General features: G+C 38.7%; 115 protein-coding genes, 1 other RNA gene, 1 pseudogene, 7 riboswitches and 2 other annotated features (2 of these 126 only partly in view). Of the genes and pseudogenes, 36 read left to right on the top strand and 81 right to left on the bottom strand.

Annotated elements, in window-relative coordinates; translation table 11 throughout:
* Positions 1–63: riboswitch (SAM riboswitch) on the bottom strand; it reaches 52 nt to the left of the window's first position.
* 1 nt (position 64) lies between these two features.
* The 9 genes from ACFS5O_RS14025 to ACFS5O_RS13985 all read right to left on the bottom strand — a co-directional run bounded on the left by ACFS5O_RS14025 (position 65) and on the right by ACFS5O_RS13985 (position 6901).
* Positions 65–703, bottom strand: coding sequence for an NAD(P)-binding protein (locus tag ACFS5O_RS14025; protein WP_205726318.1), 639 nt, complete (start codon positions 701–703; stop codon positions 65–67).
* Positions 704–718: 15 nt separating this feature from the next.
* Complete coding sequence (locus ACFS5O_RS14020) at positions 719–1471, bottom strand: sirohydrochlorin chelatase (RefSeq protein WP_205726319.1); 753 nt, start codon at positions 1469–1471, stop codon at positions 719–721.
* Complete coding sequence (gene cobA / locus ACFS5O_RS14015; protein ID WP_205726320.1) at positions 1472–2257, bottom strand: uroporphyrinogen-III C-methyltransferase; 786 nt, start codon at positions 2255–2257, stop codon at positions 1472–1474.
* 12 nt (positions 2258–2269) lie between these two features.
* Positions 2270–2491 (bottom strand): DUF3906 family protein, encoded by a 222-nt coding sequence (locus tag ACFS5O_RS14010; protein WP_137789423.1) that lies wholly within the window; start codon positions 2489–2491, stop codon positions 2270–2272.
* Positions 2492–2505: 14 nt separating this feature from the next.
* Positions 2506–4134, bottom strand: coding sequence for a nitrite/sulfite reductase (locus ACFS5O_RS14005; RefSeq protein WP_205726321.1), 1629 nt, complete (start codon positions 4132–4134; stop codon positions 2506–2508).
* A gap of 25 nt (positions 4135–4159) precedes the next feature.
* A complete protein-coding gene (gene cysC, locus ACFS5O_RS14000; protein ID WP_205726322.1) occupies positions 4160–4759 on the bottom strand; it encodes an adenylyl-sulfate kinase in 600 nt (199 codons plus the stop codon).
* The gene (gene sat / locus ACFS5O_RS13995; protein WP_205726323.1) at positions 4725–5921 is read right to left on the bottom strand and encodes a sulfate adenylyltransferase; all 1197 of its coding nucleotides are present in this window, start codon (positions 5919–5921) and stop codon (positions 4725–4727) included. The genes cysC and sat overlap by 35 nt, the downstream gene beginning before the upstream one ends.
* Before the next feature lie 27 nt (positions 5922–5948).
* Positions 5949–6662: a phosphoadenylyl-sulfate reductase gene (locus ACFS5O_RS13990; RefSeq protein ID WP_205726324.1), complete on the bottom strand. Its 714-nt coding sequence runs from the start codon at positions 6660–6662 to the stop codon at positions 5949–5951.
* A gap of 95 nt (positions 6663–6757) precedes the next feature.
* Entirely contained in the window at positions 6758–6901 is a 144-nt protein-coding gene (locus ACFS5O_RS13985; protein WP_318300216.1) for a YezD family protein, read from the bottom strand.
* Positions 6902–7181: 280 nt separating this feature from the next.
* A riboswitch (SAM riboswitch) is annotated at positions 7182–7286 on the bottom strand.
* Between the two features lie 213 nt (positions 7287–7499).
* Between ACFS5O_RS13985 and ACFS5O_RS13980 the strand changes: the two genes are divergently transcribed.
* The 6 genes from ACFS5O_RS13980 (at position 7500) to ACFS5O_RS13955 (ending at position 14828) form a co-directional block, all read left to right on the top strand.
* Positions 7500–8399: a sulfite exporter TauE/SafE family protein gene (locus ACFS5O_RS13980; protein WP_205726325.1), complete on the top strand. Its 900-nt coding sequence runs from the start codon at positions 7500–7502 to the stop codon at positions 8397–8399.
* Positions 8400–8441: 42 nt separating this feature from the next.
* Positions 8442–8546, top strand: a riboswitch (SAM riboswitch).
* Between the two features lie 117 nt (positions 8547–8663).
* Positions 8664–9977 (top strand): homocysteine synthase, encoded by a 1314-nt coding sequence (locus ACFS5O_RS13975; protein WP_205726326.1) that lies wholly within the window; start codon positions 8664–8666, stop codon positions 9975–9977.
* 198 nt (positions 9978–10175) lie between these two features.
* Positions 10176–10964: a polysaccharide deacetylase family protein gene (locus ACFS5O_RS13970; RefSeq protein ID WP_205726327.1), complete on the top strand. Its 789-nt coding sequence runs from the start codon at positions 10176–10178 to the stop codon at positions 10962–10964.
* Between the two features lie 186 nt (positions 10965–11150).
* Positions 11151–11882 (top strand): GntR family transcriptional regulator, encoded by a 732-nt coding sequence (locus ACFS5O_RS13965; protein ID WP_205726328.1) that lies wholly within the window; start codon positions 11151–11153, stop codon positions 11880–11882.
* 43 nt (positions 11883–11925) lie between these two features.
* A complete protein-coding gene (gntK, locus tag ACFS5O_RS13960; RefSeq protein ID WP_205727280.1) occupies positions 11926–13500 on the top strand; it encodes a gluconokinase in 1575 nt (524 codons plus the stop codon).
* Positions 13482–14828, top strand: a complete 1347-nt coding sequence (locus ACFS5O_RS13955; protein WP_205726329.1) for a GntP family permease — start codon at positions 13482–13484, stop codon at positions 14826–14828. Before gntK ends, ACFS5O_RS13955 begins: the two co-directional genes overlap by 19 nt.
* Before the next feature lie 58 nt (positions 14829–14886).
* On the opposite strand, the gene ACFS5O_RS13950 is transcribed toward ACFS5O_RS13955, so the two are convergent.
* Positions 14887–15948 carry a DmpA family aminopeptidase gene (locus ACFS5O_RS13950; RefSeq protein WP_205726330.1) on the bottom strand — a complete coding sequence of 354 codons (1062 nt, stop codon included), beginning with the start codon at positions 15946–15948 and terminating at the stop codon, positions 14887–14889.
* A gap of 22 nt (positions 15949–15970) precedes the next feature.
* A complete protein-coding gene (locus ACFS5O_RS13945) occupies positions 15971–16339 on the bottom strand; it encodes a MerR family transcriptional regulator (protein WP_205726331.1) in 369 nt (122 codons plus the stop codon).
* A 108-nt stretch (positions 16340–16447) separates the two neighbouring features.
* Between ACFS5O_RS13945 and ACFS5O_RS13940 the strand changes: the two genes are divergently transcribed.
* A complete protein-coding gene (locus tag ACFS5O_RS13940) occupies positions 16448–17209 on the top strand; it encodes an SDR family NAD(P)-dependent oxidoreductase (protein ID WP_205726332.1) in 762 nt (253 codons plus the stop codon).
* Positions 17210–17280: 71 nt separating this feature from the next.
* On the opposite strand, the gene ACFS5O_RS13935 is transcribed toward ACFS5O_RS13940, so the two are convergent.
* Positions 17281–18645, bottom strand: a complete 1365-nt coding sequence (locus tag ACFS5O_RS13935) for an LVIVD repeat-containing protein (protein ID WP_205726333.1) — start codon at positions 18643–18645, stop codon at positions 17281–17283.
* A 158-nt stretch (positions 18646–18803) separates the two neighbouring features.
* Entirely contained in the window at positions 18804–19421 is a 618-nt protein-coding gene (locus ACFS5O_RS13930; protein WP_205726334.1) for a LysE/ArgO family amino acid transporter, read from the bottom strand.
* 35 nt (positions 19422–19456) lie between these two features.
* On the opposite strand from ACFS5O_RS13930, the gene ACFS5O_RS13925 reads away from it, so the two are divergent.
* The gene (locus ACFS5O_RS13925) at positions 19457–19636 is read left to right on the top strand and encodes a hypothetical protein (RefSeq protein ID WP_205726335.1); all 180 of its coding nucleotides are present in this window, start codon (positions 19457–19459) and stop codon (positions 19634–19636) included.
* Positions 19637–19750: 114 nt separating this feature from the next.
* The gene (locus ACFS5O_RS13920; RefSeq protein WP_205726336.1) at positions 19751–20458 is read left to right on the top strand and encodes a DUF421 domain-containing protein; all 708 of its coding nucleotides are present in this window, start codon (positions 19751–19753) and stop codon (positions 20456–20458) included.
* A gap of 26 nt (positions 20459–20484) precedes the next feature.
* On the opposite strand, the gene ACFS5O_RS13915 is transcribed toward ACFS5O_RS13920, so the two are convergent.
* Complete coding sequence (locus ACFS5O_RS13915; RefSeq protein WP_205726337.1) at positions 20485–20826, bottom strand: VOC family protein; 342 nt, start codon at positions 20824–20826, stop codon at positions 20485–20487.
* A gap of 95 nt (positions 20827–20921) precedes the next feature.
* Here ACFS5O_RS13915 and ACFS5O_RS13910 point away from each other — a divergent pair, with 95 nt between their 5' ends.
* Positions 20922–21431 (top strand): TetR/AcrR family transcriptional regulator, encoded by a 510-nt coding sequence (locus ACFS5O_RS13910; RefSeq protein WP_205726338.1) that lies wholly within the window; start codon positions 20922–20924, stop codon positions 21429–21431.
* Between the two features lie 75 nt (positions 21432–21506).
* Here the strand turns inward: ACFS5O_RS13910 and msrA are convergent, their stop codons facing one another.
* Complete coding sequence (gene msrA / locus ACFS5O_RS13905; protein WP_205726339.1) at positions 21507–22031, bottom strand: peptide-methionine (S)-S-oxide reductase MsrA; 525 nt, start codon at positions 22029–22031, stop codon at positions 21507–21509.
* Positions 22032–22179: 148 nt separating this feature from the next.
* Here msrA and ACFS5O_RS13900 point away from each other — a divergent pair, with 148 nt between their 5' ends.
* Positions 22180–24015 (top strand): terpene cyclase/mutase family protein, encoded by a 1836-nt coding sequence (locus tag ACFS5O_RS13900; protein ID WP_205726340.1) that lies wholly within the window; start codon positions 22180–22182, stop codon positions 24013–24015.
* On the opposite strand, the gene ACFS5O_RS13895 is transcribed toward ACFS5O_RS13900, so the two are convergent.
* Genes ACFS5O_RS13895 through ACFS5O_RS13880 form a run of 4 tightly spaced genes read right to left on the bottom strand, consistent with a single transcriptional unit; the run spans position 24009 to position 27982 of the window.
* Complete coding sequence (locus tag ACFS5O_RS13895) at positions 24009–25124, bottom strand: GerAB/ArcD/ProY family transporter (protein WP_205726341.1); 1116 nt, start codon at positions 25122–25124, stop codon at positions 24009–24011. The genes ACFS5O_RS13900 and ACFS5O_RS13895 overlap by 7 nt on opposite strands.
* Before the next feature lie 2 nt (positions 25125–25126).
* A complete protein-coding gene (locus tag ACFS5O_RS13890) occupies positions 25127–25285 on the bottom strand; it encodes a hypothetical protein (RefSeq protein ID WP_205726342.1) in 159 nt (52 codons plus the stop codon).
* A complete protein-coding gene (locus tag ACFS5O_RS13885) occupies positions 25272–26483 on the bottom strand; it encodes a Ger(x)C family spore germination protein (protein WP_205726343.1) in 1212 nt (403 codons plus the stop codon). The genes ACFS5O_RS13890 and ACFS5O_RS13885 overlap by 14 nt, the downstream gene beginning before the upstream one ends.
* Entirely contained in the window at positions 26480–27982 is a 1503-nt protein-coding gene (locus ACFS5O_RS13880) for a spore germination protein (protein WP_205726344.1), read from the bottom strand. Before ACFS5O_RS13880 ends, ACFS5O_RS13885 begins: the two co-directional genes overlap by 4 nt.
* A gap of 207 nt (positions 27983–28189) precedes the next feature.
* Here ACFS5O_RS13880 and ACFS5O_RS13875 point away from each other — a divergent pair, with 207 nt between their 5' ends.
* From ACFS5O_RS13875 to ACFS5O_RS13865, 3 genes are read left to right on the top strand one after another with little or no spacing between them, the layout of a single operon-like run.
* The gene (locus ACFS5O_RS13875; RefSeq protein ID WP_205726345.1) at positions 28190–28546 is read left to right on the top strand and encodes a FadR/GntR family transcriptional regulator; all 357 of its coding nucleotides are present in this window, start codon (positions 28190–28192) and stop codon (positions 28544–28546) included.
* An 11-nt stretch (positions 28547–28557) separates the two neighbouring features.
* Complete coding sequence (locus ACFS5O_RS13870; protein WP_379839272.1) at positions 28558–28872, top strand: FCD domain-containing protein; 315 nt, start codon at positions 28558–28560, stop codon at positions 28870–28872.
* Positions 28873–28876: 4 nt separating this feature from the next.
* Positions 28877–29491: a sterol desaturase family protein gene (locus tag ACFS5O_RS13865; RefSeq protein ID WP_205726347.1), complete on the top strand. Its 615-nt coding sequence runs from the start codon at positions 28877–28879 to the stop codon at positions 29489–29491.
* A gap of 59 nt (positions 29492–29550) precedes the next feature.
* Here the strand turns inward: ACFS5O_RS13865 and ACFS5O_RS13860 are convergent, their stop codons facing one another.
* From ACFS5O_RS13860 to ACFS5O_RS13780, 17 genes and pseudogenes are all read right to left on the bottom strand, one after another.
* Entirely contained in the window at positions 29551–30111 is a 561-nt protein-coding gene (locus ACFS5O_RS13860; RefSeq protein WP_318300217.1) for a cysteine dioxygenase, read from the bottom strand.
* 134 nt (positions 30112–30245) lie between these two features.
* Positions 30246–31757 carry an amidase gene (locus tag ACFS5O_RS13855; RefSeq protein ID WP_205726349.1) on the bottom strand — a complete coding sequence of 504 codons (1512 nt, stop codon included), beginning with the start codon at positions 31755–31757 and terminating at the stop codon, positions 30246–30248.
* Positions 31758–31821: 64 nt separating this feature from the next.
* A pseudogene (locus ACFS5O_RS13850) lies at positions 31822–32053 on the bottom strand (hypothetical protein).
* Between the two features lie 175 nt (positions 32054–32228).
* Entirely contained in the window at positions 32229–33050 is an 822-nt protein-coding gene (locus ACFS5O_RS13845) for an EcsC family protein (RefSeq protein ID WP_205726350.1), read from the bottom strand.
* 113 nt (positions 33051–33163) lie between these two features.
* Complete coding sequence (locus ACFS5O_RS13840) at positions 33164–33679, bottom strand: type 1 glutamine amidotransferase domain-containing protein (protein WP_379839269.1); 516 nt, start codon at positions 33677–33679, stop codon at positions 33164–33166.
* A gap of 83 nt (positions 33680–33762) precedes the next feature.
* Positions 33763–34269 (bottom strand): metal-dependent hydrolase, encoded by a 507-nt coding sequence (locus ACFS5O_RS13835; RefSeq protein WP_205726351.1) that lies wholly within the window; start codon positions 34267–34269, stop codon positions 33763–33765.
* A gap of 252 nt (positions 34270–34521) precedes the next feature.
* Positions 34522–36966 carry a DNA topoisomerase IV subunit A gene (gene parC, locus ACFS5O_RS13830; protein WP_205726352.1) on the bottom strand — a complete coding sequence of 815 codons (2445 nt, stop codon included), beginning with the start codon at positions 36964–36966 and terminating at the stop codon, positions 34522–34524.
* Between the two features lie 13 nt (positions 36967–36979).
* Positions 36980–38920 (bottom strand): DNA topoisomerase IV subunit B, encoded by a 1941-nt coding sequence (gene parE, locus ACFS5O_RS13825; protein ID WP_205727282.1) that lies wholly within the window; start codon positions 38918–38920, stop codon positions 36980–36982.
* A 226-nt stretch (positions 38921–39146) separates the two neighbouring features.
* A complete protein-coding gene (locus ACFS5O_RS13820) occupies positions 39147–39554 on the bottom strand; it encodes a CoA-binding protein (RefSeq protein WP_205726353.1) in 408 nt (135 codons plus the stop codon).
* A 239-nt stretch (positions 39555–39793) separates the two neighbouring features.
* The gene (locus tag ACFS5O_RS13815; protein ID WP_205726354.1) at positions 39794–41314 is read right to left on the bottom strand and encodes a carboxypeptidase M32; all 1521 of its coding nucleotides are present in this window, start codon (positions 41312–41314) and stop codon (positions 39794–39796) included.
* A gap of 95 nt (positions 41315–41409) precedes the next feature.
* On the bottom strand, positions 41410–41589 hold the full coding sequence (locus ACFS5O_RS13810; RefSeq protein ID WP_205726355.1) for a hypothetical protein: 180 nt from the start codon (positions 41587–41589) through the stop codon (positions 41410–41412).
* Positions 41590–42042: 453 nt separating this feature from the next.
* The gene (locus ACFS5O_RS13805) at positions 42043–43191 is read right to left on the bottom strand and encodes a THUMP domain-containing class I SAM-dependent RNA methyltransferase (RefSeq protein ID WP_205726356.1); all 1149 of its coding nucleotides are present in this window, start codon (positions 43189–43191) and stop codon (positions 42043–42045) included.
* A 133-nt stretch (positions 43192–43324) separates the two neighbouring features.
* Positions 43325–43735, bottom strand: an RNA gene (rnpB, locus tag ACFS5O_RS13800) — RNase P RNA component class B.
* Between the two features lie 75 nt (positions 43736–43810).
* Positions 43811–44125 carry a cell division regulator GpsB gene (gene gpsB, locus ACFS5O_RS13795; RefSeq protein WP_066394488.1) on the bottom strand — a complete coding sequence of 105 codons (315 nt, stop codon included), beginning with the start codon at positions 44123–44125 and terminating at the stop codon, positions 43811–43813.
* A gap of 82 nt (positions 44126–44207) precedes the next feature.
* Positions 44208–44768 carry an SLOG family protein gene (locus ACFS5O_RS13790; RefSeq protein WP_205726357.1) on the bottom strand — a complete coding sequence of 187 codons (561 nt, stop codon included), beginning with the start codon at positions 44766–44768 and terminating at the stop codon, positions 44208–44210.
* Positions 44769–45179: 411 nt separating this feature from the next.
* Entirely contained in the window at positions 45180–46445 is a 1266-nt protein-coding gene (locus ACFS5O_RS13785) for a ribonuclease H-like domain-containing protein (protein WP_205726358.1), read from the bottom strand.
* Complete coding sequence (locus ACFS5O_RS13780; protein WP_205726359.1) at positions 46435–48711, bottom strand: DEAD/DEAH box helicase; 2277 nt, start codon at positions 48709–48711, stop codon at positions 46435–46437. Before ACFS5O_RS13780 ends, ACFS5O_RS13785 begins: the two co-directional genes overlap by 11 nt.
* A gap of 363 nt (positions 48712–49074) precedes the next feature.
* Between ACFS5O_RS13780 and ACFS5O_RS13775 the strand changes: the two genes are divergently transcribed.
* Positions 49075–49446: a cyclic-phosphate processing receiver domain-containing protein gene (locus ACFS5O_RS13775; RefSeq protein WP_205726360.1), complete on the top strand. Its 372-nt coding sequence runs from the start codon at positions 49075–49077 to the stop codon at positions 49444–49446.
* A 50-nt stretch (positions 49447–49496) separates the two neighbouring features.
* Here ACFS5O_RS13775 and ACFS5O_RS13770 read toward each other — a convergent pair whose 3' ends face one another.
* The 7 genes from ACFS5O_RS13770 to ACFS5O_RS13740 form a co-directional block, all read right to left on the bottom strand.
* A complete protein-coding gene (locus tag ACFS5O_RS13770) occupies positions 49497–50300 on the bottom strand; it encodes a PP2C family serine/threonine-protein phosphatase (RefSeq protein ID WP_205726361.1) in 804 nt (267 codons plus the stop codon).
* Entirely contained in the window at positions 50287–50748 is a 462-nt protein-coding gene (locus ACFS5O_RS13765) for an HIT family protein (RefSeq protein ID WP_205726362.1), read from the bottom strand. Before ACFS5O_RS13765 ends, ACFS5O_RS13770 begins: the two co-directional genes overlap by 14 nt.
* 42 nt (positions 50749–50790) lie before the next feature.
* Positions 50791–51010: a binding site (T-box leader), on the bottom strand.
* 31 nt (positions 51011–51041) lie between these two features.
* The gene (locus ACFS5O_RS13760; protein WP_205726363.1) at positions 51042–51575 is read right to left on the bottom strand and encodes a GrpB family protein; all 534 of its coding nucleotides are present in this window, start codon (positions 51573–51575) and stop codon (positions 51042–51044) included.
* Between the two features lie 4 nt (positions 51576–51579).
* Complete coding sequence (locus ACFS5O_RS13755; RefSeq protein ID WP_205726364.1) at positions 51580–52068, bottom strand: dihydrofolate reductase; 489 nt, start codon at positions 52066–52068, stop codon at positions 51580–51582.
* An 8-nt stretch (positions 52069–52076) separates the two neighbouring features.
* On the bottom strand, positions 52077–52253 hold the full coding sequence (locus ACFS5O_RS13750) for a hypothetical protein (RefSeq protein ID WP_205726365.1): 177 nt from the start codon (positions 52251–52253) through the stop codon (positions 52077–52079).
* 538 nt (positions 52254–52791) lie between these two features.
* On the bottom strand, positions 52792–53325 hold the full coding sequence (locus ACFS5O_RS13745; protein WP_205726366.1) for a dihydrofolate reductase family protein: 534 nt from the start codon (positions 53323–53325) through the stop codon (positions 52792–52794).
* A gap of 24 nt (positions 53326–53349) precedes the next feature.
* On the bottom strand, positions 53350–55539 hold the full coding sequence (locus tag ACFS5O_RS13740; protein ID WP_318300219.1) for an FUSC family protein: 2190 nt from the start codon (positions 55537–55539) through the stop codon (positions 53350–53352).
* Positions 55540–55801: 262 nt separating this feature from the next.
* Between ACFS5O_RS13740 and ACFS5O_RS13735 the strand changes: the two genes are divergently transcribed.
* Both ACFS5O_RS13735 and ACFS5O_RS13730 read left to right on the top strand, forming a co-directional pair.
* Entirely contained in the window at positions 55802–57139 is a 1338-nt protein-coding gene (locus ACFS5O_RS13735) for an FAD-binding oxidoreductase (RefSeq protein ID WP_205726367.1), read from the top strand.
* A 230-nt stretch (positions 57140–57369) separates the two neighbouring features.
* A complete protein-coding gene (locus ACFS5O_RS13730; protein WP_205726368.1) occupies positions 57370–58155 on the top strand; it encodes an aminoglycoside 6-adenylyltransferase in 786 nt (261 codons plus the stop codon).
* A 54-nt stretch (positions 58156–58209) separates the two neighbouring features.
* Here ACFS5O_RS13730 and ACFS5O_RS13725 read toward each other — a convergent pair whose 3' ends face one another.
* The 3 genes from ACFS5O_RS13725 to ACFS5O_RS13715 are packed head-to-tail and all read right to left on the bottom strand — an operon-like array spanning position 58210 to position 59408.
* A complete protein-coding gene (locus tag ACFS5O_RS13725) occupies positions 58210–58836 on the bottom strand; it encodes a pyridoxamine 5'-phosphate oxidase family protein (RefSeq protein WP_318300220.1) in 627 nt (208 codons plus the stop codon).
* A 15-nt stretch (positions 58837–58851) separates the two neighbouring features.
* On the bottom strand, positions 58852–59142 hold the full coding sequence (locus ACFS5O_RS13720; protein ID WP_205726369.1) for a hypothetical protein: 291 nt from the start codon (positions 59140–59142) through the stop codon (positions 58852–58854).
* Between the two features lie 53 nt (positions 59143–59195).
* Positions 59196–59408 (bottom strand): zinc ribbon domain-containing protein, encoded by a 213-nt coding sequence (locus ACFS5O_RS13715; RefSeq protein WP_205726370.1) that lies wholly within the window; start codon positions 59406–59408, stop codon positions 59196–59198.
* A 206-nt stretch (positions 59409–59614) separates the two neighbouring features.
* On the opposite strand from ACFS5O_RS13715, the gene ACFS5O_RS13710 reads away from it, so the two are divergent.
* Positions 59615–59926, top strand: a complete 312-nt coding sequence (locus ACFS5O_RS13710) for a hypothetical protein (RefSeq protein WP_205726371.1) — start codon at positions 59615–59617, stop codon at positions 59924–59926.
* Positions 59927–60183: 257 nt separating this feature from the next.
* Here the strand turns inward: ACFS5O_RS13710 and ACFS5O_RS13705 are convergent, their stop codons facing one another.
* Positions 60184–61449: an MDR family MFS transporter gene (locus ACFS5O_RS13705; RefSeq protein WP_205726372.1), complete on the bottom strand. Its 1266-nt coding sequence runs from the start codon at positions 61447–61449 to the stop codon at positions 60184–60186.
* A 101-nt stretch (positions 61450–61550) separates the two neighbouring features.
* On the opposite strand from ACFS5O_RS13705, the gene ACFS5O_RS13700 reads away from it, so the two are divergent.
* A complete protein-coding gene (locus tag ACFS5O_RS13700) occupies positions 61551–63203 on the top strand; it encodes an ABC transporter substrate-binding protein (protein WP_205726373.1) in 1653 nt (550 codons plus the stop codon).
* 49 nt (positions 63204–63252) lie between these two features.
* Here the strand turns inward: ACFS5O_RS13700 and ACFS5O_RS13695 are convergent, their stop codons facing one another.
* The 4 genes from ACFS5O_RS13695 to ACFS5O_RS13680 form a co-directional block, all read right to left on the bottom strand.
* A complete protein-coding gene (locus ACFS5O_RS13695; protein ID WP_205726374.1) occupies positions 63253–63558 on the bottom strand; it encodes a hypothetical protein in 306 nt (101 codons plus the stop codon).
* Positions 63543–64589, bottom strand: coding sequence for an anti-sigma factor (locus ACFS5O_RS13690; protein WP_205726375.1), 1047 nt, complete (start codon positions 64587–64589; stop codon positions 63543–63545). The genes ACFS5O_RS13695 and ACFS5O_RS13690 overlap by 16 nt, the downstream gene beginning before the upstream one ends.
* A complete protein-coding gene (locus tag ACFS5O_RS13685; protein WP_205726376.1) occupies positions 64573–65079 on the bottom strand; it encodes a sigma-70 family RNA polymerase sigma factor in 507 nt (168 codons plus the stop codon). The genes ACFS5O_RS13690 and ACFS5O_RS13685 overlap by 17 nt, the downstream gene beginning before the upstream one ends.
* A gap of 82 nt (positions 65080–65161) precedes the next feature.
* A complete protein-coding gene (locus ACFS5O_RS13680) occupies positions 65162–65644 on the bottom strand; it encodes a DUF5662 family protein (protein ID WP_205727285.1) in 483 nt (160 codons plus the stop codon).
* 171 nt (positions 65645–65815) lie between these two features.
* On the opposite strand from ACFS5O_RS13680, the gene ACFS5O_RS13675 reads away from it, so the two are divergent.
* On the top strand, positions 65816–66016 hold the full coding sequence (locus ACFS5O_RS13675; RefSeq protein ID WP_205726377.1) for a zinc-binding dehydrogenase: 201 nt from the start codon (positions 65816–65818) through the stop codon (positions 66014–66016).
* Between the two features lie 20 nt (positions 66017–66036).
* Here ACFS5O_RS13675 and ACFS5O_RS13670 read toward each other — a convergent pair whose 3' ends face one another.
* Both ACFS5O_RS13670 and ACFS5O_RS13665 read right to left on the bottom strand, forming a co-directional pair.
* Positions 66037–66957 carry an aminoglycoside phosphotransferase family protein gene (locus ACFS5O_RS13670; RefSeq protein ID WP_205726378.1) on the bottom strand — a complete coding sequence of 307 codons (921 nt, stop codon included), beginning with the start codon at positions 66955–66957 and terminating at the stop codon, positions 66037–66039.
* A gap of 11 nt (positions 66958–66968) precedes the next feature.
* A complete protein-coding gene (locus tag ACFS5O_RS13665; RefSeq protein ID WP_205726379.1) occupies positions 66969–67745 on the bottom strand; it encodes a serine hydrolase in 777 nt (258 codons plus the stop codon).
* A 150-nt stretch (positions 67746–67895) separates the two neighbouring features.
* On the opposite strand from ACFS5O_RS13665, the gene ACFS5O_RS13660 reads away from it, so the two are divergent.
* Positions 67896–68831, top strand: a complete 936-nt coding sequence (locus tag ACFS5O_RS13660) for a sigma-70 family RNA polymerase sigma factor (RefSeq protein ID WP_205726380.1) — start codon at positions 67896–67898, stop codon at positions 68829–68831.
* 72 nt (positions 68832–68903) lie between these two features.
* Here the strand turns inward: ACFS5O_RS13660 and ACFS5O_RS13655 are convergent, their stop codons facing one another.
* Positions 68904–69464, bottom strand: a complete 561-nt coding sequence (locus ACFS5O_RS13655; protein WP_205726381.1) for a DEAD/DEAH box helicase family protein — start codon at positions 69462–69464, stop codon at positions 68904–68906.
* An 83-nt stretch (positions 69465–69547) separates the two neighbouring features.
* Here ACFS5O_RS13655 and ACFS5O_RS13650 point away from each other — a divergent pair, with 83 nt between their 5' ends.
* Positions 69548–69961, top strand: coding sequence for an NUDIX hydrolase (locus ACFS5O_RS13650; protein WP_205726382.1), 414 nt, complete (start codon positions 69548–69550; stop codon positions 69959–69961).
* A 44-nt stretch (positions 69962–70005) separates the two neighbouring features.
* On the opposite strand, the gene ACFS5O_RS13645 is transcribed toward ACFS5O_RS13650, so the two are convergent.
* The 7 genes from ACFS5O_RS13645 to ACFS5O_RS13615 all read right to left on the bottom strand — a co-directional run bounded on the left by ACFS5O_RS13645 (position 70006) and on the right by ACFS5O_RS13615 (position 73605).
* The gene (locus ACFS5O_RS13645) at positions 70006–70917 is read right to left on the bottom strand and encodes an alpha/beta fold hydrolase (protein WP_205726383.1); all 912 of its coding nucleotides are present in this window, start codon (positions 70915–70917) and stop codon (positions 70006–70008) included.
* A 34-nt stretch (positions 70918–70951) separates the two neighbouring features.
* On the bottom strand, positions 70952–71878 hold the full coding sequence (locus ACFS5O_RS13640) for a GNAT family N-acetyltransferase (protein WP_205726384.1): 927 nt from the start codon (positions 71876–71878) through the stop codon (positions 70952–70954).
* Between the two features lie 33 nt (positions 71879–71911).
* Complete coding sequence (locus tag ACFS5O_RS13635) at positions 71912–72106, bottom strand: helix-hairpin-helix domain-containing protein (RefSeq protein WP_066394558.1); 195 nt, start codon at positions 72104–72106, stop codon at positions 71912–71914.
* 35 nt (positions 72107–72141) lie between these two features.
* A complete protein-coding gene (locus ACFS5O_RS13630) occupies positions 72142–72489 on the bottom strand; it encodes a DUF3147 family protein (RefSeq protein ID WP_205726385.1) in 348 nt (115 codons plus the stop codon).
* On the bottom strand, positions 72480–72893 hold the full coding sequence (locus ACFS5O_RS13625) for a MarR family winged helix-turn-helix transcriptional regulator (RefSeq protein WP_205726386.1): 414 nt from the start codon (positions 72891–72893) through the stop codon (positions 72480–72482). Before ACFS5O_RS13625 ends, ACFS5O_RS13630 begins: the two co-directional genes overlap by 10 nt.
* A 64-nt stretch (positions 72894–72957) precedes the next feature.
* Entirely contained in the window at positions 72958–73203 is a 246-nt protein-coding gene (locus tag ACFS5O_RS13620; protein WP_205726387.1) for a hypothetical protein, read from the bottom strand.
* A 144-nt stretch (positions 73204–73347) separates the two neighbouring features.
* Positions 73348–73605, bottom strand: coding sequence for a hypothetical protein (locus ACFS5O_RS13615; RefSeq protein WP_205726388.1), 258 nt, complete (start codon positions 73603–73605; stop codon positions 73348–73350).
* A 128-nt stretch (positions 73606–73733) separates the two neighbouring features.
* Here ACFS5O_RS13615 and ACFS5O_RS13610 point away from each other — a divergent pair, with 128 nt between their 5' ends.
* From ACFS5O_RS13610 to cyoE, 4 genes are all read left to right on the top strand, one after another.
* Positions 73734–74051, top strand: coding sequence for an ArsR/SmtB family transcription factor (locus ACFS5O_RS13610; protein WP_205726389.1), 318 nt, complete (start codon positions 73734–73736; stop codon positions 74049–74051).
* A 63-nt stretch (positions 74052–74114) separates the two neighbouring features.
* Positions 74115–74543 carry a DMT family transporter gene (locus tag ACFS5O_RS13605; RefSeq protein WP_205726390.1) on the top strand — a complete coding sequence of 143 codons (429 nt, stop codon included), beginning with the start codon at positions 74115–74117 and terminating at the stop codon, positions 74541–74543.
* An 18-nt stretch (positions 74544–74561) separates the two neighbouring features.
* Entirely contained in the window at positions 74562–75023 is a 462-nt protein-coding gene (locus tag ACFS5O_RS13600) for a DMT family transporter (RefSeq protein ID WP_205726391.1), read from the top strand.
* Positions 75024–75224: 201 nt separating this feature from the next.
* Positions 75225–76139: a heme o synthase gene (gene cyoE, locus ACFS5O_RS13595; RefSeq protein ID WP_205726392.1), complete on the top strand. Its 915-nt coding sequence runs from the start codon at positions 75225–75227 to the stop codon at positions 76137–76139.
* A gap of 261 nt (positions 76140–76400) precedes the next feature.
* Here cyoE and ACFS5O_RS13590 read toward each other — a convergent pair whose 3' ends face one another.
* The gene (locus tag ACFS5O_RS13590) at positions 76401–77642 is read right to left on the bottom strand and encodes an MFS transporter (protein ID WP_205726393.1); all 1242 of its coding nucleotides are present in this window, start codon (positions 77640–77642) and stop codon (positions 76401–76403) included.
* A 166-nt stretch (positions 77643–77808) separates the two neighbouring features.
* Here ACFS5O_RS13590 and ACFS5O_RS13585 point away from each other — a divergent pair, with 166 nt between their 5' ends.
* Entirely contained in the window at positions 77809–78237 is a 429-nt protein-coding gene (locus ACFS5O_RS13585) for a MarR family winged helix-turn-helix transcriptional regulator (RefSeq protein ID WP_205726394.1), read from the top strand.
* A gap of 36 nt (positions 78238–78273) precedes the next feature.
* Here ACFS5O_RS13585 and ACFS5O_RS13580 read toward each other — a convergent pair whose 3' ends face one another.
* From ACFS5O_RS13580 to ACFS5O_RS13570, 3 genes are all read right to left on the bottom strand, one after another.
* Positions 78274–79137 (bottom strand): 5'-methylthioadenosine/S-adenosylhomocysteine nucleosidase, encoded by an 864-nt coding sequence (locus ACFS5O_RS13580; RefSeq protein ID WP_205726395.1) that lies wholly within the window; start codon positions 79135–79137, stop codon positions 78274–78276.
* Positions 79138–79297: 160 nt separating this feature from the next.
* Positions 79298–79401: riboswitch (purine riboswitch) on the bottom strand.
* 289 nt (positions 79402–79690) lie between these two features.
* On the bottom strand, positions 79691–80170 hold the full coding sequence (locus ACFS5O_RS13575; RefSeq protein ID WP_205726396.1) for an HIT family protein: 480 nt from the start codon (positions 80168–80170) through the stop codon (positions 79691–79693).
* 10 nt (positions 80171–80180) lie between these two features.
* Entirely contained in the window at positions 80181–80669 is a 489-nt protein-coding gene (locus ACFS5O_RS13570) for an NUDIX hydrolase (protein WP_205726397.1), read from the bottom strand.
* A 109-nt stretch (positions 80670–80778) separates the two neighbouring features.
* Between ACFS5O_RS13570 and ACFS5O_RS13565 the strand changes: the two genes are divergently transcribed.
* Entirely contained in the window at positions 80779–81858 is a 1080-nt protein-coding gene (locus tag ACFS5O_RS13565) for a nitric oxide synthase oxygenase (protein ID WP_205726398.1), read from the top strand.
* A gap of 116 nt (positions 81859–81974) precedes the next feature.
* Positions 81975–82898, top strand: a complete 924-nt coding sequence (locus tag ACFS5O_RS13560) for a S66 peptidase family protein (protein ID WP_205726399.1) — start codon at positions 81975–81977, stop codon at positions 82896–82898.
* Positions 82899–83207: 309 nt separating this feature from the next.
* On the opposite strand, the gene ACFS5O_RS13555 is transcribed toward ACFS5O_RS13560, so the two are convergent.
* The 4 genes from ACFS5O_RS13555 to ACFS5O_RS13540 all read right to left on the bottom strand — a co-directional run bounded on the left by ACFS5O_RS13555 (position 83208) and on the right by ACFS5O_RS13540 (position 94970).
* Entirely contained in the window at positions 83208–91502 is an 8295-nt protein-coding gene (locus ACFS5O_RS13555; protein WP_205726400.1) for a carboxypeptidase regulatory-like domain-containing protein, read from the bottom strand.
* Positions 91503–91722: 220 nt separating this feature from the next.
* Complete coding sequence (gene tyrS / locus ACFS5O_RS13550; protein WP_205726401.1) at positions 91723–92967, bottom strand: tyrosine--tRNA ligase; 1245 nt, start codon at positions 92965–92967, stop codon at positions 91723–91725.
* Between the two features lie 66 nt (positions 92968–93033).
* Positions 93034–93264 (bottom strand) — a binding site (T-box leader).
* 8 nt (positions 93265–93272) lie between these two features.
* Entirely contained in the window at positions 93273–93785 is a 513-nt protein-coding gene (locus ACFS5O_RS13545) for a MarR family transcriptional regulator (RefSeq protein WP_318300280.1), read from the bottom strand.
* 96 nt (positions 93786–93881) lie between these two features.
* Entirely contained in the window at positions 93882–94970 is a 1089-nt protein-coding gene (locus ACFS5O_RS13540) for a DUF3626 domain-containing protein (RefSeq protein WP_205726402.1), read from the bottom strand.
* A gap of 120 nt (positions 94971–95090) precedes the next feature.
* Between ACFS5O_RS13540 and ACFS5O_RS13535 the strand changes: the two genes are divergently transcribed.
* Positions 95091–95657 (top strand): hypothetical protein, encoded by a 567-nt coding sequence (locus ACFS5O_RS13535; RefSeq protein WP_205726403.1) that lies wholly within the window; start codon positions 95091–95093, stop codon positions 95655–95657.
* 72 nt (positions 95658–95729) lie between these two features.
* On the opposite strand, the gene ACFS5O_RS13530 is transcribed toward ACFS5O_RS13535, so the two are convergent.
* The 4 genes from ACFS5O_RS13530 to bcaP all read right to left on the bottom strand — a co-directional run bounded on the left by ACFS5O_RS13530 (position 95730) and on the right by bcaP (position 99422).
* Positions 95730–96956 carry a cation:proton antiporter gene (locus ACFS5O_RS13530; protein WP_205726404.1) on the bottom strand — a complete coding sequence of 409 codons (1227 nt, stop codon included), beginning with the start codon at positions 96954–96956 and terminating at the stop codon, positions 95730–95732.
* On the bottom strand, positions 96953–97453 hold the full coding sequence (locus ACFS5O_RS13525) for a cation:proton antiporter regulatory subunit (protein WP_205726405.1): 501 nt from the start codon (positions 97451–97453) through the stop codon (positions 96953–96955). Before ACFS5O_RS13525 ends, ACFS5O_RS13530 begins: the two co-directional genes overlap by 4 nt.
* A gap of 146 nt (positions 97454–97599) precedes the next feature.
* Entirely contained in the window at positions 97600–97920 is a 321-nt protein-coding gene (locus ACFS5O_RS13520) for a hypothetical protein (RefSeq protein ID WP_205726406.1), read from the bottom strand.
* 119 nt (positions 97921–98039) lie between these two features.
* Positions 98040–99422 (bottom strand): branched-chain amino acid transporter BcaP, encoded by a 1383-nt coding sequence (bcaP, locus tag ACFS5O_RS13515; RefSeq protein WP_205726407.1) that lies wholly within the window; start codon positions 99420–99422, stop codon positions 98040–98042.
* Positions 99423–99662: 240 nt separating this feature from the next.
* Between bcaP and gltP the strand changes: the two genes are divergently transcribed.
* The gene (gene gltP, locus ACFS5O_RS13510) at positions 99663–100925 is read left to right on the top strand and encodes a glutamate/aspartate:proton symporter GltP (protein ID WP_205726408.1); all 1263 of its coding nucleotides are present in this window, start codon (positions 99663–99665) and stop codon (positions 100923–100925) included.
* 55 nt (positions 100926–100980) lie between these two features.
* Here the strand turns inward: gltP and ACFS5O_RS13505 are convergent, their stop codons facing one another.
* A complete protein-coding gene (locus tag ACFS5O_RS13505; RefSeq protein ID WP_205726409.1) occupies positions 100981–102807 on the bottom strand; it encodes an APC family permease in 1827 nt (608 codons plus the stop codon).
* Positions 102808–102939: 132 nt separating this feature from the next.
* Positions 102940–103083: riboswitch (cyclic di-AMP (ydaO/yuaA leader) on the bottom strand.
* Positions 103084–103232: 149 nt separating this feature from the next.
* Here ACFS5O_RS13505 and ACFS5O_RS13500 point away from each other — a divergent pair.
* The gene (locus ACFS5O_RS13500; protein ID WP_205726410.1) at positions 103233–103373 is read left to right on the top strand and encodes a hypothetical protein; all 141 of its coding nucleotides are present in this window, start codon (positions 103233–103235) and stop codon (positions 103371–103373) included.
* 31 nt (positions 103374–103404) lie between these two features.
* Here the strand turns inward: ACFS5O_RS13500 and modB are convergent, their stop codons facing one another.
* From modB to ACFS5O_RS13485, 3 genes are all read right to left on the bottom strand, one after another.
* Positions 103405–104061 (bottom strand): molybdate ABC transporter permease subunit, encoded by a 657-nt coding sequence (gene modB, locus ACFS5O_RS13495; protein ID WP_205726411.1) that lies wholly within the window; start codon positions 104059–104061, stop codon positions 103405–103407.
* A gap of 313 nt (positions 104062–104374) precedes the next feature.
* Positions 104375–105196 (bottom strand): MetQ/NlpA family ABC transporter substrate-binding protein, encoded by an 822-nt coding sequence (locus ACFS5O_RS13490; protein ID WP_205726412.1) that lies wholly within the window; start codon positions 105194–105196, stop codon positions 104375–104377.
* Between the two features lie 128 nt (positions 105197–105324).
* Positions 105325–105441: riboswitch (SAM riboswitch) on the bottom strand.
* Between the two features lie 47 nt (positions 105442–105488).
* A complete protein-coding gene (locus ACFS5O_RS13485) occupies positions 105489–106295 on the bottom strand; it encodes an alpha/beta hydrolase (protein WP_205726413.1) in 807 nt (268 codons plus the stop codon).
* Positions 106296–106415: 120 nt separating this feature from the next.
* Positions 106416–106537: riboswitch (SAM riboswitch) on the bottom strand.
* Between the two features lie 160 nt (positions 106538–106697).
* Here ACFS5O_RS13485 and ACFS5O_RS13480 point away from each other — a divergent pair.
* Genes ACFS5O_RS13480 through ACFS5O_RS13470 form a run of 3 tightly spaced genes read left to right on the top strand, consistent with a single transcriptional unit; the run spans position 106698 to position 110413 of the window.
* Positions 106698–108212 (top strand): spore germination protein, encoded by a 1515-nt coding sequence (locus ACFS5O_RS13480; protein ID WP_205726414.1) that lies wholly within the window; start codon positions 106698–106700, stop codon positions 108210–108212.
* Positions 108213–108228: 16 nt separating this feature from the next.
* The gene (locus ACFS5O_RS13475) at positions 108229–109341 is read left to right on the top strand and encodes a GerAB/ArcD/ProY family transporter (protein WP_205726415.1); all 1113 of its coding nucleotides are present in this window, start codon (positions 108229–108231) and stop codon (positions 109339–109341) included.
* Positions 109334–110413, top strand: coding sequence for a Ger(x)C family spore germination protein (locus ACFS5O_RS13470; RefSeq protein WP_205726416.1), 1080 nt, complete (start codon positions 109334–109336; stop codon positions 110411–110413). Before ACFS5O_RS13475 ends, ACFS5O_RS13470 begins: the two co-directional genes overlap by 8 nt.
* A 298-nt stretch (positions 110414–110711) precedes the next feature.
* Here the strand turns inward: ACFS5O_RS13470 and ACFS5O_RS13465 are convergent, their stop codons facing one another.
* Positions 110712–111230 (bottom strand): LURP-one-related family protein, encoded by a 519-nt coding sequence (locus ACFS5O_RS13465; protein ID WP_205726417.1) that lies wholly within the window; start codon positions 111228–111230, stop codon positions 110712–110714.
* Between the two features lie 153 nt (positions 111231–111383).
* A complete protein-coding gene (locus tag ACFS5O_RS13460; protein WP_205726418.1) occupies positions 111384–112772 on the bottom strand; it encodes a bifunctional metallophosphatase/5'-nucleotidase in 1389 nt (462 codons plus the stop codon).
* An 87-nt stretch (positions 112773–112859) separates the two neighbouring features.
* Here ACFS5O_RS13460 and ACFS5O_RS13455 point away from each other — a divergent pair, with 87 nt between their 5' ends.
* Complete coding sequence (locus ACFS5O_RS13455; RefSeq protein ID WP_205726419.1) at positions 112860–113408, top strand: GNAT family N-acetyltransferase; 549 nt, start codon at positions 112860–112862, stop codon at positions 113406–113408.
* Between the two features lie 60 nt (positions 113409–113468).
* On the opposite strand, the gene ACFS5O_RS13450 is transcribed toward ACFS5O_RS13455, so the two are convergent.
* Both ACFS5O_RS13450 and ACFS5O_RS13445 read right to left on the bottom strand, forming a co-directional pair.
* Positions 113469–114251: a class I SAM-dependent methyltransferase gene (locus tag ACFS5O_RS13450; protein WP_205726420.1), complete on the bottom strand. Its 783-nt coding sequence runs from the start codon at positions 114249–114251 to the stop codon at positions 113469–113471.
* A 121-nt stretch (positions 114252–114372) separates the two neighbouring features.
* Positions 114373–115343, bottom strand: the 3' portion of a protein-coding gene (locus ACFS5O_RS13445) for a malate:quinone oxidoreductase (protein ID WP_205726421.1). It continues 574 nt past the right edge of the window; 971 of the gene's 1545 nt are visible here — the last part of the coding sequence; its start codon lies off the right edge, out of view; its stop codon occupies positions 114373–114375.

Here is a 115343-nt window from a genome sequence, read left to right as displayed (position 1 = left end):
AGCTTGTAGCTGCTGGTTGCTGAGGTTTCATAGGGCCGCTCCCTCTACCTCTCTTGATAAGGATTTATTCATTTATTGGTTCATTTACTAATTTGCGTTCTATTATCTTTAATAATTCCTGTTTATACGAGCGTTGTTTTTCTACGTCATATAAAAACGACTGATCTGTTAGCTTTGTTAATAAGTCTTTTCGATATTTTTCCGGAAATTCCTTCTTAATGATGGATCTGCATTGGAATAAAAAATCTAAATACGTTTCATAGTCTTCACTGTATTTTTGCTGAAGCTCTTTTTTTATAGATTTAGATAGACTTGGACTAGCTCCAGAGGTGGAAACAGAGAGTATAAGCTTACCTCTTTTTACGACACTGGGAACAATAAAATTGCCAAGGTGCGGTTGATCCGCCATATTCACAAGCTGTTTTGAACTTGCCTGTGCTGCAATCCAAGAGTTAACCTCTTTGGTATTGGTCGCTGCAATGATTAAAAATGCTTTCTCCAAATCTTCACGTTTCACTTCTCTTTCAATCCAAGTCAGCTTTTTTTCTGCATGCCATTCCTGAATCTCGTTAACAACAGTTGGACTGATTACAGTAATGATTGCTTCTTCATTCAATAAATCATTAATTTTCCGATACGCGACTATTCCACCGCCTGCTACAACGACCGTTTTACTAGACAGGTTTACATGTATGGGATACATAGCATTCCTCACTTTTTAAGAAAATGCATATTTCTTTGTTTTAAGTGTTTCATTGATACGCGTGAGTAAAACATCTTTAAGAATAGGGTGGTAGCCAAGCGTCTCACAAAGAGTTACGTTTTGTTTAGATTGTAGCTGATAGCGGTTTATCGTCAGTTTCATCCCGTTTATTAATAGCCCTGAAAATAGAAGATAAGGCACAACGATGATTTGTTCAAATAACTCGCGACTATTCCATAGAGCCTCTTCAAAGCTCGGTACCGAACCGGTTAAAAAACAAGCTTGAATACTAGGAATTCCGTAATGGTTTTGAACGTTAGCCGCTATTGCATCTAGATCCCGCTTTACATCTTGATCCGTGCTGCCTCTTCCCACCAGCAAGATATGTGTATTTTCACTTAAACTAACTGTACTTTTCGTGATCTTCTCCCACAACAAATGCGAAATGGCTTCGTGTACACCGAATGGACGCCCGTAAATCACTTCAACTCCTGGATGTTGATTCTGCAAGTGGTGAAGTTCGTTTGGAATATCTATTTTTATATGATTAGCACATAGTAAGAACACAGGAATCACAGAGATACTCGTTGCTCCTTTTTGTATACACGTTTCGAAGCCTTGGGTAATAGAGGGTTCAGCAAGCTCTAAAAAACAAATCTCTTTGATAGGCACATCTACTTGTGCCATACAAAGTCTCACAAATTCTTCCGCTTCCATACGACCTTTTGCCAGTCTTGTACCGTGACAGATAAAGAGCAATGCCTTCATTTACAGAGCCTCTCTAACGGCAGCGAGCTTACTCGGTTCTTCATGCAGCTTTTCAAACCATTTCAGTTCACTGCGAAGTCGAACAACTTCACCGACAATGATCATGCTCGGATTCTCAATTTGTTCTTTAACCACGATTTCCTCAATCGTATCCAGTGTACCTGTAACGGTTCGTTGATTTTCTAAAGATCCCCACTCCACAAGGGCTACTGGTGTTTCTTTGCTTTTTCCGTGTCTCGTCAACTGTTCGCAAATATAACCTAGGTTGCCGACTCCCATATAGATCGCTAACGTATCAATGCCGTTCGCTAGACTTTCCCATTTCAGTTCATCTTCTTCACCTTTTTTACGATGGCCGGTAACGACCGCAAAGCTTGAAGCGATGTTACGATGTGTTACGGGAATTCCCGCATAGGCAGGTGCTGCAATCCCTGATGTTATTCCAGGAATCACCTCAAACGGAATACGACTTTTTGCAAGTGTTTCTGCTTCTTCTCCGCCTCTTCCAAACACGAAGGGGTCACCGCCTTTTAGCCGAGTTACTACTTTTCCTTTTTGAGCGTGTTTAACTAAGAAACTGTTGATTGTTTCTTGCTTCATGAAATGGTAGTTTGGCAGTTTACCGCAATAAATTAAGTCGCAGTCCGGTCTTGCATAAGAGAGCAATTCTTTATTCACTAATCGATCATATAAAATGACATCCGCTTCCTGAATACAACGCAGACCTTTTACGGTTATCAATCCTGGATCTCCAGGGCCAGCTCCGACAAGATATACTTTTCCCATCATCATCACTCCTTAAGGATTTAATATCGTTTCACGTTCATAAAGCACGAACCCGTTGCCCGTACGAATTCTTTTCTTTTCATAAAGAGAGATCTCATCAACTTCAGGCTGTTTCAAAAAATACTTCTCGAGCTCGATGTCAACCAACTGAAAAGCCTGTTCATCTGTTGAAGCGGCTATCACAACGGGTATAACCGTTGATTTTGAAATGACTTCAAATCTGTATAAATACATAGCGAGACTCCTTTTTATGAGACTTTTTCTTCTAATTCTTCAGCAATTCGGTCCAGTTCTTTTTGAAGCTGTTCTAACCCAAGTCGGTTTATATAGTCAAAAAAGCTTTCTGCTGGAAGTTTTGTATTTTTAAATACAGTAAGGAAACGGAAAAGTACTTCGTCTAACGAATCCGCACGGAACTTTCCTTTTAGCTTTTCGTTAAACTTTCCGCCATCATCAAGTGTGCCTCCTACATAAATCTCAAAGGCTTGAACCATCTTTTTCTCTTTTGTTTTTAACAATACGCCTTGAAGGCCAATATCTGCGATCTGACGCTGACCGCAGGAGTTAGGACAGCCTACCATATGAATTCTAACGGGAACATCGAGGGTGATTTGCTGATCGAGAATCTCAGCAATTCTGCGCATTCTTTCTTTCGTTTCAACGAGTGCTAAGTTACAATACTCGATCCCGGTACAAGAAACAGAATGACCAATGAAAGATAGAGGCTGCGTGGTGATGCGTTTGAAAATTTCTTTTTGTAAAAGCAACTCGACGTTTTCGTGTTTCACATTAGGAATAATTAAGTTTTGAGAATTTACCGTTCGAATCTCACCGTTTCCGTATTTCTTTGCAATTTCAGCAAGCTCTAAAACTTCATCAGCATGAAGTCGGCCAACAGGTACGTTAAAGCCGATATAACTTAAACCCTCTTGCTTTTGAGGATGAACACCATAAAAGTATCCGCCGTTCCATGTTTTAAGAGCATCTTTTCCTTTAGAGTGAAGCGGTCCCGTATATTCTAGAAGCTTTTCTTTAAATTTTTCTGGTCCCCAATCCGCCATCAAGAATTTAAGGCGTGCAAGGTGACGCTTTTCCCGATAACCATAGTCACGGAAAATGGTAGTAATTGCGATTGAAACCTCTTTTACCTGATGCGGTTCAATAAACACATCAAGGGGCTGTGCTAAGAATGGTCTAGATGATAAACCGCCGCCGATCTTTATGTGAAATCCAGGTATCTCTTTATCTTCAATTTCTTTCAAAGCTGGAGTAAATGCCACACAGTTAATTTCAGCATGAGCACTATTGTTCACATTGGAGCTAATGGACATTTTGTATTTTCTCGGCAAATTTGAGAAATCTTCATTATGCTGAAAGAACTCATAAACTTCTTTTACAATTTCAGTGGTATCGAAGAGTTCGTGAGGATCGATGCCCGCGATTGGGTTCCCCATGATGTTTCGCGTAATGTCCCCACACGCACCCGCGCTCGACAACCCAACTGCTTCTAACCGATTAAAGATATCTGGAATCTGTTCAATGGTCAGCCAGTGAAATTGAATGGCCTGACGTGTCGTGATATCGAATACGTCTCTTCCATAATCTTTGCAAATATGAGCTAATGCTTTTACTTGTTCATAACTTAAAATGCCTGATGGAACATTAACCCTCATCATAAAATAGCCGTCTTCTTTAGGACGCTGCAGATATAGGCCAGCCCACTTGAAACTATCCCATTCTTCTTTCGGAATAGAAGAAAAGCCGTTTTCTGCGTAATGAGGAATATCTTCAAATATTTTCAATCCATCTTTTACGAGCTTTTTTTGTTCTGTTTTGTTGATCTTCGGATTATCTGCCCACGCTTTTTCATATGCCATCGTTTTCGATCTCCTTTATCGTTAGTTAAATCAACTTCCTGTTTTTCAAATAGTTTAAGATGACCTCAACACTCTCGGTAACGCTTTGTTCGTTCGTATAAATGGTAAGAGCAGGTGATACCGGTTCTTCGTAAGGTGAATCAATTCCAGTAAAATCTGGAATCTCACCTTTTCGCGCTTTGTCGTACAATCCCTTTGGATCTCTTTTCTCACATTCTTCGATTGGACATGATACAAAGATTTCAATAAACTCTTCTTCTGAAACAATTGCCTTTGCCTTCTCTCGATCTTGTATAAATGGAGAGATAAACGCTGTCAGCACAACCGTTCCATTATCAACAAACAGCTTAGAAACTTCTGAGATTCTGCGGATGTTTTCCGTTCTATCTTCATCTGAAAACGATAGGTCACGGTTTAATCCATTTCGGATGTTGTCTCCATCCAGTACATAATTCCGGATGTTTCGATCGTAAAGTTCTTTTGCAAGTGCATTTGCAATGGTTGATTTTCCAGAACCAGAGAGACCGGTAAACCAAAGAACAAAACTGGAATGGTTATTTTGCTTTCTTCTGTCTTCTACTGTAATCGAGCTATCGTGCCAGATTATATTGTGCGGTTTGCTCATTAGAATCTCCTTTTCGCTCTTTTTCTTCATGTTTTCTTAGCCCTTTTATTAAGACTTCTACTACTTCTTTACGGCTAAAAGTGCTAGGCGGCAAATCACCATTACGAAGCAGTTCTCGTACCTTTGTTCCAGATAAAATCACATGATCTACACTTGTGTGAGGACACGTTTTAGAAGAGGCCATTGCTTCACATTTTTTACAGAAAAAACTGTGTTCAAAGAAAAGTGTCGTTATACCGATTTCATCTGCTGTAAACTGTGAAAAGATTTCTTGTGCTTCATATGTCCCGTAATAATTACCGACGCCTGCATGATCACGGCCAACAATAAAATGTGTACAGCCATAATTTTTTCTAACGAGAGCGTGAAAAATGGCTTCACGCGGACCTGCATAGCGCATTGCGGCTGGAAAAACAGCTAGGAAGACACGGTCACTTGGATAATAGTTTTGTAAAAGAACATGGTAGCTCTCCATTCGAACATCAGCTGGTATATCATCTGATTTCGTTTCACCGACGAGCGGGTTTAAGAAGAGGCCATCCACCGTTTCAAGCGCTGTTTTTTGGATATATTCATGTGCACGGTGAACTGGATTTCTCGTTTGAAAGCCTACTACTGTTTTCCAGCCCATATCACGAAACGTCTTTCTCGTTTCACTAGGATCGAGATGATAGGCTTCGAATTCCTTTTTCAGGGGACGTTTAACGAGCGTGATGTCTCCGCCTACATACACAGAAGGACGATCCAGCAATTTCTTTACACCAGGATGATCGTTATCAGTCGTTTTGTAGACTTTCTCTGCTTCTATTTGCTTAATAGGAGTATAAATATCACTAACCTGCAGGATTCCGTAAGTATCTCCTTTGTACGTTAACCGAACTTCTTCACCCACGCTGAGTCCTTCAGCTGTTTCGCGATTCACCGGTAACGTGATTGGAAGGCTCCAAACCGTTCCATCACTTAGTCTGATGTCATGAACAACAGATTGATAGTCTTCTTGATTTAAGAATCCTGTTAACGGGCTATATGCTCCTATAGCGATTAATTCAAGATCACTAAGTGCTGTCGCATCGAGAGTTATTTCTTTTTTTATGTGTTGATAAGGTGTCTCTGGCTGATAACGGTTGATTAATTTTCCTCCATGGGGCTGTATGGTACTCATTAAGTTTCTCTCCTCCTGAGATTCTCTTTATTGGCTATCGCTTTGATGAAGGCCGCATTCTAGTTTTCCTAAACCAGACCAACGTCCAGAACGAAGGTCATCTGCGTTTAGTGCTGCTTGTGTACATGGCTCACAACCTATACTTGGATAGCCATTATCGTGAAGTTTGTTATACGGCAAATCATATTTGTGGGCGTAACGCCAAATGTCTTTCCAAGTCCAATGAATAAGCGGACAAATTTTAATGCTTTTAAATCGCCCGTCCCGATTAACAAATTGCGTGTTTTGGCGGGTAGGTGATTGTTCACGGCGCAGTCCTGAAAGCCAGGCTGCTACTCCATTCAGTTCTTCTTCTAAAGGAATCACTTTTCGAATATTGCAGCATTGATTCGGATTTGATTTCCAAAGCTGTTCACCATACTTACTTGCCTGTTCTTCAAGAGATAAAGCCGGTGTTTTTAATTTGATACGAAGGGATGGATATCTTTTCTTCGCTGCTTCAATGACTTCATACGTTTCTTGAAAATGCAGATGCGTATCAAGAAAAACAATTTGAGCATCCGGTTTTACTTGATGAACAAGATCAACTAGGACGCTTCCTTCAAGTCCGAAGCTGCACGCATAAACCAGATCATCTTCATACGTTTCATAAGCCCACTTCAAAACATGCAGTGCACCTTTTGTGGGGTTATCACTGTTAAAATCACGCGTTTTGTTGTCCCATGTTTCGTACGTTAGCAATGTGTTACCTCCTTCTTGCCATTAAAAAAGCGGCTTTAACGTTTTTAGGACTTTGCCCAATCGTTAAAACCGCCTCTAGTTTTCTAGTCAGCGAGCTATTTAATTCTGACCTTCTCGTTTTTTTCGAGTTGAATTACTTTTCCATCTTGTACGATTAATGTGATCGATCCAAATTTGATACTGCTCAGCATTTGTTTAAGCTGAGGAAGAAAATCGTTTGCACTCTTTTCGTTCGCCACTCCACTGCCTCCCTTTCTAACATTCTATCTTTAAAAGGCTTTTTTCTAAAAATGTCGTTTGGTCATTTTTGTTTTGTCTTCATTGACAAGTTGATTGGAGCGCAAGATGCGAGACTCCTGGGGGATCAGCGGGACAGGTGAGACACCTAAGGACACAAAGTGTCGAGGTGGCTCACCGCACGCCCCCCGGAAAGCGAGCATTCTGGAGCGGAAATCAACTACTCTCAAGAGCAACAAAAAAACCTTCCCATTTCGGAAAGATAGTGGAGGTAAACGTATTACCTTATCTTCCAAAATGTAAAAACATTCTGCTGGAGTTAGCACCTTACGATTGCAGGTTGCCGGGTTTCATCGGGCCAGATCCCTTCACCACTCTTGATAAGAGTTTAAATTTTATAAAATCATATCATATCTGAAATGGATATCAAGACCTATTTTTTCATTTTTCTATTTTTACAAAAAATTTAAACAAACAGTTGACTTTTTATCTTTTAGGATCATATAGTATTAACTAAAATTTAATCCGTATCGCTGATCGGTAAACCGAAGGCTCTTAACATCACTTGTTAAGGGCCTTTTTATTTTGAGGAGGAAGAATATGAAAAAGTTAATCGTATTGGCTCTAATTGGTCTTGTTGCACAGTTGATTGATGGTTCACTAGGTATGGCTTATGGCGTTACATCTACATCATTGCTCTTAGTAGCGGGAATTGCTCCTGCAGCTGCATCTGCATCAGTACATCTTGCTGAAGTCGTAACCACTGCGGCATCCGGCGCTTCTCATATTAAGTTCGGAAACGTTGACCGGCAAGTCGTTCTTCGTCTAATCCTCCCCGGCTCTATAGGAGCTTTTGTAGGTGCTTGTTTTTTAAGTAACCTGCCTGGAGATGTTGTTAAACCATATATCTCTATCTTTTTAATTATCCTTGGGATTTATATCTTATATCGTTTTTTGTTCAAACTTGGAGAGAAGAAACAAACAGCGAATGGTAAACCTTTTACAAAGAAACAACTTATTCCACTTGGATTATTAGCAGGTTTTTTAGATGCTACAGGTGGTGGAGGCTGGGGCCCAGTCACTACTCCGGTCCTAATGGCAAAACAAGATCTAACAACCAGAAAAGTGATCGGTTCTGTCGATACGAGCGAATTTGCAGTAGCTGTTTCTGCTTCACTCGGTTTCTTTATCGCCCTTGGTTGGGAACAAGTTGAATGGCTTTGGGTCGGAGCTTTAATGATTGGAGGAGTGATTGCGGCTCCCATTGCCGCGTGGCTTGTCCGTCTTATACCCTCACACATACTAGGGGTCTTAGTCGGAGGGCTCATCATTATTACCAACACAAGAACGCTTCTTCACACTCTTGGAGTGCCACATAACATGTTGTTCTCGATCTACTTTGTACTTGCTGCTTTTTGGGCGGTTGGAGTTATCTATGCGGTCAAAATCAATCCTGAAAATAAAAATCCGAAATTTTTAAAAAATTCTGTTGACTATTGATTATGAGCTATGTATTATAAATCTTAATTCAATATTCAAATCTTCTTATCCAGAGAGGCTGAGGGACTGACCCTATGAAGCCCGGCAACCAGCGGAAACGCATGGTGCTAATTTCAGCAGAACAATCATTGTTCTGAAAGATGAGACTTCGATCGGGTGAAATCATCGGGACCTCTTCTTTTGGAAGAGGTCTTTTTTTCTGGGATAAGTTGAAACTGAATGAGATTGAATATAAAAATATTAACGTTGAGGAGAGATTTCAAAATGACTGATCAAAATTCAAAAAGACAGTACGGGTTTGAAACGATTTCATTACACGAGGGTCAAAAAGTAGATCCTACTACAGGAGCTCGCGCTGTTCCGATCTACCAGACCACTTCTTATCAGTTCAATTCAACAGAGCACGCAGCAAACTTATTTGCCCTAAAAGAATTCGGTAACATCTACACACGTTTGATGAACCCGACGCAAGACGCTTTTGAGCAGACTATCGCAAAGCTTGAAGGCGGTGTTGGAGCACTTGCTCTTGCTTCCGGTCAGGCTGCGATTACGAATGCCATATTTAATATTGCAGGCTCTGGTGATGAAATCGTTGCTTCTACCTCTCTGTATGGTGGAACGTATAATCTGTTCTCTGTCACTCTCCCTAAGCTCGGTATTCATACACAATTCGCTGAGATTGATAACCTTCAATCGTTTAAAGATGCTATAACTGAAAAAACAAAAGCCGTTTACATCGAGACCATCGGCAATCCAAAAATCGATGTTGCAGATATTCAAGCCATTGCTGATATCGCACATGACGCAGGGGTTCCTCTTATAGTGGATAATACGTTGGCAACTCCTTACCTTTGTCGTCCGATCGAGCATGGAGCAGATATCGTCGTCCACTCTGCAACAAAATTCATCGGAGGACATGGCACTTCAGTCGGTGGAGTAATCATTGATTCTGGAAAATTTGATTGGAGCAATGGTAAATTTCCAGGTTTAACTGAACCAGACCCAAGTTATAAAGGTATTGTGTATACGGATGCATTTGGTCCCCTTGCTTATATATTAAAAGCACGTGTTCAGCTGCTTCGAGATCTAGGGTCCTCCATCGCACCTTTCAACTCATTTTTATTTATTCAAGGACTAGAAACACTTGCACTACGAATAGAACGTCATGTTGAAAACACCGTAAAAATTGCGAAATTCTTACAGGATCACCCTTCTGTTGATTGGGTAAATTACGCCGGACTTCCAAGCAGCCCTTATTATGAGCTTGCTCAAAAATACTTGCCTAAAGGAGCGGGAGCCATTTTAACATTCGGTGTTAAGGGTGGTGTTGAAGAAGGCAAAAAGTTAATCGAAAATGTGAGTATCTTCTCCCACCTCGCAAATGTTGGAGACTCAAAATCATTGATCATCCATCCAGCCAGCACGACCCATCAACAACTATCAGAAGAAGAACAAAGAAAATCTGGCGTGAGTCCAGAATTAATTCGTCTCTCAATCGGTATTGAAACCGTAGACGATCTTATCTATGATTTAGATCACGCATTAAAAGCAATCTCTCTTTCTCCTACAGGATTGTAAAATATACACGTAGGCTGTTCAAAGAATTTCTTTGAACAGCTTTTTTGTTGCAAGGACATTTCTTCTGTTTACAGCGAGCATCTAAAAGGGATACCAACTACTCTTAAAAGCATTAATTGAAACGAAAAATTGCTTTGTAATAAATCAGTTTCTACTTACAAATACTAAAGGTATTAAATTTTAGAATGAGGGCTCATAATGTTTACCACTATAAGAGTGATTGTTTTGATGTTCTTATGTCATATTCTTTTTCTCACGCCTAAAGTAGATGCAGGTGTTGTAAATCGTTTCGAAGTTGAGAAATATGGAGATGTGATCTGGGAAGTCCCTTCAAAGAAGAAACAAGTTGCCATCACTTTTGACGATGGACCAGACCCCGTATATACTTCCCAGATCCTAGATGTTCTTAAAAAGGAAGGCGTTCATGCTACATTCTTTCTTATTGGAAGACGGGTTGAAAAGTACCCAGAGATTGTTAAAAGAGAACTAAAAGAAGGACATGAAATTGGCAACCATACGTATAATCATCCAAGTTTCCACACAATTTCAAGGCATAAAGTAGTAGTGGAAACAAGAAAGACAGAGCATCTTCTAGATCCTGGTCATCATTCAGATTACATAAAATTGTTTCGACCTCCAGGTGGGACGGTTACAGAGAACAGTTTAAAAGTCTTGAAAAAAGAGGGATATAAGGTTATCCTCTGGTCCTGGCATCAAGATCCACGTGATTGGACTAATCCAGGATCTGAAAGGATCGCTAGACATATCCTAACAAATTTGAAAAACGGAGATATTATTCTTTTGCATGATTCTGGAGGTAACCGAAGTCAAACCGTTGCTGCATTAAAGATCATCCTTCCTAGATTAAAAGAAATGGGTTATGAAATCGTAACAGTTGATGAACTATTAAAAATGCACCCCCGATACAATGAGTTTCATGGTACTGAAATGAAGAAGAAAGAAGAAGTACCATCATTAATTGAATAAGTAATGAAAAGAACAATTTATTAAATGAATTGTTCTTTTCTATTTTAATAATTTCGCTCCTCCCTTTTATCAAACGCTTGGCAACTATTCGTTTTTAACGATAAATAAAAGCGCTTGCATTTTATAATCACTGTACTATAATACTTGTATACAAGTATACTCGTTCTACAAAAGGAGGTTATTACGTTGAACGATACTAATGATTTTCTTTATCCTGAAAAGTGGCTTTCAAAAGCTTCAACTGGAGAACGTGTCGCATGTGAGTTGAGAATGAGGATTATTTCTGGACTAATTGAAAGCGGTACCACTCTGTCTGAAAATAAATTAGCTGCTGAATATCATGTAAGCCGCTCTCCTATAAGGGAGGCACTTAAGGTTCTATCAAATGAAAACCTAATCCGGTTAGAGCGTATGGGTGCAGTTGTGGTCGGATTAACAGAAAAAGAAATAGAAGAAATTTATGATGTTCGACTACTTATTGAGACATTTGTGTTTGAACGACTTGTTAAAAACGACACGACTCAAGTGGTGAGAGAACTCACAAAAATTTTAGAGATGATGCAGATCGCAATTAAGTACAAAGACGCTGACGAGTTTGCTCTTCAAGATGTCTTGTTTCATGAAACAATCATTCGTTCAATTGATCATTCTTACATCACGATGATTTGGAACAATACAAAACCTGTTATGGAAAGCTTCATCTTATTATCGATGCGCATGCATTTTAACGAAAAATACGATGACCTTTCTCGAATCATGAAGAACCATGAACTCTACATTGATGCGATCTCTTCTAAAAATAGAGAGATCATGATTCAATCGCTTCATCAAAATTTTGATGATGTTCAAGGAAAAGTAGATGATTTATGGATGTCACAACAAATGCTATCAAAAGCACGGGAGCAAGAAAAGGAGTAGATCAATGACGGATATCGACGGTACACAACATAGAAAAAGCTATATGATAGGAGTCGACATCGGAACTACGAGTACAAAAGCAGTTTTGTTTAACGAAAAAGGTAAAGTTCTTTCACAGGAAAACATCGGGTATCCACTTCACACACCTGACATTTCGACTGCGGTACAAGACCCAGAGGAAATCTTTCAGACGGTTTTGCAAACCCTTACAAATGTAATCAAACGCTCTTCAATTCCATCTAGCGCTATCTCGTTCATTTCTTTTAGCTCTGCGATGCACAGCGTGATTGCAATGGATGAAGACGATCAACCGTTAACACCTTGCATCACTTGGGCAGATAACCGCAGTGAAGCTTGGGCACGGAAAATTAAAACGCAATGTAACGGACATGAGATCTATAAGCGAACAGGTACTCCTATCCATCCAATGAGTCCACTAAGTAAAATCGCTTGGATTGTAAATGATCAGCCTGAAATCGCAGCAAGAGCAAAAAAATATATAGGAATTAAAGAGTTCATCTTCCATCGCTTATTCAATGAATATGTTGTCGATCATTCTCTTGCTTCAGCCATGGGGATCATGAATTTGCAAAACCTGGAATGGGATGAAGAAGCTTTACGTGTTGCTGGGATTAATCGTGACCAACTATCTACCTTAGTTCCAACGACAACGATCTTCAATCATTGTCAATTGGATATTGCAAAACAGATAGGAATTGATCCGAAAACACCATTTATTATTGGAGCAAGCGATGGTGTGTTATCAAACCTAGGTGTTGATGCGATTGGTAAGGGTGAGATTGCTGTAACCATTGGTACGAGCGGAGCTATTCGTACAATCATAGATAAGCCACAAACAGATGAAAAAGGCAGAATTTTTTGTTATGCCTTAACAGAGAATCATTGGGTCATCGGTGGGCCAGTAAACAACGGCGGTGTTGTCCTGCGCTGGATTCGGGATGAATTTGCTGCTTCAGAACTTGAAACAGCAAAGCGATTAGGAATCGATCCATATGAAATCCTTACAAAGATAGCCGAACGAGTTCGACCAGGTGCTGATGGTCTATTGTTTCATCCCTACCTCGCTGGTGAACGTGCTCCACTTTGGAATTCAGATGTAAGAGGCTCATTCTTCGGTCTAACGTTGTCTCATAAAAAAGAACATATGATCAGAGCTGCACTCGAAGGCGTAATTTATAACCTTTATACCGTGTATCTGGCATTGATCGAATGTATGGATGAACCTGTAACCCGTATTCAAGCGACTGGTGGCTTTGCTCGATCCGAAACATGGCGTCAGATGATGTCGGACATTTTTGATACAGAGTTAGCGGTTCCCGAAGTTTACGAAAGTTCTTGCTTAGGAGCATGTATTCTAGGGTTGTATGCAACTGGAAGAATAGAATCGTTCGAAGCAGCTTCAGACATGATTGGGAGCACCTACACTCATACTCCAAATGAAGAAGCGGTAAAAGAATATAGAGAATTGTTACCCATCTTTATTAGTCTATCTAGAAAACTAGAAGAAGATTATTCACGTATTGCAGCGTATCAAAGAAGTTTGATTCATAGAGAAAATGAATATCAGGGGGATTTATCATGCCATTATTTATCGTAGCTTGTGGAATTTTAGCATTGTTAGTATTAATCATGTATTTCAAGTTAAACACATTCATTTCTTTGATCATCGTATCATTCGGAGTTGCATTAGCATTAGGTATGCCACTTGGAGAAATCGTAAAATCCATTGAAGCAGGTCTTGGTGGAACGCTCGGTCATTTGGCGTTAATTTTCGGTCTAGGTGCCATGCTAGGTAAACTGATCGCTGATGCTGGTGGTGCTCAACGAATTGCCATTACACTTATCGAGAAGTTCGGTGAAAAGAAAATTCAATGGGCGATTGTTGTTGCTTCATTTATTATTGGTATCGCTTTATTCTTTGAAGTAGGTCTTGTATTGTTAATTCCAATCGTATTTGCCATTTCAAAACAATTACGTGTTTCCATTCTTTATTTAGGTATTCCAATGGTAGCCGCTCTTTCTGTAACGCACGGATTCTTACCTCCTCACCCAGGTCCAACGGTAATTGCAGGAGAATATGGTGCGAATATTGGTGAGGTTTTACTTTATGGATTTATCATTGCGATTCCAACTGTTATTCTAGCTGGACCCGTGTTTACGAAAATTGCAAAAAAGATTGTACCAGATTCATTTAACAAAACAGGAAATATTGCTTCATTAGGCGAACAAAAAGTATTTAAATTAGAAGATACACCTTCTTTTGGTATCTCAGTGTTTACAGCGATGCTTCCAGTCATTTTGATGTCGATTGCTACGGTGATCACACTTATTCAAAACACGATGGGGATCGATGACTCAAAGACATTCGAAGTCATCCGTTTTGTTGGTGACGCTTCTACTTCTATGTTGATCTCATTACTAGTAGCTGTTTACACGATGGGATTAGCAAGAAAAATTCCAATTACAACGGTTATGGATTCATGTACGACAGCTATCACACATATCGGAATGATGCTTTTAATTATTGGTGGAGGCGGAGCCTTCAAACAAGTATTGATCAACGGTGGTGTTGGTGATTATGTAGCTGAACTGTTTAAAGATACAACATTTTCTCCAATCTTGTTAGCTTGGATCATTGCAGCCATCCTTCGAATCTCGTTAGGATCTGCGACGGTTGCTGCATTAACAACAGCAGGACTAGTGATTCCGCTATTAGGTCAGACCGATGTTAATCTTGCGTTAGTCGTTCTAGCTACCGGTGCTGGTAGTTTAATAGCATCACACGTGAACGATGCAGGCTTCTGGATGTTCAAAGAATATTTTGGTTTAAGTATGAAAGAAACCTTTGCTACTTGGACATTATTAGAAACCATTATCTCAGTTGCTGGATTAGGATTTATCTTGCTATTAAGCTTGTTTGTATAAAAAAAAGATCCCTATCGACTTAATATCGATAGGGTTTTTTTTGTAGTTTCTTATCATTTTAAGCTAACTGAATATTAAATTCCTTTAAAAGATCTTTAAACGCTGGCCGTTCATTCCCATCTCTTCCGTTAACATGTGAAGCTGTTACAAGCGAGTTTAAGACGGCTTCCTCTGTTGCTTCACCAACTGCTCTAAAGGCAAGATCTAAATCTTCTTCATGTATCGTCGGAATGCTAGTAATATGCTTTGGTTTAAAATGAGGAATCTTTGTTGCTGTTGAAAAACCAATCACCACTTCCCCACTTCCGTGAGTAATGAATGAACCTGTTCTTGATAACCCCACTACTGACCTTTTAATGATTCTGTTCAACTGTCTTTCGGAAACCGGAAGATCGGTTGCAACAATAATCATAATAGATCCTTTGTCTTTTTCTTCCCACGATTTTAGTAAAGCTTCCTTTAGTTCTTTTCCGATCGCTCTTCCGTTTATTTGCAAGTCACTTAATATTCCAAAGTTTGATAAAACTAGTACGCCAATCGTATACATCTGCTCGTCGATTGAAAAACACCTCGAAGACGTTCCGATGCCACCTTTTAACGAATAACAAAGCATACCTGCTCCAGCTCCCACACTGCCTTCTATTACTTGCTTCCCTGCATTTTGAAGTGCTTCTACTACATGATGTTTCTCTATGAATTGGGCTCTTACATCATTTAATAACATGTCATTGCATTCCCCAATAATAGGATTTACCGTTCCAGTTGTTCTTCCGATCTCAGGGTTTCGTTCTAACATATATGCAATTAATGCATCAAAAGCCGTGCCGATACTCAATGTGTTCGTAAGTATAATAGGCGTTTCTAACACACCTAGTTCTTTCATCTGGATGGTTCCCATCGTTTTTCCGAATCCATTGATCACATAACTTGAAGCGATCAGTTTCTCCATAAATGTATTTCCTTCATGAGGAATGATAGCAGTAACCCCTGTTTGACAATTTCCTTCGCTTAATGTCACGTGTCCTACTGAAACACCTTCTACATCTGTAATTGAGTTATTCATTCCGGTGTCAAGCTTCCCGATTTTCACACCAAAATCTCGAATTCTTTTTTGCTGCATGTATGTAACACCTCTCTATGTATTAGGTGAAATCTCTTTTTTGCATATGTTCTTCATAAGTTGCTATCTTTTTGCGCAACATATCATCAATATCTATTAATACTTGTATTTGGTTCTGAACATGATCTTGATGATTCTTTAACAAACTCAACCTCTTTTGACTAGTGTGATCTCCTTGTAAGAATAATGAAGCATATTCTTTAATCTGAGCAAGCGGCATTTTAGTTTCTTTGAGTTTTATGACAAACCGCAGCCATTGCAAATGAGATTCTGAATAACGTCGATCTCCATTCTCTGTTCGTTCAGGAGTTATAATCTTTTCTTTTTCATAAAATCGCAGTGTATGCGTCGTTACGTTAAGAAGCTTTGCAACTTCTCCAATGGAATACATGTTCAATCACCCCAACTGTTATCGAGTTCCTTGACTTAGAGTTTACTCTAATCAGTATAATAAAACACAAGAACAATTACCAAAACATTTATTTAAGGAGTGAGATGAATGAAATACACCGTCATTACAGGAGCAAGCTCTGGTATTGGATATGAAACGGCACTTGCATTTGCCGCTAGAGGTAAGAATTTAATAATTGCAGCTCGAAGAACAGAGGAATTAGAGCAACTGAAATCAAACGTTCTCTCTCAGTATCCAGAATTGGATGTTGTGGTTCAAACCGTTGATCTTTCTATACTATCGAATGCACATGATTTCTACGAAAGTCTTAAGCAATATGAAATTGAAACCTGGATCAACAATGCAGGCTTTGGAAACTTTGCTTCGGTCGGAGAACAAAACTTAGATAAGATCGAAACGATGCTTCACTTAAATATTGAAGCATTAACCGTTCTTTCTTCACTATACGTTAGAGATTATGCAAATGTTGAAGGAACACAGCTTATCAACATATCTTCTGGTGGAGGCTACACGATTGTTGCGGATGCTGTAACATATTGCGCATCCAAATTTTATGTGAGTGCCTTTACAGAAGGACTCGCACAGGAATTAAAAAGTAAAGGACATGCCATGCAAGCAAAAGTATTGGCCCCGGCTGCTACTGAGACAGAATTTGCGAAGCGTTCCATGGATCTTGAGAACTTTCAATACGAAGGAACCGTTCCAAAATTTCATACAAGTAAAGAGATGGCTGAATTCTTACTGAATTTATACGATAGTGAAAAAGTAGTTGGTATCGTTGATGGAGAGACTTATGAGTTCTATCTAAAAGACCCGATTTATCCTTATGTAGAAAGAAGCAGAAAATAAAAGTCAACTAAATAAAAGAAAACAGTCCCATAGCGAGTAATGGGGCTGTTTCCTTTTTAATAAAGAAAAGTTTATTTTTCACCGTTTGTCAGTTTCAGAACTTTTAATCCTGTTCCCATGTCGGAAGCATAAACGTAATTACCTGCTACATCAACTCCCCAGATGTTTGATTTTTCAGGGATATATTTACCGAGCTCTACAGGTTTACTAGGATCTGTAATATCTACAGAACGTACTCCCCCTCCATAATGGGAAAGGTACAATGTATTGCCATGTACTTTCGGATCGTGAACGGTGTTGGCAAACGTTACGCCATACTGAACATCGTCAACTAGCTCTGTTTTAAACTCACTTAATAGCTTTGGATTTGTTTTATCCTTAATATCAAAAATACGAGTATATCCGTAAGACTGTTCATAGCCGGCTTTTGTAGGGTTATATACTTCGCGGGTTTCAATTAAGACATTCCCCCCTTTAGCAAGAGCGGCTGAGTGAGCAGATCCTTGCTGTGTGGCACTAAACGTGGTTCTTCCCATATAGGTTGGTTTTTTTGGATTTTCCAAATCTAATACGATTGTACCTAGGTCCCAGAAAGACAGATAAGCGGTTTTACCGTTTACATCAGCCATGGTACTGTGGTTGAATACAGCGCGCTGCTTTCCATTCAAATCTGTCCAGTTATAGCCGTCAAAGTTTTCTTGCACTTCTGGTAAGTCGCGAGGATCGAATTGATAAATCGTTTGTGGAGATGATGGATTCGTCACATCAACAATTTGGAAGTCCTTTTGCTCTCCATGTGTATAGTAATCAGCGTATGGATTTGCAGTCAATACATAAGGTTTTCCACCCTGTTCGGTCAAATATAGTTCATGTGTTCCAGTAACTCGCTTATCCAGCGCCCAAAAACCTAGTTTTTTAGGTTGATAAGGTTCCGTTACATCATACAGTAGAAAACCTCCAACAGAGTTTTCTGCTTTTCGGTTAAGTTGCTGAACGGAAACAACAGCTAAGTCACCTTGAAAGTGTTCCGTACTAACTCGTTTTACGATTACTTTTTCTTGCCATGTTCCTGGAATATCATCTGCGAAAGCTGCCACTTCTTTAGGATTTGCTGGGTCTTTTACATCCCAAACACGAACACCACCTTCACCACCGCTTTTCGTATGTGTTCCTGTATAAGCGAAACCTTTATGTACATAAACATCTGCTGTATTATTTTGTTTACCGTTTTTCTCTTTAATTTGAACAGCAGCAACTTCTTTCCAGTTAAAACTTTGTGACCCTTGTATGGTTGATTCAATCGCCTCATATCCAGGCCCGGTTCCTTTTTCAATAATGTCAGATCCTAATTCATCATGAGCCAAAACAAATGAGCCAAGACTCCCAATACTTAAAGCCGTTGCAAGACTTAGACTTAACACAAATTTTCTGTTCATATGTACCTCCTATTGTTTTTAGTACGCTACCAAACTAAATTATCGCAAAATTCGTTTTATTAACATAGAGTCTTAGGAAGGATTTTACAATTGCTTGTTATATGATTTTTCTAATTATAAAGTTTCAGTTTAAGTCTTTAATAATAAGTCTCAAAGTACTAGATGGATTGTACTAGCGTGATCGTAATATAGAAGGCAAGGAACCAAATAATAAGAGCTGATAGTTTATTCACGACTATTATTATTCTTCCACTTGTGTCTATCTTTCCGACTAATCTACCAGCTAGTGCTAATCCAATAAACCATAGCCATGAAACGAGGATGCATGAAAAGGTAAAAACAAGCTTGTCAGATCCCGTATAAGCAATAGAACTGATGCCAATTACGCCAATTGTATCTAAGATCGCGTGCGGATTTAATAATGACACAGAGGCTGAAAATAGGATCTGTTGTTTTGGCCGCATGATTGAATACGAGGTATCGGCATTGGGATTGGTTTTGCTAGACCAGATCGACCAGCCCATATACAATAAAAATAGTACACCGGCACCCATAAAGAATAGTTTTACGGTTTTAAAGGTTAGTATGATTGCAGATATGCCCGCTACAGCTAGTAAGATTAAAATCGTGTCACAAATAATTGCCGTAATAATGGCAGGAAGACTTCTCCAGAAAGAGGGTTGCTGAGCTCCCTGATTAAAAATGAAAACATTCTGTACGCCTAACGGTAAAATCAGACCAAAAGCTAATAAAGCGCCGTGCAAAAAGGCATCCAAGAATAATCAACTCCTTATGAATTGGAGGTTGTGATATGTATACCAGTGAAATAAGAAAAAAAAATCATGATCGTAAAAATGTGAATACTACCTTGAGCCACTCCTTATACACTGAAATCAAGGCATTAGCTAAGAAGCTTGATCGACCAGCGAATGAATTAATTGAAGAAGGTATGGTTCATGTGCTGAATCAGTATAAGAAGAACAATAATTGAAACACGAAAACGCACCGGAATGGTCCTGTGCGTTTTTTGATTTCGACTTAAAACTCAATAAATTGGATAAAAAGAATAGTGTAGTTTAAAACGCTCTATTGGGATGTGACACATGTGAACCCTTATTATGATATTATCATTCGATCTGTAGTTGCCTTTTTATCTATATTCCTTGCTGCACGGATATTGGGAAAACAAACCGTATCTAGAATGACGATTTTTGACCTTATCGCAGTTGTTACACTCGGTTCTGTTACTGCGAACTTAGCATTTGCTCTAGAAGTAAAAGCCCGTTACATCTTTCTTGTGTTATTGATTTTTGTTCTTTTAATCTATCTCTCAGCCTTCCTTTCTTTAAAGAGTAAACGAGCTCGAAAGTATGTAGCTGGAGATCCAACAGTAGTGATCGAGAACGGCAAAATATTAGAACATAACATGAAAAAAATGCGTTATACGCTAGATTATTTAAATCAACAGCTTCGGCAGAAAGATATCTTTTCAATCGATGATGTTGATTATGCACTCGTTGAAAATAATGGCCTTCTCTCTGTTAAGAAAAAAGAAGAACTTCTCACTGTCACACGTAAAGATTTACATATCGTAAAAGAAGATGTGAAGCTCCCTATAGAGTTGATGATGGATGGAGAGATTCTACTGAACAATTTAAAAGAAAATAACATCTCTAAAGAGTGGCTACTAATAGAGCTGAGGAAACGGGATCTTACAGTTGAAAGTGTCGTATACGCATTACTTACTAGTAGCAATAAACTTTATATAGACACACAAGACGATAGATTAGATTCGCCTTTGGATGTAGAGTAAGAAGTCTTGTATCGAAACAAATTTTTTTATTGCTTAGACATGTCAATTATTCGTATAGGATTTCCTGAATCATCTGTGAAAATTGCGTATCGTCCAGGCGGAATATCACAAGGCTCTTTTACAAAATTTAGAGTACTTTGATTTGATGTGAAATACGCATCCACGTTATCTACCAAAAACACGCTTCCTGGACCAAACTCACGTTCGATTTTGTCGTCTTCTAAAAGGATTTGAGTATCAGTGTTCGCTTTAAATGATACGGTATGATTCCCTTCTCTCCAAGCTTCTTCCATTCCTAAAATATCCCGGTAAAAAGCAACAGCACTTTTCATATCTTTAACTGGTTGAGAATGAAAAACTAATTTCATAATTAAGTTCCTCCTATACCATATTTTTACACATAAATGATTTACGTAAATCGTAAGTCATTTACGCTCGCCTGTCAATATGCTATATTCTAAACATGAAATCAAATATTCCGATTCCCGGTTCTGCGAGGGAGAAAATTTTACAAGAAGCCATTAAAGTTTTTGGTACACACGGATATGAAAAAGTGAATGTTCAACATTTGGCTCAAAATATAGGGGTAACAACGGGGGCTTTATACCATCACTTTGGAAACAAATTAGAATTGTATAAAGTTGTTCGTGAGGAGATCGAAAGGAGAATTACGAGTAGAATGGAGGCTGCTTCTGAAGTCCATGAAGATTCCCTCGAATCTCTAAAGTCATCTATGATTATTGGATTTAATGCCGCTGTTAAGCTAAATGTTTGTACACTATTAAGCGAACCAGACTTTAGTTTAAATGAAGATCTTGTTGCTAAACTTTTTCATGAAATACTAAATGAAAATATACCAGGTATTGAAGTGCTTCTCTCTTCACTTTGGCGAGCGGCGTTAAAAAACGTTTCAAATGGTATGTCTCCTGCCGAAGCTAAAAATGCTTTGATCTGGTTACTTGATAAAATGTAAGGTGTCTTCCAATACAAATAAGAGACTTATACAAAGTCTCTTATTTGTAGTTAACATAATAATATTACAGTTATCTTATTTCCAGTTCTGTTTAATAAAAGTATCTCTACCGGATGTTTCTCGTTCTTCTTTATAAGCTTTTGGATTCTTCTTATAGAAATCTTGATGATACTCTTCCGCTTCATAAAACTCACTTGCTGGTAATATTTCTGTTACGATGGGCTTTTTAAATTTCCCGCTTTCCTCTAAATTTCTTAAAGATTGTTTAGCAAGTTCTTTTTGATTCTCATTGTGATAAAAGATCGCTGTTGTATATTGACTACCTCGATCAATAAACTGACCTCCATCATCCGTTGGATCAATTTGAGGCCAATATAGGTCTAACAATTTTTGATATGGAAAAACTTCTGGATCGAAAGTGATTTGAACAGCTTCACGATGCCCGGTCTTCCCTGTTTTAATCTGTTCATAAGACGGATTTTCAAGTTCTCCACCCGTGTATCCAGATACAATACCATGAATACCAGGAAGTTCATCGAACGGTTTTACCATACACCAGAAACAACCTCCTGCAAAAGTTGCAAGTTCTTTATTACTCAACCTTATTCCTCCTAAAAACAAAACTTATTTCTTAAAAAGATTTTAACGTGTTAAACAGAAAAAGAACAGAGATTGCACTTCTATGTTCATAGGATAACCCGTATGTTTCATACATTGTAAACACTATGGATAAAGTGCGGTGAGGAATTTGAACATAAAAAAGAAGATAGAATCAGAAATTTATAAACGGTGTAATAAACTCCTTTCCCAACAAGAAGCGGATGGTACTTGGTGTTATTGTTTTGAGAATTCTCTAATCACAGATGCCTATATGCTCATTTTGTTACGAACAATCGACTATAAGAATGAGAGCCTTATAAAACGAATAGCTGAAAGAATTCTTTCCAAACAGTCTCATGATGGCTTATGGCGATTATATCCGGACGAGGAACCTGCAAACTTGTCTGCGACCATACAAGCTTACACGGCTCTTTTGTATTCACAGTCCCTCACACAAACAGAAGAATCACTTCTACACGCCAAGCACTTCATTATTAATAATGGAGGATTAAAGAATGCGGACATTCTCACTAAAGTTTTTTTAGCCATGAACGGTTTATATCACTGGCCAGAGCTTCCGATCGACCCTGCCATTCTCTTTTCACTTTCTCTCACTTCTCCCATCAATCGTTATGATATCAGCAGCTATGCGAGAGCTCACTTTGCTCCTGTCATGTTAATGATTGAAGGAAAAAAGAAACTTACTTCTAGCTATACGCCAGATCTATCTGGAATTTTTGGAAAAACAGATCAAGGATCTAATATCGAAGATTGGATCAATCTATTTTCAATTTTGAATGTAAGAGACTCATACAATCATACAAAGAAAGAAAACATTCTTTCTTATATTCAAAATCATATTGAGCCGGATGGAACACTTCTTAGTTATGCACTAACCACCATTTTTATGGTATATGGTCTCCTTTCTAATGGTGTTGATCGTTCATCAACCATTATTCAACATGCACTGAGTGGTTTGATGAAAATGTTTTATGAAGTAGATGGAAAAATACATTTACAGAACTCTCCTTCTACCACTTGGGATACCTCTCTCATTCTCTATACATTGTTAGAAGCGGGTGTTCCTCATACCCATACACAAGTATTAAAAGGAGCTAGACTTCTCCTTTCTCAGCAGCAATATAAGTATGGTGACTGGACGGTTCATAATCCAGATGCACTTCCTGGTGGCTGGGGCTTTTCTATAGGTAACACACAGCATCCTGATATTGATGATACGCAAGTAGCACTCCGAACAATTGCACGATACTGTCGCACATATTCAACTTATTTTTCTAGCTATGAGAAAGGTTTGTCTTGGCTCTTGTCTATGCAGAACGATGACGGTGGTTGGGCAGCATTTGAGAAGAACACTAACCGATATTTGATTGGCAGTCTCCCGATTAAACATGCGAAGGATGCTCTGATCGACCCTTCCACACCGGATCTTACAGGCAGGACATTAGATTTTTTAGGAAGTTTCCATGGTTTGAATCAGGAAAACGACTGCATCAAAAAAGGTGTGAAATGGCTTCTTTCTAACCAAGAAGCCAATGGTTCTTGGTATGGACGATGGGGAGTTTGTTATATTTATGGAACGTGGGCTGCCGTTACAGGCTTACGATCGTGTGGAGTTCGCGAAAATGAAAGAGCCCTTCAAAAAGCAAAGAAGTGGCTGATAGCGATTCAAAATGAAGATGGTGGTTGGGGTGAGTCCTGTAAAAGTGATTCAAAGAGAACGTATGTCAGTTTAAATAAAAGTACAGCTTCTCAAACAGCTTGGGCACTTAATGCTCTAACTTGTATATGCGATCAACCCACATCAGAAATGGAGAAAGCTGTCTTGTGGTTGCTAACTAAACAAGAAGAAGCCAACTATCCAACAGGAGCCGGCTTACCTGGTGCATTTTATATTCGTTATCACAGTTATGATAACATTTGGCCATTGCTTGCACTTTCTCATTATTATAGAAAATACTATTGAAATGTATCTTCTGTGTGTGGATCGATAGACTTATCTTTTTTACGCAAAATCCCTAAACTTAATACTAACAGTACAATCATGTATAAGGTAAACCACCAAAGTGTCCAATTTCGTCCTACAAAATCTGTGAACTCCATCGTATTATTGTGAATATGATTACTCATCGCCCAGATTAGTAAACCAGCAGGCAGTAAAAAGGGATGATAATTTGAAGATTTGGATAGATGCTGTAATCCTTTTAACGCTGTGAAGAGACAAATTACGATTTTAACAAGAATTCCAAATATCCATACTACTCCTATAATGACCTCTACCCTTTCAAATATGTTGATGATTGAAATATCTCTCATCAACTCATAGGTTGGATAGCTTTGTCTTTTAACCATATAAGCACCCTCTACTCCGACAGCAATAAATACGGTTAAGATGAGAGCACTTCCACCAAGCAAGATTCCTGCTAAATAACTTTTTGAGAGTTTATCTTTGTTCTTCACATATGTAAGAACACTTCCTAATAGAATGATCTCAATAAAAGGAAATCCCGTTGTCGTGTACGCGCCCTGTGAGATCTTTAAGAACCCTTGTTCAAAATATGGCTGCAAGTGTGAAAATCTAAACTGATTTGTTGTTAGAGCTAGTGAACAAATAAAAAAGAGAATCATAAAAGGGGTTAAAAATTCATTTACACGACCTATATTATTTAGCCCATAAAAGCATGAATACACAGCAAGTAAGATGATCATGATCTGAAAAGTCCATGGACTAGATTCTGGAATGACGTTCGAAATCATAAAGTTACTAAGATTTCGTACGACGTAGGAAGCTAAATGAAGAGCATAAAAGATGATCACTATATTTAGTATCGTTCCCACCACTTTACCTCCGGCAACTTCGGTAATCCGAAAAATAGAACGAAAGTGGTATCGTTTCAGAAGTAATATCCAAATGACATTCAAGACCAAACCAATTATTACAGCGAAAAGCATTGAAATCCATGCATCCTGCCCCGAGAAAAAAGCAGTTAAGTTAGGTGCCATTAATAATGAACTTCCCATTATAAAACTGATTACGATTAAAACAAGCTGCCATCGATTTATTGTATGGTTCATGTTTATCCTCCAAACATCAGTTTATATAGTGGTGAATAGATAGAATTGATCCAATCTGACCAAGGAAGCCATTTTCTATTCGACAGGAAGCTAGCTACGTTGATCATTGAAAAGATCCAAAAGCCTGTAAGTGTAATTTGATAGGATTTACTTTTGCTCATGGATCGTTTCCACCCTTGCTCCTACAGATTCAAGTTTTATAGACACATCTGTTTCAAGCTCTACATTAGAAAACTCTTCGTTCCATTTTTCTTTGTATCCCTTCCAGACTTCTGGATCTTTATTGTATAGCAGCTTTCCAAATCCAAAGATGTCCGTTTCTTCTTCCTGTGCCTTTTTAACCGTGTTTTTAATATGTCTTTCTAATTCCTGATTCACACGTTTTTCCATCTTTAAAAGAGTGTTTGGGTCTCCGACATCAACTGCACAAGTCACTTCTTGTAAAATGGCTTTTCCTTTAACACTTACAACATATTTTAATTTACCATTTATATAGTGGACCTTCGTTTTAGAGTCAACGTTCTTTACCATAAAACCTACATTACCTTTTTGACTATCACAGTTGTGACTTAATATGAAGATGTCCTTCACTTTTTGATTGATTATCGACCAACCTCTCGTTTGATTGTTATTCAACCAGCCCACCATTCTATCTTTCTTGAACACAGCCAATCCTGAAATTCGATAGGTCTTATCATTTGCATCAATATTTTCTAAATTGGATGTATCATCTTGACTGCCACTGATCTTTACGATCTCGACACCTTGAACTACAGGATCTCTATATTCTCCATAACGCCATCGGACAACGTCTTTTTCCTTGATTCCTTCTGATATTCCTGTAGAAGTGGCAGCTAACCTCACTCGATTTCTTAATGACTCTCCAGGGTTCTTAAAGATCGGCGTATATATCGAAAGAATATCTTTTGCGGTTGAATTCCTAGCAACAAACATGATGATGTTGTCCCTGACCTCATGATTTCGTTCCATAAAATCAAAAAGTGGGGCTATCCCTTTTTTTCTTGCGTATTTTTCACCGATAACCACGCTTGTAATATGTGAAAAAAGTAATTGTCGAGGGAGTATATTTCTCCCTTTTTCAACAGCATCATAAAGAGTTTCTCCTTCTACCGTGTACGTATAGACAGAGCCTCCAGAACCTCCAGATGGTTCACCACCCTGTCCTCCTGCTGTGCCCCCAGGATTCACCACTTGAAAATGAACAATCGTTTTATCTTTTTTGTAGTCCACACCTATCGAGGAAACGATTAGTAGTTCGTTGAGCTCTACTCGACCCGCACACCCGGATAGAATGAATATAAAAGAGAAGATAACAGCAATTAAGTTCCATCTTCTCATGATTTTTTTACCCATTTTCTATGCAGTTTCGTTTGTGTCCACCACAGAGGCAGGCGCAATAAACTGTCTTTTTGTTTTCCTGATTGAAAAGGAGCTAATGGAGAAAAGTAAGGCCTTCCCATTGATGTTAGTGAACAGAGATGAATCAGTAGGCCGATCATGAAAAAGATCATACCAAATATCCCTGTTGTTGCTGCTAAGATCATTAGGATGAATCGAAGCAAACGTGCAGCTCCACTAAAACCATAGTATGGTGAAACGAAGCTGGAAATGGCCGTTAACGAAACAACGATTACGATTGCAGGTGAAACGAGGCCTGCAGCTACAGCAGATTCTCCGATAACAATAGCTCCTACAATGGAAACCGCTGAACCTATGGGTCGTGGCATACGAATCCCAGCTTCACGCAGAATTTCGAAGATCGTTTCCATAACTAGCGCTTCAACAAAAGCTGGAAAAGGCACCCCTTCCCTTTGAGCCGCCAAACTGACTAACAAATTCGTTGGAATCAACTCTTGATGGAAGGTAGTAACTGCGATATACGCAGCTGGAAGAGCAAGAGATATCATGAACGATATAACACGAATCACACGAATGAAGCTCGAGAGATCAAAGTGATGGTAATAATCCTCAGCCGCTTGAAAGAACGAAATAAATGTTGTTGGGGTGATAAGGACGAACGGTGTACCCTCGAACATTATCACAACGTTACCCTCGGATAACGCCGCAGCCGCTACATCTGGTCGTTCAGTAGATTGAAAAGTAGGAAACGGAGAATATCCGTTCTCATCTATCAACTCTTCAAGCATGCCACTTTCAAAGATTTTGTCCGTATTCAAGTTCGTTATCCGTTTTATCACTTCTTGTAAGACTTCTTGATCAACCTGGCTTTCTAGATAAGAAACTAAGATCGTTGTTTTCGTAATCTTTCCCACCTGAAATGGCTTGAAACGTAAAGTAGGATTTGAGATTCTGCGTCTAATCAAGGTTGTATTTGTCTGAAGGGTTTCAATAAATCCTTCACGTGGTCCTCTTACCATCGTTTGAGCTTCTGGTTCTTCTACACCACGTGTCTCCCACGTTTCAAGGGGAATAGAGTATGCCTCAGTCATTCCGTCTACAAAGATAATGATTTGTCCTTTTAAAACGGGAGTAATGATTAAATCAAAATGAGGACAAGAGCTTATCATTGCGGAAACTTCTGTTTGATGGATAAGTTCTTTCGGTTGTAATTTATTATTTTCTAGTTGTGTCCGCTTTATAGGTTCAATAATGGATAATTCTAGTTGTTGTTTGTTGATCAATCCTTCGATGTAACAAATGCCAAAAGAAATAGGCATCTCTAAAAACTCTACAATTTTCACATCGATACTTTCCCCTAGAATGTTTTTAATTTCTTTAATATTCGTCTTTAGATCAGAGGATACATGAAGATGATCATATTTTTCAGTTGCTGACGAAGAGTCATGACGTTTTCTTTTGAAAAATTGCTGGCTCATCTCTTGTTCCCCTTTCTAATTAATTGATGTTCTCAGCTTTTGTAACTGCCTTCTGTTTTATGCAAACACAAAAAGCACCTGGATGATCATTCAGGCATTTTTAAAGCCATAGATTTTAATAGAGGCATGAACCTCTTTTTCGTTTATATAGTGGTAATACCACAATCAGTCATTGGTAATACCAGCAGAAAAGAGGTGTAACTCACAGTGAAAACAAGATCTTCAGATAGTGTAAGACGGCAGATTATCCATTCCATAATAGAAGGAAAAATAGGCTTTCATAAATTAATGCCATCTGAAAGAGATTTCGCATCTCAATTTAATGTAGGAAGACCAACAATTAGAGAGGCATTGCAACGATTAGAACAGAATGGTTGGATCACAACTCATAAAGGGATGCCAGCAACAGTCAATGATTATTGGCAACAAGGAAACATAATGACAATAGTTGATATGCTGCAACTTGAAGATGAAATTCCCGTTGATTTCATTGAACATATGCTCGAGCTTAGAATTTCTTTAACGCCAGCTTATTTAAAAGATGCAGCTGAGCATAACGGCTAAAATTAATCGCTTTGTTCTCGTCATTGGATGAATTGAGCGATGAACCCCATTCATATGCCATTTTTGACTGGGAATTGCAGCAAGATATAGCTTTGTTATCTCCAAATCCCATATATCGCCTAATCTTAAATAGCTTTAATGACCTTTATCATAGAATGGCACTACAATACTTTGAAAACTCCTCACACCGATCCATTTCTAAACAATATTACTTTGCTCTTTTGGACTCACTATTGAATGGAGACATTGAAGGAACTGAAAAGATAGCTCGATCGATGATGAAAAACAGTTTACATCTTTGGAAGAAACAGATGAACGGAGGTTAACTAAATGAAGAGTAAAGGAATATACGGCGACTTTTTCTTGCATATGGATATCTTAATAATGATGGTTATTTTCATAGTGATGAATAGCTATTTATTTACAACGGACATTACAATTAATGTCTTATCGTTCTTTCCTCTAGGTATTTTAATTTACATGTTCAGCGAATACTTCACACATCGCTTTTTCTTTCATATTAAAGCACCTAAGAATACGTTTTTGTTCAAATTGATAAAGAGGTTGCATTATGATCATCACAGAAAACCAAATGAATTGAAGTTATTGTTTTTGCCTGTTTGGTATAGCGCTCCTAGCCTCTTTTTTTTATCTACTCTTCTTTATCTCATTACACGATCCGTTCCGTATACCTTGTCATTTGCTAGCGGTCTTCTGTTCATGTTCTTCATCTATGAATGGAAACACTATGTCGCTCACCGTCCGCTAAAGCCTAAAACCAGATTTGGCAGATGGATTAAAAAGACACATACCCTACATCATTACAAGAACGAGAACTATTGGTATGGCGTTTCCACTCCTTTTATCGATGTCTTATTCGGAACGTTAAAAGATGAGAAAGAGGTAGAATGGAGTGCTACTGCAAAACATTTAGAAGATCGATAAGAAGGATGCATCAGAAAAGTCCAATTAAGCTTTGGCTTAAATTGGACTTTAATCATTTTTTATGCGTTCAACTGTATTTCTCTTAACTTTTGACGTTGCTCATCCGGCCACCATGCTCCGCAATCATCAGAAACTACGCATACTGAACATTTTTCAAGATCATAAACCTTCATACCACTAATCGGTGGTGAATAGAGGTGAAGTGTGACAAGGTCACTATTTTCTTCAGCCTTCATCTTGTGAACCCCATGTTTAGGGGCGAACAAAACTTGGTCCTTGTCATGATTCTTTGTAAATAATTCGCGTGGTAATCCATTTTCTTCTAGCTCATAAACCGTATTCTTCGTTGAACCATTCAGCACTTTAATCCACCCTTGTGAAGAACCGTGATCATGTGGTGCACACTCTAGTTGAGACCAATTCATGACTAATAACTCTACATCTTTGTTCTGATATAAAAGCTTTCTGTAATAAGGTTTATTCTCTGAGGTTTTCAGTTCTGATTCCACGTCTTCGTATTCAATGTTTAACGACAAAAGGGCTGTCTTAAGATCATCCTTTGTAGGATTGTTGTTGAGAGTATCCAGGATTCTCAATGATTTAGTTATTGTCTTCAACACGTTACCTCCTTCTATAGTCGTAAAATGAATGAAGTGGAGTACCACTTTCATTGTATGAACAAGTACTCGTCACTTATGTAGATAAAAGATTATGGTTCACCCAAATAAAAAACCGCCTAGCTACAGCTAAACGGTTAATGTATCGTAGTTTTTTTAAACAAAGGATTTTGACGTACGTCCACCCAAAGATCAGTTTGTTCAAGTTCTCCAGCTAATTGCAGCAACAAACTCTCCTGTCCTCTAGCCGCTATGAACTGAACTCCGATCGGTAACCCTCCTTCTGTAAGGTGAAGTGGAACAGACATAGCAGGTTGTCCAGTTAGATTTGCTAACTGTGTAAAAGGTGTTCGAGCGAGATTTTTCCGAGCAATTTGATCGACGATTCCTGCTTTCTTTAAAACCTTTCCTAGTCCGAACTGACCTACAGTACGAATAAGAATTTGTTCGGAAGCGGTTGGCTGAAGCTCTCCAATCATTGCCGAAGGAAAGGCGGTGGTTGGTGTGAGATAAAGATCATACGTTTCATGAAAGGTCTCCATCTGTGAAGCTGCCTTATCCCATTCTCTTATACTAAGTACAAATTCTTCTGCAGAAGTTGCTTTTCCCAGCAAACCAAGTAACCACGTAGAAGGCTCCACATCTCTGAATGTCGCCCTCCGCCCCAAAATACTTTCAAGAGACGTTAAAGTTGCAGCGGTTTCCCCAAAGTACATCATAAGATAACTCTTCACTAACTTATGACCATCAACAGGAGCATCAACTTCTTCCAGATGATGCCCCATAGACTCTAATAATTTTGCAGATTTGATAACGGCATCTCGACATTCAGGATGCACTTCAGTTTCTATGGGAGAAGAGATAGAATAAGCAATTCTCAACTTTCGATTTAAAGGAGTGGTAGCTGCATTAAGAAAACTGCCTTCAAATTTTGGTGTATGGAAGGCACCTGCTTTCTCATGACCTTGTAATTGATCAAGCATTGCTGCACTATCTCTAACCGTTCGAGTTATGACGTGTTCAGTTGAAGCCCCTTGCCATGAGCGGCCAAGATTTGGTCCGACTGGGGTCCTACCTCTTGTTGGTTTCAATCCAAACAAGCCACAATAAGATGCTGGAATTCGAATAGAACCTCCACCATCGTTTGCTCCTGCAAAAGGAACCATAAAAGAAGCGACTGCTGCAGCTGACCCTCCACTTGATCCCCCTGGCGTATGGTTCAAATTCCACGGATTTCGAGTGGGTCCATATTGAGCAGGTTCTGTGTAAGCGACTAACGCAAACTCCGGCACGTTTGTTTGTCCGAGAAATAAAATGCCTGCTTTTCGTAATCTTCTTACATATTCAGAATCCGTTTTTGCCCGGTAAGAAAGGAAAGCTTTCGAGCCTGCCGTAATCGGTTCTCCTTCCACCTCTTGCGAAATATTCTTCAACAGCGTTGGTACACCTGCAAACAAGCCATCTTGATCATTAGCCGCCATTATTCGCGCCTTTTCATACATCATGTTTATAACTGCATTGATTTTAGGATTTAGTGTATCAATCCTTTTAATGGAAGCTTCAACCAATTCAATAGGCTGAACTTCTTTCTTTTTAACCAACTCAGCAAGTCCTAATCCATCATAATCTTCGTAATTGAATCCTATCATCTACTCCACTCCTGAACTTGAAATGAGTTTACTAGTATTTGAGCACAACAAGGAATTACAGTTGTCATGATTTTCGTTCATTACCTCTTTTAAAATTGCCTGTTATTAGCCATAATCAATTGTTCTGCCAACTCATTCTCACCGGCTCTTATTCGATTCAAAAACTTTTCAGCTTCTTTTCCTCGAAGGATTTTTATTTGTTTTCCGTAATAATCTAAAAATACGTTTTGATCTTTTGTTTCTCGGTAACTAAAAGGTTTTTCTTCTAATCGATTTCTTTTATCAACATCTTCTATGGCCCTCATCTCCTGCTTACGTTCTAAAATTTATCTGTCTTCCTTATGTATTACATGTACTTTTCCACATACACGTTCATTAGTCCTTCTATAAGAAAAAGCGTTTAATAAATGTGCATATGACTAGTCCGCTAAAAAACGACATCTCCTGTAGAAATGTCGTTTTCATATTTTTTTACTCCGATTCTATAGTAGGAATCGTATTACTTTTTAACCGTTCAACAATTCTTCTTTTTTGGTAAAGCATTGTTCCTGTTTCTGCAAGGTCATTGATCATGGATCGATTCGCAAATGCGCCAAAGATAATTCCTGCAATGGGTACCATCTGAAAAAGTTTTTTCCAACCAAATGACTCTGTAAATGTTAATGTGACTTCTCGCCAACCTTGTATTTGAGAGATAACTTCTCTTGATTTCATCTTGTCATCACTGATTGCAGCCAGATCGTTTAGAATAGCTTCTTTCCCTACATAATCAGACGTAGAGAATTGAAGGCATTTTAAAATAAAAACTCGTTCTTCTTTATCTTTAGGATCATATCCATGTATGATTGCAATTTCTTGTAAAGTCTTTAGAGAGATTGCTAATATAGCAGGGATATCGATCGCTAATGTAAAGATACCACCAATCCCTGTACTGGCTCCTTGTAGTGTAGCAGCACTTTTTCGTTTGTTTGCTAGTTCTAAAGAAACGTTCTTCATTTCTTCAACTGGTATTGTTTTAAAGTCTGCTAATTCATGAATCATTCTACCCGTTTGTTTTTCGTAGAACTGAAAAACAGATTCCTCTTTGGATAGATATTGACCGCCGTTTTGTATGTACCCGCCAATTTCATCGAGAAGTGTACCGATCTTATTTTGAATAAACTTTGGTGTCACTTTATCAAGCAGCTTGAACGGCAGCCGAGTAATACGCTCCCAGAACCACAAGCCTTTTTGATCTTTCTCCCATTTCTCGATCTGTTTTAGTTCATTTAATAAATACTCTTTTGATTCCATCGTCCTTCATCCCATCTATATTTTCATACCCATTGTACGCTTTGTGCTGAATTTAGTTTCAACCTGTGAAAAACCGTCTAGAACCAGGTTCTAGACGGTTTTTCTATCAAAAGTTATTGTTGTAGCGTTTTTAAGGATTCGCGAATGAATGCTGGAATGTCTTCTGGTTGGCGACTTGTTACAAGATTACCCCCGCATACCACTACTTCTTCATCCTTAACTGTTGCTCCTGCATTCTTTAGATCAACATGAATGGATTTATACCCTGTAATGTGTCTACCATTGAGTACCTCAGCGGAAATTAACAGTTGCGGCCCGTGACAGATTGCAAAGACAGGCTTTCCTTCATCAGCAAAATGCTTTGTGAACTGTACGAATTGATCATCACCTCTTAAAATATCAGGAGAGAACCCACCAGGGATGAAGAGCGCGTCATAATCTTCAGGTGACACTTCTGAGATTGCAGCATTCGTAGTTACTTGTGCTTCCTTTTGCTTTCCTTCAAGTGTTGCTCCTTTTTCTGAGCCGATCACGGTTACTTCATGGCCAGCTTCACGAAATGCCTTTGCTGGATCCGTATATTCTACATCTTCAAACATGTTAGCGAGTACTGTTGCAATTTTAGCCATTATTTAACCACTCCTCAATTTTTGTGTACATTTGTTGTATTACCATTGAGGAAGTAAATTAAACCCTTTTTTAAGTTCATGTCTTAAAATAAAGATACGATATAGAGGTGAATCATCAAGACAGCCGCTATTAATCCCAGAAACGAAGCAATGTTTGTTTCGGTTTTAGATCCTGTTTTCGTGTAGAAAGGAAAACGAAATCGAATGGGCAGCGGATAAAGAAGCTGAATACCTCTAGATGTTGCAGCATCCAAAACCAGATGTGAAAGCACCCCTACCACTAAACCGATGCTTAAAGATTCTTCAAATTGCCAATCCATCCATTGTGGCAATAAAAATAGTAATAAAATCAAAACCCAACTATGAGTGATCGTGCGATGACCAAATGTCTTAGAAATCGTTTTTGAAAGAAAAACCGTTTTCTTACCTAAATAGGATCCTGGATGGCAAAGGTCAGGAAGTAAACTCCCTAGAACAGCCGCACCAAAAAAAGTCAGCTCATGCTGCAGAGTCTCCGGAGGCAAATCGGTAAATGCTTTATAAGCAGCCCCTGCTACAACGCCTCCAAGTAAATGTGTGTTGCTCTTCATGTTATGTATCTCTCATTTCTCTGGTTGTGTACTTTTCCAATTAATCTTTCCTTCTCTTTACAAACAAGTAATAGCTCTAATCGTTTTTATCTTTTATTCCTCATTGAAAAAGGTGATTGGAGTGTAAGGTGCGAGACTCCTGGGGGCTCACCGCACGCCCCCCGGAAAGCGAGCATCCTGGAACTGAAATCAACCACTTTCGAGACTCCGAAGTTTTCAACCTTCAAAAAAAGAAGAAAAGAGCAGCAAACGCTACTCTTTTGATTGTTCAGTTGAAACCAATGATTTAATTCGAGTAATTGGACCGGTTTCCCCTGTATCCACAACGAAAGATCCATTATTATATCGATCAGCTGGCTTATAGTTCGCTGCTGCAATCGTTTCAACTCTTCCTGAACTTGTTTCTAAAACAAACTGTATATCATCGGCTGTAACTAACTTCATACCTACAATGCGATGAGGGTTCGATTTTAATTCTCTTACCATCACAAGACCACGTTTAGCACGCGATGTTTTTTCAAATTCTGAAATCTTCATCTTTTTAAGCGCACCACGCTGTGTGGCAATAACAACTTGTGCTTTTTCTGGATCTTCTGGCAGCGCAAATCCGCTCACCACTTGGTCACCAGCTTTTAAGTTAATTCCTTTAACGCCAGAAGCTCTTTGTCCTACAATTGAGATCTCTTCTTCAGCAAACCATAGTCCCAATCCAAAATGTGTCGTGATGAAAACATCTTGCTCTCCGTTCGTTAATGAAACGTCAACAACTTCATCATCTGCTTTTAATTTAACGGCCATCAGTGGTCTGTTATATCGAGTGGCTTTATAAGACTTAAGTTCTGTTTTCTTAGCCATACCTTGCTTTGTAAAGAAGATGAGGTATTGATTCTCTGCAAATTCTTTAATCGGGTATGCTTTGATCAACCTTTCATCCTTATCTAGTCCAACAAGACTTGCTAAGTGCTGCCCCATGTCTTTCCAGCGGATCTCAGGCATCTCATATACAGGCAGGTAAACGTAGTTACCTTTGTTCGTGAACATGAGAAGCGTTTCGGTTGTATTGAGCTGAGACGCCATGAGAAGTGAATCGGTATCTTTCATGCCTGGCGGTTCTCCGTTTGAAGCACTGTATGAACGAACACTAGAGCGTTTTACATATCCGTCCTCTGTAACAGTCACCATAACATCTTCAGACGGAATCATCACTTCCATGTCGATTTTGATCTCTTCAATTTCTGCTTCAATGATGGTACGGCGCGGATCTGCGTATTTCTTCTGAACCTCAGCCATCTCTTTTTTAATAACGTTAAACAGCTTTTTCTCACTGTCTAATAATGAACGAAGATACGTAATTTTTTTCGCTAGTTCCTCAGCTTCAGATTGAAGCGTCGTAATATCCGTATTCGTTAAACGATAAAGCTGTAACGTAACAATCGCTTCAGCTTGGGGTTCTGTAAATTGGAACTTTTCAATGATGTTGTCTTTTGCATTTCGTTTATCTTTAGAAGCACGGATCGTTTCTATCACTTCGTCTAGGATAGAAATTGCTTTAATTAAACCTTCAACGATGTGTGAACGTTCTTCTGCTTTTCTTAGATCATATCGCGTTCGGCGAGTCAAAACTTCTTTTTGATGCTGAATGTAAGAATGAAGAATCGCCTTCAGACCCATTAGTTTCGGTGTCTTATTATGAATCGCTACCATGTTGTAGTTGTAAGAGACTTGAAGATCGGTATTTTTAAAGAAATAGTTTAGAATTCCTTCTGCATTCCCGTCCTTACGAAGCTCGATCACGATTCGTAAACCCGTGCGATCCGTCTCGTCTCGGATTTCAGCGATACCATCTACTTTTTTATCTAAACGCAACTCATCCATGCGCTTAACGAGGTTCGCTTTGTTCACTTCAAAAGGAACTTCCGTTATGACAATCTGCTGACGACCGCCTTTTAAGCTCTCGATCTCCGTTTTTGCACGAATGACAAAGCGTCCTTTTCCTGTTTCAAAGGCCTTCTTAATGCCATCAAGACCTTGAACGATTCCTCCCGTTGGAAAATCAGGACCTTTAATCACAGTCATTAATTCTTCAAGAGAAACATCGGGGTTATCGATCTGCATCGTTACCGCATCGATGACTTCACCAAGGTGATGAGGTGGAATATCAGTCGCATAACCTGCAGAGATACCTGTTGATCCATTGACTAATAGATTCGGATAACGACTTGGTAATACGACCGGCTCTTCGGTTGTATCATCAAAGTTTGGTGCGAATTCTACGGTCTCTTTATCAATATCACGGAGCAGTTCAGAAGCGATTGCAGATAGCCTAGCTTCTGTATAACGCATGGCAGCTGCAGGGTCTCCATCAATGCTACCATTGTTACCGTGCATTTGAATCAGGACATTTCTTACTTTCCAGTCCTGACTCATGCGAACCATTGCTTCATAAACGGAGGAATCACCATGTGGGTGATAGTTACCGATTACGTTACCGACCGTTTTTGCTGATTTTCTGTATGGTTTCTCGTTCGTGTTTCCTTCTGCGAACATCGCATATAAAATACGGCGCTGAACGGGCTTCAGGCCGTCTCTTGCATCAGGTAATGCACGCTCCTGAATGATGTATTTACTGTATCTTCCGAAGCGGTCGCCGATTACGTCTTCTAACGGCAGCTCTCTAAATTTCTCAAGCAGTGACAATCTTTAAACCTCCTCAGAATGCTGACAAGTTCTCGTTATCTAGTATGTTAGTTTCTTCGTTTATGCCAAAAGCAACGTGTTCTTCGATCCACTTTCGTCGCGGCTCTACTTTATCTCCCATTAGGACAGATACACGTTTTTCAGCACGGGCTGCGTCATCAATTCTTACTCGGATCAACGTGCGTGTGTCAGGATCCATAGTTGTTTCCCATAATTGATCAGCATTCATCTCACCTAGACCTTTATAGCGTTGAATGATGTAGCCTTTTCCGATCTTTTTCTGTGCTTCTCTAAGTTCGTCTTCATCCCAGGCATATTCAATGACTTCCTTCTTACCAGTCCCTTTACTTACTTTGTAAAGTGGAGGAAGTGCGATGAACACTTTTCCTTCTTCAATGAGCGGTTTCATGTAGCGATAGAAGAACGTCAGTAATAGAACTTGGATATGCGCTCCATCTGTATCTGCATCAGTCATGATTACAATCTTATCGTAGTTCACATCTTTTAATGTGAAATCAGAGCCCACTCCAGCTCCAATCGCATGAATGATCGTGTTGATTTCTTCGTTCTTGAAGATGTCAGCAAGCTTTGCTTTTTCTGTGTTGATAACTTTTCCTCGTAGCGGAAGGATCGCCTGAAATTTACGGTCACGTCCTTGCTTAGCAGAACCGCCAGCAGAATCACCTTCGACAAGGTAGAGTTCGTTTCGTTCAGGATTCTTTGATGTAGCTGGCGTTAACTTACCGCTTAACATAGAATCCTTACGTTTGTTCTTTTTACCGTTTCGAGCATCTTCGCGTGCTTTACGTGCTGCTTCTCGCGCTTGTGCGGCTTTAATACTTTTACGGATGAGCATTTCACTAATTGCAGGATTTTCCTCAAGAAAATAAGCTAACTTAACCGCTACTACGGTATCTACAGCAGAACGTGCTTCACTCGTTCCTAATTTACTTTTCGTTTGCCCTTCGAATTGCAGGAATTCTTCGGGAATACGAACAGAAACAACAGCTGTTAAACCTTCACGTATATCAGATCCATCTAAGTTCTTATCTTTTTCTTTTAACATGTTCGTTTTTCGAGCGTATTCGTTGATGCTTCGAGTAATCGCCGTTTTTGCACCTGATTCATGCGTTCCACCGTCTTTTGTGCGCACGTTGTTTACGAACGATAATACATTTTCTGCATATCCATCGTTGTACTGAAACGCAAAATCCACTTCGATCTCGTTTTGTATACCTTCAAAACTCACAACAGTGTGCAGAGAGTCTTTATCTTCATTCAAGTATTTTACGAACGCTTCAAGACCTGTATCAAACTGAAACTCGTCTTTTTCACCGTTACGTGCATCTTCAAGTACGATCTTGATTCCTTTTAACAAGAAAGCTGCTTCTCGTAATCGTTCGCTTAATGTTTCATAGTTATAGTTGATCGTAGAAAACATGGTTGAGTCTGGTTTAAAATGGACGGTCGTTCCAGACTTCCGGGTATTTCCGATCACTTCTAGTGTTGTTACAGGCTTTCCGCCATTCTCAAAACGTTGACGATACGTCTTGCCGTCACGGTGGATCGTTACTTCCAACCATTCAGATAAGGCGTTTACTACGGATGCCCCGACACCATGCAATCCTCCAGATGTTTTGTATCCGCCTTGACCGAACTTACCACCCGCGTGAAGAACTGTAAAAATGATTTCAGGAGTTGGTTTTCCGAGTTTGTGCATACCTGTTGGCATTCCACGCCCATCATCGGATACCGAAACACTATTGTCTTTGTGAATTTTCACGTGTATGTAATCACCGAATCCGCCTAAAGCTTCATCAACAGCGTTATCTACAATCTCATAAACGAGGTGATGCAATCCTCTAGCATCCGTACTTCCAATATACATACCTGGACGCTTTCGAACGGCTTCTAAACCTTCGAGCACCTGTATGGCATCATCGTTATACTCCATTAATGACTTATTACTAGCCAAGTTGTGTTGCTCCTTTCGCGTTGCTGCAGTACTACTATAATAGCAGAACGTTTGTTTCTATACTACTGTTGTCTGTATATTCTCCTCTTATTTCTCGGTAAATCGACTGAAAACCTTTAGTGTCGAAAAGAATATTTTTTAATAAAAAAGTGACATTTCTAGATAGCATGGGAAAACCACCCGTATGATTGCGGGTGGTTCATTACTACCGTATCATAGCATGTTCCACTTTAATGCACTTATCCATAATATAAGGAATCGTTGCACTTTGCAAAATCTCTTCTGCTTCTGCACTGTAAAGCCCTAATTGTGCCCAGAAGAAACCAGCTTTAATTTTTGCTGCAGATCGAGCAACCTCTGGCAAATACTCACTGCGTCTAAATACGTTGACAATATCAACGTGTCCTTCAATTTCTTCGAGCGTTGCAAACGCTTTTTGCCCTAAAACTTCTGAGACATTAGGATTTACGGGAATAATCTCGTAACCGGCATTCTGCATATATTCTGAAACCATATAGGACGTGCGAAAAGGTTGATCAGATAGACCGACTACAGCAATACGTTTTCTTAATTTTAAAAGGTTCTGGATATCTTGTGTCGTTGCAGCTCCCATGTATATTTCCTCCTAGTGTCTTTTTATATAGTTTTAGACAAAATAAGTACAAATGAAACATTTTTATTAAGAATACTTGGGTAATACTCACCCTTTGATGCAGAGTTAGTTGAATTTATACGATTATCATAATCTTGTTGCTACATCAAAAAGTATCCTTAAAACAGATTATACTTTCAGATTATGTAAAAAAACCGGCATTCTCGATATATAAATTCGAGTCCGCCGGTAGGATGTAGTTAGTTCTCTAAGCGGTAAATATCAGTGTATTTCTTTTCGAAATAAGCGATCAAATGATCAGGATTGAGTCCCTCACCTGTTACATCTTTTAAGATTTCAATCGGTTTCTTCATTTTTCCATATTGGTGAACGTTCTTCGTTAACCACTCTTTTATCGGCAGAAGGTTTCCAGATTCCATATGAGCATCAAAATCAGGTATATCCTTCAGCATTGCATTTTTTAGCTGTGCAGCATAAATATACCCGAGAGCATAGGATGGGAAGTAACCAAAGCTTCCGCCTGACCAATGTACATCCTGAAGCACACCTTCAGCATCATTCTTAGGTGTTACACCGATATACTCCTGCATTTTCTCATTCCAGATTCTCGGAAGGTCCTTTACTTCGATCTCATCGTTAAACAAACCTTTTTCAATTTCATAACGAACAATAACATGAAGTGGGTATGTCATTTCATCAGCTTCGATACGAATAAGTGAAGGCTCTACCACGTTGATAGAACGATAAAAATCTTCAAGCTCTACACCGTTAAACTGTGAACCAGAAACTGTCTTAAGCATGTTGTACTGATTTTTCCAGAATCCGAAGTGACGACCTACAAAGTTTTCCCAGAACAGAGATTGAGACTCGTGAATGCCCATAGATGTACCTGTAGCAAGGGGTGTCCCAACTAATTCATCTGAAATATTTTGCTCATAAAGTGCATGTCCACCTTCATGGATGGTTCCGAATACAGCCGTACGGAAATCATTCTCGTCATACTTTGTTGTTACACGAACGTCTCCAGGATTCAATCCGATCGCAAACGGATGAACGGTTTCATCCAAACGACCTGAATCGAAATCATAACCCATGTCTTTTAAAACATGTAAACTGAAATCTTTTTGTTTTTCTTTCGGAAAATGCTCGAATAAAAACTTTGTATCAGGTTGACCTGCATCTTTTACTTTCTGAAGCAATGGTACGATTCGATCGCGTAGTTTTGAGAAGGTCTCATCTAAAATCTCAACAGTAACTCCTGGCTCATACATATCTAGAAGTGTATTGTACTTATTCCCTTCATAGCCCCAATAACCGATAAACTTCTTATTGAAATCAACAAGCTTTTCTAAATAAGGCTGAAATAAAGAGAAGTCTGATGCGTTCTTCGCTTCTTCCCACACAGTTTCTGCTTTAGATTGTAAAATGACATACTCTTTAAATTCTGCTGGAGGAATCTTTGCATTACGCTCGTAATCTTTTTTTACTTCCTCAAGCGTCTTCTTCGTAACATCAGACAGAGAGTCCTGTATATCTGACTTAGAAAGTTCTTCGATGTAATTCTTCATTTCTTCAGACGTAGACATTGCAAATACATCAGATGATAATGTTCCGATTACTTCAGAACGTTGTTCAACACCTTTTTTAGGTGCGCCTGTGCGAAGATCCCAATACATGAGGCCGATTGCTTCGTTGATGTGGACCATTTTTTTCACATAATCTAAGAATTCTTTTTCAACAGTTACTTTTGTTTGTGTCATTTTTTGCTTCATCCCTTCACGGTTTCATTAAAAACATACCGCTATATGAATTCGTGACGCAATAAAAAAGTCCTGCTGGTCTATTTTATTTTTTTCTAAAATTCTTCCTTGAATAGTTCTGCATAAGCAGCGAAGGACGGATCAATATTGTTTACGTGACCAATCGATTGATGAAGGACACTTTGAATTTCGGCTTTATGATGATCTTCCAGATGTGGTTGTAGGTTCTGTAATGCCTTTTGAATGCTATCTAAATGGCTAAATTGAGCGTACATAGAAATAACCTGCCTTTGATTTAATGGATAGGCATAGTATGTACGCGTTTATAAGGTCTTTAAACTTTGTTTCAGCAATTGGTGGTGAAGTCTTTATAAAAGTTGAACAATGTAGCAGCGAGTAAGTGTAGTTTTATAAAATTTAGTTCGAAATGGTTAATTCCCAATGTTTTTTGAATAAAAAGATCTTAATTATGTACGGTACGTGAAATTATAATTGTTTCAATGCTTCTATTTGTGCGATTCATACCAAAAAAGGCTGACTTTTTGATTGAGTCAGCCTTCCTTATCGTTTATGGGGATGAATCCAAAAGTTTTCTCCTTGAATCCATAAATTTAATAGCTCAATCCACGAGTTTTGCTTCTCAATCCACAAATTTCGGGCTTTTATCCGCGAGTCTACAATCTTCGACACTCAACGGGCACCCATACCATAATTACATAACGCACTCATCAGTTCTGGTGCTGTCTAGGCGGACGTTTTCCAAAGTATTGATAATAGTCCGTCTTCAAATCTCCGTTATATAGCTTACGTTTTTTTGTTGCTGAACGGCCATAATATTCTTCAAATTTTTCATTAGAAGTAATCACGTAAACACTCCATGTATCATACGGTTTCATTGCCATGCCTAGGTCGCGATACATTTGAGCTACTTCTTCTCTCTCACCAAGTCGCTCTCCGTAAGGTGGATTCGTTACAAGACATCCGTAATCTTTTCTAGTCGTAAAATCGCGAACTTGCATCTGTTTAAACGTGATAAAATCCTCGAATCCAGCTTCGTTTGCATTATTCTTGGACAGTTCGATCATCTTATGATCAATATCAGATCCTTGAATCTCTAAAGGTAGATCGTATTTCGCCACATCTTGAGCTTCTCCTACAGCCTCATACCAAACCTTTTTGTCGATCCAGTTCCATTTCTCTGAAGCAAACTCGCGATTTAATCCAGGCGCGATGTTTTGTCCAATCATTGCAGCTTCAATCGGCAATGTACCAGATCCACAGAAAGGATCTGCGAAAGGCTTATCAGGTGTCCAATTTGTTAGCATGATTAGCGCTGCAGCCATCGTTTCTTTAATCGGCGCACCAGAATGTAACTCACGGTATCCACGCTTGTGTAGACCAGTACCGCTCGTATCAAGCGTTAATGTTGCGATATCTTTATGAATCGCAACCTCAATTCGATACAAAGCCCCGTCCTCTGGAAACCACGTTTTGCGGTTATACGCCGTTTTTAAGTTATCAACCACTGCTTTTTTCACGATTGCTTGACAGTCAGATACAGAAAATAGCTTAGATTTTACAGACCGGCCGATTACAGGAAACTCGCCATCCTCAGGAATAAAATCAGCCCATGGAAGTGCTTTTGTTTGTTCAAAAAGTTCATCAAACGTCTCCGCTTTAAACTCGCCAACTACTAATTTCACGCGATCTGCCGTTCTTAGCCATAAGTTAGCTTTTACTAACGTTTTTTCATCACCATCAAAATAAACTTTACCATTTTCAACCTTCACATTTTCAAAACCTAGCGCGCGAACTTCATTGGCTACTAGCGCTTCTAATCCCATAGCCGCTGTTGCCAGCAGTCGTAATTGTGTCATAATATGAACTCCTTAACTTCATCGATTCGTATAACAATAAGTATACCCTTATTTTACGGCACTTTTTTATGTAAATAGAAAAAGCCCCGGTAAACGGGGCCCTCATTCAGCTTTAATTTAGGTACCAATAACGTTCTGTAAGCCATGTTCTGTTCCTTAGTACTACAAACGGCTGGTAGCCTCGTACACCGGTGGTAATCATCTATCTACAAAAAGCCTTGGCTTCTTGTTCTCCCAATCGTTCAATTCCGAAATGGGAAACTCCCCTACCATAATTTGGGTTTCTCGCTCGTGGGGTTTACCGCGTTCCACTCCCTTTGTTTCCATCGGGACTACGTCACTGTGGCACTTTCAAGGTATTAACACCATATCCATAGGACTTAGGTGCGTTCCCTGCCGTTAGTCCAGTAAGCTTTATTCAAGCAAACCAATCTACCCTGGCTTATTTTTTGGCCAGGCACGATCATTACGGTCATCTCAGATCCGTGCGAGCATGGACTTTCCTCTAAACCTGAAAATTCAGATCCAGCGATTACCCGAACGCTATTGATTTAAGTTTTAAAAGCAAGATTCATTATAGCATGCTGAATGTAGAAAAACAAATGGATAATTACTGGAATCAATCGTACAGTTTACTGCCAAAAACATGTTTTTCCAAGTTAGACAAACGCTGAAGAATATCGGAGTTCGTCGTGCTTGAAGTTACTGCAGACATTCTGCGTGTTTGCTGATGATCAGTAGAACTTTGAGCTTCTTTACGCAGTCGATTGTTTTCTTGTACAACTGCATCATACTCTTTTTGAAAATTTTCATAATCCTTAATGATAAGGTCTAAAAATTTGTCTACCTCGTCTTGATCATAGCCACGAAAGCCTTGTTTAAAGTCTTTTTCTAAAATTTCTTTCGCCGTTAAATGAAAACGCTGTTCACTCATGTGAATCACCTCACACAAAGATTCTAAAATTATTTTTTCACTACCTGACCTAAATGTCAATTTTTTTCGACTTTAGATTCATTTATTCATTACGATTGTATTGTTCTTCTTGTACAAGAACATCCAAGTCATAAGGAGTAATATAAAATATTTCGTACGAATTGTCCATTTCCTGCTTTTGTTTGGCTGCATCCAAATAATACTTCGGAGAACCATCTTTTTCTTCGTCATAAAGAAGCAAGACAGCATCGCTTTTTTGGACAAGAAACTGATTTTTAACTCGAAGCTGCCCTGGCGACTCGTAAGGCTTACGACTTACTGAATCAACAAAATCTGCTCCCGCTAAAATTTCATGATATTTTTCCTGCACATTTTCCTTCCACCGTGCTTCTTGTTCTAAAAACGGCGTAAGGACAGCTAGTTTTAATTCGGGAAATTCTGTTTGTAGTTCAAATACCACTTCTGCAGCCCACATCTCTACACCAGGCTGGCCACTAATGATCACCCACTCTAAACCTTCATCTAGAAGTGAGACTAACTTTTGACCAATTGCTTTCTTGATGTAGTATACCCCTTCGTGTTTGTCACTAAATATACCAAGTTCATGAGCTTTATAGCCACTAACAAGCAGTGTTTGAAGCATGGGAAAATACCTCCTATTAATGAAAAACACCCGGCTCTGTCTATAGCCGGGGCTTCATTAAAAGTTTTGTGTTGTGTGACTGATTTGATTGCCAATCATTACTGTTAACCCGACGATTACAAAAAATAGAACAACAATCCACTGCTTCACTTACCATCTCTCCATAGCTTAAATTATATATTTCCCTTTTCAACATTTCGGTTATTGCGCGAAAACAATCGAACGCTCTAGAAATTTGACGAAAACACAGTAGAAATATGGGTTTTCATGGCGTTTTTTGCGCTTACCCGGGCAATAAAAATGGGGGGAATTTATTTTCTTAAGAACATTTTCAGGTCCTCTTATATTTTACAAAAAACAAAGCCAATTGAGAAGAGATATTTTGCAAGAATTCATAAATTTGACGGATTTTTACGAATATTGGATGACTCTTTGTTCTAATCGTTCGATTCTTTTCGCCAGCGCTAGTTTTTCCAGTTCTTCTTTCTTCTTCGTTAACCTTTTTTTACCCTTCCATCTAGAATATGCCAATGCTGCAAAATGAAGAGCTTTTTCATAATCTTTTTGAACATGCTCATAATACTTAGAAAGTTCAATAGCTGGTTCTTCATCTAATTCATTCTCATCGAGCAACTCTAGCCAATATCGAACAGAAACCTCTAAACCATCACTTTTTTTGTGTAGAGAGGCTAAAGATTTTTTGGATGGGGATGTAAGTGAAGTTCCAGTTCGCAAAACTTCCTGATAAAGAGAAATCGCATGTTCTTTTTGATTCAATGCTTCAAACCATCTTGCTGATTCATATGTCTCTCTTTCTGTTCGAAAAGCATTACCTGTCACTATTCCCGACATGTGTGTATAGAGAGTTATGAGTGAGAGAACATCCCACTCATTGTGTTGAAAAACACCTTCTAATAGAGATGGATCTCCTTCATTGCAATATTGAAAATAAAGCATCGGAGCGAGATATCCTGGTGTATCATGGATTCGGTTCACACCTAACAACTCTTTTTCAACAATAGAGAGCTTTACAGCTGGCAACGTATCTTTCCACAATCTTCTAGCTCCGTGCAGAAGATCAAAGTGACCAAACTCTGGCAATGAGGGTACAAAGTCACGAATTAACGTGTGCCGCGTTTTCACTTGCGGCCAATCAAATGATTTACCATTATACGTTACTAAATTCCGAAGTTCTTTCACATGATTTAAAAAATAATGATAAAGAGCCACTTCAGATCCGGGACCCGGTAAGAAGAATTGGTGTACTAATACGTGATCTTCTTTGATCTGGCTCATTCCAAGCATAAAAATGGTATTCCCTGCACCACCACTTAGACCTGTTGTCTCTGTATCGAAGAACAAGAGATCAGAAGCGTCAAGATCCTTAGCGTGTAGTGGATGATCAGCATCGATATCTTTCCAATTCGATACGGCTTTCAAAACATCTGAAAACCGGTAACGGCCCCATTGTGTATCAAGAGGGTATGTTACTTTTCGAACGATACAATAATCATCCTCGAAAAAATAAGCTGAAGCACCAAACTTTTCCCAATAGTCCGCATGTTGAATTTTTTCAGGAGTAGAATTCTCAATATGGGGTTCACTTTTAACAGGTAGCTCGGAAACCGGATTGACCATATGCTTTTTTAGTCGATTCAGCTTATTTTTAATCGACATGTTCTGTCGCTCCTTTGATTTGAGAAATCAATTTTATGGCGAGATTCTTGCTGTTATTCCCTTCTTCTAGGGTTCCTGTACAAGACGGACAGCCACTTTCGCAAGGACATCGTTGAATCATAGCAAGTGACTGATCAAGAACGGTATCCCAAGAGCCGTATACCTTTTCACTAAGCCCTATTCCACCTGGATATCGGTCGTAAATAAAGATCGTAGGTTGTTGGTTATGAACCGCTTTGACTTGAGGGACAACGTGAAGATCGTTTGCATCACACATCACGAATAAAGGCGCGACATGACGCAAAACGTGTGCGATCCCAAGAAGGCCTGCTTCAAGTTTTTCTTCACTTAACTCATTATTTTCAAATGTAAGCCATGTAGCTGAAGTGTGCAGCTCCTCTTCTGGAAGATGAATGGGACCTGAGCCTATATTGTCATGTGTTTCAAATTTGATCTTTTTAAAGATGGTTGCCTTTGCAACTACCATCACATCACCGTATGCTTTAGCATTCTGGTCATGTGACGTTTCTTTATCCACTTCTAGTACATTTAATGAAACAGCGAGGTTTGCGTCTGTAAAATAATCCACATCCACTTCACGAACAAACGCTTTCTTTTCTTCATAATCTAACTTTTCTACCTGATATTGCGTACCTTGATGAAGATAGATCGCTTCTTCATGAAGCAGTGTCATTGAGCTAAAACGATCCATCTCACCGATCACTTTTACATCAGCCACATTACTTTGATCGATGATCACAACGTTTTCCTGTGAAGCAGAACGAAGTGAAATGTTATGCGCAGGAAAAGAATCGTTCATCCAGTAAAAATGCTTTCCTCTTTTGTGAAGCACTTGTTCATCAACTAAAAATTCTAATACATCCTCGATCTCTTGATCACCAAATTTCTCATTCTCTTGAAACGGCAGTTCATATGATGCGCATTTCAGATGATCTACTAAAATAATCAGATTATCCGGATTCATCCGAGCAGACTCGGGTGAACGTTCAAAGAAATAGTCTGGATTCTGAATCACGTATTGATCGAGTGGAGAAGAGGAAGCCACCATGATCACAACACTTTCATCTTGTCTGCGTCCCGCTCGTCCAGCCTGTTGCCAGGCACTTGCGATCGATCCTGGATAACCTGTCAGAATACAAGCATGAAGCTGACCAATATCTACTCCTAATTCTAAAGCGTTTGTTGAAACAACTCCCATGATGTCTCCGTTACGAAGTCCTTTTTCAATAGCACGGCGCTGCTTAGGAAGATATCCTCCTCTATACCCTTGAATGGACTTCGTACCAAACTCCTTTTTTACAAGTTCTTGCAAATACGTGAGCAATATTTCCACTCGTACACGACTGCGTGCGAATACGATCGTTTGAATATGATTTTCCAAAAATAGCTTTGCTAGGTTTCTGGCTTCAAGCGTAGCGCTTCGCCTAACGTTCAACGGTTTATTTACAACTGGCGGATTATAGAAAAGAAAATGCTTTCGACCCGCAGGTGCTCCATTGTTGTTGATAAGTGTCATTGGATTGCCAGTGAGTTGCTCAGCAAGCTCTTTTGGATTGGCAATGGTTGCTGATGTACAAATAAAAATGGGATCACTTCCATAAAAGTGACAGATTCTCTTTAAACGTCGGATGACATTTGCCACATGGCTGCCGAATACACCTCGATATGTATGGAGCTCATCTACCACCACATATTTCAGATTTTCAAAAAGCGATACCCATTTTGTATGATGTGGGAGAACAGCTGCATGAAGCATATCTGGATTTGTCATAACGATATTTCCTGCTTTTCTAACGACCTGTCGGATATTAGCTGGTGTATCCCCATCATACGTATAGCTTTTTATATCCAATCCCATCTCATCAATAAGCTCGTTCATCTCTGACTTCTGATCTTGAGCGAGGGCTTTAGTTGGAAATAAATACAGAGCTCTTGCCTCAGGATTATTAGCGACCTCTTGCAATACAGGAAGGTTGTAACAAAGCGTTTTTCCTGAAGCTGTAGGTGTAACAGCTACAAAGCTTTCACCACGTAAAGCTGCTTCGTATGCTGATAACTGATGAATATATAAAGAAGAAATTCCTCTTTTTAAAAGAGCGGATTGAATAGTCGGATGTATAGAGTTAGGAAGTGGAACAGAAACCGCTTCTCGTGGCTCAATTGTTTTCCAGTGAACAATTTGATTAGCTAGCTCTGGCTCTCGTAAAACGTCCATAACTTGCTGAATAGATTTTTTTTGAAACATGATAACCACCTCGTTACTATTTTAACGAATATTTGTTCGTAAAGAAACAAGGACTTAAACTTAATGTTCAAGCCCTGATTGAGTTTTTCCAACAAAATCAACCATGATAAAATTTTATTTGTTAATTTTTGTTAAAAATCATACTTATCTTGAAGGAAAAAAGAAACTGACGAAGAATCTAATATTTTAATATTTAATTCACTAAAGTATTTGCCTCGTTTTTATTCTAATTATGGAAGGAGTAAAGCATTTTTTCTTAAAAAACATACGATGGATTAATGTGTTATAATTAGTATATCGAAATAACTTAGGGCTTTAGACTTTTCTTAGTCACCCTCCGTTTAAGGAAGGGAGTTCAAGAAAATGAAAAAGATCAGTGTATTTATGGATGATTATCGTAGTCCCCCTGATGGATATGTCTTCGTCGAAACGATTGATGAATGTATGGATCTTCTGCGGAACCATCCAATTGAACATTTATCATTAGACCACGATTTATTAAGCAGGACAAGAAATGGACTTATGCTCGTAAAAATGATGATCAACGAAAAGTTATTCGCCAATCGAATCACCATTCACTCTGCGAACTCTGTTGGTGGCAAGAACATGTACAATTGCCTTAAACAAGCTCAAAAAGACTTAATCATGCCTCACACTATCATTGTTTCCTTACGTCCACTTCCACTTAAATATTTCCCGCCACGCGTGCTTCAACATTATAGTGATATCAAATAATAGATTCCATTCAAAATAAAACATAAAGAAACAAATAGGAGGAAGCAGCTTTACAAGTCACTTGGTAAACTAGCTGTTTCCTCTATTTCAACAGACCAGGCAATAATGGTCGTGCTATCCCTTACATGATTTCTTTTTATTTCACTCAAAAGAAATGAAACACCTTCAACCAAACCGATATTGCTTAATACATTTTGAACTTCTGCTGCATCTTCAAATGGAACACCCGGACATTCTGTCAGACCATCGGTTGTCATGAATATTTGGTTAAGTCCTTTTCTCATCTCTTTCTTCCCCGTACTATAACAAGGTACCGGAAGCTCAAATGTGTTCACTTCACCAACCCATTCATAAAAACTTCGCTGAACAAGTTGTCTTTCTCCTAATGCTATTAGTTCAGGATGAAATAGATGAAGAATACAATCTCCCACTGAGAACCACCATAAATACTTTTCTTTTCGCACAACGATTAAACAAGCTGTTTCACCCGTTGTCTTCCGGCAAGATTCCATAAAATCAGGATCTTGAAAGATATCCAGTATAAGATGATCTAATTTTTTTAGTGCTGCACCTGCGGATTCTGAGAGCACAAGCTTGATCTCGTTTTCATTCCTTAAAAATTGATTGACAACAAGTTCAACACTCTGTGCTGTCTTATGCCCATCTAGGATCATTGTAAATTCCCAGTTTTCAGCTTGGTTCACCCATACTAAACACCCATCTTCATTTTTATATGACCCCGCTTCAGAATTACCTCCAAATCTACCTACTGTCACATTATGTACTCGTGTAACATCTATTTCATCAACAAATGTATGATCGCTTCCAACCCAAATCAATTTAGAATTCTTCATGTTTATTCTCCTCCAAATAATTCCTTATTCTTTCGCAAACTTTGATAATATCTTCATTCCTTCCAAACGGAGCTTCTGACCAACTATAGACCTCATTCGGTCCCCAATATTCCTCTGGTGTATTTGGATAACGTGGAACGATGTGCATATGAAGGTGAGCAACAGAATTACCTGATACAAGTGCATAAATGTGCTCTGCATTTTCTGTTTCTTTCACAGCACGGCTTACTTGAGCCATGATCTGACCGAATGCATTTGCTTCTTCAATGGTCAGATCACCAAGACCAGGTGCATGTCGCTTGAGATCGATCATGATATGTCCAAGGTAAGACGGGCGGTCACCTTTATCGATATGACCCACATAAACAAATTCATCTTCAAATATTTTTTCACCTGCTGTTTCAATAGTGCCTTTATGTTTGTCGCAAATAAAACAATCCTCACTCACTTCTGATCTCCCCCTTAATAAACAAAAAGCCCATCATCTCTTTAAAGAGACGATAGGCAATTCCTAACGTGGTACCACTCTTCTTTGTTTGCAAAAAAATCCATGCAAACCTCAGAACCTGATTACGGTGGTTAACCGTACAGACTTCATTTTAGTCTGTCCACTCCAAGGCAAGTTCAGGATCCTTGTTGACTGCATCGCACCCTTCTGCAGCTCTCTAAACAACAATAAGACCCCTACTACTCCTAATCATCACGTTTAACGATGGAAAACTTTTACTAATAATAAGATGATTAGAAATTTCTGTCAAGTTTGTTTTTTCTGATTTTATGTAAGATGTTAAAGATAAAATGAGTTTTTCCTTCTGTGTATTCTGCTCGCGTGCTTTTCGATGTAACTAAACAAACTTTAAGTTGATTATATTCTTCAACAGCTTCTGGATGAGTCCTTAAATAATCTCGGAAATCCAAATGGTTTTTCAATTCGATACTATTTTCATCACATACGTATAAGTGATGCTTAATAAATTCAGAATGACATGGTAGTTTTTCATTAACTCTTTCAAATGTTTCTCTTCCCTTAAAGCTCCATTGTAATTGATGAATATATCCCAAACCGTTAAGTTTTGTAACTACTTCTGACAGTCGATCATAATTTTCAATAATAATATCTAAATCAATAATTGGCTTTGCAATCATCCCTTTTATTGAAGTACTTCCTACATGTTCAATTCCTATTATTAAATTTCCTAGCTCAGTTTCAAAAACTGTTTTTAACCTTATAAACGCTTCTTCCCAACGAGGATTATATTCATAAAGTTCAATCATTAACTTAAACTTTCCTTATGTATTGATGAAAATAATAGGTATAAGGATTTTGTTTGTCCTGGATTCCTTTAACTCTAGAAATCTCTTTCCAATCTCTTTCATTAAATATAGGAAAATAAGTATCCCCTTCAAAGGTATGGTGTATTTTTGTTAGATACATTTTAGTTACCATTGGCATAAACTGCGAATAGATTTCCTCTCCTCCGAAAATAAAAACTTCTTCATCGTCTTCACAAGCCTTTAGCACCTCGTTTATTGAATGGACAACGATACAGTTTTGGGGTGAGAAATCCATTTTCCTCGTGAGCACGATGTTCCTCCTACCAGGCAGCGCTTTCCCAATAGATTCGAAGTTTTTTCTACCTAAAACAATGGTTTTTCCCATCGTCATCTTCTGAACATACTTCCAATCTCTCGGCAACCTCCAAGGTAGATCATTATCTTTGCCTATTACTCTATTTTCGCCCATAGCAGCTATTATTGAAAAGTTCATAACGAATCTTACCTTTCTTTAGTGGTGATCTCTAAACTCAGCATCTTTTCTGTTGGTATTTCTGCCTCAATGTAACTTCTAACCATTTTCCAACTTCCATCTTCCCATCTAAAAGTCTGAAAGAACAAGCTAGCCGTTTCAAAAGGTTTATCATCAACAATCAGCGATGCCCAAATAATTGCCATCACTTCATCGTCTTTTAACGAAAAGATTACATCTTCTTTTAGAATCCACTTCGCTCTCTTTTCGTCTAACTCCTTAAATGCATGTTTCCATCCATCAATTGATTCTTCATAACCAAAATCATAAACCTCTTTGCCTCTAATTTCCGAGCTATATATTTAGGCGAAACAACATTCTCTATACCTTTGATAGAAAAGTTTCTCCAGCTATCTAGATACGTTTTATAAAATTGCTCAAAAGATTCTTTCATCATCCCTCCTAAGAAATGGCTTTTGGTATATACATTGACTATCGCTCTCACCTATATATTCAAATCCATTCTTAACATAAAACTGATTTAATTTAATATGATTTGCCTCACAATCTATAATCATTTCCAGATCTTCTTGAGATGCTTTTTAAATCTTTATTGATTTCAGTGATTTCATTAAAATTTACCCCCTATTTATACTCAAACTAACTTCTTTATTCTTTATGTGAATCCTTCCAAATTCCCCCATTAATAATGAAAAGCAGCAACTCTAAAGTTGCTCCTCCATTTTATACCGTTCTATAGCTTACCTGCACCAATCCTGATTCAAACGATTTACTATCAATTAATTCAAGTTTGCTATCTGTTTCGGTTTCCTGAAACAATGAAATTCCATTACCTAGCATGATTGGAATATAAGAGATCACGTATTCATCGATAAGATTATGTGATTTAAGTTCTCTTACAACCTCTGATCCACCATCAATAAAAATATTTTTTCCCTCTTTGTTCTTTAACTCCTGAATCAGATTACTAACATCCCCACCATAAAAAGTAACATTTTCATCATTGCCCTTTTTGGTTCTAGAGATGACATAGCATTTCTTATTCTTATGAGGAAATTCAATTCCAAATGATAACACTTTGTCATACGTTTTTCTTCCCATGATCACCGTATCTACGGTCTCAATGAATGATTCATAGCCATAATCTTCACCAGGACGTTCAACATCAGATAACCAATCAATATCACCATTTCCTTTTGCAATAAATCCGTCAACACTTGATGCAATATACAAAATTACTTTTCGTTTCAATTCCACGCAATGATCTCCTTTTTACATCCATTATTTATTTGTACGTTGGTTCTCTATTACTCCTCCCAATTCATTACCTAACTCAACAAGTGATTGGTTGATGCGCCATACATAATAGAGGTGATGAATCAGGTCACGCTGAGATTGTTTACGGCTTGGAGCAAGACGTTCAAACTTCTCTTGTTCTTCTTCTAGTGAATAAAGAACATACTCCCCTTCATTTTCTGTAACAAGTGCAGATAATGAATCAATGTTGTTCTTTATTTTTGTCTCGATTTCAATAAATCCTTCAAGAAGTTCCTCCGGATAATCAAATCCCTTTCTGTAAGCAGATGCGACAAGATGTTTTGCATAATAGTTAATAGCAGCTAACCTTGTCATCCAACTGACCATATCAGCATAGATGGGTGATCCTGGTCGTTGAAGAAAAGATTGCGCTTCATCCCTGATCGCCTGAAGTTTCAAATCCAGCTTAAACGCACTTTCTGAAAGATTTTTTACGTTAACATCTTCTCTAAATCCTCTGACGTATTCAGTGACAAAAGGAGCAAGTTCTTCTAAGAATTCATTGATTGATTCCGCTACCTTTACTTTTGTTTTCTTCGGAAAGATCAAATAAGAAACAGCTAGAGCTATCGATGCACCTGCAATCGTATCTAGTACTCTTGCTCCAATCAATGAAAACGTAATTCCTCCTAATAAAAGGTCATACATAAACGCAATCAGCATGGTGATAAACACGCTCATTAACGTGTAGGAAACAGTCATTAAATAAAAAGCTAGAAAAACAACAACAAAGAGAAAGATGACTTCTAAAACGGTGTGTCCAGAAAGAAGTTTAGCAAGGACAAAACCGATAACAGCTCCAATGATTGTGCCTAAAGAACGCTGATATCCTTTCGTATAAATCCGTCCGATGGACTCGGTTCCAAGTAGAACGACAAATGCTGTAAGAAGAACCCAATATGGCTGTGATGGTGAGATTATAAAGCCAACTATTATTGATAAAATTCCTGCTACAAGTGCTTGATAGGCTTTTTTAGTTGAGGGCTTTAACGATTTGTCTTCCTCTTTCGCAGCTTCTTCGCTCACTTTTTCGCCTTTCTCTTCTACTTTATTATCTACAGACTGAGTATAGAGTGATTGTTGTATCGTAACCGCACCTTCTATCACGTGATTAGCGATTGATTCAATTCGGCGGATAAGGTAGATCCATCCTTGAGGAGGCGCTTCTCGTTCAAAAAGTTTCATGATTAACATTCGAAGCTGCTGAACCGATTTTTCAGCGGGGAGAATATTTTGTTCTTTCACTTGTGGAGCGAGTACTTCGGCATCACGAACAGCAACTGTCACAGCAATGAGCAATTGCTTAATCTCATCAACTTGAAGAGCATCTGCCTTTTTCAATCCTCGTACCGAATCAACTAACGTTTCAATCAACATCCCCGTATCAAACACGTAAAGCCGAAGTTGACTTGGTAAGAGACCTGGCCATATTTTTTTTACATCATCCTCGGTGATATAACCAGAAACAATAAGTGCATAATCTCTTAACTTGGAAACGTTCTTCTCTAATTCTTCCTTATGTTTAAGGCTTGATTCTTTATCTTGCATTGCTTCGAGCAAGAGGTTAAGAGTCAGATTACTTTGTATATGAAACGAATGAATACTTCTTTTTAAATTTCTTGCCGTATCTTGAAACAAGAAAAAATTAAGGATAAAGGCATAGGCTATACCTAGCCATATTCCAACGTAAAACCATGGTAACTGCTCACTAGATAACCTTAAAACAGAAGAAAAATACACCGTCATAAAGAAGATCATGAACAAGGAAAAATAGCGTGTACCAAATTTAGAGAAATAAAAACTGCTAAACACACTTAAAACTAAAACTACATCTATGTAATAGGCGTTATTTGCTACTAGAGAACCAACAGTTATGCCCAACATAGCTGATACTCCCAGCAATAATGTGGTTACTCTCATCTCTTGTTTTGTATCATCCATCACGACCATGATGCCCATCAACCCAAGCATACCGGATACAATAGCTGGTGTGATGCCGCCAGAATGACCGGTATATCGCATGATAAGAAGGGTAGTGAATACAGCAAGAATTAAACTAGCAGTCGCTCTTCCTGCTTTTTGCAGCCGCACATATCCAGGATCAGCTGCTACCATTTTCGCTAACCACTGATGCTTGTTGTATAATCGTTGCACGATTTCCCCCCTTTTCTAAAACTATAATTGAAAATGATATCATGCGTGATGTTTTTTAACCAAATGAACTGCTTTGTTATAGTGAGTTCATTAACCAATTATAGTATTCCCTTATTCACCAATTTTTTTAACTCACTACCCCACTTTTTCGGAAGACACTCCTTAAAGGTGTTTTCTCACTGAGTAAAAGGTGTTAACCGACTATTCGTTTCCTGCATACATTTATATAACTACAAATATGTCTTTGCCGGGAGTGGAAATAATGGGATCTACAGAGTTAACAGGAAGAATAATCTTTAAAGGTGACCCTGGCTATAATGAAGCCGTTCGAAACTGGAATCCTTATGTCAACACATTTCCCCTTGTATTCGTTTTTGCTCAAAATGCATGTGACGTTAGTAATGCGATTAAATGGGCTCGTGAGAACGATGTGCCCCTTAGAATCAGAAGCGGCCGCCATGCTCTAGACAAAGAGTTCAATGTGGTAAAGGGTGGAATCGTTATCGACACAGGTGATATGAATAAAGTACATCTAGACAAGAAAAAGGGAATTGCTACTGTTCAACCTGGAATTCGTGTGGGTCCTCTTGTAAAAGGTCTAGCTCGAGAAGGGTTTTTGGCTGTCTTTGGCGATAGTCCTACTGTTGGCATCGGAGGCATCACAACGGGCGGGGGATTCGGGTTACTCTCACGTACAATTGGTGTCATATCAGATAACCTTCTTGCACTAGAGACTGTAGATGCAAAAGGACGGATTCTTAAAGCGAGTCCAACTTGCAACGAAGACTTGTTTTGGGCCTCTAGAGGAGGCGGTGGTGGTACGTTTGGATACAATACCGAATATACATTTAAAGTTCATCGTGCACCTGAGACAGCAACAGTCTTTAACATTATTTGGCCATGGGAACAACTTGAAACAGTATTTGAAGCATGGCAGAATTTGATGCCATTTGTAGACTCAAGATTAGGCAGTTATATAGAGATCTACAGCAAAGTAAATGGACTATGTCAAGTAACTGGCCTTTTCTTAGGTTCAAGACCTGAATTGATTCAAATATTACAACCTTTACTTAATGCTGGAACACCTTCTGAAGTAGTCATAGAAACACTGTTCTACCCAGACTGTATCGATTTCCTTGATCCACCTGAACCACCTTACGCTGATCAAAACTTTAAATTCTCATCCTCTTGGGCGACTAGTCTTTGGCCAAAGGAACCAATTAAGGTTATGAAACAGTTTTTAGAAGAAGCACCTGGAACAGAGACCAATTTTTATTTTACAAATTGGGGCGGTGCGATTAGCAGAGTACCGAAAGATAAGACAGCTTTCTATTGGCGTGATCCGCTGTTTTACACCGAATGGAACGCCACCTGGGTTGATAAATCTGAAGAAGCGAGTAGTCTTGCCTCAGTTGAGTCTGTGCGTCAGCAGTTAAAACCCTATACAGTTGGTTCCTATGTAAACGTTCCAGATGAAAACATTCAAAACTTCGGAACTGCTTATTGGGCAACAAACTTTGCTAGACTGCAGAGAATAAAAACAAAATATGATCCTGAGAATGTATTTAATCATCCTCAGAGTGTCCCACCACTGTTTTAAAAATAAAAAGTTACAATAGTTATCCGGAATTTAGATGATCGGGTAACTATTGTTTTTTACATTGGTTTTGTAAGCTTTGTTGCATGTGGAAGTTGTTTTTCCTTTCTACTCCAATCAACAAGGTTCAAAAAGCAACATTTTTTTAGAAAAGAGCCGATACATAAAAAATTAGAACAGCACTTTACAAATTATGTTAACATTAAAAAACATAAAAAATTGCGAGGTGTCTTATGTATACTCCAAAAGAAAGGGATTCATATTTTCAAAGTATGATTGATATGTTAAATATACTTCCAGTGGTTGAAGGTGTTGTTCAATTAGGTTCTGGTGTAACCGGTTATAAAGACGAATTCTCGGATATTGATTTAATGGTAGCTACTTCAACTGAGGATGATGTCATTGGGGCAAAGGATTATATTAAACAATATTATAAAGAATGGAATCCCGTTATCATCAAAGAAAAACAGTTTTCAAAAAATATTTATCTATTAATCGTTATTTTAGAAAACTCTTTGGAATTCAATATTTCAATTCATTCAATGAGTTCGTTGAACGTAAGATCTCCGTTATGGAAAGTCGTTTTGGACAAAACAGGTTTCGTTTCAGAGAAGATGAAAGAAGAAAATCTTTCTTTTTCAAACAAACCTATTAAGTATGCAACATTCGAAGATCCTGTTTTTGAGTTTGTCTATGGTTACGTTAGGTTTGACAAAGAGTTAAAGCGCAATAATCTCGTTTATGCACTGAAGATGCTAGAATTAATGAGGGATTACACCTTGATTGTACAAGCCTTAAACGAAGATAAAAAACTCCATCAGTTTAAAGCTTACGACACTCTAAATAGTAATTTTTTGGAGCAATACCTTTCAACGTATCCACAAGAATTATCGGTTAACCATTTAGTTGAATCTGCTTCTTTGTTAAAAAAATTGTTTATACATACCGTAATGCAAAGTTCAACATATACATTAGATGATTCTCTAGGTGAGTTGTTAAAAACAAAGAATGCCGTATAAACTTTCAAAAGCACTGCATGCAGTGCTTTTGAAAGTTTCTTATAAGACTTCTAACTAGTAAAGCTTGTTGTTATAGCCTTCAATAAGATCATTGGCTATTCTTTGTTCAGTCATTTCTGGTAGATTCACATGAGCTGCTAGAATCTTTGCCGCGTTTGGGAGTGATTCTTTCTTTTCCCAACGTTCAGGTTCCCACAGACCGGATCGTTTAAATGCTTTACCACAATGCATATAGCATTGCTCTACTTTAACAAGAACGCCTAGAAGTGGCGCTTTGCCACCTACTTCCATTTTTTTTAGTACTTCTTCATCTTTAATAATAGCGGCTTCACCGTTAATCCGTAGCGTCTCATCCATTCCTGGTATTAGAAAAAGTAAGCCTACTTTCGGATTGGAGAGAATGTTTAACATAGAATCAACACGCTTATTACCCGGCCGATCCGGAATAACGAGATGGTGATCATCCATAACACATACAAAGCCTGGTGCATCTCCTCTTGGAGAACTATCGCAGTTCCCTTCCTGATCTGACGTAGCTAAAATTACAAATGGTGAATGGGCTATAAAGTCTTTGCAATGTTCATCTATTCGAGAAATGACTTTATTCTGCCCCCTTAGGCTTGGGGTTCCGAGCATAAGCCTTAGTTCTTCTTGACTATTTACATAATTCAAAGTTTTCACTACTGATACATCCCCTTACTTTCTAAGAGCTTTCGCTGCTAGATGTACATCTGCTTTTTTAACGTAAATATCGTATTGCGTGTTATCCATTACTGGCCGTTCTCTATCACCAAATGCCTGCCCTGGAATTCTCACTTTATATGTCACACCATCCGCTCCAAGCTTAGCTATGACATGAAAATAATTTTCCTGACCAAATGAAGTATAGATAAGTTTCATGTTGCGATAACGATACTTATGAACGAAAGAACCAACAATGATTCCTCCAAGCACGATCAAAAGAAAAACCCATCCAAATACCGGCATACTTCACAACACCTCTTTTACGTTTTATCCAAATAAAAGATCAAGTACAGAACCTAACTGCCCTTTTTTCCTTCAAGAACGTTAGGATCATAAACTTCTACAAATCCAGAATTTTCACAGGACACAAATAAAAAATGATTATGCTGAATGTCAAGAAATTTACTTAAACCTGAACCTGTCATGGCAAGCTCTTTTGTTCTACAGCGGGTATGGCTGCACTTGTTACATTTGAATCTGCTTCTAATCGCTTCTTCAACTCTACTCATATTCATAAATCCTTTCTGCTCATTAAATCAAGGGATAGATCAGTTCATAAAAATCAAACGCATGTATCTAAATTAAATGATATGATGATGGGAAAATTTAGTCAACGAGTGAAAATACCCCCATAAATGACCGTTTCTCTCTTAATAGTGTATAGAGTACATAAAAAAGTAATGACAGAAGTACGAACACCGTTAGGAGGCAAAACATGGAGCCGTATGTAAAAGATGCTCTGCTTGAATGGAAAGATGAGATCGAGCAAAAAAAGAAAGAGATAGATGAAGAGTATGAAAAAGTAAAAACAGAACTTCAGCTCTATTCTTATAAATTCGGCATTACGAAGCAAGTTATCCAATCTACCATTAACGAAGAAATGATCAAGAACATCAAGAAAACCTATCAAGAACCTTTTGAAGAAAAGTACAATGAATTAAAGCAACAGCTAAAAAAGCTTGAGGAAAAACGCAGCGTCTTCAATATGTTTGTGGAAAAGATCGAGATCGCTTCTGTTAAAGAGTAAAATTCATAAAAATGGAAGCTTGGATTGATTCCAAGCTTCTTTTTCTTTTCTTCTTACTCGTTTCAATCTCAATGCGCTTAACAAAGTGTTTCGAAAATCGGATAAATAATTTTATATACGGAATTAAATTGATTTACCTCGTAATTATTTGTTATTACCTCGTAATTAATGATAGATGCACATACGGTTCGAACAAAGATTAATTTTGTTCAATTGTGGTGGACATCATTTGGTTAACTTCCTATATTGAATTATGTTTATTTTACATATTGAGCAACTACCTCTTTTTTCACAGCTTTTTCGGTTACCTTTTCTCTCAAAAAGAGTCCAGAATACATGAAAAACGCGCCGATCATGATCACGACTCCCATATACACACTCATCATAACAGGTACTAAAAAAGCCCCTAAGATAATTGTCGAGCGAGCTAACATATCTGCTCCACTGAATGAAACATTTGCAAATGCAGAGTATGATCCTCTCTTATCGCTAGGTATCATGTTTGCTTTTTCAGCTTCTTTGATTGGAGAATAGATCAACTCACCCATTGTAGCGATCACATTAAATAGAAGTAATACATACCAAGCGTTTGCTGACGTAACAGTCACGTAACCGATCCCGTATAACAATAACCCAATCAATAAAGCATTTTTCTTTGAAAAACGATCCATAACCCGGTTGATGAAGAACGTGAAACAAACAACCATCAACATGTTTTGGATGTTTAACATACTGAGCATTCGAACGCCAGTGATCTCAAAATTACCAATGTGGAAAGATTCAAAGGTTTCAGCCAACCGAATCCCAATATAACTGTTCAGTGTAAATTCTGCTGAAAAGATGAAGGTTCCACCAATAACCACTTTTACGAATGCAGAATCTTTTAAAGCCACTTTATAGTTTTGAAACAAGTCGAGAAAAACATTTTCATGCGTTTTCTTCAAAAAGCCAGTGAACTCATCACGCAGCCAAATTCCATAAGCAATGGGAATGCTGATTGACGTAACGGTTAACAATACGAAAAGTTCAATCTGGTGACTCACATAAAGCAATCCACCTAAAGCTGCTCCGATTGCCATTGAAAGATTAATCATCCAATAATCAAGCGTATATACTTCTTTCCTGTTTTCAGGTGTGGTCGAATCCATAATGATCGCATGCATCGCAGGTCTGCCTAGACTACTCGTAATGATGAATCCAATATAAGCGATCGCAAAGAGTAGGATCCAATTCTGTTCTGGAAGTAAGCTAACGGTCATGAGTAAAAACATGACTGCATTTAAGAAAGAAGTTGTCATCAACACTTTCTTTCTTGGAAAACGATCCGAAATGTAACCACCGATTAAATTCACAATGAATCCGATAATAACAGTTAAGATCAAAAATGTGCCTGCCCAAACCTTGCCCTTCTCCGTAGCAAAGAATAAGGCCATAAATGGCATGACGGCCGATGAAACGGCTCGATTAAAGAACGATGTAATCAAACGCACTTTAATATTTTGGGGGTATTCTCTCCATCCCATGTTGTCCCCTCCTTCTCTGTATTGTAATATTAAACTAGACTATAAATGATAAAAATAGACAATTATAAAAAACATGTCTACTTTTAAAGTGGAGGAGAAACATGGATAACAAACTTCTCATTCTATGGAGATACTTTCCATCAGGTCACATAAGAACTGAAGAGATTGCTGAGGCTCTGCAGATCAGCCAGAAACAAACTGCACGATATCTAAAAAAATGGAACGATGAAGGCTGGTTAACATTTACTCCTGGTCGCGGAAGAGGAAATGTATCACGTCTACAATGGCTGAAGAATATCGAAGAAAACTTTGAGGATGAAGTATTGCTCATGTTAGATCATGAACCAGTTGAAATCAGCAGTAAATATTTAATGTATGATTGGTCAACGGAAACAAAGTTAAGATTGATGAACAAATTCCATACACAATTTGGCTTTGTACAAGAAGCGAAAGACAAACTCGTCGTGCCAAAACGATATCCTTTTAGGACCCTTCACCCATTAGATGCAGCAGATGCACATAGCGCAAATATGGTATCAAATGTATTCAATCGACTCGTATCGTTAACCGATCAAGGAGAAATCATACCAGAACTTGCTCACAGCTGGGATGTTTCACCTACGAAACTACGACTTTATTTAAGAAAAGACGTCTGCTTTCACGACGGATCTGTTTTGACAGCAACAGATGTTATCAATTGTTTAGAAAAACTAAGATTTCATGAACAAAATAAAGATCTATGGAGACCGATCGATGAAATAGTTTCAAAAGCTCCACTCGTGGTCGATATTTTGTACCCAAGTGGCTGCAGCTATATTCTTCCGTTGTTAAGCATGATGACATCGAGTATTTATAAAGAAAGCAAAGGAAGAATATATGGGACTGGAGGATTCTTAGTCGAAGAAGATACCGACCATAAAACAACGCTTGCTGCTTTTAAAGAACATTTTCAAGAGCGGCCATTACTTGATGCTGTTGAGTTCGTAAAAGTTCCAAAAGACTTCCCGATCGTTTATCACTCATCTTTAGAACGAGATCATCATGAAACCTTTCAAGTAGAGAGTGATTCAGGTTTTGGTGTACTTATTATGAATGCGTACCGTAAAGAATCACAGATAGCTAATTTGGAAGTACGGCAATACATCCATCAAATCCTAGCGGAGAATCGCCATAGGATACCCGAATATGAATCAAGAGCGATACCGAACAACAACAGCTGCATGATCGGAAATCGTCTTCCCTATTCGATACCAACTGCAGTTCGGCCAGAATTTACAGAACCTCTAATCATTAGGGTAGCGGAGCATACAGAAGAAGCTTCTAGATGGCTTTTAGACACGTTTACTCAATATGACATCCCTGTTCAAGTCATACATGTATCTTTCGAGGACGCAATTTTTAATAAACAGCTTACCGATCAAACAGATATGTTTATACATGGTGAAATTTTCGAGTTGAATCAAGATCTATCTTTCTATTTTTTCTTAACAAATGGGTTTGCTCCACTCCCTTTAATTTTGGGAAAAAATAGAAAATGGCAAAAACGTATCTCACAATATGTTCACACGCCATTTGAAGAATGGACGAATCTGAATGTTGAAGTCGAAAAGGAACTTATTGATGAAGGCATTATGATTCCACTGTATTATCAAAAAAGGTATATTCCTTTTTCTACTGAATTAATGAACGTGAACATTAAGCATTTCGGATATGTTGATTTTTCTAAACTTTGGTTACGCCCTACAATTGATTAGTAAAAGAAAAAAAGGATCTGACAATTCAGATCCTTTGCCTCCTTGGAACTTATGGTTTAGCGTTAATGGTCCATGATAATCCCATCATGATGATAAAGAAAATCGGTATGAACCCATTAATTCCTATTCCCCACCAAGCGAACTGTTTGGAACGATTTTTCGTAAACAACCCGACTACTCCTAAGAAAACACCAAGAAAAGGTAAGGGGAATAGAAATAATTCAGGTATATCCATCGTTTCTATTAATAACCCCATATTTAAAACGGCTAGAGAGAGTAAACCAATTAAAAAGGAAATAAATCCAGTTAACGTCTGCAGCTTTCTTTTCCTTTTCTTTTTTATTTCCAGTTCCATAATTTAACCTCCCCTATTTTTAACGCTCGGACTTCTTTCACTTGCTCTAATTTTCTTAACTCTGGGACAGGTCCTGTTACAACTGCCCCATAAACTTGGACGCCATTGTCTTGCACATATTTACGCCTTTCTTTTATTTCAAGTGATTTTATCTCAGATACAATTTCGGCCGTTTCTTCATTTTTCTCTAATAACTTTAATATCTCGAGAAATACTTCCTCGTTCGTTTGTTCTCTTCCGTTAAAGGGCGACCAAGTAGTTGTATCAACTTGTGAAGGGTACCCTATTGGAGTGATCGGAACACCTTCTTTGTCCAATTGTTTCGCTTCTAATCCTGTATCAACCGCCAACCAGCGAATTTCCGTTTCTTTCGGTAAGAAAGCATCGATATCATCAGGGTTTATTAATTGTGAAAACGAAAGGTATGCTTCTGCTACCGTACCGTCTGGAAGACCTTTTAATACACCCCATTCGTCTGACACATTAAACGGTATACCAGCATCTGGATGAAAAAATTTTTGACCGTCTTTCATAACATCTATTCCATAGCCCATCGGAGGAAGCTGTTCTAAAAATGATATTTTTTCAGGAAATTTCGGCTCATTTAATCCGAAATATACATCCACCTTTTCAGCTAGATAATCTTCACTACCAATACGCTTAAACGTATCAAAGTTCACATTCATGGAAAACAACCCGATTTCACTCTCAATCTCCATCTCTTCTAGACTCACATTAGGTTGAGTTACATAAATCGTCTTCCCTACTACATCAATCATCGTGTTTGCCTTACCACCAATGCCATAATACATATAAGTAATCAAAGTCATGAGGGGTAGAATAAGCAGTAAGATCGCTAAGCTTATCATAACGGTTGCATTCCGAGCTGTATTTGATCCTACTCGTATGATTTCTTTTTGCTCTTCTTCAGAAAGAGATGGTGAGATATGAATGTCGTTCTTCGTTTTCATCATGTAAGCTTTATATAGATTTTCGTCATTATTTTGGTCCTGTTTATGCTCGTCGCTCATCTAAGTTCATCCTTTCCTTAACACGTTCCACTAGCTTTTTTCTACCTCTTGAAATATGACTTTTTAATGTGTTCAGCTTTATATTTAAAATCTCTGCTGCTTCTAGATAACTAAGTTCATTCAAATCGCACAACAGAACAGCCTGTTTTTCGATCTCTTTTAAACACTTTAAATCCTCCATTAATAATAAAATAGATTCCTTTTCCAACATCTTGCTTTCAGGTGAATTTTCTCTTATATCTACTCTTTCTCTAATCTCCTCTGTTACTATTGTTTTTTTACTCTTTCTTTGATGATCTATAAATGCGTGGTACGCAACTTTAAACAACCAAGCTTTAATATTGCTGATCTCATAGTCTGCCAAAGTTAGATAGGCTCGATAGAATGCTTCTTGCATCAAGTCTTCCGCAATATGGTGATTCTTTGAAAGAGAATACAAATAGCGGTACAGATCATTCATATATTGTTTATATACATCCTCTAGTTGCACCACCGCTCCCCCTTTCATATCAACCACGTATTAACCATAGAAAAAGTTGCAATATTTTACAATTATTTTCAATAAAAAATACTCAGATCGACTTCTGAGCATTCACTAATTCCATCTGTTCAATTATTTGGGCACACTCTTTCCTTGTGTCCGGATGCAGAATGACTCGATCAGTCAGAAGATTGGCGATCAAACGATCTGAAATTGTAGGTCCTGATCGTTTCCTTCCCCATCTTCTTGAGAAAGATTTGTAATCACAGATCATTTCAAGTATATACTTTCGGGGAATCGGCACCGCTTCTTTTTTAAGCTGATCGACCACCCAATAATTCCAATGATGTTTATTGTGATGTTGATGATGAAGCCAGGCATATTGCCATTCCTCTTTACTCGGCTTCTCATCTGAATAAAACTTCTTAGTATATGTAAAAAACTCAGCTGGATGAAACTTAGATAGATCATGTGTAAACGCTTGAACAAAAAGTCCTAGCTTCCAGCATTCTATAAAAACATTCAATTTATGTTCAAAGATATAAAGTAGATACTTTCCGTAAGCTTGCTTAATTTTTCACCCACTAATTAAATAATTCACTTCAATAAAATGGTATCAGCGTAAAAATGATTACTTCAATCATTAATAGTCCAGTTCGTTTCAGTGGTGTACCTTTGTACTTCATTCGTTCATACAGATATTGTATGAAAACAATAGCAATTGCCGTGAAAAAACTATCTAAAAGTGTTTAAAAAAATTTTTCAGTATATTCATAAGCTGTCCTCCATTAATTCACATTATCTACAATTCATAAAAGAACGAATTGAATCAGGTCAAATGAAACCCGTCATCGAACGTTATTATGAGCTAGACCATGTTTCAAAAACCCAAGAATATGTTGAAACCGGCCGTAAGAATGGGAGCGTTGTCATAAGAGTGGTTTGATAAAAAACGCATTTCTCACGCTAGAGAAGTGCGTCTTTATTTATGTATTTCCTCAACAAGTTTTTGAAGACTTGAATGGTTTTTAAAAAGTCATCATTTATATTGCCATCTTCAATTGTCCAACAAGTAGCTAACACAGCATGTGAATAGCCTCTTAACAAAACTCGTTCTCTATTCAAATTCATTACATCTACAAAAATATCAATTCGTTTTTCTGTTATTTCTTCCACTTCTTGTTCAGGTAATTTATTCAACAAATATTGGACAACCTCATACTCACGGTCTCCGATCAAACCCTTAGGATCAATTACCGTCCAAGAATCTCCATTTGCCAGTAAATTGTAATGGTGAAGATCCCCATGAAGCAAATAGGGTTTGTCTATAGACGTGTTTAATTTTTCAGTAATGAACAATGCCTCTTCTATGGTTGCTTTTGAAACAGGTTGATAACTAGTGTAATTTTGATAAATTCGTTTCAAACTATATTCACGATCAAGAACAGTCGAAAGATTAGAATCAACTGGAGCAGGAATTATTAACTTCTTCATTACATTGGCAGCAATTAAAGTCGCCTTACTATCATCTTCTATTTCTGCTAATGTTTGTCCTGGCTGTATTCGTTCAAGAATCATAATGCCACGTTCTCTATCAAACGCTAACACTTTAACAGTACTTTCACCTGACAAAAGCCTAAGTGCACGTAGCTCAGCTTCAAATTCCTTTTGATCAACCACAACTTTCAAAACTACCTCACTTCCATCACTTGTTGTGGCTGGAGCAACAAAATTATAGGAAAGATTGAAAGGTTGTTGAATGTGTAATCCATACATCTCTTCGCAGTCAGCGATTAATCCTTCAAAATTATTCAGCCATTCACTAGCTTCTTCTCCATGAACACCTTTAATGTGTTCAATAAATAGATCAGGAAGTTTGTAACTCATCATATCTCTCCTTAAATCATCTGTTCTTTTCTTTGAATGGTGTATTCCTGGTACAACAACTTCATAGACTCTACTATTCTTTTATCAGAAAAAGTATTCATATAACGATTTGGAATATCATTAACTCCTAGAACATAGAGCAATGGATATTGATGAAATTCTCCTAAAATCCCTATATCCACTACTAAATTCTCTAAACCTCCGCTCATATGATTCAACATATGGTGTGGAATTCCATCAAGATGATCTCCAGGGCGAACTAGACCATTCATTACTGGTAACCACAATTGAGGGTGAACTTGGTACCCTTCAAATATCGTTTTCAAAACTTGAAGCACTTCACCAAGTTCTCCTCGGTTTTCAACATCTCGTGGATTAGAGGTTACATTTATGTGTTTATACTCTCTCCTTAGCTCTCTATTTACTTTCTCCCATCCTCCACAAAATTTCACAACGCTATCAGCTGCTTTACTGTCGTGACAAGCGATCATCACTTCAACAAGATCGCCTAAAGACAAAGACATTCTACCTTGAAAATGTGGAAATAAAACGGTGCTGTTCTCCTCTTTATCAAGTTGAAAATCCTCGATTAAGTCACTCCAATGAAACAATCCTCTCTCCACCCATTTTGTTATACAGGATCCAAGGATTACTTTCGCGGCTGAGGCTAGTGGAACAATTAAGTCAGGGTTAAATGAACAAACAACCTCTTTTTGTTTAGTTGAATAGATGCTTATACTTACTTGACTTGATTCAACGGTCTTTAAAGTTGTTAATACTCTCTGCATATCGTTTTCTCCTTCACACCATAAACTTGTGTTTTTTATCCAAGTTAACCATAACACAATTTATTTTAAAAAAATTACCAAAAAAGCGTATAATTCTCAGTATGATATTCGTTGTACATAGTGAACGAAAAAAAGAAGGGAGTTTTAACCATGTCTCAGTCAACAAATACACTTCAAACACAGTCGAATGAAATACGACAAAGACTTGATGAAGAAATGAGTGATTTTAGTGAAGCGCTGTGGAACTATTGCAGATATCTTACTGGTTCACCTTGGGATGGTGAGGATTTGTATCAAGAGACGATGCTTAAAGTACTAGGAGGACTTTATACAAGGTGGCATCCTACCAACCTAAAATCATATATATTTCGGATTGCAACAAATACATGGATCGACCTCTGCAGGAAAGAAAAACGAACACTGGGCGTTCTATCGGAAGAAAATGAAGCATTTGAGGAATTCACGGACGGTCTAGAGTTAGAAGAAGCTCTTCTAAAGTTAGATGACCTTTTTACCCCGCGACAAACAGCCGTGTTTCTTCTTTTGGAGATTTTCCGTTTTCAGGCCGATGAAGTTGCTAGTATCGTAAGAACAACACCTGGTGCTGTATATGCCTCAGTAAGAAGGACGAAACACAAGTTACAAAACACTATTCATCAATCTGTTAAACCAAAGTTTGAGAGGTCATCTCAAAAATCAAAGATTATACAAGCCTATTTAAATGCATTTAATCATGGCGATCTTGAAGGAATGCTATCACTCATAAGTGATCAAGCTCATTACGAAGCATCTTTAGGGTTTTTAGAAGTAAATAAGGATGAAATCATAAATGGATCACTAGCATACGGCTTACCAGGTCATCATGCTATTGAATGTGAGCTATGGGGTAAACATGTCATTGTCGTCTTAGCTGAGTCAGAACAAGGTCAGCTTGTACACGATATTCAATACCAAGAAGTCGAAAATAACAAAATTGTATACCATAGAAGCTTCTTTTTTAGAAAAGAGTTCATAGTGGCTGCGTCAAAAGAATTGGGATACAAGCCACAATTAAACAAGCCTCCTCTTAACTGGGAAAATGAATAAGGTGTATAAACAGAAAACTCCTCTCCTTGAATCTTTAACGATTAGAAGAGGAGTTTAACTTATTCATGATAACTATAGTTTAAATGTATATTGAATAAGTTTAGCTACTTCGTGCGCATCTAAAATAGTATTGTTGATACGAAGATAATTTTTCTTTTTTATCTCGCCTTCATAAGAATTTAATCTATACTTTTCCATTGAGGTTCTTACGTCGTTTTCTGACCATGCTAGATCTCGTTTAGAAGGCTTATGTTCGAGGCGATGCGGTGTTACGTTTCTCTGGAGCCTTGTCTCTAATTCAGATTCAAGTTCTACAAAATAGATCTCTGCTCCCTCCTTTTCAAATACCTGACAAATACTTTCAACAAACTCCCAATCTTCCTTATAATTGAACGCCCAAACATATGTAAAGATCATTCCATATTGATCGCTCTTCGCAAATGCCTGAAAGATCTCTGAACGAAATAAGTGTACCAGTCTACGCCCATCCTCAGAACCATATTCAAAAAATGGCGTAACAAGATCGATCGTCATGTGATTATGGAAGAGCTTTAACTTTGTGACCTTCTCTAACTCATGTCCCACAGTCATCTTTCCAACCGCTTGTGGGCCAAATAATAATACGAGTTTCATTGCTCCACCTCTAACGATTAAAAATTGTATATCCTATGCTACTATAAAAAGGAAAATAATTCTATAAGATATGGAGAGAAAACATGAACGGAGAAAGTGAAATACATGTTGTGGTAAAAGGATTAATTATGCACCAAGATCAATTTTTGATTGTTAAACGTTCGGATGAAGATGAAATTGGAGCAGGTACTTGGGAATGTCCTGGTGGAAAAATAGAGTTTGAAGAGGAGATCATACAGGCATTAATTCGCGAAATAAATGAAGAAACAGGACTTGTCATTTCAGTGGATCACATTCTTTATGCAACAACCTTTTTTACAGACCCCACTCGAAAAGTCGTTTTACTAACCTATTTATGTCAAGCTGACACTTACGAAGTTCAGCTATCAGAAGAACATTCAGCCTATAAGTGGGTAACACAAGAAGAATTAAAATTACATCTTCCACAAACCATCATTGAAAACTTATACAAAGCAAAAGAGTGGTCTATAAGATAAAATTGAAAAAGGAAGACCACATAAAAAACATGGTCTTCCTTTTACTAAGACTGTAGATACTCTATGACAACTTGCTTAAACTTCTCTGATTCCTCGTAATGAGGAGTGTGACCACTTTCTGCAAAGATAAAGATTTCTCCGTTAATAGCATATCGCTCGAACACCTCAAAATGTTTTTCACACGTACAAGCATCATATTTTCCAACGAGTAATAACATTGGATTTTTCACAAATTGAATCTCATTCAGCAAAGAATCAAATATCTTGCCTTCTTCTCTTAATAAGTTGTAGTGGCGCTCTGAACGGTCATAAAATTCGTCCCAATCTTCTTTAGAATAAAATGAATAATAATCAGTTGGGTTATTATGATTATGTCGATAGATCTCCATACGATTTTCACCTAACTCATCACTCAACTTCATATATTCTTCTGTTAATTCACGAATGGTATGATCTCCCTCAGCGAGCAGTAATCCTTTTTCGTATCCTACATGTTTCCCATACTTCTTAAGTAAATGAGCAGTCTTTCTAATAAGACTTCGAGATGTTAGCTCAAAATCAAAGGTAGGTCCTTCAAAAATGACTTTCTCTATAGAATCGGGATGCTTCCTAACATAAGCTAGAGCTAAAAAGCCCCCAAAGGAATGACCGATCAATGACCACTTTTTTATATGTAAGTATTCACGGAGAGTTTCACAGTCACTAATCAAATCTTGAAATCCAAAAGGTTCGTCCTTTTCTATGTTTTCAGAACGGCACACTCCCCTTTGGTCTATTAAAATAAGATTGAAGTGCTTCCCTAATCTTTCAGCTTGATGGAAGGAAAAATCATGACACCCTTCCCCAGGACCACCATGAAGATAAAGGATGGCTGGTTTATCAACATCACCGTAACGTTCTACATATAACTTTTTGCCTCTAATTTCAATTTCTTGACCGTTAAGTTGCTGAATCATTTGTTCATCTCCTATCGTCTTTTAAAGAAGGGTCTTAGTTTTTACTAGTTTGATAGTATAATTGAAGCAATTCTTCAACAGGAATGTTATCAATTTTCATACCACTAATTTCACTTTTTTCAATCTCAACATTTTTGAGGTCACAATTTATTAGTTTTGAACCAGTAAGATCGCACCTATTAAATACAAGAGGTTTCGCTATGTCACCCAGATTCGTATCTGTAAATTGCACACCACTTAACGTTACATAAATGAATTCACTATCTGATAAATTCAAATCGGCAAACATCGTTTTCCTATAGTTAATATTTTGAAACTTAGAATGACTTAAATTGCAATTGCTCATATGTATATGACTTACATTACTATTACTCACCGAACTGCCTTCCATCGTAACTTGGTAATATTCAGAGTGACTTAAATCAGAGCCTTCAAATTGCTGATAAGATAAATTTTGATTCGTCAACAAACTATCATGTTGCAACGATTGCTTAATATTTTTTACAAAACAATACTCTTCTTCACCTTCAAAGGTCACAACATAACCCAACTTTTTATAAAAGTGATGGTTATTAAGCTGTCTGCTCGACGTCTCAAGATCCCAAGCTCTTACAAATGGAAATTCTTTTTCTATCAAAATGATAACTGTAGATCCAATCCCGTTACCTTGATGTTCTGGATCAATAAAAATCCGATCAATCCTGCCGTATGACTTTCCTGAGATTGTGGCTATGATTCCTCCAACAAGTAGACCATCGTACATTACTTTAAAATATTCTAACTCTCTAATCATATATTTGGTCATTTCAATGGATGTGTATCCAGGCGGCTGGATATTGTAATCAATGATGTCTCGATTCGAAAGCCACTTTTCCGCTTCGTAATCAAAGGTTTTCTTCATAATGGCTGTTAATTGTTCTGCATCGTTAACTGTTGCTTTTTCAAGTGTAGTCTGTAACATGTAAGCGTTCTCCTTTTTATATAAAACAGTGTGCTATTTCTTGAAAGACAGTCCTCTTTCTTGCAGTGCTGCTAGAAGCTGTCCCATTGCTTTCGGACCTATTCCGTGTAATTTCTTAAGATCTGATTCCCTCCAATCTGTTAGTTGCTCGATTGAAGATATGCCTGCAGATGTCAAAGCTCTTTCAGCGGGTTTTCCTAATCTAGTGGGGAGACTTGTATTTTGCATACTTTCACCTCTTTACGAAAATAAATATCTGGTATTCAGATTATTGTTTTTATGAACTTCATAGCTACCTCTTGAAGCAAAATACATACTAACCAACCGCTTATACCTAATCCTAAGCAGGTGATTAATGAGAAGGAGTGCTTTAAAGAAATATAAACAATCACTAATAGAACGGCAGTTGCCGGAAATCCCCATAAAACGCCAAGAGCAAATTTACTTAACGTTTTAGTTGGCTCTCCTTGCACATAAAGCCAGATAATGCTTAATAAACTTACAAGTGGAAGAGCAGCCACGATTCCGCCAAAGCTAGGAAATCTTTTAGCAATTTCGGTAACAGCTGCAATAACTCCTGCAGATATTAGAATTTTCATAATTACATACATGATTTCGATCGCTCACTTAGCAGTTTAAAGGCATTCGTGATTAACTCTATTTCAACTTCGTCCATCTTACTAAAAACACGATTCAACTTTTCTTCATCTAGACTCGTATTCTCATGCAGTACCGTTTTCCCAATATCCGTTAACTGAAGAATAACTTTTCGTTCATCCTCCAGATCGCGTTTCTTTTCTATGTAATTTTTATGAATCATTCGCTTAACATGTTCAGAAGCAGTATTGTGAGAGATTTTGAGGTAAGTTGCTACATCATTCACAACTACCCTATCTTTCTTTTCAATTAATTGTAGTATTCGTACCACTTGATGAGTAATTTTCTCTCCGTGTGGATAGTGCAAGTGAAAATAGATGTCTGTCCAATATTGGTTTAACTTTGACGAATTAAGCATAATAAACACCTCTTTTTTATCGTTAATTAAGATTATATCTTATTATACGATATAAAAGAAAGACTTATATTACCCCGATAAAAGATAACACTCCAAAAATAAAGATAAGAAAGAACAAACCGATACCACTAAAAGCAGTAGTTCTCCAAAATCCTTTTGTACTAATTAAAGCTGTAAAAAACGCTAATACAACCCCAATTAGTAGAATGATAAACCCAGTTTCACTTAAATGATTTTCAATAATGAATTGCAAAATAAGTAAAGTGGATAAAAGTATTAATAGTGATACGATGCCCATATGTTTTCTCATTTCAAGTCGCCTTCCGGATCTTCTCTATTTTTCAGCTTTTGCCATTATTACTAAATATGGATTTCTTTCATTACCCAATTTAATGGACTATAAATCCTTTTCACCTTAAAAAGTTACTCTTTTCACCTTCCTTGTTATATGCCTTTAAGCTTGCTCAATTCTTCTTAAATACTTTGTGAAATAAGCCCCTAACAGTAACAATACAACCGAACTTCCCCAGCTCCATATCCCAAGGAAATCAAACCAGTAGGCTAAAAGATTCACTACCGCGATCAAGAAAAAACAGATTGATGTTAATGCTGTCCTCAGACCTGTTATTCCTTGAATCCGCCTTTGACGAATGACATATGTAATAGAGAAAATCAACGTAACGAGGACTAAAATCGATAAAATGGATTCCATCTTACTTCCCTCCTATTTGGTTTCTACTTGATAATACGATTCATATTTCTGATCAGTTTCATTTTTTTCCAGTTTTAACGAGTGTATACAAATTGACATATCGAGAAAAACCGATTAGTGTATAAATCATGAACAATCCTATCGATGTATTTAAGGCGCTTTCCAACGACATTCGCCTCGATATTCTGAAATGGCTCAAAGATCCACAGCAACACTTTGATAAACCTACTGCTCATCTATCTAAAACGATTAATGAGAAAGGCGGTATCTGTGTGGGAGATATACAGGAAAAAGCGAATCTTTCGCAATCTACTGTATCCCAATATTTATCGATGATGCAGAAAGCAGGTTTGCTTGAATCAGAGCGTCATGGCAAATGGACGTACTATCGGAGAAACGAAAGAAACATTCAACAGTTAGCTACCTATCTGAAAGAAGAATTATAGGTTCTTCTTTTTTTGTTTTTATATCGATAATTTTAAATATGTAAATATGAAGGAGTTTTTTTTATGAAGATATGGACTTATCTATTAGCACTACTTGCCGGAGTCTCCCTTAGTGTTGAAGGAGCGATCTATGGAGAACTTGGCAAAACGATCGGAAAATTAGAAAGCAGCTTTTACAACTTTTTTGTTGGTGCCATTATTCTTGGAATCGTCGTTCTGTTCTTAGGTAAAGGCTTTCTCCCTTATACGTTTCAAGCCCCAAAGTGGGAACTTTCTGGTGGTGTCCTAGGTACCATCTATCTAACAATCTTAATCATAGCGATACCAATTGTTGGCGTAGGCATTGCAATGATTTCCGTCATCATCGGTCAAATGGCTATGAGCATACTTATCGAGCACAAAGGCTGGCTTGGAAGTTCAAAAGCTCGCGTTAACAAAGAAAAACTCATTGCAGTAACGCTCATGACAATCTCACTGCTACTCATTTTTTAGGAAGGAAGGGATAACAACATGCACATATTAATTCTTCTAGGGTCAGTCATAGGCGGTATATTGCTTAGTGCTCAATCTTCTATCAATGGAGCGTTCAGCAGAAAATCCGGTACGTATGAAGCTGCGTTTTTAACCTTTTTCTCAGGTGCGCTCCTATTAGCCATTCTTATTCTTTTCTTTGGTGAAGGTAACATATTAAAGGTCTTTGAAGCGCCTAAGTGGCAGCTGGCAGCTGTTTGGTTCGGTGTTGGTTACTTATTTTTAACAGTAGTTGCTGTACCACGCATTGGAGTCATCGCTACTAACATTGCAACCGTCATCGGACAGCTTTCTGCTGGTATGGTTATTGATCATTTTGGATTTTTCGGAGGACTATCCGTCCCATTTACTTGGGAGAGATTGCTCGCTATATTATTGATGTTAATTGCGCTTCGATATATTTACATCGGTAACAAAAAGCAAAAGGCAGAATTCGAGTGACCATAAGCTTCGTAAGCGTTTGTATCACATTTCTATCACATAAACCTCACAGAACGTTCACAAAACCGTTGTGTAAAGTGTCTTAACGTGTTCTATTATTTGAACTGGGAATTCATTTAGTGCTTTAATAGAAGTGGATTTAAGGTTACACTATATGGATAATATAGAGAGAGAATTATTGTGAAGATGGTGTCTTATAGTATGGAAAAAACGTTAAAAGTAGAAAAACAAAAACGCTCAGCAATTCTGTCGCAAACAGTAAAAACGGGAATCATCAAATCTAACCTCGTTCCTATGTTTGCCGGACTTACGCTGGCATTATATACGTACGATATTGATCCTGGCACAAAGTTACTCGATGTTTTATTCGCATTGATCGGTACAATTTTAGTAATTGGTGCTGCTGGTACGTTTAATAATGTATATGATCGTGATATTGATGCGATCATGGAAAGAACAAAGAATCGACCTACGGTTACAGGTGAGATCGATACGAAATTTGCTATTACACTCGCTAGTATAATGGCTATGCTCGGTATAGTCGCTCTTGCGTTCACCACACCGCTTGCGGCACTATTAGGTTTCTTAGGACTTTTCTTTTATGTCGTTCCCTATACCATGTTGACGAAACGAAGAACGATCTATAACACTGAGGTAGGTAGTATTTCTGGTGCCATGCCTCCCCTTATCGGTTGGGCAGCAATGACAGGGACGCTTACACATCCAGCAATCGCTGCACTGTTCATTATTCAGGTTATCTGGCAGATGCCTCACTTTTATGCCATCGCCATTCGCCGACATGATGAGTATAAGGCAGCTCGTATACCGATGCTACCTGTTGTAAAAGGGGTAAAAAGAACCTATACACAAACCAACATCTATCTAGTGTTATTGAGTTTAACAAGCTTTTTGTTCCTGCCATTAAGCCTAGGCTTAACGTTAGTGGCACTTCTTATGAATGTTGGGTGGCTCGTGTTGAGCATATACGGCTATAAGAAAAACAAGGATTCTGAGAAATGGGCAAAGCTTCTCTTTATCTATTCTCTAATCCATATGACGATTCTGTTTTCTACCGTCATCGTCTACTCGTTAGTTGGAATTTTTATATTAAATTAGAAAAAAGGTTCGGGATAATTCCGAACCTTTTTCTTTAGTATGAGCAATAAGTGCTTGATCAAAGTCACATTCAATCGAGTCGAACGGTGTCGAGGATTGTAGACTCGTGGATAAACAGCAAAAATTTGTGGATTCAGGATCAAAACTCGTGGATTTAAAGCTTAAATTTGTGGATTCAAGCCTGAAACTCGTGGATTCATCTATCCCAACAATCAAAAAAGCCTGCTCCAAGTCGCTGAGCAGGCTTTTTCTCTACTATTATTAATGTGCGGTATCCATTCGATCTACGTGTGCTAGATGTTTGTAGTTCCAACCGATGAAAACGATAGATAACAAGACGAATCCAGCTGCTACATAAAACGGTAGATGTGGATTGAAGATTTCAGCAAGTTTTGCCGCCATGTAAGGTGAGATCGCCGCTCCTAAAAACCGCAGAAAACTATACGCGGCTGATGCAGTCGATCGTTCAACAGGCGCAGCTTCCATAACAGCTGTTGTAATTAAGGTATTCGTATTCCCTAATATTGCTCCAGCAAAAACGATCGCTGAAATAATCACCCATTGAGTTGAAGTGAATAAACCCATGATTACAAGGTCAGCTACAAATAACAAAAGCATGATCGCCATAGATTTTACAGTTCCGAACGTTCTTTCTAACTTCGGTGCCATAAATACAGAAGTGATCGCTAGCAACGTCCCCCAACCTAGGAACACATAACCGAGTCCCTTAGGATGTAACCCTAAAACAAAGGGCGCGTAAGCCATGATTGTAAAAAATCCTATGTTATATAGTGCTGCAACAATTCCTAGTACGAGAAGTGAACGATGCTTCATGGCTTTAAACGGTGCAGATAAAGGTGTCCGTTTCTTTTTCACTACTGTCTGTACATTGGGTTTAGGCATCAATACCAAAAGAATCATGAATGCAAGAATCATGAGGGTTGAGACTCCTATGAAAGGAGATCTCCAAGAAATACTACCTAGTGTACCCCCGAGTAAAGGCCCAATTGATATTCCTAAACCAACTGCTGCTTCATATAAAATAATAGCCTTAGCTGTTCCGCTGCTTGAAAGGGATACGATCGCAGCCAATGCAGTTGCTACAAATAGTGCATTACCTAGTCCCCAACCTGCTCGAAGACCTACTAATGTCCAAATGTTATCAGCAAAGCCTCCTAGTGCAGATACAGTCGCTATAATAAATACTCCAGTCAATAGCGTTCCTTTATTTCCAAGTCTAGAAGAAACCGTACTTGTGATTAGCATGGCAAAAGCCATCACTGCGTTATAGCTCGTGTAAAGTAACGTCACTTCACTTGGTGATGCTTGAAGATTTTCAGCAATAGATGGTAAAACTGGGTTTACTAAGCCCATTCCCATAAAAGCTGTTATACAAGCGAAAAAAACAGCCCATACGGAGATCGGCTGATGAAATAAACTTTGTTTATCGAGCGAAACTCCGGAAACCTTAGCTCCACCAACACTTTGTGTGTTTGTAGACATTCTCACATCTCCTTTATATTTTATTACCAATGCAACTTATTGTATAATACAACTATATAATTGTATAGTACAACTACTTAGCTGTCAAATTATGATTCTGTTGTTGAATCGTGCATGAATCGGTTATCATGTTGATAGAGTTTTGTATACAAAGGTGGCAAAAACAATGAAAAATTCCATACTCGAAAAGATCGAACTTGAGATGGCTGTCCTTGTAAGGCGCGTCACTTCGATCACATCCAAAAACAAAATCGGTAATCTAGATAGATCAGCCTACCTCCTTCTGCACCAATTATCTGTTCATGGACCTCTTGGTGTGAAGACGCTCGCTGAAAAACTACAGCTCGATACATCTACTGTTAGTCGACAAGCTGCATCACTTGAGAAAAAGGGATATGTGTACAAAGTTCCAGATCATGTGGATCGTCGTGCTTACTTCCTCCAACTAACAAAATCAGGTACAGAAGATTTTAACGAGTACAAAAAAGCTCGACTCGATCGTTTTGAAGTACTTACAGATGATTGGACAGATGAAGAACGAGAGCAGTTTGGTCATCTGCTTAAAAAATTCAATAAGGCTATTTTAGAAAAATAAACCCCGCTAAATTTCGGTTAGCGGGGTTTCCTTACCTTATTTATTTTTGGTCATAGAGATGTATTTCTTAACCACTTCGAATACATAATCTTGATTGGCTGCTGCGGTTGTAGGATCATATTGCCCGCCATTTGTTTTGTTGTTGGAAAGTACACGTATGCCTAGGAACGGCACATCATAAGCTTTAGAAATTTGTGCAGCTGATGCACCTTCCATCTCTTCAACAGAAGTTCCAAAGTTCTCATGGAACCATTTAATACGGTCAACTTCATTGTTCCATACGTCTGCAGAACCAATCGTCCCTTCTACAACTTTCCCTTTTGTATACTTTTCTTTAACTGCATGAGCAGCTTTTAAAAGTGTTGCATCGCCTTCAAAGTAGCGTGCTTTTTCTGCGTTCGGATCTTCCCCCGCACTTCCTTCCGATGCCATGAGGTCCATTGGAATCCATGATGTAGGGTGAATTCCTTCGTTAGATTCTTTGTGAGGCGTCTTTAAAGAACCAAGATTAACCGTCCTTTTTCCTAAAACAATATCAAAAACATTCAAATTTGGATCGTGTCCTCCAGATGTACCTTGATTAATGACTGCGGCAGGTTTAAATTTTTCGATTGCAATCGCTGTAGCTGCAGCTGTATTTTCCATACCCTTACCTGTTTTTGCAACAATTACGGGATAATTATTTAGTGTTCCTTTATAAAAAACAAAGTTTCCAGACTTTTCTTCTTTTACGTTCTTTAGGCGTTTGGCAAAGTTTTCAGCCTCGATCGGCATTGGCCCTTGAATGATGATCGGTTGTTTTGCTTTTTCTTTTCCAGATGCTGTTTGGTTGAAATTGAATCCAGCTAATGCGGATAGAAATAAAACCGCTGCGATTGCTAATAATCCGTATTTTTTCAATGTCTATTACCCTCCAGATGTCACGGATCACTAGAATATACTCAATAAAAATAGTCTAGAGAATGTAGATGATCCTACCTCTAGACTAACAGAGTTAAAGTATCTTTAAGCAAGAGAAAATTGCTAAATCATAACTGATCAAATAAAAAGGATAACTTGTCAGCCTGTTACTTCAACTCGTAGTCCAGTTCTTTCATTGGGAACCGGGTAGAAACACTCAGACCATATTACCGAGCATATACGAGTAATTCGTTTTTATGTATGTTACTTTGATAATATAACAATATTTATTCATAAATTCAACTAAAATCTTAACTATATTATGCACTTTTAAGTTAAATGTTCGTTTTATAACAAAAATCAAGTTGGGGGTACTATAAAAACATTCTGTTACCCAATGAAACGTAAGCAGAGGTGAAATATGTCTATAGCGGTATGAATTAAGTCTAAAATGAAAAAATTAAGTCTATTTAATGACTCATTAAGTTGTTTTGAAGAAATAAAGGCCATTCGCTAATTTTCGACACTTTCAAAGTAGACGACACGACTAGACTCACTCTTCGAAACTTCTTTTAATAGGAGTAATTTTTATCAATTCCTCATATAGTTTCGTTTTCATCTCTTCAAGTTTTTCACTAGAAGGCTTTACTTCCTCCGAGAACATCTCTTCACGATTTACCCACCAGACAGGACCCTTTACTGGTGAATCATTTTCTCTTCGGGGAAACAGATGCCAGTGTAGATGCGAATCTCCATTCCCGAGTAATTCATAGTTTAACTTTTCAACATTGAAGGCCTTATAAATGGCTTCAGCCACTTGACTCATTTCTATCAAAAAATTATTTTTCACTTCTTTCTCCAAAAAATGAAGTTCTGTCTTATGGTGTTTAGATAGAAAAAGACTGTATCCCTCAAAATACTGATGATCTCCTATGACCACATAACCTGTTTCTAATTCAGCAACAAAATAAGGATTTGTTTTGTTTTCAATCATTTCAATACGCTCACAAATTAAACAATTTTTACTATTCATCGCTAAAACCTCATTCTTTTATTTTTGTATTTATATTAGCATTAATTTCCTTTTCTGTATTCCGATTATTAATTCTTTCATTTAGTTCCCACAGTGCTGTTTTGTTGCTATCCCATTTAAGTAAGGTCAATGATTCTTCATAATCAACCCACTTGTAAGTAGAGTGCTCCCTGGAGAGCGTTAACTCATCATTCAACACTTCCATACCGAATGAGTATTCAGGAATAACATATACGTCCTCACCCCATAAATAATGACCCACAACATGTTCGACCGGGAGTGATGCTTCGGAATCTAATGCCATCAACCTGCATTCCGCGCCTAAACCCGCTTCTTCAAATGCTTCACGTCTTGCTGCTTCAACAGGCGTTTCTCCTCCTTCACCACCACCAGCAATCCCTTGCCAATAGTTAAGGTCCGCTCTTTTTAATATGGCATATTCAACATAACTTCCTATTATTCGATAAGGTATAACCAAAACTTGGTACGGAGCCCTCAATCTTCATTCCTCCAATGGTTCATGTACGTTTTTTGTAACACTTCCGAGCGGTATTTTGGCTTAAACTCGGCTATTATAATAATACACTTATTTTGTTGGGGGCTTTACTTTGGAAACCAATCTTTTACAAGAAGCAAGAGAATTTATCACTTCCTGCTATCAGGAGTTAAATAAAACACAAGAAGAAATCCATGAAAGAATCAATGAGATTACGAGCGAGATTCTTGAAAATGGTACTTACAAACACAAACCTTTTGAATTAGAGTTCGGAGCGAAAGTCGCTTGGCGGAACAGCAATCGCTGTATTGGAAGATTGTTCTGGGATCAAATGCATACATTTGATAAACGACATCTGGAAACAGAAGAAGACATCTTTCAAGCGATTATTGAGCACATGGAGTACGCCACTAATCACGGGCGCATCCGTCCAACCATTACGATTTTTTCACCAAAAGTGGAGAATCACCAAGTTCGTATCTGGAACCACCAGATGATTCGTTACGCGGGGTATACATTAGAAGATGGCGTGATTGGTGATCCAGCATCCATTGAATTCACGAAAAAATGTATGGAATTAGGATGGGAGCCTAAATACGGAAAATTTGATATTCTTCCAATCGTGATTCAATTAAACAACGACACTCCTAAATTCTTTGAACTGCCTGAAGCAATTACTTTAGAAGTCGAAATTCGCCATCCGGAATACGAGTGGTTTCAAGATCTGCAGCTCAAATGGTACGGTGTCCCTTTCATTTCAGATATGTCACTTGAAATTGGCGGCATTCGCTATACGGCAGCCCCTTTTAACGGGTGGTATATGGGAACTGAGATTGGAGCACGGAATTTAGCAGATGAAGACCGGTACAACATGCTGCCACAGATCGCATCACTGATGGACCTCGATACGAAAAGTTCCATCTCGCTTTGGAAAGATAAAGCACTTGTGGAACTAAACATTGCCGTGCTGCATTCCTTTAGAGAAGAAGGTGTTAGTATCGTCGACCATCATACGGCAGCGCAGCAGTTTAAGAAGTTTGAAGAAAAAGAAACCGAGAGTGGCCGTAAAGTAACCGGAAACTGGGCATGGCTCATTCCGCCGATGTCTCCTGCAACTACCCACATCTTTCATAAGCCTTATAAAAACGAAATCGTAAAGCCGAATTATTTTTATCAAGACAAGCCTTACTGATAAAAACACACATAAAAAACGTTCAGGAACTTCATCTGGACGTTTTTTTCATACCTTCCTCCCAAAAAAAATATAATGGTAAGAGGTTTTATGGTTCGATGGAGGGAGCTGTATGTATGGCAATGAAACCGCGTCAATTACAACGGGGCGACACGATCGGAATTGTAACATTAGGAAGCCCGCTAGAAGCAAACATTATTAATGAAGGAATCAATACATTAAGAAACATGGGATTTCAAGTCGTGGTGGGAGACTATGTATACGCCGCTAATGGATTTTTAGCTGGGACTCCAGAGCAACGGGCTTCAGATTTAATGAACATGTTTAAAAACCCGCAAGTGAAATTAATTCTGCCTACTAGAGGCGGTGTTGGAGTTGCCAGCATTCTTCCCTTTCTGGACTTCAACATTATTAAGAGAAACCCAAAGATCATTTCGGGTTATAGTGACATCACCATATTACTAAATGTCCTTTATCAATTTGCTGATCTTGTTACGTTTCAAAGTCTAATGCTCTTAGATTTCCGTCAAGGAACGCCCCCTTATAACTATAACCAATTTTTCAATAGCGTTACACAATTAACTGCACCGTGGACGATTAATAATCCGCCAGAAATGCCCCTCATCAGTAAAGTAGCCGGCAATGTTACGGGGTCAATTGTTGGCGGGAACCTTACTTCTTTTGTAGGAAGTTTAGGAACACCATATGAAATTGACACAAAGGGAAAGATATTATTTTTGGAAGATACACATGAACCCGTTAATACGATTTTCCGATATTTAAATCATCTGAAGATCGCAGGAAAATTTGACGATTGTATCGGAATCATCATGGGAGAGTGCACGGAATGCCAGCCTGCTTACGGGAAAACGTACGAAAATGTTATCGATGAATTCATCGTTCCACTAGGAAAGCCATTGATGGTAAACCTTGCAAGTGCGCATGGATTTTATAAAGCAGCGGTACCACTCGGCGTAAATGTAAACATGAATACGTACAACCGTACACTGACGGTAACTGAACCCGCAGTTAGTCCATAAAAAAGTATATTTTCTGCTCTTAAAACGGGACTCAACCTATACCTCACGGGGTATATTGCTGTTAATTCAAGAAATTCTTAAATTAATTCCTGAAATTTTGAAGTTATTCCCGCGAGATTTGGCTATAATCCCGCGGGTTTTCCCCATATTCCCGCGAGTTGCCATAGTTCGACAAACATCAGACATCCATATACCCTCCCCCAAAAAACAAGTCGGTTCTCGCATAACAAATTACGCTAATCAATAAAAGAGATTGACCGTTAGCACTAGCAAATTGCCGTGCAGGTCAATCTCTCTTTAATTAGTATTTTAGTAATTTACTAGAGTAGCACAATCCAAACCAATAACAAGTGTTCGTCGAACCGAACCTCCTGGACTGTCAGCAAAATAGACTAATACTGCACAACCTGAATTTCGATCGATACTTAGAAGTGTAAAAATGGTTGGACACGTACTTCCTGGAATACAGAGCGCCTTCCCTTTTATGATAACAATCACGCCATTTGGTACTTGGCTTGGTAAAAGATTAATCGTTAGCTCAGTGGTTTCACCGTCTACAATCGTCACCGATCCTGTGAACACTCTATATCCATTTTGAGTAACGGTAATGGAATAAACACCCGGAGCTAGCCTTCCGAAACCAAAGACACCATTTGCTCCAGAGACCGTTTCAAAGGTTGTCGCCCCATCTCGCAAGACAACAGCTGCACCTAAAACTGGCAGTTTAGTAAATGCATTGATTACTCTTCCTTCTAGCGCACCAAATCCAGATCCTGAGCCCAGTACAAAATTCACCGTTAAGTCGTCTCCAGGAAGGGCTGTTACGCCTTCTGATTGATCAGCATAGCCAGGAGCTGATCCCGTTACGGTCAGTGTACCTGCTGGCAAGTTTCCGATTACATAATTTCCGTTTGGTCCAGTTGCTCCGCGGCCAACGATTAGACCATTTTCATCGAATACAGACACCACGGCATTAATGACCGGGAACGCAGCCAAAATGACGGCTTCATTTGCTGGTACGTTTGCTTGAATGCCTAAAACATCGCTGTCCGAGCCGATGACCTCTTGTAATAGCAAGTTGGTATCTGAAGTCACCCTGCCTCTAATCGTTACAGGATTTCCAACAAGCTGATAATCTTCTGTTGTTACTGCTCCAGCGGTAACAACTATTAATTTTGCATCACTAGCATATCGAGTGGCCGTTGCACGGACCGAATATGTTCCAGGTGCCAAACCTGTTACGGAATAATTCCCATCTTCATCTGCTATATCACTCGTAATTGGCTCACTATCCGTGTTAAAGACAAACACTACAGCACCAGAAATTGCAAGACCTGTATTTCGGTCTGTTACTCTACCCGCAATTGTTCCAGGGTTGCCTGCTAACACAAAGTTTACCGTTGCTGTATTTCCTTGTTCAACAGTAAAACTTTGAAGTGATTGCTGAAAGTTTGAATTAATCGCAACAATGGTATAAGAACCTGCATCAATATGACCGATAAAATAACGGCCGTCAATATCGGTCTGAACCTGAACGACTACTGAAGCTCCATCTTTTGCAAGAGTTATAAGGGTATCAGCTAGTGGTTGACCACCTTGATCCGTCACCCTTCCCCCAACGGCTGAAATTTGAGAAAGCAGTAGTAAATCTTGAATGCTAACCTGATTGCTGAATACTTCTTCACTGGCCTCTGCTGTTCCAAATTCAATAGCATTTGCAACAACCGTATATACACCTGGCGGAAGACTGTTTACGCGATATTCACCTTCATTATTCGTTACCGTAACAGCTATAACTGGACCTGCCACACCAAATGCACGGACCTCTATAGAGGCGTTTGGTATCGGTTTACCGGTTGTAAAACTTGTGACGGTTCCGGCTAAGCTCCCTGGATCTGGATTTAATGCTACGTTATCTATAGTCGTCTCATTAGCTAGGATGAACACCCCGGCTAAGTTTGAATCAAAGTTTACTGCTGTTACATTCACCTGATAGCGGCCCGGTGCTAATCCAGAAACAGAGTACCGTCCGTCATTAGCAGACAAAATGGAAATGACCGTACTTTGTGTGCTGTCAATGACTCGAACAGAGGCACCAGGGATTGGGTTGCCTGTAAGCTGGTTAGAAATGACACCTGTGAGCTCGCCAGGGTCAGACACTAATTCTAGCCGTGTTTCCGTGATTTGACCGTCCTGAACGATGACCCCGTTTGTTGCGCTTCCGAATCCTGTTTTTGAAGCAGATACATTTAGAGATCCTAGCGGCAGATTGGTAATGAAGAACTGTCCATTGCTGTCTGTTATCCCCGTTGCAACCACAATGTTCGCTATATCCGTTACCGTTATTCTTGCTCCATTAATAGGAGTTTCTGTACCGCTTTCAACAACTGTACCACGTACAGCTCCAAAGGCAGTTGCTAGATTGATAACTACCTGAGTTAATTCATCAGCTACAACACTGACCGGTACAGTTTTTGACTGATATCCAGGAGCGATGACAATTAACAAGTAACTCCCAGGTCTTACATCAAGGAAAGAGAATTGTCCTGAGTTATTTGTAGTGACCGTTCTAATAATAACACCGCTTGTATTGGCTAGCCTTACTGAAATCTGCCGGTTTACGATTGGATTTCCTGCTGCATCCACAACAGAACCTTGTATATCTCCTTGAATGACAGAAATATTTATTGATGCATTTGTTGTTTGATTGCTTCTAACGATGGCTCCAACCGTGTTAGGAGAAAAACCAAACTTGTCAGCACTAACAGTATACGTGTTTGGAGCTAAACCTGAAGCCAAATAAGCGCCACTTGAATCGGTTGTCGTCGTACGAATAATGATACCTATTGAATTAATTACACTAATAACTGCGCCTACAACCGGATCACCTGTTTCGGCATTCCTTACGACCCCTTGAATATTTCCTGGGTTTGGTTCGAGTGTAAAGTCGACATTCGGCCGAACTTCCCCTGGACCAATGGTAATTCCTCCGTTAAAGTTCGCGAAGCCTGGGGCTGTAACAACAAGTGTGTACGTCCCTGCTGCAATATTAGAAATTTCATACGATCCGTCCGAGCTTGTAGAAGCTGTTCCTGCAACGACTCCATTTAAGTTTACGATTTTTACCGTAGCATCTATTATCGGATCACCAGAAGTGCTGCGAACTGTTCCACGAATGGTTGCAGGGTTCGGAATAAGCGAGATGTTCGTAATCGTAGTTTGATCAGCTGTAACAGTAGCTCCTGTAGAGTTTCGCGCATAATTGACCGCGGTCCCCACAACATTATACGTGTCAGGTGGCAAGCCAGGAACAACATAGTTTCCTAGACTGTCTGTTATAGCCCTTGCAATTGGATCTGTATCAGATGTACGGAACACAATGACTACACTTCCTACGAGTGGCCCATTTGTTTCAGCATCCGTAATTTTCCCCGCAATTCTGCCCAAAATTTGATTTAGTTCAATGTTTACAGACGCAGTTCCACCTGGTCCAACCGTAAACGTTACTTCTTCCCTCTGAAATCGGGGATCTACTGCTACTAGCCTGTATTGTCCCGCTGAGAAACCATTGATAAAATAACGGCCAGCAGAATCTGTTAATACAGATGTGATGAGTACACCAGTATTCGTAAATAAGCGAATCAAAACATTGGCAAGCAGAGTGCCTGTCTCTTCATTCGTAACAATACCTGTAACTGAACCTGGATTATTTGTAAGCAGAATGTTTACTGTTGTGGTCTGATTCGGCAGAACAACGGTTGATGCTGATTCTGAACCATAATCCTGTAATGACGCGACAATGGTATAAGAGTTTGGCGAAAGTGCAGCAAATGCATACTGTCCGTCACTGTTTGTCAACGTGGTTCCTATTATAGGTCCGGCCGATGATAAGAGTCTTGCAATAACGGATACGCCTGCTAGCGGCTGACCACTCTGACGGTCACTGATTACACCCGAAATTGTACCTGGTGATGGTGAAAGTGCAAAGCTCAAAACACTCGTTGCATTCGGTTGAATGGTAAAGCTAGCTAAATCTGTTGTGAATCCGTCTGCTGTTGCCGTAGCTCTATAAGATCCAGGATTAAGATCAGGAACTAAATACTGACCAAATTGATCTGCTACAGCAGTCGTAATAATCGCACCTGTATCTGTAGAAACAATAACGATCGTTCCTGGTATTGGATTACCTGTTCGGACATCCGTAACAAATCCGCTCAATGATCCAGGTGTTGGCGACAAACGCAATGTGATGTTTTTTGTTTCATTTGGATTAAGAAAAATCGTAGCCGTATTCGATCCAAAGTTATCAGCAGATGTACTGATAATGACATTACCTGGCGGGATGTTTGAGATGGAAAATTCCCCGTTGCTGCCGCTGATCGAACGGTTGATAAAGATTCCGTTTACCGTTGTTACTAAAATGACAGACCCTGGTATTGGTGCACCCGAATTTGCATTGACCACTTGGCCGGTTACAGTTGCCGGCAATAAGCTTAATGGCACCGTAACTGGCACCGTTGCACCCGCAACCACATCGACTGGAACTGTATTCGAGCTGTATTGGTCCGCACTTACGTTTATAAAATACCTGCCCGGACTTAAACCTAAAACGATGAATGTTCCATCTGGATTTGCAAGGAATGTTCTGAGCAGCTGACCCGATGAATGCAGCAGGCGGACTTGAATATTGTTGCCTGTTACTGGATTTCCGACTTGATCAACGATTTGACCAGAAACGTTCCCAATTGTGCTGGATAGCTGAATATTGGCACCCGCAGTCTGATTGCTCGTAACGATTGCGCCTGTTGTTACAGTGGAAAAATCATCTTTGTTGGCCGTAACCGTATAGCTGCCCGGTGCGAGATTGCTAACGATATAGTTTCCTGCTGGCGATGTTAGAGCAGAGCCTATAAAAGCCCCATTTGTTGTTCGGACGATGAGCGTCACACCACTTAGCGGAGTTCCGTTCTCATCAGTTACTTGACCAGCTATCGCACCCGGATTTGGTTGTAGCTGATAATTTGCTCCAGAAATGACGAGACCAGGCGTTGTGGAGATCCCCGCAATCAGTGAAGAAAAGTTCTGTGCTGTAATACTCACCTGGAAGGTTCCTGGAGGCAAGTTGCCAATCGAATAGTTTCCGTTATTATCGGTGGAACCTAAGCCAATAATTGTTTCGTTAGCATCCAGAATTTGTACAACTGCGTCTTTTATCGGTGTACCAGATGTACTCGTGATTTGTCCCGAAACAGAGGCTGGATTCGGCTGAAGCGTCAGCGAAACCGAAGAAGTCTGATCCGCAAATACACTTACTCCGGTAACGGCTGTCTGATAATAAGGCAATGAAGCTGTTATCGTATATTGACCTGGTGCAACAGAATCAAAACGGAACACGCCTCCAGGAGCTGTTGTTGCGGAGCTGATTAAAATATTATCTGCTGTAAAAAGCTGAATCGTACCTCCACCAAAGGCTGGCGAGATCTGACCAGAAATTGTTCCCGGATTAGGCGGCAGGTCCACATTGCGAATTGTGATTAAGTTCGGCTGAACAATGGCTCCTGTTTGGTTTGTCTGAAAACCCGGTGCTGAAACAATAACATTATAAGATCCTGGCGCAAGTCCTGTAATTAAATAGTTTCCTAGTGCGTCCGTGATCGTTGTCAAAATCGTTAGTCCGTTTAAATCGGTGACTCTTACTGTTGCCCCGCCGATTGGTCCGCCTGATCCTGTAACATTTCCTGAAATGCTGCCTGGAGATGGAGCAAGAGCGATATTTGTCGTTTCAATTTCTCCAGGTGTTAAAATGACAGTTGCTGAGTTTGCCTGGAAATTATTAGCACTAACTACTACCGCATATGTGCCTGGTGCCAGGTTTTGAACGACATACATGCCATTAGGATCGGTAAAGGCAGATGCAATCGGTGTTCCGTTAAGGTTTAAAATCCTTACTTCAATCGATGCCCCTGTAATGGGTGTTCCTGTTGTGCTGTTGAAAACGGTCCCTGTAATGGTTGCAGGGTTTGGCGCGAGATTAAAGGATACAACCGTCGTTTGGTTGGAGTTGATGATCGCACCTAGTGACAGTGTCTGATAACTGTCCTGAGAAGCTGTTACAGTATACGTTCCTGGCGCCAAATTCGTAACCGTATATCTTCCTTGGTCGTCTGCAACGTTTCTTGAAACGATGGTTCCCGAACTGCTCTCTCTTACAACAACCGTGGCACCTGCCAATGGCGTACCATTTGTTACAACGATACCTGTCAGCGTTCCCGGATTCGGTTCGAGCTGCACTTGAACAGATGTCGTTTCATTACCCTGAATGATGACCCCTGTCGTGTTGCTCGAAAAATTTGGTGCTGTGGCAACCTGAGTATAAGAACCAGGAATCAGATTGTTGATTGTATAGTTGCCGTTAGCATCCGTTACTGTTGACCCTACAAGTAAATTGTTTTGATAAAGTTCAATAATAGCACCCGAAATCGGAGCGCCCACATTAGACGTAACAGTACCGGTTAATAGCCCTACGATTCTTCCTAAGCTAGCGTTAACCGTGCTCGTCGTATTGGATTGAATCATCGCTCCTAAAATAACGGTTCCGTACCCATTTACAGAAAACGTAACTGAATATGTTCCTGGAGGCAGCTGTTCTACCGTATATTGCCCTCCTCCGTTTGAGGTGGTTTGCGCGATAGTGATGCCGCTTGAATTAAGCACACGAATACTTGCCCCAGAAAGAGGTGCGTTTGTTCCAGCATCCGTGACTGTCCCCGTGAGTATACCTGGATTTGGCGCAAGAGCAGCATTCAGCGTAGTCGTCTGACCCGCTGTTAACGTCGTACCAAGTAGCTGCGTTCCAAAGTTAGGTGTAGAAAAGCGGACGCGATAGGTGCCTCCCGCGAGATTGTTTAACGAATAAAGACCCGCACCATTCGTCGTTGTGCTTGTTATAACAATCCCTGTTTCATTTAACACTTCTACAGTTGCACCAGAAATTGGATTGCCGCCTGTATCGGTTACCGTTCCTTGAATACCAGCCGGATTTAACGCAAGCGTGAAATCAACGGTCTCCGTTTCATTAGGAGCAAGGTCGATCCCTCTTGAAGCAGATTGGAAATTCGTTGCTGTTACACTGATCGTGTAGTGCCCAGGAATGATGCCCGAAATGCTATATTGACCAAGAGCATCTGTCGTTGCAACGGCTACTTCTACACCCGATGTGTCCGTCAGTCTGACAACCGCATTTTGCAGTGGACCGAACCCTGCGCCGACAACTGTCCCGTTCACTGTTGCAGGAAGAGGATTCAGCAGCAGCTCTACTCGGCTTATATTGCCGCTCGTTACGGTTGCACCGCGAACGGCTGAAGTATAATCAGGATACGAGAACGTTAATGTATATGAACCCGGAGTTAGTCCAGTAAAGCTATAATCTCCGTTACCATTTGTCGTAGTGGTAGCGATCGTAGTAACACCTTGTTGCAGAAGGACGTTTACACCTGTTAATGGCAATCCAGTTGAACCGTCTTTTACAGTTCCTACGATACCACCAGTCGTTTGAACCGTTATCACCGTTGTTGCAGTACTTACAGGAAGAGTTTTTCCTGTAAAGTTATCAATCCCGCTTGTTGTAGCTGTCTCGAGAGTTCTAGAGCCTGTAGTTGTAAAAATACCTGTTACAGAGAACGTTAACGTCGTTTGCGTCCCTGCGGCCAGATTCCCAACGTTCCAGCTAAGTGTTTTCGAAAGTGAATCATACGTAGCAGTTCCGCTTGCCACATTGATTAGTGTAAAGTTCGAGATCAGGTCGAGACCTAAAACATCACGGATAAATACGGTTGTGGCCGCACTTTTACCTGTATTAGAAAGTGTAATTCTCGCTGTGTATGTGGCAGATTGTCCTGCTAGAATGGTACTTGGCCCGGAAATTAACTGCTTAGAAGCAACTAGTTTTGCCTGTACGTTAACATCTTCAGGAGTTACAGGATTAGAAAGGGCATTTTGAAATTGGAATCCTTCAGAAGTTCGAAGAGAGTCTTTGTTGTAGTTGTTGGCATTTGCTGAAGTGAAAGAGATGAGTTGAAGAGGACTGTTCGCATTAATTCCTAAAAATGAAAACAAAACAGAGACAGGAATGAAAAAGTCTAAGAAAAAGTCTGGATCTCCGCTAAAACTAGAATCCGCAGGCGTTACCCTTGCATAATCAAAGTTTACAATCGGCTGCGTAAAGTTTGGTGCTCCTTGCCCGTTTGTACCTTCAGCCTGATCCGTCCATGAGTTAAACTGAACGATCGTATTTTGAATCAGTTCAAGCCTTTGCAGATTTCCGTTAACCGTTAAAAGCCAGTTGTATGTCCCTGGCACTCCCGTTGTATTAATTAACACACCCCAAGCAAAGTTACGAAAAGCCGTTAAAGCATTGTTTCTCGGGTCACTGTTTAAACGAAGTCTAAAATAAACATTTGTACTGTCATAGGCGACATAAAATGAGGGGAATTGCGCATTACCAACCAAGTCTGTGGAAGCTGGAGATTCATCCCCTACAACGTCAAAATAGGGTTGTCCGCCAACACTTAGTGGAGAAAATTGGATATTACTCGGAAATGGCATATAAAAGTTTTGCACTCCTTTGAACTTATCTTGGCGGCTTTTGAAAGTAGTTGATTTCCATTTTAGAGTTCTCTTAGAAGCAACAAACTTTAAAAAACAGCCTTATCTTATAACGTATTCACCTCATGTCCCATTGGGTACGATAAACGCCTAATTTATTCAAGAAATAGTGTCACATAAAAAGAAGAACCATACGATATGGTCCATCTAACTTCAATTTTTATTTTTTTATCTTCACAAATTTCCGCTTCCCTACTTGAACAATTAAGCCATCTTTTACAATGACTCGCAAATTCGCATCTTCCACTTTTTCACCATAAATTTTAACGCCACGGTTCGCAATCATTCGGCGGGCTTCACTTTTTGACGTAAGCATCTTCAGTTCAACAATCAGGTCGATAACTGAAACTTCCTCTGCACCACTCCACTCCATCACCGGGATCTCATCAGGCATGGTTCCTTGCTGGAAAACGGTGATAAAATGCTGTTCGGCCGCCTCAGCTGCTTGATCGCCATGGTACATCCGTACAATTGTTTTTGCTAAAAGCATCTTTGCATCACGCGGGTGTATTTTCCCACTCTCGATGTCACCTTTCACACGTTGAAGTTCTCCAGGCGTAAAATCGGTCACGAGTTCAAAGTATTTTGTCATGAGTGAATCGGGAATCGACATCGACTTTCCGTACATTTCTTGCGGAGTTTCATCAATCCCGATGTAGTTCTTCTTGGATTTCGACATTTTCTCAACGCCATCTAGTCCTTCTAGAAGCGGCATAAGCATAGCAACCTGTTTTTCTTTACCAAACTTCTCTTGGTAGTGTCTTCCCATTAAAATGTTGAAGTGCTGATCCGTTCCACCTAATTCAATATCACATTCCAGCATAACGGAATCGTAGCCTTGCATAAGCGGGTAAAAGAACTCGTGCAGCGAGATCGGTTTACCTGTGGAGATGCGCTCATCGAAATCGTCTCGTTCCAACAACCTAGCAACCGTAATTTTACCAGCAAGATTGATCACATCTTCAAAATTCAGCTTAGAAAGCCATTTGGAATTATAGTGCAGCTCAACTTTTTCCATATCAATGATTTTACCAAACTGTTCGAAATACGTTTTTGCATTGTGCTCTACTTCTTCTGTCGTTAATTGTTTTCTAGCAACAGATTTTCCTGTAGGGTCACCGATCTTCCCTGTAAAATCACCAATGATCAATTGAATGATATGACCGTTCTGTTGAAACTGCCTTAGTTTGTTCAACACTACCGTATGACCAAGATGAACATCTGGTGCTGAAGGATCAAGTCCGAGCTTTATTTTCAAAGGAGAATTTCCTAAAATAGACTTCGCTACTTTGAGTTCCAGCTCTTCTGTTGGAATAATATCCTGAACGCCTTGTTTATAGATATCCATCTGCCTCTTCACTTCAATTTGTTGCTTCTCATTCAGCTGTTCCATAATCTGATTCATCCTATTTTCCTCCTTTTAAGATCTCAAAATGTAATTTATAAAATAAAAAAGACCACATCCCATAAATAAAGGGACGTGGTCTAACTTTTACACGCGGTACCACCCTAATTGAAGAAATTATTCTTCCACTCAAAAGTAAATAACGGTTTTCCCGTTCTTCTTCTGTTTAATTAAAAACATAACAAAGAAAGCTCTCGGAAATGTAATTCACATGATCTTTGTGCTGATTCTCACCAACCACCAGCTCTCTAGAAACAGGGAGATCATTGCTACTGTGTTTCCTGTCATTGCATTTTTATATGAAATTAAAAATCATTCTCTCGTATAACTCTTCTCAGCAAGCTTGATATTACTTTCTGCTCTTCAATGGACAAAGAAGAGACCACTTCCACTTCACCTTCATGGAATTTTGGATATAGTTCTTCCATTACTTTTCTGCCTTTATCAGTCAAAACAACACATGTGATGCGTCGATCTCGATTGTCCACTTTACGATAACACAACTCTTTTCGTTCTAGTGTATTCGTGATATTACTTATGGTCGCTTTTGAAACACCTGCAGAAAGTGCTAATTTTTTTGTTTCAACAGAATCCCATATCCACAAATCATACAGAATAGAAAAGGACGTCCAGGACAACCCATGCTTCGCTAATACTTCCCGTTCCATTTTATTGCGAAGTCCTTGTGCTGCTCGATACAGATTCGTCACTACCGTAATAGAGTGCAGATTAAGTGATTCAATCGGTGCTTTCGTTAATTGATTGATGGTGTCCTTCTCTTCCGGCAACAACTCGCCGTACTCATCAAAAGAATAGATATGATCCACTCCTTATCAATTTTCATAATCGTTAGCATTGAAATGATATTAACAAACTAACATGGATAATGCAAGGTCTTGTTGATTGAATAACCATTATTTTTTTACAAATGCTTCTCCATACTTCACTAAAACGTGCCACAAAAGCTTCAACTCTTGTAAGACTTCACTTGGCGTTCCTCTGTCAGTCCAAGTCCCCGGATTTCTCATTAAATCCATTACAGCTTCACCTATAAGATGTGCATTAATCACTTGATTTTTAGCTATTCTTTTTGCTAATGCCGCCATTTCTGGTCCTCTAAAGTCTGAAGGAACTTGATCTATTGACAATTGAAATCCAGAGTGATAATAAAGTTTAATACCATATTTTGTACAAAGGTTTGATAGCGTATCTCCAACCTCCGTACCTATAAATGAAGGATCTGCAACAAGGAAGTCTATATCTTCTTTTAATGAAAGATCACCGTGAACCTGAGCTTCAATGTAATGATTTAGATTTCGGTACACTTGTTTTTCAGTTGGGTCTTTAAAAGGAACTTCTATTTTGTGAACAAGGTATCGAATCAACGAACTTACCATAAGATTAGGTTCTCCTAACGCATAATCTCTCGTGAAAACTTCCTCTAATAATGCTGCAAGTATCATGTCAAACTCTCCAAAAGTACCTTTTTCTTTAGGATTCTGATGAGAGTCAAGGTATGTAAAGGTAGCTCGTTTTGAAACTTCAGGTTTGAGTAAGAAATAACATGAACCAAACCGCGGTGCTGGCCCATCTGCATGATTCATGATGTTTAAAGCACCATATTTTGCACGTTCCTTAAGAGTTGTACCCTTTGTCTGATAAGCTCCTCCAAATAACTGTTCTTCCCACTGATCACGCAATCCTCCGGGATATGCAGAAACACTACCGTTTGAGAGCAGCGTTTCAAACTGACTTTTATAGATTCCTTCTTGATATAAAGCTTCTGCAATATTTATCATAGAAGAGTTTGGTCGATCCGGGTGAAAGTGTAGAGCGATACGAGCGTGTTCTTTAAGTTTAAAGACCGCCTGTTGAAAAACATCATCAGTTATGTTTGCCATTCTTAATAGGTGTTGAATCGTAGCTTGAGCATCATTTTTATGTTTTGCTGCATAATGTTCAACATATTCTATGGCAAGTTGTTGGGCTTGAGTTAATTTCATACCAAACTGTCCTTTCTTCATCGGCACATCTTGTTATTTGCCAAACTTTGAGATGAATATTCACTATCATGAATAGTGGTTTAGCTTTAATGAATATATTTGATTAAGGAGAGGATAATTATGGGTTATAAAAAAAAGAATAGAATCACAGGATCTCGAAGCTTTAAAACTCCGAGCGCTTTTCCTCTTGTCTTACTTTTGGTGATTCTACTTTTCTCTGCACTAAGTTTATTTTTATCTTCGACAGTTTTTCAAGATCACCTTGTTTTGTCAGAGCTTTTCTTGTTTCTATCGATGTCGCTGCTATCTCTATTTATTGCATTTGTTGCAAGTTATTCTATATTGAACAATTGGATAGAACGCATTCTTGTTTCAGTTGTAATTGTTGGTTCTCTTGCATTTTCATTTACTTTTGCACACACCTTGTTTCAACTATATGAAGATATAGATCTCTATGAAGCTAGAAACTTTGAATCAGTAGAAGGTATCCCTTCTTCATTCACTTATGATGGTTCAAAAAATGGTCCGGATTATGTTACTTCTATAACGATTCATCATAAAAAAGTTAAAGTGTCTCATTTGAATATCACGACTAAACGTTATAAAGAACATTTCAAAGATAAATCTATACAATTAAATTATTTGACACATAGTAAGCTTGCCGTAGATATTGATAAAAACGATTAAGGCTATTGCATGTGAAGTAAACAAAAAAACACAGCTCTCTAGATAGAGAAGCTGTATTTTCTTCATACATACTCAATTTGCCTTCTTTTTAAGTTGAGGATGTTCTTCTTTTTTCCATTTGAAAATTCCATTCAATACATTATAAATCTTCTTTGACTCTTTTGTAAGAAATGGTCCCAGTATCGCTAAGATGAGAACATATAGTGCTGAGAATGGCTTTAGTACAGAAGCCAAACCGCCTGCCATCCCAATGTTAGCTACGATAATAGAAAACTCTCCTCTTGAAACAATCGTTAGCCCGATGTTAGACGAAGCTTTATGAGAAAGTCCCGCCTTTCTTCCTGCAATCATTCCAGCTACAAAGTTTCCAATGATCGTGATCACCACAGCTCCAAGTGCCAGCCAAACCGCTCCACCTAACGTGAACGGATCTATACTCAATCCGAAGCTGAAAAAGAAGATCGCTCCAAAGAAATCTCGGAACGGTATGACCATCTTCTCGATACGTTCACTATGTTCCGTTTCAGAAAAAACGAGTCCTAACAAAAGAGCACCGATCGCTTCTGCTACGTGGATGGTTTCTGAAAAACCTGCGATAAAGAACAATGAGGCGAAGATCACAATAATAAAAATCTCATTCGATGTGATATTAAGAAGTCTGTTTAAGTGCTTTGTACATGTTCTTGCAATAACGAAGAACAAAATCATATAACAAAATGCGATTAAAATGGATTTTGTCACACCCAGAACAGAAGTTGCATCTCCTAACACTAACCCTGAGATGATCGAGAGATAAACGGCCAAGAATATATCTTCGAACATGATGATTCCAAGGATCAGTTCTGTTTCAGGATTCGCAGTACGCCGTAGATCAACGATGATCTTTGCGACGATCGCACTAGAAGAAATGGTGATAATTCCAGCTATGATCAAAACCTCTAATAGAGGAAACCCCATGATATAGGCATAAACCCATCCTAATGTGAAGTTTATGAGGATGTAGATACTTCCCCCAACAGCGATGTTTTTTCCAGAGCGAACTAATTTACCTACCGAAAACTCTAAACCGAGATAGAAAAGCAGGAACAAGACACCTATCCTCCCAAAGAAGGTAATGATCTCGTTGCTATTAATAAACGTGAAGTCCAATACGCCAATTACAGGAGCATGTGGTCCTACAATCATTCCGAAAATGATAAGAAACGGAATGATAGAAAATTTTAATTTATTTGCGAGTAAAGCAGCAAGCGCGATAATGATTAGAGCTGTACCAACTTCTAGTACAAGATGATTTGTCATTCACTGCTCACCTCGGCTGAAAACATCTCCTTAATAATCCGTTTAACACCAGGTCTTTCCCCTGAAATGATTAGCATATCTCCAGAGCCGATCATGGTTTCAGGACCAGGGTTCAACACTTTTTCATTTCCTTTGATGATAGCGATGACAGATACTTCGTATTGTTGACGGATATCGAGTTCTCCAATCGTTTTTCCGACTGCATATGCATAGGAGTCCAGTCGATACCACTCAATCATAAGTTCATCAAATGCCATTTCAATTGTTTCAAGCGCTTTTGGTCGATAGATCATTCCACCGATAATAGCAGCAAACTGTCTAGCTTCGGTATCACTTAACGTAACTGATGAAAGACTTTCTTCATAATCGTGTTTGTCAAAGTGATAAATTTCTCTTCTTCCGTCATCATGAACTATAACGACAACTTTATCTCTATTCGCGATCTCTACTTCAAACTTTCTGCCGATTCCAGGTAATTCTGTTTCTTTAACGATCATAACAATCTCCCTTTGTTCGTTTTTTAAGCACTACAAAGAAACGTTCGGAAACATGTTTTTTCGAAACGTGCTTATGAATAGATGGTTCTGTTAAATAAACCCTACATCGAAGGCCATTTTAAAGGTTTTTGAGATTGTTGTGATCGTCAGAGGTAATTCGATTGAAATTGATAGGGGGTAAGACGTACAATTTTGTTGTTGACTTGGCTGTATGATGGGAATACATAATCATCATGTGATTCTTCAAACAGTATTTGGTTATCCGCATAAACTGCTTTTACGGATTTTTTTAACTTTTTACTCTTTGTTGGATATTCGCCAATGATCTTTGATTCATCAAGGGTCGCTGAGGATAGTTCATAAACGTCATTTTGAGGCGGCGAAAAAAGATTTTCCATATTGTAGTTAGGAAAAAGTGATGTAAAAGCAAATACATACAATAAAGCCAATATAGATATTTTCCGCAATTTCTTACTCCCCCCTTTCTTTTTTACTACTAAAAGTATAACACGAAAGAACGCGTTTCTGAAGTAAAGTGAAAAAGCCACCTATATGAAAGGCAGCTTTTCTCACTATCAATCTCTTTCTATTTCGTTGTGTTTAAACGGCTGTGACGATAACCGTAACTAAAATAAAGAACAAGTCCGATCACAAGCCAAACGACAAAGCCTTTCCAAGTAAATGCTGAGAGTTGAAGCATAAGATAAACACAGAAAATAATGGCTAAGGCTGGAATCAATGGAACCCAAGGGGTCTTAAAGCCTCGTTCGATGTCTGGCCGAGTTTTTCTAAGAACGGCAACTCCTAAAGATACTGTTGCAAAGGCAAACAATGTACCGATACTCGTAAGTTCTGCTAGTTTGTCTAACGGCACGAATCCAGCAAATAAGGAAACTAATAATCCTGTTGTCCATGTACTTGAAAGAGGTACTTTCGTTCTTGGATGAACAGAGGACAGTTTACTTGGAAGAAGTCCATCACGACTCATTGCATAAAACAACCTTGTCTGACCGAACATCATAACAATTAGCACGGTTGTAATTCCTACGATAGCTCCTAATGAGATGAAACCTGCTGCCCAATCTTGACCGATAAATTGCAACGCAAACGCTACAGGATCTTTAACGTTCAGCATGGTATAAGGAACAATCCCGGTAAGTATGAGTGAAACCACGATATAGATAATTGTACAAATAGCTAAAGCAGAAATGATTCCAATCGGTAAATTTCGCTGTGGATTCTTCACTTCCTCTGCAGCTGTGGAGACAGCATCGAAACCAAAATACGCAAAAACAACAACTGCAGCCCCTGTCACTACACCAGAGAATCCAAAAGGAACAAACGGCTCCCAGTTAACAGGTTCCACATACCAAACACCGACTGCTATAAATAATAAGATTACTGCCACTTTCACGATAACCATAATAGAATTGAATTTCGCAGATTCTTTAACACCCCTCGATAACAGAAGTGTGACAAGTAAAATAATCATTACAGCAGGCAGGTCAATATATGTTCCCTTCGATGGATCAAAAGCACTTGTGATAGCTGTTGGAAGATGTATACCAAAACCAGTTAAAAGGCTTTGGAAATATCCTGACCAACCACTCGCTACAGCTGAAGAAGCGAGACCGTATTCAAGTACGAGGTCCCAGCCCAAAATCCAAGCAAAGATTTCACCGAATGCTACATAACTGTAGGTGTAAGCACTCCCTGATTGAGGAATCATAGATGCGAATTCGGAGTAACAAAGTGCCGCAAAAACACACGCAAGCCCCGCAATAATAAAAGATAAGATAAGAGCGGGACCCGCATATTTTGCAGCCGCAACCCCTGTTAGCACGAATACCCCTGTTCCGATAATGGCCCCTACCCCTAACATTGTAAGGTCAACTGCACCAAGAACACGATTCAATGATTGATCACTGTTTTGATTAGTAGTTAATAACTTTTTTCTAAATAAGTTCATAAGTCCTCCTATGAATGTCGATAAAAGTCGAATAACGCTTTTGTCATTTTACAAGCATTTATTATTTTTGTAAACATTAAAATTTTCAAATATTTCTAATAAATAATAATGAGTGCATTCACTTCCATTCCCCCTTTATTCATTGCCATTTTTTTGCTTTGACAACCATTCCTTTTACTCGCTAAAATGTCTTTTATGTGGCAACTCAGATAACTAACATCAAGAAGAAGGTGACTCAATGTGAAAAAAGTAAGAATTAGTCTTGCGTGGCAAATCCTGATCGGACTAGCGTTTGGTATTCTCATCGGTGCTTTGTTCTATGGAAATGAAACCGTTCAAGGATATTTACAACCGATTGGAGATATCTTCATTCGCTTAATTAAAATGATCGTTGTACCTATAGTTGTTTCAAGCCTTATCGTAGGTGTTGCGAGTGTAGGTGATATCAAACAACTAGGAAGACTCGGTGGTAAAACGATTTTATATTTTGAGATCATTACAACTTTTGCAATCGTAATTGGTCTATTTATCGCTAACATATTCCAACCTGGAGCAGGAGTGGATATGAAATCGTTAACAAAAGGTGATATTTCGAGCTATGTGGAGACAACAGAATCAGTTGAAAGTCACGGCTTTGCAGAAACGTTCTTAAACATCGTACCCACAAACCTTTTTGAATCTTTAGCTAAAGGGGATATGTTGGCAATCATCTTTTTCTCCGTATTATTCGGACTAGGGATTGCTGCGATCGGCGAAAAAGGAAAACCGGTATTGGCCTTTTTCCAAGGAACAGCTGACGCTATGTTCTATATTACGAATCAAATTATGAAACTAGCTCCATTTGGAGTATTTGCACTAATCGGTGTTACGGTTTCTAAATTTGGTATTGAATCACTCGTCCCATTAAGTAAACTGGTTCTAGTCGTTTATGGAGCTATGTTCTTCTTTGTCATCGCTGTTCTAGGTGGCGTTGCAGCTATGGTAAAAGTTAATATCTTTACATTGATTAAAATATTGAAAGACGAACTGATCTTAGCTTACTCAACAGCTAGCTCAGAAACAGTATTACCAAAAATTATGGAAAAGATGGAGAAGTTCGGGTGTCCAAAAGCCATTACTTCTTTCGTGATTCCTACTGGTTACTCGTTCAACCTAGACGGATCCACTCTCTATCAAGCGATTGCAGCACTATTTATCGCGCAAATGTACGGGATTGAAATAACCATCGCAGAACAAATCTCTTTATTGCTAGTATTAATGGTTACTTCAAAAGGGATAGCAGGCGTTCCAGGTGTTTCCTTTGTCGTTCTTTTAGCAACACTTGGTACAGTTGGAATTCCATTAGAAGGCCTTGCATTTATTGCGGGTATTGATCGAATACTCGATATGGCTCGGACAGCTGTAAACGTAGTAGGAAACTCGTTAGCTGCTGTCGTGATGTCCAAATGGGAAGGTCAATTCAACACGATGAAAGCAGAGCAATATAAACAAGAAGTTAGTTAATATTCTAGCCAAAAAACCGTTTTAGCCAGTTCGGCTAAAACGGTTTTTTGAAATTTTATTTCTTTAAGTGGTAGGGAACAGTCGATATTACAATATCTCTTTTATACAATAAATAAGCACGAATAAGTAGACTTGATTGGTTATGAAGGATATTATGCCAACCTTTTTTCGGGATGAATTGCGGAATAACCACTGTTACTTGATAATCGCCTTCCTTCGCTTTGTGAGCAATCGTATCTACAAATTTAGTCAAAGGTCCAAGGATACTTCTGTAATGAGAATGAAGCGTTACGAGCCGAACATCCGGCTGCCATTCTTTCCACTTCTCTTCAAATTTTCTTTCATCTTCCCTCTCAAATGCAACATAAACAGCAATGATCTGATCAGGGTTCAGTGATTTAGCATACTTTAGCGAGTTCTCCACTACATGGGTGATTCCAGCCACTGGCAAGATGATAACATTCCCTTTTATATCTGGAGATGCTTCACAAGTTGTTAACCTCAACTGATCACCGACTGCTTCATAATGCTTCTTGATTCGGTGAAATATCCAGACGATAATAGGTAGAAAAACAAGAATGGACCAAACTTGTGAGAACTTTGTTAAGAAAAACATGATTGTGACGGTAAAGCTGATCAATGCTCCTGTCGTATTAATGATAAATTTAGGAATCCAACCAGCTGGTTTTTCTTTTAGCCATTTTACCATCATTCCTGTCTGTGATAGTGTAAATGGAACAAACACTCCTACTGCATATAAAGGAATTAGGTGTTCCGTTTCTGCATGAAAAGCCATAATAAGCAAGATTGAGGCCAGACCCAAAATGATAATGCCATTTGAATAACCTAAGCGATCACCCCGGACTAAGAACATCCTTGGAATAAACTTATCTTTTGCCAAGTTTACAGCTAACAAAGGAAACGCAGAGTATCCTGTGTTAGCAGCAAGGATCAGTATTAACGCTGTTGTTCCTTGTATAAAGAAGTACATAAAGTTTCGCCCGAACGTTTCTTCTGCAATCTGCGAAACAACAGTAACCTCAGTTTTAGGTACAATACCATAGAAATAAGCTAACGTAACAATACCTGAGAAAAGGATGGCTAGAAGACCGCCCATCATCATTAATGTACGAGCAGCGTTAACAGGTGCTGGTTCTTTAAAATTGGGTATCGCGTTGGAGATGGCTTCTACTCCTGTTAAAGCAGAACTTCCTGATGCAAATGCTCTGAGCAGAATAAACAAAGAGATACCTGCAACCGGTGTACCGATCGGGGTATGCAAGCTCTGAGATACATCTCCAGTCAAAATCTTATAAAGCCCTACTGCGATCAAAATAAACAAAGCCAATACAAAGAGATAAACAGGATATGCCAAAATAGATGCAGATTCAGTTACTCCTCTTAAGTTCAATAATGTAAGAAAGATAACAAACACGATTGCAATCTCCACGTTAAAACCATGTAACGAAGGAAACGCTGATGTTATCGCATCTGTACCTGCTGATACACTTACTGCTACTGTAAGTATGTAGTCTACAAGCAACGATCCCCCTGCGATCAACCCAGAATTTACGCCTAAGTTTGTCTTCGATACAACATACGCTCCACCTCCATGAGGGTAAGCATAGATAATTTGTCTATAAGATAAAATAAGAGCAGTTAATAAAAACAGAACCCCTACTGCAATCGGAATCGAGTACCACAAAGCAGCTGCACCTACGGTAATAAGTACGATTAAGATTTGCTCGGGTCCGTATGCAACAGAAGATAATGCATCAGATGAAAGAATAGCCAATGCTTTCGTTTTGTTTATTTTTTGTTCGCCTAATGCAGTCGATTTTAAAGGGCGACCAATCAAGAAGCGTTTGATCGATGTGAACATCATTTTTCTCTCCGTCCATAATAAGATGTTACTTTTAATGTTAACTAAAACACATTTTTCAACACAAAAAGGCCGCAAGCCATCACGAATCTGACCTGCAGGCCTTTATAATTTAGGCTCTACAAGCTCCACCTTCCTTCTCATAAACGCTTACGGAGTTAGCTGTCGGATTCGGGCCTTTGAGTAGCCCTACCTTAAACAAGGATTCACCCCAGGACTCTATTCTTCCAGTCCGTTTGGTTCCCCCGCACCATTTGGTTTAAGCGATTTAGAAATTTGAAACTTTACTAATAATACTCCCGCCATTTAAAAAAGTAAATAACAATTTTTGTTGAATAGGCTTATGAAATGTTGTACATATTGTTTTACGTATAAACAGTTAATCACATAAACTTATTATTTCATGATCTATAGGAGTTTTACACATGTCTAAACAAAAAAAACCTTTATTTTCTGATGAATATTTAACAAGTCTTGCACAAGAAATTAATGAACAATTCGGTGATTATGGAGAGGTAGGAGAACGTGATGAGGAATATGAAAACATGAAGAAAGCTGGTGAATAATTAAAAGAACCCAATTCGGGTTCTTCAATGGTTATGTCCTTATGCGATTAACAGCTATTAACATTAACAAAGATATTCCAATAACACTCGCGACCCACATCCAAGCGAGCTCCATATGTCCTGATTCAATCGCAATATAGATGGCCGTTGATATCGTCTGTGTTTTACCCGGAATATTTCCAGCAAACATGAGCGTTGCGCCAAACTCTCCTAATGCACGTGCAAAACTCAGAATTGCACCAGATAAGAGTGCACGAACAGATAGAGGAATTGAGATTTTTCTTAATATGGCCCATTCATTCGCGCCATCAACCCTTGCAGCATTCTCAATATCTGCGTCAATCGATTCAAATCCTGCTTTTGCCGATTGATACATGAGTGGAAACGCAACGACTGCAGACGCAATAACTGCCGCCCACCATGTAAACATAATTGGTTGTCTAAAGAGCAAATCTATCAACTGTCCCCCTGGACCATTTCGACCGAATAGAACAATCAATAAGAATCCAACTACCGTAGGAGGTAACACGAGCGGAAGTAGGAAAAGTGTTTCGATCAACGTTTTCCCTTTAAACCTCTGATGAGCCATGATTCTGCCAAAAAATAGACCTGCAAGAATCACGATCAATGAAGCAGTCAACGCTATGCCGATTGATAATTTGACAGGTGACCAAAATTCTATTGCCATTTCCTTTTTCACCCGCTTACCACAATGATTAATAACTGAATTTATACGTCTTCATCATATCATACCGTACTTTGTATAGTGTGAAAGGTGTCGAAATTGTCGAACGGCCTTTATTTTTGAATGTAGACTTAATTGATCTCTAGAACGACTTAATCGAAGCTCATTACGACTTAATTTTTCTTTTCTAAACTTAATTTTTCTTCTTTAGACTTAATTCCTTTAAAAGAGACTTCCAGGCTCCCTACTAAACACTTTAATTCATTATAAAAGCTGCCTAGACGAGTACCTTTCCCCATCTAGACAGCTCATTTAATTACTCTTTTACAGCTAGCACAGAACCTTTGTACTCTTTATCGATAAAATCGGTAATCTCTTTTGAATGAAGTACTTCTAATAAGGTTTTTATTGATTTCTTATCTTTATCGCCTTCACGAACTGTAATGATATTCGCAAATGGTGACTCAGATCCTTCCAATGCGATAGAATCCTTCTTCGGATTCAAATCTGCATCGATCGCATAGTTTGTGTTGATGACAATCGCATCGCCCTCATCGTTTTCATACGCTTTTGTTAAAAGACCAGGATCAATGTCTGCTACAAATTCAAGGTTTTTCGGATTTTCTACAATATCGCTTATTTGCGCTTCATAACCTTTACCTTCTTTTAGCTTGATTAGTCCTTCTGCTTCAAAGATTGAAAGGATACGGCCGTGCTCAGCGATAGAGTTGCTCAAGATTACTTTCCCACCATTAGGAATGTCTTTTAATGATTTATGTCTTTTTGAGTAAACCCCCATCGGCTCTAAGTGAACAGCACCTGCGTTTTCGAATTTATACTTCGGATTATCTTTCACCTGTTGAGTCAAATATGGAATATGCTGAAAATAGTTTGCATCTATTTCTTTTTCATAAAGTGATTTATTCGGTAAGATATAGTCTTGGAATTTTACAATTTCTAATTCAATACCCTTTTCCTTTAAAAGCGGCTTCGCTTCTTCTAATATTTCAGCGTGTGGTACATTTGATGCCCCAACTACCAACTTTTCTGTTTTTTCTCCACCACTTGTGGATGAGCCACAAGCTGCTAATGCGAATACCACCAAACTTGCGAGTAATACTTGAATGATTCTTTTCATGATCTGATCCCCTATCCATTATTTTCTATATAACCTTTGATAAAAGCTCTCTTAAGAGGTGGTACAAAAAAAGCCTCCTGATCTCATAAAAGAGACAGAAGGCTTCTCGAAAAACATTTCCGATTATCCTCTCATCTCTCAGTGTGACCACTGTTAGATTTAGCACCGTTTTCATATTGGCTGTTCAACATGAATGGTTGCCGGGCTTCATAGGGCTAATTCCCTCCACCTGCTCTCAATAAGAGTATTCCTATCAAATTACTTAGTATTATTACAGGTATTCAACAAGTTGTCAAACACTTTTTTTCAAATTATTCTGAACAGGTACTGTTACGTTCGTTAACAACCATTCTGAAGTGGCAGTTATAAGCTTGTCAAAATGCTTAATAGAAGAATACGTATGATTTGCACCTTCTATTAGAAACATGGAAGTTGTACCTCTCATTGCTCTAATAGAGTGTTCATAATAATCCAAACAATAATTACAAGAAATAACTGGGTCACTCGTTCCATGGATAAACAGTGCGTTTCCACTAAATTGCTGGATAGCCTCTAGTGGCGAATAAGACTCAAGTGAAAACAAAAATTCTTCTGTTATGGCATACCCTAAGTGATCAACAACAGCGTGCTCTCCGTTGTAACCAACGATTTCTTTAATATCGGCAAATGGATTTCCTACAGCCGACCACGTGATAACATTATGAACTCGATCATCATCCGCTGCCGTGCAAGCCGCAACAGCTCCACCTAAACTATGACCAATTAAAGTTATAGAACGTTCCTCAACACTAGGGAGTTTGCTTCCAAAAGAAATTACTTCCTTTGTCTGATCAATAAAACAGGCAAATTCATTTTCTCCATACTCCCCTTCACTCTCACCGCAGCCTGCATAATCGAAACGCAATACAGCATATCCAAGTTTAACAAGAGCTTGAGCCGTTTTTACAAATAAACGATCAACGCCAATTCGTGTACTTGTAAAACCGTGGCAGATAATAATTAACGGAGTCTTCTTTTCACCTACCCCATTTGCCTGAGGTAAATGAAGGGTGTGAGCCAGTTTTCTTCCCTTCCACCATATACAATCCGATGCCACCATATCACCCACTCCTTTTCTTATAAAATACCTTTAATCGCAATCGTCTTATCTTGCCTTATAAAAAACAAAAAACCATGTTCCCTTTGAGAACACGGTTTCATACTAAAATATCCGTTCGTTCTCTCATCTCTCAGCAAAGAATGCTGTTAGATTTAGCACCGTTTCGGTCAAAACCTTTCATGTTTCGCCGATGGTTGCCGGGCTTCATAGGGCTAAATCCCTCCGCCTGCTCTTAATAAGAGTTTGGTTATTCATTTAATGATAATCATAGGCTACTCGCTCATGGTTGTCAATGTTATATATCATAACGGTACATTCCACCTTAGAGAATATTTTTATGTGCCAAGGAAATGCTAATGGAATGTAGTAGGTTCACGACGTATTAACGAACGGGTGATATCAATGATATTTTTTAAGAAAAAAAAGAAAAATCAACAACAAGAAGCTAAATCAAATTCTACAAAAGGTACATTGACATTTCCAGAACTCATGAAAAAGCTGACCGCTTCAGCCGACTTTTCTACTGTGAAGCAAACATCTCTTAGCACCTTCTATATCTCTTATTATAAAACACTTGTAAATCCCGAATTTCTTCATCGTGATTTATTACCGTATATAACAGAAATGCCTCTAAAAAATTTAGACGATATCCAGAAGCATCTACCTTTAGATGGAATGGTCAAATCGAATGATGTTCATGACATCGCGAACAAAGTAACAGAAGGCTTTATTCTCATTCAAATGAATAAAGGCGACCCAGAAGGTTTGCTCGTTCCCAGTCTGTCGACTGAAAACAGGCAGATTTCGATTCCTGAAACCGAATTTAGTGTTGTTGGTCCAAAGGAAGCATTCGTAGAATCTTTGGATACCAATTTAAACTTGATTCGTAAAAGACTTCCTATTCCTGAATTTACAGTAAAAGAAGTGCGTGTTGGAAAACTTTCTAAAACGAGAGTTGCCATTATCTATATTGACGGAATCGCTGATGCAGAGAATGTGAACACTGCGATTCAACGTGTTAATGACATCGAATACGATCATGTCGTAGACAGTTCCTATATCAATCAAATGATCTCAGACAACGAGAACTCTCCCTTTCCACAGCTCATTGATACAGAAAGACCTGATCGAGTAGCCAGTGTTTTGTCTGAAGGGAAAGTGGCGATTATGGCTGATGGATCTCCTCATGCACTGACCGGCCCGACAACTATTGTAGAATTCTTTTCAGCTTTTGAAGACTATTTTTTAAATTGGACGCTCGCTTCTGTCTTTCGGTTGATCCGATTGATGGCGGTTATGTTTTCAGTGTTATCAACGCCGCTTTATGTTGCTGTACTAACGTTTCATTATGAGATGATTCCAGAAAATCTTTTAGCTACACTTGTGGCTTCACGTAACGATATTCCATTTCCACCTATATTAGAAGCTATCGTACTAGAACTTTCGATTGAGTTACTTCGTGAAGCTGGTGCGAGGCTACCATCTAAAGTCGGTCAAACGATCGGTATCGTTGGAGGTATCGTTATTGGAACGGCAGCGGTTCAAGCTGGTTTAACGAGTAACGTTCTTCTAATCATCGTAGCTCTAGCCGCACTCGCTTCTTTTACAACACCTGTCTATCAGATGAGTAACACGATTCGTTTGCTTCGTTTTCCCTTTTTAATATTTGCACAGTTCTTAGGTGTACTTGGTGTTGCGATCTGCTTTGCATTTATTGTTTCACATCTATTAAAACTTACTTCTCTCGGAAGACCTTACATCGCACCCCTATACCCGCTTCGTGTAAATGATTTAAAAGATGCACTCATCCGTATGCCTTTTAGTGTGCAGAACAGCCGTCCATCATCTGTTCGACCGCAAGATAAGGCGAAAATGAATAAAAAGCGCGCAAAAGAAAAACATGACATAGAAGACTAAAAAGCGAGGGGTATGTATGTCTCAGATCAGTGAAAACAAGCAGATATCACCTTATATGGCTTTTTATATGGTTACAACGATGCAGATTGGTGTAGGAATTCTTGGGTTCGAGCGATATATCGCAAAGACAGCTGGACATGATGCATGGATTTCTGTAATCATCGGGGGGCTTTTGTTCAACGTGTTGATCTGGATGATCTATCGAATCCTTTCTAGAGAAAACGCTGATATCATCGGTGTACATAGAAATTTATTTGGCAGATGGATCGGTGGTACACTAAGCTTTTTACTTTTAATTTATTTTAGTTCAACCATTCTAACTGTACTTAGAACGTATATTGAAGTGATTCAGATTTGGATCTTTCCTGAACTCGGAACACCGATCATCACCTTTATCCTATTAGGACTAGCTTATTCCTATGTTATAGGAGGAATCCGGGTTGTAGCAGGGCTCTCCGTATTAGGATTTTTTATGTCACTGCCTTTGTTCTTATTAAAATACTACGCACTTAAAAATGCACATTATACGAATTTTTTACCTATTCTTGACCATTCTTTTAGTGATTTGATGGCTGCAACAAAAGGGGTTACTCTTGATTATTTAGGTTTTGAGCTCATTTTGTTATACCTGCCTTTCTTAAAACATCCTGAAAAGTCTCAAAAATGGGCACATTTGGGTAACCTGTTTACGATGTTTACTTACCTGATCACTGTGTTTGTATCTTTTGTCTATTTTAATCAAGAGCAGCTTCAACATACGATTTGGGCGACTTTAACGCTTTGGAAAATCGTTGACCTTCCTTTTGCACAACGTTTTGAATATGCTGGAATCGCTCTTTGGCTCTTCGTAATTCTTCCTAACATCTGTATTGGTTTTTGGTCGGTTAGTCGCGGAATTCACCGGTTATATAAAATCAAGCAAAAAAGCGCACTTCGAACGATGATGTTCATAATCTTCATATGCAGTATCTTAGTCGTTGACAGGCAGCAAGTAGACATACTGAACACGAAAGTTTCTCAGATTGGTTTTTATATTCTATATGCTTACATTCCCTTTCTATTTGTGATCCAACTTATTTTAGGAAAAGGAAACGGAAAAGGAAAAGGAAGGAAAACAAGTAATGGTTAGAAAAAATATGATTATCGTTTTCACTTTATTCCTGCTAACAGGCTGTTTTCCAAGCAAGAAGATTCTTGAAGATGTTCAGCTCGTTTCCGCCGTAGGTTATGATTATAAGTCAAACAGCCAAGTGGAGTTAAACGGAATGGTAGCGATTCCACAAAGAGGTGAAGATGTCCCTCCCATTTCGGAAGTTTTCACAGCAACTACGAATACGAGCAAGATGGCAAGAGCATTGGAACAAGCTGAATCACCTAAACCATTCGAAATCGGACGCTTAGATATCGCTCTTTATAATCATCGTTTAGCTGAAAATGGTATCTATGATCTAGTAGACACACTTCAGCGTGATCCATCTTTAGGGCGCGATCTTTATATGGCAATCGTTAAAGGAAGTACGAAAACCTTACTAAAGCAACAATACCCACTCAGCGAAACACCTTCTAAGTATCTGCTTCAACTGCTTGATCAAAATATGAACGCAAACATACCAAAGTCAAACATACATGATTTTTTGTATAGATATTACGGAAAAGGAATGGATCCAAACTTGCCACTCATAGAGAAGCAAGGTGATCGAATAAGAGTAATAGGAACAGCTCTCTTAAAAGACGATAAAATGGTTGGACAATTGAAACTTGAAGATTCTTTCCTTTTAAAGCTTCTCATGGAACCCTTTGAAAAAGGCATCTATGAAGTAAAATTTAAAAATAATCAATTTTTTACGATTCAAAACCTGTCATCTAAAGTAGAGTATCAATTTAAAAACGTGAAACGCTCTCCATCAGTAGACATTTCGGTAAAAGTGAAAGGACGAGTAAGTGAAGCGCCTAAAATTCCGGTAAGTAATCCAGCTCTTATCGAGCAGCTTGAAAGTGCTACAGAAAAAGCGATGAATAAACGAACAAATAAAATCGTGAAGAAATTACAAAAAGCAAAGGTTGATACGATTGGATTAGGAGATCTTGCTAGAAGTAGAACTCGAGGATTTGATTTTAAACGTTGGGACGAACAATATCCTGACATCCCAATCAACGTTAAAGTGAAGGTGGAAATTACGCAGGCAGGGATTACGGAGTAGCCTCTAGTTTTGTGGGAATTCCAGCTTTGGATTAGTTTTGACGAGAAGTAATCTTGTGTCGAATATCGGATAAAAAATTTTATCCGTGAAATAATTAAGCTTATACGTGAATATATTGCAATTTAGCGTGATATTATTTTGAATTACCGTGGATATATGGCTAATATATCCCCTCTTGTATGTGTCGTGCGCACATTCAATTACAATGCCCACCTCAAATGGACATCACTCAAATAAAAAAGAAGCTTTTACTCAATGTTTTCAAAACGTTAAGTAAAAGCTTCTTTTATTAGTAAGTTCAGCCGCCAGAGCCTCCTGCACCAGCTCCAGCGGAAGATCGGTTTCGTTTTTCGATCGCATTTACTCCCATTACAACAGCAATTAGCTCTTCTGTTAATAAGCAATCTGAAGTGTGTTTTAACTCATAAGCAGAAGCTTGAAAAAATCCATTCACTTTTTTAAACGTCGCTACTTCCTCCTTGTTCTCATCAAAAACGGTATACTCTTTTGAAAAAGCAGGAGCTTCAATTTCATAATTTTGCACATTCGTTATGTAATGATATTTTTTAGAAAAGAACGCAAACGATGATTTTACAACACCGAGTTCCCTGCCGTCTGATTGCTTAACCACCCATTTTCCCGATAAGAAAGGAAAATTCCCTTCAATGATTACTCTTCCAGATTCATCTTCAATACTCACACCTGAAGAAAATGCGCTTCTTAGATCAAGGACACCTTGTTTCTGATGCTCTGCATTATAAATATCAGTTTTACCTGACGAGAAAAAGGTATCTTCAAAATACACACATCTTTCCATGACAACAATCCCCCTAAGTCACTTTGGCATTTATTTTTGCTGATCTTCTAACTGTTGAAGTCGCTTTTCAAGTTTCTTTCGCTTTTCTGTTCTTGAAACACAATAATGAAGGCTGTCGCAGCCATACAAAATGTAACCCATTCCATGTTATGGTCACCCCTTAATCTTCTGTAGTTCAGTAAATCTGGTATTAAAAGCGCTACTTACAAACTCTTTTTTCTCAGCATAAATTTCAATTACTTCTTTAATCTCTTCTGGCCGGTAAAACTCGTTCCGATTGTGGGCAAGCGATGGATAACCTGAACCTCGTTGGAGATAATCTGAAGAAGCAACCGAATACCATCTTTCTTCATCTAACGGTTCATCGCCTATTCTCATTTCAACGACTCTCGTTCCATCATGAACAACTTCTGCGCCTGATAAATGCAGACCACCTATATACTTCCCTCTGAAGCCTGGTCCTCTTCCATCTTGTAAGCAATGTTGAACATTAAGTGATTGTTGAACAGCTTCAAATATGTACTTCCCTTGAATCTCAAAAGATGTTGGGTTGAGGGGTGATGGGCAAATTTCGATACATTTTTTATGAGAAACGTAAGAAAAGATTCCAGCGTTAACAATCCCACTGTTGATCAAGCCTATATCGGTACTCAGCATATCCTTTAACCCATCTGCGATAAGATTTGTGAGAGGATTTTCATTGATCACATCGTGCCATAACGGTTCATCCATTCTATATAACGGTTTTCCTAAGATCTCAATTGCCGTTTCTTTGCTTCGTTTAAGAATAGAAAGAATCTCTTCATCTGATTTCGAATCTAATGTGTTATAAACAGCGGATTGTAAAAGCGTTTTGTGCGTACTGTTGATTTCAAGTTCTAGTACACCAATATGTTCACCAAAGTTCCCGGCACTTACGATGAACGTATCATTGACTACCTGAGCTTCTTTATATAAAACGTGATCATGTGCAGAAACGATCACATCTATGCAGGAGATCTCTTTTGCTAAATCTATATCCGCTAGCGTTCCAACATGGTTCAGTAGGATGCACAGATCGTATTTACCGCGGTTTCGCTCCAGTTCTTCGGCAATAGCGATAATGTAATTTTCTCCATAAAATCCTAGCCCCTCATTAAAAGCGCCTAAGTCTGGGGATGCGCCAGTTACGAAAATACGCAGTCCATTCTTGTTCAGGATTACACTTGATTGAACACCAGGAATCGTCGTTTTATCTTTCTTTAAAAGATTGTTGCTGATAAACGGAACTTTACTTTTTGTAGCCATATGTTCCAACGTGTCTGCCCCATTAAACATCTCGTTGTTGCCGATCGTTATTAAATCATAACCAGCAGCATCGAGGAGCTCCACCGCTGCGATTCCTTTCGTTCCTTGAAGTTCGATACTCTTGAAATCTGCAAAATCACCTGCATCCACCAATAAAGTGTTTTCGTCTTTATGTTGATGAATGAGTGTTACAGCTTTTGCAAAGTTATCAAAATGACTGTGAAGATCGTTCGTGTGTATGATTTTAAGTTTCATAAATCCCCCAAATTAATAATAAATTCCCTTTACAAATAATGGTATCATAAAATAAAAAGTAAATGTTCAAAAAAACGGAGGAATGTCATGTCACATCACGATAACGAGTTATGCATTAGACCGATTATAGAACCAGATCTCCCCAAGCTTTGGGAACTCATCTATAAAGAGAAGGAACCAGAATGGAAACTATGGGATGCTCCATATTTTGAGCACAAACAAATTCCTATTGAAGAATTTATGTGGAACAAAGATCACTATGTTGATCATGATCAACGGTGGGCGATAGAAGTGGCTGGTGAGTTAATTGGAACCGTGAGTTATTATTGGGAGCACGAGCCATCCCATTGGTTAGAGATGGGAATCGGCATCTACAATCCTAATTATTGGAGCGGAGGATATGGCACAAGGGCCTCTATCTTATGGATCAACCACTTGTTTAACACCCTTCCACTTGTTCGGGTTGGTTACACAACATGGTCAGGGAATGAGCGGATGATTAAGGTTGGTGAAAAACTCGGCATGAAAATGGAAGGGAGAATGAGAAAGTGTCGTTATTACAATGGAGTATATTATGACTCGATCAGGATGGGCATTCTTCGAGAAGAGTGGGATTCATCCACATTAGGAGGATAGGAGTATGGAATGAAAAAAACTAGCTTAGTTGAATATACTTCTAAGCTAGCTCTCACCTCTTTAATCTAGTTTCATTTTAACCGCACGTGTGGCTACAAAACTTTTAATAAAGGAATCGATCGGTCTTCTTCCACCAAAGTCATCTTCATATAATCCAGTAATCACAAAACCCGCATCAATCTGCCCTTGTATTTGGTTCTCTAATGTGTGGCCGAATTCTATCGTCTCATCAGCTTTAAGATAGTCAGACTTCTCTTTTTGTGTCATAGAATCAAGAGTTGAATAAGGAATGCTGTTACTTACCACTAGATTTCCCTTTTGGTCTTCTTCATCATCAAATATAAATAATAATGGATTTGTAAAACCTGATATAAGTACACCTCGGTCTTTTAATACACGTGACGCTTCTCTCCAAACAGGAGAAATGTCTTCAACAAATACATTTGAAACAGGATGAACAATTAAGTCGAACTCCCCTTCATCAAACATAGAAAGATCACACATATCTCCTTGTATGACTCTTAGACTTAAATGATTTGTTTCTGCCACCATCTGATCATTTTCTAACTGTTTTTGGGATATATCTACAACTGTAACGTCTGCACCAGTCGCGGCTAGAACTGGACCTTGTTGACCGCCTCCTGAAGCAAGGCAAAGAACCTTAACGCCATGTAATGACTTCGGAAACCAACTTCTAGGAACGGGCTTTTCAGTTGTAACGGTAATACGCCAATCACCTAATTTACTTTTTTCAATAATTTCTTTTGATACTGGCCTTGTATAGCTCACACCATCTTCTACTTTCTTATCCCAAGCCTTGCTATTATGTTTAACCGTATTCATCTTTAAAACTCCTAGTCTATATGTAGTCATATTAAACTTTTCTGATAAAGGTCAAAAACTCCTTCATAAAAAACAAAAAAAGCAAAAAGAGCCTTTAATTAAGGCTCTTTTAATAGCAAATCTAAATCTTTTCATGTAAAACTGTAGGTTCTATTTCCGAAAAATCCGCTAACGTAGGTTCTTTTGCATCAAGTTTTAAAGTACGGGCTGTTAAATCATGTATCTTCTTCAACAGTTCAGGATTGTTCATCAATCGCTGGCCATAAGAAGGGATCATCTCTTTGATCTTTGGCTCCCATTTTCTGATTTCTTGCGGGAAGCATTTGTTCAACACTTCAAGCATAACGTGAACAGCAGTTGACGCTCCAGGAGATGCACCAAGTAGGGCCGCAATCGAACCATCAGCGGAAGTAATTACTTCTGTACCGAACTGAAGGGTTCCTTTTCCACCCGTTTCGGTATCTTTGATAACCTGAACACGTTGCCCAGCTACGACAAGATCCCAATCTTCAATCTTGGCAGTTGGAATAAACTCTCTTAGTTCTTCCATTCGTTGTTCTTTTGACAACAATACTTGCTGAATCAAGTATTTCGTTAGTGACATTTCTTTAGCACCCGCAGCTAGCATCGTTAATACGTTGTTAGGTTTTACAGAAGTAACTAAGTCAAGCATAGATCCTGTTTTTAAGAATTTTGGTGAGAATCCCGCAAACGGTCCAAACAACAACGATTTCTTGTTGTCGATATAGCGTGTATCCAAGTGTGGAACAGACATTGGTGGTGCACCGACTTTAGCTTTTCCATATACTTTTGCGTGCTGCTGCTCAATCACTTCTGGATTCTTACAGACCATGAATATACCACTCACTGGAAATCCGCCGATATGTTTTCCTTCAGGGATACCAGATTTTTGGAGAAGATGAAGACTTCCCCCTCCACCACCTATAAAAACAAACTTAGCTGTGTGTCTTTCAACAGATCCTGAATTTAGATTTTTGACTTTCAGTTCCCAAGAGCCATCACTCATACGCTTTAAGTTTTCCACGCTGTGTTTGTATTTAACATCTACATTCTTGTTCTGCAGATGACTAA

This window comes from Fictibacillus nanhaiensis (assembly GCF_042686385.1).
Taxonomy (GTDB): Bacteria; Bacillota; Bacilli; order Bacillales; family Fictibacillaceae; genus Fictibacillus; species Fictibacillus nanhaiensis.
Note: the sequence above shows the minus strand (reverse complement) of the source record. Positions and strands in the feature narration are given on the sequence as shown.

What these genes read in the sequence shown, in the direction of transcription:
- ACFS5O_RS14025 (WP_205726318.1), bottom strand. Translation starts at nt 703, where the DNA reads ATGTATCCCATACATGTAAACCTGTCTAGTAAAACGGTCGTTGTAGCA.
- ACFS5O_RS14020 (WP_205726319.1), bottom strand. Translation starts at nt 1,471, where the DNA reads ATGAAGGCATTGCTCTTTATCTGTCACGGTACAAGACTGGCAAAAGGT.
- cobA (WP_205726320.1), bottom strand. Translation starts at nt 2,257, where the DNA reads ATGGGAAAAGTATATCTTGTCGGAGCTGGCCCTGGAGATCCAGGATTG.
- ACFS5O_RS14010 (WP_137789423.1), bottom strand. Translation starts at nt 2,491, where the DNA reads ATGTATTTATACAGATTTGAAGTCATTTCAAAATCAACGGTTATACCC.
- ACFS5O_RS14005 (WP_205726321.1), bottom strand. Translation starts at nt 4,134, where the DNA reads ATGGCATATGAAAAAGCGTGGGCAGATAATCCGAAGATCAACAAAACA.
- cysC (WP_205726322.1), bottom strand. Translation starts at nt 4,759, where the DNA reads ATGAGCAAACCGCACAATATAATCTGGCACGATAGCTCGATTACAGTA.
- sat (WP_205726323.1), bottom strand. Translation starts at nt 5,921, where the DNA reads ATGAGTACCATACAGCCCCATGGAGGAAAATTAATCAACCGTTATCAG.
- ACFS5O_RS13980 (WP_205726325.1), top strand. Translation starts at nt 7,500, where the DNA reads ATGAAAAAGTTAATCGTATTGGCTCTAATTGGTCTTGTTGCACAGTTG.
- ACFS5O_RS13975 (WP_205726326.1), top strand. Translation starts at nt 8,664, where the DNA reads ATGACTGATCAAAATTCAAAAAGACAGTACGGGTTTGAAACGATTTCA.
- ACFS5O_RS13970 (WP_205726327.1), top strand. Translation starts at nt 10,176, where the DNA reads ATGTTTACCACTATAAGAGTGATTGTTTTGATGTTCTTATGTCATATT.
- gntK (WP_205727280.1), top strand. Translation starts at nt 11,926, where the DNA reads ATGATAGGAGTCGACATCGGAACTACGAGTACAAAAGCAGTTTTGTTT.
- ACFS5O_RS13955 (WP_205726329.1), top strand. Translation starts at nt 13,482, where the DNA reads ATGCCATTATTTATCGTAGCTTGTGGAATTTTAGCATTGTTAGTATTA.
- ACFS5O_RS13950 (WP_205726330.1), bottom strand. Translation starts at nt 15,948, where the DNA reads ATGCAGCAAAAAAGAATTCGAGATTTTGGTGTGAAAATCGGGAAGCTT.
- ACFS5O_RS13945 (WP_205726331.1), bottom strand. Translation starts at nt 16,339, where the DNA reads ATGTATTCCATTGGAGAAGTTGCAAAGCTTCTTAACGTAACGACGCAT.
- ACFS5O_RS13940 (WP_205726332.1), top strand. Translation starts at nt 16,448, where the DNA reads ATGAAATACACCGTCATTACAGGAGCAAGCTCTGGTATTGGATATGAA.
- ACFS5O_RS13935 (WP_205726333.1), bottom strand. Translation starts at nt 18,645, where the DNA reads ATGAACAGAAAATTTGTGTTAAGTCTAAGTCTTGCAACGGCTTTAAGT.
- ACFS5O_RS13925 (WP_205726335.1), top strand. Translation starts at nt 19,457, where the DNA reads ATGTATACCAGTGAAATAAGAAAAAAAAATCATGATCGTAAAAATGTG.
- ACFS5O_RS13915 (WP_205726337.1), bottom strand. Translation starts at nt 20,826, where the DNA reads ATGAAATTAGTTTTTCATTCTCAACCAGTTAAAGATATGAAAAGTGCT.
- ACFS5O_RS13910 (WP_205726338.1), top strand. Translation starts at nt 20,922, where the DNA reads ATGAAATCAAATATTCCGATTCCCGGTTCTGCGAGGGAGAAAATTTTA.
- ACFS5O_RS13895 (WP_205726341.1), bottom strand. Translation starts at nt 25,124, where the DNA reads ATGAACCATACAATAAATCGATGGCAGCTTGTTTTAATCGTAATCAGT.
- ACFS5O_RS13890 (WP_205726342.1), bottom strand. Translation starts at nt 25,285, where the DNA reads ATGAGCAAAAGTAAATCCTATCAAATTACACTTACAGGCTTTTGGATC.
- ACFS5O_RS13885 (WP_205726343.1), bottom strand. Translation starts at nt 26,483, where the DNA reads ATGAGAAGATGGAACTTAATTGCTGTTATCTTCTCTTTTATATTCATT.
- ACFS5O_RS13880 (WP_205726344.1), bottom strand. Translation starts at nt 27,982, where the DNA reads ATGAGCCAGCAATTTTTCAAAAGAAAACGTCATGACTCTTCGTCAGCA.
- ACFS5O_RS13865 (WP_205726347.1), top strand. Translation starts at nt 28,877, where the DNA reads ATGAAGAGTAAAGGAATATACGGCGACTTTTTCTTGCATATGGATATC.
- ACFS5O_RS13855 (WP_205726349.1), bottom strand. Translation starts at nt 31,757, where the DNA reads ATGATAGGATTCAATTACGAAGATTATGATGGATTAGGACTTGCTGAG.
- ACFS5O_RS13845 (WP_205726350.1), bottom strand. Translation starts at nt 33,050, where the DNA reads ATGGAATCAAAAGAGTATTTATTAAATGAACTAAAACAGATCGAGAAA.
- ACFS5O_RS13840 (WP_379839269.1), bottom strand. Translation starts at nt 33,679, where the DNA reads ATGGCTAAAATTGCAACAGTACTCGCTAACATGTTTGAAGATGTAGAA.
- ACFS5O_RS13835 (WP_205726351.1), bottom strand. Translation starts at nt 34,269, where the DNA reads ATGAAGAGCAACACACATTTACTTGGAGGCGTTGTAGCAGGGGCTGCT.
- parE (WP_205727282.1), bottom strand. Translation starts at nt 38,920, where the DNA reads ATGGAGTATAACGATGATGCCATACAGGTGCTCGAAGGTTTAGAAGCC.
- ACFS5O_RS13820 (WP_205726353.1), bottom strand. Translation starts at nt 39,554, where the DNA reads ATGGGAGCTGCAACGACACAAGATATCCAGAACCTTTTAAAATTAAGA.
- ACFS5O_RS13815 (WP_205726354.1), bottom strand. Translation starts at nt 41,314, where the DNA reads ATGACACAAACAAAAGTAACTGTTGAAAAAGAATTCTTAGATTATGTG.
- ACFS5O_RS13810 (WP_205726355.1), bottom strand. Translation starts at nt 41,589, where the DNA reads ATGTACGCTCAATTTAGCCATTTAGATAGCATTCAAAAGGCATTACAG.
- ACFS5O_RS13805 (WP_205726356.1), bottom strand. Translation starts at nt 43,191, where the DNA reads ATGACACAATTACGACTGCTGGCAACAGCGGCTATGGGATTAGAAGCG.
- gpsB (WP_066394488.1), bottom strand. Translation starts at nt 44,125, where the DNA reads ATGAGTGAACAGCGTTTTCATTTAACGGCGAAAGAAATTTTAGAAAAA.
- ACFS5O_RS13790 (WP_205726357.1), bottom strand. Translation starts at nt 44,768, where the DNA reads ATGCTTCAAACACTGCTTGTTAGTGGCTATAAAGCTCATGAACTTGGT.
- ACFS5O_RS13785 (WP_205726358.1), bottom strand. Translation starts at nt 46,445, where the DNA reads ATGTCGATTAAAAATAAGCTGAATCGACTAAAAAAGCATATGGTCAAT.
- ACFS5O_RS13780 (WP_205726359.1), bottom strand. Translation starts at nt 48,711, where the DNA reads ATGTTTCAAAAAAAATCTATTCAGCAAGTTATGGACGTTTTACGAGAG.
- ACFS5O_RS13775 (WP_205726360.1), top strand. Translation starts at nt 49,075, where the DNA reads ATGAAAAAGATCAGTGTATTTATGGATGATTATCGTAGTCCCCCTGAT.
- ACFS5O_RS13770 (WP_205726361.1), bottom strand. Translation starts at nt 50,300, where the DNA reads ATGAAGAATTCTAAATTGATTTGGGTTGGAAGCGATCATACATTTGTT.
- ACFS5O_RS13760 (WP_205726363.1), bottom strand. Translation starts at nt 51,575, where the DNA reads ATGATTGAACTTTATGAATATAATCCTCGTTGGGAAGAAGCGTTTATA.
- ACFS5O_RS13755 (WP_205726364.1), bottom strand. Translation starts at nt 52,068, where the DNA reads ATGAACTTTTCAATAATAGCTGCTATGGGCGAAAATAGAGTAATAGGC.
- ACFS5O_RS13750 (WP_205726365.1), bottom strand. Translation starts at nt 52,253, where the DNA reads ATGGCAATTATTTGGGCATCGCTGATTGTTGATGATAAACCTTTTGAA.
- ACFS5O_RS13735 (WP_205726367.1), top strand. Translation starts at nt 55,802, where the DNA reads ATGGGATCTACAGAGTTAACAGGAAGAATAATCTTTAAAGGTGACCCT.
- ACFS5O_RS13730 (WP_205726368.1), top strand. Translation starts at nt 57,370, where the DNA reads ATGTATACTCCAAAAGAAAGGGATTCATATTTTCAAAGTATGATTGAT.
- ACFS5O_RS13720 (WP_205726369.1), bottom strand. Translation starts at nt 59,142, where the DNA reads ATGCCGGTATTTGGATGGGTTTTTCTTTTGATCGTGCTTGGAGGAATC.
- ACFS5O_RS13715 (WP_205726370.1), bottom strand. Translation starts at nt 59,408, where the DNA reads ATGAGTAGAGTTGAAGAAGCGATTAGAAGCAGATTCAAATGTAACAAG.
- ACFS5O_RS13710 (WP_205726371.1), top strand. Translation starts at nt 59,615, where the DNA reads ATGGAGCCGTATGTAAAAGATGCTCTGCTTGAATGGAAAGATGAGATC.
- ACFS5O_RS13705 (WP_205726372.1), bottom strand. Translation starts at nt 61,449, where the DNA reads ATGGGATGGAGAGAATACCCCCAAAATATTAAAGTGCGTTTGATTACA.
- ACFS5O_RS13700 (WP_205726373.1), top strand. Translation starts at nt 61,551, where the DNA reads ATGGATAACAAACTTCTCATTCTATGGAGATACTTTCCATCAGGTCAC.
- ACFS5O_RS13695 (WP_205726374.1), bottom strand. Translation starts at nt 63,558, where the DNA reads ATGGAACTGGAAATAAAAAAGAAAAGGAAAAGAAAGCTGCAGACGTTA.
- ACFS5O_RS13690 (WP_205726375.1), bottom strand. Translation starts at nt 64,589, where the DNA reads ATGAGCGACGAGCATAAACAGGACCAAAATAATGACGAAAATCTATAT.
- ACFS5O_RS13670 (WP_205726378.1), bottom strand. Translation starts at nt 66,957, where the DNA reads ATGAGTTACAAACTTCCTGATCTATTTATTGAACACATTAAAGGTGTT.
- ACFS5O_RS13665 (WP_205726379.1), bottom strand. Translation starts at nt 67,745, where the DNA reads ATGCAGAGAGTATTAACAACTTTAAAGACCGTTGAATCAAGTCAAGTA.
- ACFS5O_RS13660 (WP_205726380.1), top strand. Translation starts at nt 67,896, where the DNA reads ATGTCTCAGTCAACAAATACACTTCAAACACAGTCGAATGAAATACGA.
- ACFS5O_RS13655 (WP_205726381.1), bottom strand. Translation starts at nt 69,464, where the DNA reads ATGAAACTCGTATTATTATTTGGCCCACAAGCGGTTGGAAAGATGACT.
- ACFS5O_RS13650 (WP_205726382.1), top strand. Translation starts at nt 69,548, where the DNA reads ATGAACGGAGAAAGTGAAATACATGTTGTGGTAAAAGGATTAATTATG.
- ACFS5O_RS13645 (WP_205726383.1), bottom strand. Translation starts at nt 70,917, where the DNA reads ATGATTCAGCAACTTAACGGTCAAGAAATTGAAATTAGAGGCAAAAAG.
- ACFS5O_RS13640 (WP_205726384.1), bottom strand. Translation starts at nt 71,878, where the DNA reads ATGTTACAGACTACACTTGAAAAAGCAACAGTTAACGATGCAGAACAA.
- ACFS5O_RS13635 (WP_066394558.1), bottom strand. Translation starts at nt 72,106, where the DNA reads ATGCAAAATACAAGTCTCCCCACTAGATTAGGAAAACCCGCTGAAAGA.
- ACFS5O_RS13630 (WP_205726385.1), bottom strand. Translation starts at nt 72,489, where the DNA reads ATGTATGTAATTATGAAAATTCTAATATCTGCAGGAGTTATTGCAGCT.
- ACFS5O_RS13625 (WP_205726386.1), bottom strand. Translation starts at nt 72,893, where the DNA reads ATGCTTAATTCGTCAAAGTTAAACCAATATTGGACAGACATCTATTTT.
- ACFS5O_RS13620 (WP_205726387.1), bottom strand. Translation starts at nt 73,203, where the DNA reads ATGAGAAAACATATGGGCATCGTATCACTATTAATACTTTTATCCACT.
- ACFS5O_RS13615 (WP_205726388.1), bottom strand. Translation starts at nt 73,605, where the DNA reads ATGGAATCCATTTTATCGATTTTAGTCCTCGTTACGTTGATTTTCTCT.
- ACFS5O_RS13610 (WP_205726389.1), top strand. Translation starts at nt 73,734, where the DNA reads ATGAACAATCCTATCGATGTATTTAAGGCGCTTTCCAACGACATTCGC.
- ACFS5O_RS13605 (WP_205726390.1), top strand. Translation starts at nt 74,115, where the DNA reads ATGAAGATATGGACTTATCTATTAGCACTACTTGCCGGAGTCTCCCTT.
- ACFS5O_RS13600 (WP_205726391.1), top strand. Translation starts at nt 74,562, where the DNA reads ATGCACATATTAATTCTTCTAGGGTCAGTCATAGGCGGTATATTGCTT.
- cyoE (WP_205726392.1), top strand. Translation starts at nt 75,225, where the DNA reads ATGGAAAAAACGTTAAAAGTAGAAAAACAAAAACGCTCAGCAATTCTG.
- ACFS5O_RS13590 (WP_205726393.1), bottom strand. Translation starts at nt 77,642, where the DNA reads ATGTCTACAAACACACAAAGTGTTGGTGGAGCTAAGGTTTCCGGAGTT.
- ACFS5O_RS13585 (WP_205726394.1), top strand. Translation starts at nt 77,809, where the DNA reads ATGAAAAATTCCATACTCGAAAAGATCGAACTTGAGATGGCTGTCCTT.
- ACFS5O_RS13575 (WP_205726396.1), bottom strand. Translation starts at nt 80,170, where the DNA reads ATGAATAGTAAAAATTGTTTAATTTGTGAGCGTATTGAAATGATTGAA.
- ACFS5O_RS13560 (WP_205726399.1), top strand. Translation starts at nt 81,975, where the DNA reads ATGGCAATGAAACCGCGTCAATTACAACGGGGCGACACGATCGGAATT.
- ACFS5O_RS13555 (WP_205726400.1), bottom strand. Translation starts at nt 91,502, where the DNA reads ATGCCATTTCCGAGTAATATCCAATTTTCTCCACTAAGTGTTGGCGGA.
- tyrS (WP_205726401.1), bottom strand. Translation starts at nt 92,967, where the DNA reads ATGAATCAGATTATGGAACAGCTGAATGAGAAGCAACAAATTGAAGTG.
- ACFS5O_RS13540 (WP_205726402.1), bottom strand. Translation starts at nt 94,970, where the DNA reads ATGAAATTAACTCAAGCCCAACAACTTGCCATAGAATATGTTGAACAT.
- ACFS5O_RS13535 (WP_205726403.1), top strand. Translation starts at nt 95,091, where the DNA reads ATGGGTTATAAAAAAAAGAATAGAATCACAGGATCTCGAAGCTTTAAA.
- ACFS5O_RS13530 (WP_205726404.1), bottom strand. Translation starts at nt 96,956, where the DNA reads ATGACAAATCATCTTGTACTAGAAGTTGGTACAGCTCTAATCATTATC.
- ACFS5O_RS13525 (WP_205726405.1), bottom strand. Translation starts at nt 97,453, where the DNA reads ATGATCGTTAAAGAAACAGAATTACCTGGAATCGGCAGAAAGTTTGAA.
- bcaP (WP_205726407.1), bottom strand. Translation starts at nt 99,422, where the DNA reads ATGAACTTATTTAGAAAAAAGTTATTAACTACTAATCAAAACAGTGAT.
- ACFS5O_RS13505 (WP_205726409.1), bottom strand. Translation starts at nt 102,807, where the DNA reads ATGTTCACATCGATCAAACGCTTCTTGATTGGTCGCCCTTTAAAATCG.
- ACFS5O_RS13500 (WP_205726410.1), top strand. Translation starts at nt 103,233, where the DNA reads ATGTCTAAACAAAAAAAACCTTTATTTTCTGATGAATATTTAACAAGT.
- modB (WP_205726411.1), bottom strand. Translation starts at nt 104,061, where the DNA reads ATGGCAATAGAATTTTGGTCACCTGTCAAATTATCAATCGGCATAGCG.
- ACFS5O_RS13490 (WP_205726412.1), bottom strand. Translation starts at nt 105,196, where the DNA reads ATGAAAAGAATCATTCAAGTATTACTCGCAAGTTTGGTGGTATTCGCA.
- ACFS5O_RS13485 (WP_205726413.1), bottom strand. Translation starts at nt 106,295, where the DNA reads ATGGTGGCATCGGATTGTATATGGTGGAAGGGAAGAAAACTGGCTCAC.
- ACFS5O_RS13480 (WP_205726414.1), top strand. Translation starts at nt 106,698, where the DNA reads ATGATATTTTTTAAGAAAAAAAAGAAAAATCAACAACAAGAAGCTAAA.
- ACFS5O_RS13475 (WP_205726415.1), top strand. Translation starts at nt 108,229, where the DNA reads ATGTCTCAGATCAGTGAAAACAAGCAGATATCACCTTATATGGCTTTT.
- ACFS5O_RS13470 (WP_205726416.1), top strand. Translation starts at nt 109,334, where the DNA reads ATGGTTAGAAAAAATATGATTATCGTTTTCACTTTATTCCTGCTAACA.
- ACFS5O_RS13465 (WP_205726417.1), bottom strand. Translation starts at nt 111,230, where the DNA reads ATGGAAAGATGTGTGTATTTTGAAGATACCTTTTTCTCGTCAGGTAAA.
- ACFS5O_RS13460 (WP_205726418.1), bottom strand. Translation starts at nt 112,772, where the DNA reads ATGAAACTTAAAATCATACACACGAACGATCTTCACAGTCATTTTGAT.
- ACFS5O_RS13455 (WP_205726419.1), top strand. Translation starts at nt 112,860, where the DNA reads ATGTCACATCACGATAACGAGTTATGCATTAGACCGATTATAGAACCA.
- ACFS5O_RS13450 (WP_205726420.1), bottom strand. Translation starts at nt 114,251, where the DNA reads ATGAATACGGTTAAACATAATAGCAAGGCTTGGGATAAGAAAGTAGAA.